This is a genomic window from Serratia sp. MMO-28, from assembly GCF_037199905.1.
Classification (GTDB): Bacteria; Pseudomonadota; Gammaproteobacteria; order Enterobacterales; family Enterobacteriaceae; genus Chania; species Chania oryzae.
In genome coordinates, this window is record NZ_JBBCVB010000009.1 from 1 (window position 1) to 115343 (window position 115343).

Genomic DNA, 115343 nt, shown 5'->3' on the forward strand with positions numbered 1-115343 from the left:
CCGCGTGCATCAGAAAGCTGTTAACGATATTAAACGCGATGCTGCGAGATAATAGGCAATGGGTGACAAATTAATCATCACCCATTGACTTTAAACACAGCTGCTCTCCCTTGGGGAGAGGGTTAGGGTGAGGGGAAACCCCATCATTGATTTTAAAAGGAAAAACCATGAAACCATTACTGCTTAAGCAAGCGTTACCAGAACTGCTGCAAATCGGCAGCGTCAGCAATCTGGGGGCAACGGTCGTTGCCGGTGAACCTAACGTTGGTGTGGCGATGATTTTCGGTGAACCGTCAGACAACCTGAACTGCGGTGTCTTTAGCTGCACCCGCGGCGCGTTCGTGATGGAGTATCCATTTAATGAACATGCCACCGTATGGGAAGGCAGCGCCACGCTGACCAACGAAAACACCGGTGAATCGGTGCATTATCAAGCCGGTGATTCCTGGTTTGTGGAAAAAGGCACCCCGGTACGCTGGGAAATTACCTCCGATCGCTTTGTTAAGCACTATCTGGCGATTGTCGAAGGCTAACGCTGTAAGAGGGCGATGCGATGACTGACATTACACTGTTGCCACAGGTGACGGCATTTCTGGGCCGCGATCATGGCCACTACATTAACGGCCGGTTACTGAGTGGAACAGGAACGGAACGTTTTGCGGTGGTTAACCCGGCCACCGGGCAGGCGATTGCTCAGGTTATGGAAGGTGGGCAGGAAGAGGTTGATGCCGCGATGCAGGCGGCGTTTGCTGCTTTCCACGGTGCTTGGGCGCAGGTTTCGCCAATGGAGCGTGGCAACTGCCTGACGCGCCTGGCCGACCTGTTACAGGCGCACCGTGAAGAGTTGGCGCAGTTAGAAAGCCTGTGCTCCGGCAAAACCATTCAACTGGCGCGGGGCCTGGAAATTGATATGGCCGCGCAGTTCCTGCGTTACTTTGCCGGTTGGTCGAGCAAAATCAGTGGGGAAACGCTTAACGTTTCATTACCTTCTTTCCGAGGTGAACAGTACACCGCTTTCACCCGGCGTGAACCTTTGGGCGTGGTGGTGGGGATTATTCCGTGGAATTTCTCCATCATGATCGCCATCTGGAAACTGGCCGCGGCGCTGACCTGCGGCTGTACGGTAGTATTAAAACCCAGTGAGTACACGCCGCTGACCATGTTGCGGGTGGCCGAACTGGCAAAAGAAGCGGGGATCCCGGATGGTGCGCTGAACGTGGTGAACGGTTCCGGTGCGCGCTTGGGTCCGGCGCTGATCGCTCATCCACATTGTGCCAAGGTGACTTTTACCGGTTCGGTGCCGACGGGCATTGCCGTAGGTAAAGCGGCCATGGAGCAGGGGATTGTGCGCACCACGCTGGAGTTGGGGGGCAAAAATGGCGCGGCGTTTCTGGCCGATGTTTCAGTCGATAAGATGGTCGACGGTATCATCGAAGCGGGTTATCTGAATCAGGGGCAGATCTGCGCCGCGGCCGAGCGTTTTTACCTGCCCGCCAGCCATATTGATGAAGTGCTGGAAAAGCTGGCGCAGCGTTTGGGGGCGATGAAGGTCGGTTCATCACTGGATGAAACCACCGAAGTGGGGCCGCTGGCCAACGAAGCGCATTATCGCAAGGTGTTGGGCCTGTTCGATCGGGCGCGTGCCGAAGGCAGCCAGATTGTCTGCGGTGGCCATGCGCTTGCGGGCCCCGGTTTCTTTGTGGCCCCGACGGCGATCCGCGCTACTGGCCCAAACGATCTGCTGATGCGGGAAGAAACCTTCGGCCCGGTGGGCACTTTCCTGGCCTATGACGACGAAGAGCAGATGATCGCCATGATGAACGACTCGCCTTACGGCCTGGCGGCCAGCCTGTGGACCAACGATCTCAGCAAGGCGATGCGCATGATCCCACGGATCGAAGCCGGTACGGTGTGGATCAACATGCACACCTTCCTCGATCCGGCATTGCCGTTCGGCGGGGTGAAATCGTCAGGGATCGGGCGCGAGTTTGGCAGCGCGTTTATCGAACATTACACCGAGCTGAAATCGGTGATGATGAGGTACTAAACATACCCGTCGTCTTGCAAGCCGCAGTGTTGTTGGCTGCGTGCGCGAACCCCAGGCACTTACCTAAGTAAGCTCCTGGGGATTAACACCCTTGCCGCCTAGCTGCAACTTGAAATCCATAGGGTATTCTGGGATGGGGGGAGGATTAATCCTCATCAAAGCCGGAATTAAACAGCTCAATCACCGCCGCCAGGGCCTGTTGTTCTTCCGGCCCGGTAGCTTCGATTTCGATCTGGCGGCCTTGGGCGGAATCCAGCATCAGCAGCGCTATGACGCTGCTGGCTTCCGCTTCGGTGCCGCTGTCATTACGCAGCAGCACTTCGGCGTCAAAACTCTGCACCAGTTCAAACAGCTTCATCGCTGGCCGGGCATGCATGCCCAGCCGGTTTTTGATTTCTACCGTTTGCTTGACCGTCATTGCTTGCGTTTTTCCAGGGTACGGTGGCGTGATTGCACGTTCTTGCCGCGTGAGCGGAAATAATCTGCCAACTGTTCGGCCACATACACCGAACGGTGTTTACCACCGGTACAGCCGATAGCCACGGTCAGATAGCTGCGGTTGTTGGTTTCCAGCATCGGCAGCCAAAGCTCCAGATAGCTGCGCGTCTGGTAGATAAAGTTATGCACTTCGGTATGGCGATCGAGGAACGAGGCGACCGGTCTATCCAGGCCGGTCATCGGGCGCAATTTCGGATCCCAGTGCGGGTTCGGCAGGAAGCGCACGTCAAACACATAGTCGGCATCAATAGGAATACCGTGTTTGAAGCCGAAGGACTCGAACACCATGGTCAATTCGCGTTCGCGTTTACCCAGCAGGCGGGTACGCAGCATTTCTGCCAGTTCGTGCACCGACATCTCTGATGTGTCGATGATCAGATCGGCGCGTGAACGCAAAGGTTCCAGCAAATCGCTTTCTTCATCAATCGCGCTTTCCAGCGACAGATTTTTGGCAGAAAGCGGGTGGAGGCGACGGGTGTCACTGTAGCGACGGATCAGGGTATTGCGATCGGCATCAAGGAACAGCAGTTGCGGTGAAAAACTCTCGGGCAACTGGGTCATGGCGTATTCGAATACTTCCGGTGATTCCGGCATGTTACGCACGTCGATGCTCACCGCCGCAGAGGTATTGCGTTCGGCCAGCGTCTGAGCAAGCTGCGGCAACAGGACCACCGGCAGGTTATCAACGCAGTAAAAACCCATATCTTCCAGCGCCCGTAGGGCGACAGACTTCCCTGAACCGGAACGGCCGCTGACAATCATCAGCACCATGTGGCAACTCCCCCTGGCATATCAATGGCGTTTATCGCCACCGTTAGGATCTTTATTATCCAGGCCGCAGCCTGGATGCATTATCAGTAAAACACTAGCTTTTTCATGGCTGAAAGTCACGCCAACTCGCGATTACTCGGTGATAATCTGGTAGAGCTCTTCATCGGTCTGTGCCGCGCGCAGGCGGCGGCAGACGGTTTTGTCTGCCAGCCGTTTGGCGACCAGCGACAGGGTATGCAAATGTGTTTTGCACTGATCGGCGGGTACCAGTAAGGCAAACAGCAGGTCGACCGGCTGGTTATCAATGGCGTCAAAGGCGATGGGTTGTTCCAGACGGATAAACACGCCAACGGCACGCAGGGTGTCCTCTTCCAGTTTGCCATGGGGGATCGCGATACCGTTGCCGATACCGGTGCTGCCCATGCGTTCACGGGTGAGAACGGCATCAAACACCACCTGCGACGGCAGGTTGAGCTGTTTAGCGGCCAATTCGCTGATAATTTCCAACGCCCGTTTCTTGCTGGTGCAGTGTACCGAGCTCTTGGTGCACTCGATGTTTAACACCGAGCTTAATTGCATTATTTCGTTGTTCATCTCATCTTCACTTAAAAAACTCTCATTAAGCGCTTTACCGGGCTTTTTGCCGCCAGCCAGTGAGGCGCTAAGTGGCTGGCAAACTGTCTGCTCCGATGACGCCTGATGAATCGCTTTTTTCGCCGGTTTAACCCTGATGGCGGGTCGGCGCGCCCCTTTCAGGGGGGACGCGCCGACGTTGCCTGGTAGCCAATGGACTACAATTTGAGCGGCGTTCGCTGAGGCGATCGCGGCCCGAATGTCAGTGCTGCTTTAGTTTGTCTTTATGTTTGTTCAATTGACGCGCCAGTTTATCGATCAGGCAGTCAATCGCGGCATACATATCCTCTTTTTCCGAGGTGGCGTGCAACTCGCCTCCATTCACGTGCACCGTTGCTTCTGCAATCTGCTGCACTTTTTCCACACTGAGAACGACATACACCTGATTAATGCGATCAAAATACTGTTCGAGTTTGGCGAACTTATTGTTCACGAACTCACGCATTGGTTCAGTGATTTCGATGTGGTGTCCGGTAATGTTGAGCTGCATAATGTCTTCCTTCTCTATAGAGGTCAAATCAACTGTTTGCGCTGATTTGACGGCGGGATGGACAAAGACTCTCGGTACTTGGCAACGGTGCGCCGTGCCACCATGATCCCCTGATCGGAAAGCATCGTGGCCAGCTTGCTGTCGCTAAGCGGCTTGGCGGGGTTTTCCGCCGTAATCAATTTCTTCACCAACGCCCGGATCGCCGTAGAGGAGGCTTCGCCACCGCTGTCGGTATTCACATGGCTGGAGAAGAAATACTTCAATTCGAAAATACCACGCGGGCTGTGCAGGAACTTCTGCGTCGTCACGCGCGAGATCGTCGATTCGTGCATCTCCACGGCCTGGGCGATATCGGCCAGCACCATGGGTTTCATAAACTCTTCCCCCTGTTCAAAGAAATCTTCCTGCTGCTCGACAATGCAGCGGGTAACTTTGAGCAGAGTATCATTACGGCTTTCCAGGCTTTTGATCAGCCACTTTGCTTCCTGCAGGTTGCTGCGAATAAACTGGCCGTCGGCATCGTTGCGCACGTTATTGCCGAGCGCGGCATACTGCTGGTTGATCTTCAGGCGCGGGATGCTGTCAGTATTGAGTTCAACCTGCCATTTACCTTGCACCTTACGCACCAGGACATCCGGGATCACATACTCGGATTCACCGGTATTGATCGACTGACCAGGGCGCGGATCGAGCGACTGGATCAGCAGCATCGCTTCTTTCAGTGTATCTTCTTTTGAGCGGGTTGTTCGCATCAGGCTGCGAAAGTCGTGATTGGCCAGCAAATCCAGGTGCTCACTGACGATCAGGTGCGCCTCCGCCAGATAAGGCGTGTCTTTGGCGTATTGGGAAAGCTGGATCAGCAGGCAATCACGCAGATCGCGCGCCGCCACGCCGATAGGATCGAAGCGCTGTACGCGTTTCAAGACTGCTTCGACTTCATCCATGGTGACATTGTCGTCACCGATGCTTTCCAGAATGTCTTCCAGCGGCACGGTGAGATAGCCGGTATCATCAACGGCATCGACGATCGAGGTGGCAATCGCTGCATCGGTATCGGAAAACGGCGTTAAATCCACTTGCCACATCAGATAGTCCTGCAGCGTCTGGGTGGTTTCTCCCTGGTAGACCGGCAATTCGTCATCGCTGTAATCGATGCTGCTGCCGGAGGGGGTACCTGCCGTGTAGATCTCATCCCAGGTGGCATCCAGAGGCAGCTCTTCGGGCATATCCTTCTGTTCCAGCGCCTCACGGGTGTCCAGCGCTTCGGTCTCCGGGCGTTCTTCGGTATCAATTTCTTCGTGCAGGTCGGTTTGTTCAAGCAGTGGGTTGCTTTCTAACGCCAGTTGGATTTCCTGCTGGAGCTCAAGCGTGGACAGCTGCAACAGGCGTATCGCCTGCTGTAGCTGGGGAGTCATCGCCAATTGTTGGCTGAGCCTGAGTTGCAAACCTTGCTTCATAATCTTCAGGTTACTTCCGTTAGCTAGAACCTAGAGGCGGAATTCTTCGCCCAGATAAACGCGTTTCACTTGCTCATCCGCCAGAATAGCATCTGGTGTGCCATGGGCAATCAATTTGCCTTGGCTGACGATGTAGGCGCGTTCACACACGTCCAGCGTTTCGCGCACGTTGTGGTCAGTGATTAATACCCCCAGACCGCTGTCACGCAGGTGCTCGATGATTTTCTTGATATCGATAACGGAAATCGGGTCAACCCCGGCAAAGGGTTCATCCAGCAGGATGAATTTCGGGTTGGCGGCCAGCGCACGGGCAATTTCCACGCGGCGGCGTTCACCACCGGACAGCGACTGGCCCATGTTGTTGCGCAGATGGGAAATATGGAATTCCTCCATCAGTTCGACGGCGCGATCGGCACGCTGCTCGCTGGTGAGATCGTCACGGATCTCCAGCACCGCCATCAGGTTGTCGTAAACGCTCAGGCGACGGAAGATCGAGGCTTCCTGCGGCAGATAGCCGATACCCCGGCGCGCACGGGCATGCAGCGGCAGAATACTGATGTCTTCTTCATCGATGGCGATACGCCCGGCATCGCGCTGAACGATACCCACCACCATATAGAACGTGGTGGTCTTACCGGCGCCGTTGGGGCCCAGCAGGCCGACGATTTCGCCAGATTTCACTTTCAGGCTGACGTCTTCGACGACTTTGCGGCCTTTATAGGCTTTCGCCAGATTTTCTGCGATGAGTGTTGCCATAAGGGATTAGTTACTCTTCTTTTGAGCGTTTTTGTCTTGCAACTGTGAGGGCACCAGGACCGTTGTCACACGGTTGCCTTTATCGCTGAACGCCTGCATCTGCTGCTGCTGCACCAGATAAGTGATGCGATCGCCCTGCACATTGCTGTCAAGCTGTTCCAGGTAAGCATTACCGGTGAGCGTGACCAATTGGGTTGCGACGTCATAGCGGACTTTCTGCGCATGGCCTTTCACCGGTTTGCCGTTGTCCTGCATCTGGTAGAACGTGACCGGATTACCAAAGGCTTCAATATAGGTCTTGTTCTGATCGCCATCGGGGCGTGTGACGACCACTTTATCGGCTTTGATCTCGATGGTGCCTTGTCTGATCACCACGTCGTCAGTAAAGGTGCTGACGTTGCTCTGCATGTCGAGCGACTGTTTCAGCGAATTGATATTCACTGGCTGATCGGCGTCGGATTTCAACGCCAGAACCGGAGTGCTGGCGGTCAAAACGAGGCTGGCGATCAATAGATTACGGAGTTGTTTTTTGGTTCTGAATTTCATAGTTGGTCTTGACCTTATCAATCAGCTCAGCGGTTTTGTCCCGCAGGTTCCCACGCATTTTCATGCCGTTAGAAGTAAAGTTCGTCCCGAACAGGGTCACTTCATCATCGGAGTAAACATCCTGCGTGACCAGATTAACCCGAGCGTTGTCCGTTTTGATTTTTTCTAGCTGCGAGGTGGTGGTCAGGCTGTTCACCTCAACGTGACCGTAGAGATACAGCATACGATCCTTGGTCAGCTTGGCGCGATCGGCGCGTACCGACCACGTGGCCACCGCATCATCATTAAACAGCGTCATTACCGGCCGGGTGAACCAGCTTAATTCATCGGCGGTGTAATATTTCACCTCTTCAGCCACCAGTTTATAGTTCAGTTTACCGGTTGGGCTGTACACCACCGTCACCGTATGCTGACTCTGATAGGTCGGATCTTGGTGATTGATCGGTGCCGAGCTGCTTTCATCGCTGAAATCAGCCATATTCCAGCCGATCAGCGCCAGTACGATCACCGCCAGTATCAGGGTGATCCAAAGTTTGGTTTTACTCATATCGACAGCCCTTTGGCCCCTTCCAGCTTGTTCTGAGCCAAAAGAATAATGTCACACAGTTCACGCACGGCACCACGTCCACCGGCAATGCGCGTAACGTAATGAGCCCGCGGCGTCAGCAGCGGGTGCGCATCCGCCACGGCGACCGCCAGACCCACTTCAGCCATCACCGGCCAGTCGATCAGATCGTCGCCGATATAGGCCACGTGATCGGGTGTTAACGACAGTTTATCTAACAGTTCACGGAAGGCCAAAAGCTTATCGGATTGCCCTTGATACAGATGGGTGATATCCAAGGTTTTTGCCCGATCTTCCAGCAGCTTGGCTGAACGGCCGGTGATGATGGCGACTTCGATGCCAGAGGTTTTCAGGCAGCGGATGCCGTAACCATCGCGCACATTGAAGGCTTTCAGCTCTTCACCCTGGTTGCCCATGTAGATCAGGCCATCTGACAGCACGCCGTCCACATCACAAATCAGCAGGCGGATCTTTCCTGCTCGTGCCATCACGTCTTCAGTTACCGGCCCGTAGCAGGTTTCAACCAGACTCATTCATTGGGTTCCTTTCATTAGACAACGCCGGCACGCAGCATGTCATGCATATGTACCACACCCAGCAACTGGTCGCCATCAGCAACCAGCACGACGGTGATATGGCGTTGCTGCATCAGATTGAGCGCATCGACCGCCAGCATGTTCGGACGCACGCGAATGCCTCCTGGCGTCATCACATCGGCGATTTTGGCGTTATTGAGATCGATACCCATGTCGAATACCCGGCGTAAGTCACCGTCGGTGAAGATCCCGGCGATTTTCATCAGATCGTTGCAGATCACGGTCATGCCGAGATTTTTGCGGGTGATCTCCAGCAGGGCATCGCGCAGAGAGGCGTCGGCGCTCACCTGCGGGATCTCATCGCCTCTGTGCATGATGTCGCTGACGCGCAGCAGCAGGCGGCGACCCAGCGCTCCGCCAGGGTGCGACAGGGCAAAATCTTCCGGTGTAAAACCGCGTGCTTTCAGCAGTGCCACCGCCAAAGCATCACCCATCACCAGCGTGGCGGTGGTGCTGGTGGTGGGAGCCAGACCAAGCGGGCAGGCTTCCTGCGGCACCTTGATGCACAGGTGCACTTCCGCCGCTTTGCCCATTGAGCTTTCCGGGTTGTTGGTCAGGCAAATCAGTGGGATCTGCTGGCGTTTCAGCACCGGGATCAGCGCCAGAATCTCATTGGATTCACCGGAGTTGGAGATGGCCAACACAATGTCCTGCGCTGACACCATGCCCAGATCGCCGTGGCTGGCCTCTGCCGGGTGTACGAAAAATGCCGGGGTGCCGGTGCTGGCCAGCGTGGCGGCAATCTTGCAGCCGATATGGCCGGATTTGCCGATGCCCATCACCACGACTTTGCCACAGCAGGCGGCGATCATTTCGCAGGCGCGGGTGAAGTCGGCGTTGATGTACTGATCTAGCTGGGCCAGGCCTGCACGCTCAATCTGGAGCACTTCCTTGCCTGCTTGCTGAAAATCAAAGCCCGGTTGCCACTGAATGTTCGACATACTCATTCCCATCACTTAGCCAAAAAACGTGCTGAAAGGGTTAAACAACAACACCGCAAGATACGCAATAAAGCCACATAATAACAGAGCACCCGCCAGATGGCCGATACGATGTTTACGCCTGAGGCACAAGGCGCTGAGCAGGATGCTGGCTGCCAGCATCACCCAGTAATCGCGCTGGAAGGCGGCAGGATCGATCCTGCCCGGCGATAGCAGCGCGGGGATACCCAGGACGATCACCAGGTTAAAAATGTTGGAGCCGATGATATTACCAATCGCCATATCATCTTCACCCTTTAGTGCTCCGGCAATGGTGGTGGCCAGTTCGGGCAGGCTGGTGCCGATGGCAATAATCGTCAGGCCGACCACCAGTTCACTCAGGGCGAAGTAATGGGCGATCACCGTGGCGTTGTCGATGATCATCTTCGAAGAGAGCGGCAGGATGATAAATGCCAGCACCAGCCACAGTATGGCCACGGTGTTGCTGCTGTCCTGTGGCAGTTCGGCGAGTTGCTCCATGGTCAGGCTGTCATTGCCTTCGCGCTGGGCCTGCCGGGCGATTTTCAGCATCAGCAGAATAAACCCGGTGGCGGCAGCCAGCAGCAGCACACCGTCCAGCCTGCTGAGGCTGTTGTCCATCAGCACAAAACCGCATATCAAGGTGACAGCCAACATCAGCGGCAGTTCGCGCCGCAGGATGTCAGAACGCGCTGCCAAAGGGTGGATCAGCGCAGCAACCCCCAGGATCAATAAAATATTGGCGATGTTGGAACCCAATACGTTGCCAACGGCCATATCGGTCTGGCCGTTCAGCGCCGCAGTGACCGAGACGATCAGCTCCGGCAGGGAAGTGCCAATACCGACAATGGTCATACCGATAATCAGCGGCGGTACGCCCAAAGAGCGGCTAATCACCGCCGCACCATAAACTAATCGATCCGCTCCATACACCAGTAAAAATAAACCAACGATTAACAATACTATCGCGAGAAACATGCAGGGTCCTTTATTAGGTATAATGCCCCTGGTTTTTCAGGTTGCAGTGTCGTGGGTTGTACACGTTCACCCCGCTGGTGGGGCACGGACTTACCGCCTGGCTACAACGTGAAATCCATTGGGTATTATCCCGGTTCGTTGGTAAAGCCGAAATTCGGCCATCTTGCTTGCCCATCGTTGTGCAAAGTTAAGCTGCAGCAACGGATTTTCCCGGTTAAAAGTTGAACAATTTCATTTTTTTGCGTTATTTCTTAATTTTGACTGCCTGAAGCTTAAAAGTAAAACCAATGGCATCATTGGTAGCAAAATGGCGGTGAGTTTTTGTAAAGATGAGACGCATTGCGTCTGTTGCTTTAACATCACGGATAGATTTAGAGCCTGCCCAATCACCCTCATTAAGGCTGGCCCTTAGCAAGAGCGACCGGTAAAGGATCAATAAACATGCACCAGAAGGCAGATAATCTGGTCGAAGTGCGCGGTATGAGCTTCTCTCGCGGCGATCGGCTGATATTTGAAGACATCAATCTGACGGTTCCCCGCGGCAAGGTGACGGCGATTATGGGGCCGTCGGGGATTGGGAAAACCACGCTATTACGCCTGATCGGTGGTCAGTTAGCGCCGGATCGCGGCGAGATTTGGTTTGATGGTGATAATATTCCCGCCTTATCGCGCCATCAGCTGTATGAATCGCGCAAGAAGATGAGCATGCTGTTCCAATCGGGAGCGCTGTTCACCGATCTGACGGTGTTTGAAAACGTGGCTTTTCCGCTGCGTGAACACAGCCGCCTGCCGGAGCCAATCCTGCGCAGCACGGTGCTGATGAAGCTTGAAGCCGTGGGGCTGCGCGGTGCCGCTGAGCTGATGCCAAACGAGCTTTCTGGCGGGATGGCACGGCGTGCCGCACTGGCGCGGGCGATTGCGCTGGATCCGGCGTTGATCATGTTCGACGAGCCCTTTGTCGGCCAGGATCCCATTACGATGGGCGTATTGGTGAAGCTGATTGATGAGCTGAATCATGCGCTGGGTATAACTTGCATCGTGGTTTCACATGATGTGCCAGAGGTATTGAGCATTGCTGATTACGCCTATATCGTGGCGGATCACCATGTGATTGCCGAGGGTACGGCAGCACAGTTGCAGAACAATCCTGATGCACGCGTGCGTCAGTTTCTGGATGGTATTGCCGACGGGCCGGTACCCTTCCGCTATCCGGCCAGTGATTATCAGACTGAGCTTCTAAGGAATGGGAGTAAATAATTTCATGTTTTTACAGGCGTTAGCGTCGTTAGGGCGCCGTGGCATCAACACCAGCGCCGCTTTTGGGCGCGCCGGGCTGATGCTGTTCCATGCGCTGATCGGGCGCCCGGAACCGCATAAGCAGTGGCCGCTGCTGATCAGGCAACTTTACAGCGTGGGTGTGCAGTCGCTATTGATCATCATGGTGTCCGGCGTGTTTATCGGCATGGTTCTGGGGCTGCAAGGGTACATTGTTCTGACCACCTACAGCGCAGAAGCCAGCCTTGGCATGATGGTGGCGCTGTCGCTGCTGCGTGAGCTGGGGCCGGTCGTGACCGCCCTGCTGTTTGCCGGCCGTGCCGGTTCTGCCTTGACCGCCGAGATCGGCTTGATGAAAGCCACAGAACAGCTCTCCAGCCTGGAAATGATGGCGGTCGATCCGCTGCGGCGCATCGTAGCTCCGCGTTTCTGGGCGGGGTTAATCAGTATGCCGCTGCTGACGATCATTTTTGTGGCTGTCGGGATCTGGGGGGGCTCGGTAGTAGGCGTGGACTGGAAAGGGATCGATAGCGGTTTCTTCTGGTCGGCGATGCAAGGGGCGGTTGAATGGCGCAAGGATTTGCTCAACTGCCTGATTAAGAGCGTGGTATTTGCCATTACCGTGACCTGGATTGCGATCTTCAACGGCTACGATGCGGTGCCGACTTCTGAAGGGATTAGCCGGGCAACGACAAGGACCGTGGTACATTCGTCACTGGCGGTGTTGGGATTGGATTTTGTGCTGACTGCACTGATGTTTGGGAATTGATTCGATGCAAACGAAGAAGAGTGAAATCTGGGTTGGGGCGTTCATGCTGATTGCACTTTGTGCCATCGTCTTCCTCTGCCTGCAGGTGGCAAATATTAAGTCGATCGGTAATGAGCCGACTTACCGTATCTATGCCACCTTCGATAATATCGGTGGCTTGAAAGCGCGTTCTCCGGTGAAGATCGGTGGGGTGGTGATTGGCCGGGTGGCAGAGATCTCGCTCGATCCAAAAACCTACACGCCGCGTGTGGCGCTGGATATTCAGAGTAAATATAACCAGATACCAGACACCAGTTCACTGGCGGTGCGTACCTCCGGCCTGCTGGGGGAACAATATCTGGCGTTGAACATCGGTTTTGAAGATCCTGATATGGGCACCACCATTCTGAAAGATGGCGGAACCCTTCAGGACACCAAGTCAGCCATGGTGCTGGAAGATTTGATCGGCCAGTTCCTGTACAAGAGTGGCAGCCAGGACAGTGCGGGCAAACCGGCGGCTGCGGCACCGGCAGCCGATGCTGCTCCACAACCTGCCCCAAGTCATTAATAGAGGAAGCCTGCATGTTTAAACGTTTACTGATGGTGGCTCTGCTGGTGGTTGCTCCGCTAGCGTCTGCGGTTGATCAGACCAATCCTTACAGCCTGATGCAGGATGCCGCGGATAAAACCTTCGCGCGTCTGAAAACCGAACAGCCGAAAATCAAACAGGATCCCAACTACCTGCGCACCATCGTGCATGAGGAATTGATGCCGTTTGTGCAAGTGAAATACGCCGGTGCGCTGGTATTGGGCCGTTACTACAAAGAGGCTACTCCGGCACAGCGTGAGGCTTATTTTGCCGCTTTCCAGGCTTATCTGGAGCAGGCGTACGGCCAAGCTCTGGCGATGTATCATGGCCAGACTTATCAGATTGAACCGGCGCAGCCCCTGGGAGATGCCGACATTATCGCCATTCGTGTGACTATCACCGATAACGCGGGCCGCCCACCGGTGCGCTTGGACTTCCAATGGCGTAAAAACAGCAAGACCGGCTATTGGCAGGCGTATGACATGATTGCCGAAGGCGTCAGCATGATCACCACCAAGCAGAATGAGTGGGCATCGACTCTGCGTACCAAAGGGGTTGATGGTCTGACTCAACAGTTGCTGGTTGCGGCGCAGCAACCAATCACCTTGGATCAGAAAAACTGATGGCCGAAGCATTAAGCTGGGAATCACAACCGCCAATCCTGATCTTGCGCGGCGAACTGACGCGCGAAACCCTGCTGCCACTGTGGCAACAGCGTGAGGCACTGGTGGCGGATAAAGCCATCGTGGACGTGGCTCAGTTGCAGCGCGTTGACTCCTCCGGCCTGGCATTGCTGCTGCATTTGCGCGAACAGCAGCGCCAGCGGGGAGTCGAGTTAAAAATTTCTGGCGTGACAGAGCGGTTGCAAACGCTGATTGCGCTTTACAATCTGCAAGCGATAATGCCTGCAGATACCGTCGCTTAGCCGTGCTTTAGGCTGGTTTTATGTTGAAAGCCCCTGTTGCCCAGGGGCTTTTTCTTTAGTTTAAGAAAGCGTCGGATTCCACTAAGATACTAGGTTGATAACGATCCTTTTGATACAGAACTGGATACTATGGAAAATAGCGAAATTAAAGACGTGCTGATGCGAGCATTGGTGCTGGATGAAGTCCATGTTACCGGTGATGGTAGCCACTTTCAGGTGATTGCGGTGGGGGAATTGTTCGCCACTCTGAGCCGTGTCAAAAAACAGCAGACTGTCTATGCGCCGCTGATGGAATACATCGCGGATAACCGCATTCATGCCCTGTCGATCAAAACATTCACGCCAGAAGAGTGGCTGCGGGATCGCAAGCTCAACGGATTTTAAGGCTGTTTGCCCTGTCAGGCAGGCAGCTCAGAACAAATAACAGAGAATATAGTCAAATGGATAAATTTCGTGTGCAGGGTCCGAGCCGCCTCAGCGGTGAAGTGACCATTTCCGGGGCGAAGAATGCTGCCCTGCCGATTCTGTTTGCCGCCTTGTTGGCGGAAGAGCCTGTCGAGTTGCAGAATGTCCCGAAGCTGAAGGACATTGACACTACCATCAAATTACTCAACCAGTTAGGCACCAAAATCGAGCGTAATGGCTCGGTGTTTGTTGATGCCAGCGAGGTCAACGAGTTCTGTGCGCCATACGAACTGGTGAAAACCATGCGTGCATCCATCTGGGCTCTGGGGCCATTGGTGGCGCGTTTTGGTCGTGGTCAGGTTTCGCTGCCCGGTGGTTGCGCCATCGGTGCGCGCCCGGTTGATTTGCACATTACCGGCCTGGAACAACTGGGCGCAGAAATCAAACTGGAAGAGGGCTACGTCAAGGCTTCCGTGGATGGGCGCTTAAAAGGCGCACACATCGTGATGGATAAGGTCAGCGTAGGTGCTACCGTGACGATCATGAGCGCGGCAACGCTGGCAACGGGCACCACGATCATTGAGAACGCCGCACGCGAGCCGGAAATTGTCGATACCGCCAATTTCCTCAACACGCTGGGTGCCAAAATCAGCGGTGCAGGCACCGACCGCATCACTATTGAAGGCGTCGAGCGCCTGGGTGGCGGCGTTTATCGCGTGCTGCCAGACCGTATCGAAACCGGTACTTTCCTGGTGGCAGCGGCAGTTTCCGGTGGCAAGGTTCTGTGCCGTAATACGCGCCCGGATACGTTGGATGCGGTGCTGGCCAAGCTACGTGAAGCTGGTGCTGATATTGAAGTGGGGGCCGACTGGATCAGCCTGGATATGCATGGCAAGCGCCCGAAAGCGGTGACCGTGCGTACTGCTCCACACCCAGGGTTCCCTACCGATATGCAGGCGCAGTTCAGCCTGTTGAACCTGGTGGCAGAAGGCACTGGCGTTATTACCGAAACCATCTTCGAAAACCGCTTTATGCACGTGCCTGAGCTGATTCGTATGGGCGCACATGCGGAGATCGAGAGCAACACCGTGATTTGCCACGGTGTCGAGCAGCTTTCTGGTGCACAAGTGATGGCTACGGATCTGCGTGCATCCGCTTGTCTGGTGCTGGCTGGCTGTATTGCCGAGGGCGTGACGATGGTGGATCGTATCTATCACATCGATCGTGGCTACGAAGGTATTGAAAACAAACTGCGTGCGCTGGGTGCCAATATCGAGCGGGTAAAAGACGCATAAGGCTGCGTTTGGCCTAGAAAATGAGAGCCCGGGAAACCGGGCTTTTAGCTATTATCTTCCGGGAACTCACCCACCGTCATTTTCAGCGTCAGGCGTTGACCTTCACGCAGTACCACAACCGGGATCTCAGTCCCTGGGCGAATTTCAGCCACCTGATCCATGGTTTCCAACACGGCCACGGCCGGTTTGTTATCAACGTTGATGATGATGTCGTTGATATGAAACCCTGCGTTGGCGGCTGGCCCATTGGGCGTGAGTTCGGTGACGATAATGCCTTGCAGACGATCGATGCCGCTATTAGAAGTGCGCACCGGAATAATCTCTTTCCCCTGAATACCAAAGTAACCGCGGATCACTCGGCCATCGCGGATCAGCTTATCCATGATCTTGGTTGCCAGCGCCGTTGGAATAGCGAAGCCTAACCCTTCCGGTGTTTCCCCATCGGTCACCTTGTCATAAGTCAGGGTATTGATGCCCATCAGTTCACCCAGTGAATTGACCAGCGCACCGCCGGAGTTGCCACGGTTGATCGAGGCATCGGTTTGCAGGAAGGTTTGCCGCCCGGTGGTGCTCAGGCTGATGCGGCCGGTGGCACTGATAATCCCCTGAGTTACGGTTTGCCCCAGGTTGTAAGGGTTGCCGATCGCCAGCACCACATCGCCGATATGCGCCGGGCGTTGGGTATTGATCGGGATCACCGGCAGGTTGCCGGGATCGATTTTCAGCACCGCCAAATCGGTCAGGCTATCGGAACCCACCAGCAGTGCCTCATAACGGCGGCCATCCTGCAGCACCACGGTAATCAGTTGGGAATCTTTGATCACATGGCGATTGGTAATGATGTAGCCGCGATCGTTCATGATCACACCGGAACCTAACGACAGCACGTTGGTGGTGCCACTCATGTTGCGGTTATAGATATTCACCACCGCAGGCGCTGCGCGGCGCACGCCGGTATTGTAGCTGGCAGGGGTTTCGTCGCTGGTGTTTCCAGGTTTGCTGGCGAAAATATTACTGGAAGAGCGCAGCACGGGCAGGGCAACCAACAACAGGCCGGCGACAATCAAACCAATAACAACTGAACGCAAAAGCTTAGCAAACATGGGGTTTTAATATGCGAAATGGATGGTAAATGGAGGATAGCATGAGTTAACCGGGGGCAGTATGTTACCGCACCCGGTTTTGAGACAAATTAACGCATTAACAGATAAATGTTTTCATTGCCGCGCATGATGCTCAATGCCGTAACGGCTGGCTTGGTGTCGAGCAGTTTGCGCAATGCCGCGATGTCCTCAATCCGCTCACGGTTGACACCGATGATCACATCCCCTTTCTGCAGGCCAATCTGCGCGGCCGGAGTGCCTTTCTCGACGTTCTCAATCTTCACGCCTTTCTCACCGCCTGGCAGAGCCCCGTTACTGAGAGATGCCCCTTGCAGCGCAGGAGAGAGCGTCTCGGCATTGGTAGAAGCGCTTTCGCTGTTTTCCAGGGTGACCGACACTTCCATCGGTTTACCCTCACGCAGCAGACCCACTTTAATGGTGGTACCTGGTGCAGTGGTGCCGACTTTGGCGCGTAGCTCAGCAAAACTGCTGATCGGCTTGCCTTCAATAGAAACCAGAATGTCACCGGCTTTGATACCCGCTTTGGCGGCGGCAGATTTTGGCAACACTTCGCTGACGAAGGCACCGCGTTGCACGTCGGTATTAAAGGCTTTCCCCATATCGGCGGTCATTTCACTGCCTTTGATGCCCAACAGGCCGCGTTTAACTTCACCAAACTCAATCAATTGCTTACTCAGGCTCTGTGCCATGTTGCTGGGGATCGCGAAACCGATACCGATATTGCCCCCGCCAGGAGCCAGAATTGCGGTGTTGATACCGATCAGTTCACCGTTGAGGTTAACCAGCGCACCGCCGGAATTACCACGGTTGATGGAGGCATCGGTCTGGATGAAGTTTTCCAGCCCTTCCAGGCTCAGGCCGCTGCGGCCTAAGGCAGAGATAATGCCGGAGGTTGCCGTTTGGCCGAGGCCGAAGGGGTTACCAACGGCGACGGCGAAGTCACCCACGCGCAGTTTGTCGGAATCTGCCACTTTTACCGCAGTCAGATTTTTTGCACCGCTGACCTGCAACAGGGCAATGTCGGATTGCTCATCACGGCCAAGCAGCTTGGCCTCATATTCACGGCCATCGTTAAGCTGGATGCTGATTTTGTCGGCGTTGCTGATGACGTGGTTGTTGGTCAGGATATAACCTTTTTCCGCATCAATAATCACACCGGAGCCCAAGCCTTCAAAAGGACGCGAGCTTTGCCGCTGTGATGGCATGTTGGGGCCAAAGAAGAATTTAAACTCTTCCGGCAATTGCTGCTGGCGTTGTACCTGGGTGCCTTCCACACGCACGCTTACCACGGCGGGCAGGACTTTTTCCAGCATCGGTGCCAGGCTTGGCAGCGGTTGCCCCTCAACGGCAACCGGCATGGCTGCGTTGGCTACGGGTGCAGAAGCCAGCGTTAGACTCATGCTCATTGCTAACGCGCTAAGAATTAATGATTTTTTCTTCATTGATAATAACTCTCTCAATACCTGCCGGTGAAATTCTCATGATAAAGCAATAGCGATACCCATGTAAGACTGTGAATTTGCGTGAAAAGTTCACTTAATCATCAGTAGAAAGAATAGCGCAGATGCAGGGGGGTAAGGCGTGGAGAAGATCAACAAACCCGTGGGGTGAACCACGGGTTTGCATTAGAGAAATTAATCGCGACGTGGCGTTGTGCCACGCAGCAGACCAGATGCCCCTTCAGAATAGTCACGCGGCATTTCTACCGGGGCCTGATCGTTATCGGCTTCCACTTCAGTCAGACGATAACGGAACGGATTGTCTTGGAGCGGCAGGTCCGGCAGCAGGTTGTTGGAACTTTTCGCCATATGCTGATAGAGCAGGCGATAGTCGCGCGCCATGTTATCCAACAGTTCGGCACTGCGGGCAAAGTGGCCAACCAGTTCCTGACGGTATTCCTCGAGCTCGGTTTTGCTTTTATCCAACTCGCTTTGCAGCTCTTGTTGTTGACGTAATTTACGGTTACCAAAACGCATCGCTACCGCACCAATCACGATACCGACAACCAAACCAATCAGCGCATACTCCCAGGTCATGATGACTCCTATTGTGACTTCGTTGTTCCGCAGGGATTTTTCACTTAATAATGTTCACTATAACCGTTAACCTTGTCTGAGTGGAATCCTGATAAACCGTTACCGAACGTTTGCCGGGTTTTTTCTCCGGCCACAGCGTGGGTAAATGTGGCGATCAGGGGGCGAAGCAGCCGCGAAACGCCGCGAAAATTTGCAAAATAAATTCTCAGAATTCTTAGGGATCTTCGAATAAATGCAGGCACAGTCACCGTTATCACGCTACCAGCAGGCGCTGGATGCGGGGGAATACCAGGCCGATGCGGTTCAGCGTCAGGCCGTTACGCAGTTGGATCAGATCTATCAGGCGTTGCTGCAGGTACCGGATCAAGGTGCAACGACGGGCGGTTTACGCGGCAAGCTCAGCCGACTGTGGGGCAAAAACAGCGCAACGCTGAACCCGCGCCCGGTGCAGGGATTGTATATGTGGGGCGGCGTTGGCCGTGGCAAAACCTGGCTGATGGATCTGTTTTTCCACAGTTTGCCGGGCGAGCGCAAGCTGCGGCTGCATTTCCACCGTTTTATGCTGCGGGTGCACGAAGAACTGACCGAATTGCAGGGCCATGAAAATCCGCTGGAGATCGTAGCCGATGGCTTCAAAGCACAGGCCGATGTGTTGTGCTTTGATGAATTTTTCGTTTCGGATATCACCGACGCGATGCTGTTGGCAACGCTGTTGCAGGCGCTGTTTGCGCGCGGGATCACGCTGGTGGCCACGTCCAATATCCTGCCGGACAACCTCTATCATAACGGTTTGCAGCGGGCGCGATTCCTGCCCGCCATCGCGTTGATCAAAGAATATTGTGACGTGATGAACGTTGATGCCGGTATTGATTATCGCTTGCGCACCTTGACACAGGCGCACCTGTATCTGACGCCACTCACCCCACAGACGCAAAGCGCGATGGACCAGATCTTTTTGAAGCTGGCCGGCAGAGCGGGTGAAGATGCGCCGGTGCTGCAGATCAACCATCGGCCATTAGCGACGATCCGCGCGGTAGAAGGGGTGTTGGCGGTGGATTTCCACACGCTGTGCGAGGATGCGCGCAGCCAGTTGGATTATATTGCGCTGTCGCGCCTGTATCACAGCGTAATGCTGTATAACGTGCGCATTATGGGGCCGCTGAAGGAGAATACCGCCCGCCGCTTTCTGGCACTGGTGGATGAATTCTATGAACGCCACGTCAAGCTGGTGATTACCGCCGAGGCATCGATGTTCGAGATTTATCAGGGTGAGCGGCTGAAGTTCGAATTCCAGCGCTGTTTGTCGCGTTTGCAGGAAATGCAGAGTGAAGAGTATCTGAAGCTGCCTCACTTGCCATAAATCGCGGTTTGCCTCAAAAACTGTTCGATCTTTGTGGGCGACTTCTCTATAATCCTGCGACCCCACGTTACAACAAAGTTTTTTTCCCAAAAACTTTATAGTGCCGGCAATGGCTATTCGAAGGGGTAGGTTTGCTGGACTTGATGGTCGTGTGAGCCTCAACTGTTTTCGAGCGTTTGGGTGTTCACCAACGTGTAACTAATTATTGGGTAAGCTTTTAATGAAAACTTTTACAGCTAAACCAGAAACCGTAAAACGCGACTGGTACGTTGTTGATGCAGACGGTAAAACTTTAGGCCGCCTTGCTACTGAACTGGCTCGTCGTCTGCGCGGCAAGCATAAAGCGGAATACACTCCGCACGTTGATACCGGTGATTACATCATCGTTCTGAACGCAGAAAAAGTTGCTGTAACCGGCAACAAGCGTAATGACAAGATGTACTACCACCACACCGGCCACATCGGTGGTATCAAAGAAGCGACCTTTGAAGAGATGATTGCCCGCCGTCCTGAGCGTGTGATTGAAATCGCGGTTAAAGGCATGCTGCCGAAGGGCCCGCTGGGTCGTGCAATGTTCCGTAAGCTGAAAGTTTACGCGGGCACTGAGCACAATCACGCGGCACAGCAACCGCAAGTTCTGGACATTTAATCGGGATTAATGGCAATGGCTGAAAATCAATACTACGGCACTGGTCGCCGCAAAAGCTCCGCCGCTCGCGTCTTCATCAAGCCGGGCAGTGGTAACATCGTTATTAACCAGCGTAGCCTGGAACAGTACTTCGGTCGCGAAACTGCCCGCATGGTAGTTCGTCAGCCGCTGGAACTGGTCGACATGGTAGGTAAATTTGACCTGTACATCACCGTTAAAGGTGGTGGTATCTCTGGTCAAGCTGGTGCTATCCGTCACGGTATTACCCGTGCACTGATGGAATATGATGAGACTCTGCGTGGCGAACTGCGTAAAGCAGGCTTCGTTACTCGTGATGCTCGTCAGGTTGAACGTAAGAAAGTCGGCCTGCGTAAAGCACGTCGTCGTCCGCAGTTCTCCAAGCGTTAATTCTTGCTGCTTCGGCAGTGCGTTTTACGCGAAAAACCCGGTGTCTCACCGGGTTTTTTTATGCCTGAAATTCCTTGAAACTTCATAGAAATCTGCGGCCTGGCTGACAATTCAACATGAAATCACCGCATGGTCCCCACAAGACAGTCAAAATCTGGTAAACTATCACCCACTTTTGCGCCTGTTCGCCGTGCAGTTGCTGTCAGTCTACCTCCGAGGCCCGTTTCTCGACCCAAGGTTTATCTGCGAACTGCAGGCTTGCGGTCAAGACTATTCAGAATAGCAGCCTGATGGGCCCAATAGATTTCAAGCCGCGGCAAGATGCCAACTTGAAAGACGAAGGGAAGTTGGCTATTCGCAGTATTTTCTAGATAACACTTGGAGGTTTTCATGGCTGTCGCTGCCAACAAACGTTCGGTAATGACGCTGTTTTCTGGCCCGACCGACATCTTTAGCCATCAAGTACGTATCGTACTGGCGGAGAAAGGTGTCAGCGTCGAGATCGAGCAGGTTGAACCGGATAACCTGCCGCAGGATCTGATTGACCTCAATCCTTACCAAACGGTACCTACGCTGGTCGATCGCGAACTGACGCTATACGAATCCCGCATCATCATGGAATACCTTGATGAGCGTTTCCCGCACCCACCGCTGATGCCGGTTTACCCGGTTGCGCGTGGCGAAAGCCGCCTGATGATGCTGCGTATCGAGAAAAACTGGTACTCGCTGATGTATAAAATCGAGCAGAGTAACGGTCAGGAAGCCGAGTCAGCACGCCGTCAGCTGCGCGAAGAGCTGCTGGCGATCGCGCCAATCTTCGGTCAGACGCCATATTTCATGAGCGAAGAGTTCAGCCTGGTGGATTGCTACCTGGCACCGTTGCTGTGGCGTTTGCCGCAACTGGGTATTGAGTTGAGCGGTGTGGGTTCTAAAGAGCTGAAAGGCTACATGACCCGTGTGTTCGAGCGTGATGCATTCCTGGCCTCCCTGACCGAAGCCGAGCGCGAAATGCGCCTGCAAACCCGGGGTTAAGCGTCATGGATATGTCTCAGATGACCCCGCGCCGCCCTTATCTGCTGCGGGCATTCTATGACTGGTTGCTGGATAACCAACTCACCCCGCATCTGGTGGTGGATGTTATGCGCCCTGATGTCCAGGTGCCAATGGAGTTTGCTCGTGATGGCCAGATAGTGCTGAACATCGCGCCGCGCGCCGTCGGTAACCTGCAGTTGGGCGATAATGACGTGAGTTTCAACGCCCGTTTTGGTGGGGTACCGCGTCAGGTGTTGGTGCCAATGGCCGCGGTGCTGGCGATCTATGCACGTGAAAACGGCGCAGGTACCATGTTCGAGCCTGAAGCTGCCTATGAAACGGAAGAGGCTTTCGAAGGCCTGGATAATCAAACCGGTTCTTCAGAAAATCTGATGTCAGTGGTTGACGGCGATCGTCAGGACCACCATGACGATCATGGCCCTGATGATGAACCGCCGCAGCCGCCACGCGGTGGCCGCCCGGCGTTGCGCGTCGTGAAGTAACTGCGGCAGCAGGATAAAAAGGTACAGCATGCTGTGCCTTTTTTGTTGCCCAGCGTTTGGACGTTTGCCAAAAAATAAAGGGCCAGCATGCTGGCCCCTTGAGGTTGATGACAAAGTAGCTTTTAAACCCGAGATACTCGGGCCTAGCGCACCGAGGGGCGCTCCGGCGGCTTACGCCGCTACGACCCCTTCGGCACGCTCTCCCTAATAACGGGCTTTGTCAGCAGTCTGAAGGGCCAGCATGCTGGCCCCTTGGAATCACACAGAGGAGTTACTTACACTTCCAAGTAACTCATAATGCCTTCTGCCGCTTTACGCCCTTCGGCAATCGCGGTTACTACCAGATCGGAACCGCGCACCGCATCGCCACCGGCGAAGATCTTCGGATTGCTGGTCTGGAAGGCGTTATCGATACTTTCTGGCGCCACAATCCGGCCCTGTTTGTCGAGCTGCACGTCGTGCGCCGCCAACCAGTCCATGTTGTGCGGGCGGAAACCAAACGCCATCACTACCGCATCGGCGTCAAGCACATGCTCGGAAGCTGCAACCTGTTCGGCTACCTGGCGCCCATTGGCATCCGGCGCACCCAACTGAGTGCGTACCATCTTCACGCCAGCCACGCGGCCTGCGCTGTTCAGTTCAATGCTCAGCGGTTGCAGGTTGAATTTGAATTCCACCCCTTCCTCACGGGCATTTTTCACTTCGCGCTTGGAGCCTGGCATGTTGGCCTCATCACGGCGATAGGCACAGGTTACCTGAGTGGCACCTTGGCGGATGGCACTGCGCACACAGTCCATCGCGGTATCACCACCACCCAGTACCACCACGCGTTTGCCTTGCATGCTGACATAAGGCTCGTGCTGCGTGGCTTCATAGCCCATCAGTTGCTTGGTATTGGCGATCAGGAATGGCAGCGCATCGTAGACGCCAGGCGCTTCTTCGTTCGCTAACCCGCCGCGCATCGATTGGTAAGTCCCCACGCCGAGGAACACCGCATCGTATTCGCTTAGCAGCGCATCCATGGTGATGTCTTTACCGACCTCGGTATTAAGCTGGAATTCGATGCCCATCTCGCTGAAGATTTCACGGCGCTTGATCATCACCTCTTTTTCCAGCTTGAAGGCCGGAATGCCGAAGGTCAGCAGGCCGCCGATCTCGGGGTGACGATCGTAAACCACTGCTTTTACTCCGTTACGGGTCAGCACGTCGGCACAGGCCAAGCCTGCCGGGCCAGCGCCGATCACCGCCACGCGCTTGCCGGTGGGCTGCACGTGAGACATATCCGGCTTCCAGCCCATTTCGATGGCTTTATCATTGATATAGCGCTCGATATTGCCGATGGTGACCGCTCCGAATTCATCGTTCAGGGTGCAGGAACCTTCACACAGGCGATCTTGCGGGCAAACGCGGCCACAGACTTCCGGCAGGCTGTTGGTCTGGTGCGCCAGATCGGCGGCTTCCATAATGCGGCCTTCGTTCGCCAGCTTCAGCCAGTTCGGAATGTAGTTATGCACCGGGCATTTCCATTCGCAATACGGGTTGCCGCACGACAGGCAGCGATCGGCCTGCGCTTTCGCCTGGGTTTCCGAAAACGGCTCGTAAATCTCGACAAACTCAATTTTACGGATCTTCAGCGGTTTCTTTGGCGGATCTACGCGCTGCAGGTCGATAAATTGATAAACATTCTGACTCATTTCATGACCTCTTACTGTGCCTGAACCCGCAGCTCGGCGGCGCTTCGACTACGGTGACCCAACAATGCTTTGACATCGCTGGACTTCGGCTTAACCAGAGCAAACTTCGGTGCCCATTGCGGCCAGTTGGCCAGGATCTCTTCGGCGCGTGATGAACCGGTGGCCTGCACATGCTCGGTAATCAAACCACGCAGGTGTTCCTCATGGATCGCCAGTTGATCGACGTCTAACACTTCCACCAGCTCTGGGTTGACGCGCTTACGGAATTCGCCGTCTTCATCCAGCACGTAGGCGAAACCACCGGTCATGCCTGCGCCAAAGTTGATGCCGGTTTTGCCCAGCACGCAGACGATACCGCCGGTCATATATTCACAACCGTTATCACCAATCCCTTCAACCACGGTGATGGCACCGGAGTTACGCACCGCGAAACGCTCGCCAGCGCGGCCAGCGGCGAACAGTTTGCCACCGGTTGCGCCATACAGGCAGGTGTTACCCACGATGCTGGCTTCATGGCTGCGGAAGGCGGAGCCCACCGGTGGGCGCACGGCAATGCGGCCACCGGCCATGCCTTTACCCACGTAGTCGTTGGCATCGCCGGTCAGGGTCAGCTCAACCCCGCCCGCATTCCAGACGCCGAAGCTCTGGCCTGCGGTACCGGAGAAGTGTGCCTTGATCGGATCGGCCGCCATGCCCTGATCGCCATGCAGCGTAGCGATTGCACCCGACAGGGTGGCACCTACGGAACGATCGGTGTTGCGGATATCAAAGTAGAAAGTCTTGCTTTGCTTCGCTTCAACATGCGGCAGCGCCTGCGCCAGCAGAGCCTTGTTCAGCAGGCCCTGATCGAACGGCGGGTTACTGCTTTCGGTGCAATGTAGGGCTTTGCCCGCGTGCGGCGTAGCGGTTTTCAGCAACGGCGACAGATCCAGCTTGTTCTGCTTGGCAGAGATCCCATCCAACTCGGTCAGGAACTCGGTACGGCCAATCAGATCGACCAGTTGGCTGACGCCCAGTTCCGCCATGATTTCACGGGTTTCCCGTGCGATAAAGTGGAAGTAGTTGACCACGCGCTCCGGCAGGCCCTGGTAGTGATCGCGGCGCAGTTTTTCATCCTGAGTTGCCACACCGGTGGCACAGTTGTTGAGATGGCAGATACGCAGGTATTTACAACCCAGCGCCACCATCGGGCCTGTACCGAAGCCGAAGCTTTCTGCACCGAGGATCGCCGCTTTAACAATGTCGACGCCGGTTTTCAGGCCACCATCCACCTGCAGGCGGATCTTATGGCGCAGACCGTTGGCCACCAGCGCCTGTTGGGTTTCCACCAGGCCCAGTTCCCACGGGCAACCGGCGTATTTCACCGAAGACAGTGGGCTGGCACCAGTGCCGCCATCGTAACCGGCAATGGTGATCAGATCGGCATAGGCTTTCGCCACGCCAGTGGCAATGGTGCCCACACCCGGTTCGGAAACCAGTTTCACCGAAATCATCGCCTTCGGGTTCACCTGCTTCAGGTCAAAGATTAGCTGTGCCAAGTCTTCGATCGAATAGATATCGTGGTGCGGCGGTGGGGAGATCAGGGTGACGCCCGGCACCGAATAACGCAGTTTGGCGATATACTGCGTGACTTTATCCCCTGGCAACTGGCCACCTTCACCTGGCTTGGCGCCCTGAGCGACCTTAATCTGGATCACGTCGGCGTTAACCAGATAGGCCGGGGTCACGCCGAAGCGGCCGGAAGCCACCTGCTTGATACGCGACACTTTGTTGGTGCCGTAACGTGCTGGATCTTCACCGCCTTCGCCGGAGTTGGAGAAGCCGCCGAGGCTGTTCATGGCGATCGCCAGCGATTCATGGGCTTCTGGGCTCAGCGCCCCGATGGACATGGCTGCGGTATCGAAACGGGTGAACAGCGATTCAGCCGGTTCAACCTGGTCGACCGGGATCGGCGTCCCCTGCGGTTTGATCGCCAGCAGATCGCGCAACGTGGCAACCGGGCGTTCGTTCACCAGCTTGGCATAAGCCTGATAGTCGCTGTATTCACCGCTGTGCACCGCTTTTTGCAGTGAGTTCACCACGTCCGGGTTGTAGGCGTGATATTCGCCACCGTGGACGAACTTCAGCAAGCCACCCTGTTCCAGCGGCTTGCGTTTCAGCCACGCACGTTTATTCAGGTTTTGCAGATCCTGTTGGAAATCGCTGAAGCTGGCACCACCAATGCGGCTGACCACGCCCTGGAAGCAGAGATCAGAGAGTTCACGATGCAGGCCGACGGCTTCAAACAATTTCGAACAACGGTAAGAGGCGATGGTCGAGATGCCCATTTTGGACATGATCTTGTACAGCCCTTTATTGATGCCGTTACGGTAGTTCAGCATCACTTCACGATATTTCTTGTCGATCGCCTGGCTGTCCACCAGCTTGGCCAGGGTTTCGTAGGCCAGATACGGATAGATGGCGGTAGCACCAAAGCCCAGCAACACGGCAAAGTGGTGCGGATCGCGCGCGCTGGCGGTTTCAACGATGATGTTGGCGTCGCAGCGCAGGTTTTTCTCCACCAGGCGGCTCTGAATCGCCCCCACGGCCATCGGGGCCGGAACCGGCAGGCGCTGGCTGCTGATGGCACGATCGGATAACACCAACAGCACCGCACCGTCACGGACTTTACGTTCCGCTTCGTCGCACAGGGCGCGAACCGTCTGTTCCAGATCCTGTTCGGCCGGATCGAAGGTCAGATCGAGCGTATCGGCACGATAATATTCCCCTTCCAGCGTGGTGAGCTGTTTGAAATCCGAATACAGCAGGATCGGTGATTTGAAGCTCAGGCGGTGTGCCTGGCCTTCGGCTTCGCAGAACACGTTCATTTCACGGCCAATGCTGGTAGCCAAAGACATCACGTGTGCTTCACGCAGCGGATCGATCGGTGGGTTGGTCACCTGCGCAAACTGCTGGCGGAAGTAGTCATAAATAATGCGCGGGCGGCTGGAAAGCACGGCAAATGGGGTGTCATCACCCATTGAGCCGGTCGCCTCCTGGCCAATTTCGCCTAGCACGCGGATCACCTGATCCAGTTCTTCGCTGCTGTAGCCAAACTGTTTCTGGTAGGTTTCGAGCGTAGCGTCGTCGAGTTCGCGTTTACCCACCTGATCGTCCGGCAGATCTTCAAACGGCACCAGGCGCTTAACGTTTTTCTCCATCCACTCTTTATACGGATGGCGGCTTTTCAGGTCGTTATCGGTTTCGGCAGAGTGCAGGATCCTGCCGCTGCGGGTATCGATCACCATCAGCTCACCCGGCCCGACGCGGCCTTTTTCGACCACTTCATCCGGCTGATAATCCCAGATACCGACTTCAGAAGCGCAGGTAATCAGCTTGTCTTTGGTGATCACATAGCGTGCCGGACGCAAGCCGTTACGATCAAGGTTACAGGCGGCATAGCGGCCATCGGACATCACGATGCCCGCCGGGCCATCCCACGGCTCCATGTGCATCGAGTTGAAGTCGAAGAAGGCACGCAGATCGGTGTCCATATCCGGGTTGTTCTGCCAGGCCGGTGGCACCAGCAGGCGCATGGCGCGGATCAGATCCATCCCGCCCGCCAGCAACAGTTCCAGCATGTTGTCAAGCGAGCTGGAGTCAGAGCCGGTTTCGTTAACGAAAGGTGCGGCGGTTTGCAGATCTGGGATCAACGGCGTCTGGAATTTGTAAGTACGGGCGCGCGCCCACTGGCGGTTACCGGTGATGGTGTTGATCTCACCGTTGTGCGCCAGATAGCGAAACGGTTGCGCCAATGGCCAGCGTGGCACGGTATTGGTGGAGAAGCGCTGGTGGAACAGGCAGATGGCGGATTCCAAACGCAGATCGGCCAGATCCAGATAGAAACGTGGCAGATCCGCAGGCATACACAGGCCTTTGTAGATCGTCACCAGGTTGGAGAAACTGCACACATAGAAGCTGCCGTCCTGGACGCGCTTCTCGATACGGCGACGCGCCACAAACAGACGGCGTTCCATATCACGCGGACGCCAGCCCGCAGGGGCGTTCACGAAAATCTGTTCAATACGCGGCAGGGAAGAGAGGGCGATCTCACCCAGTACGTCCGGGTTGGTGGGCACTTCACGCCAGCCGACAATCGACAGCGTTTCGTTCTGCAACTCTTCTTCCACAATGCGGCGGCTGGCGCGGGCTTCTTCTTCGTCGGTGCTGAGGAACATCATGCCAACCGCGTAGTTCTTGGCTAAACGCCAGCCGCGCTCTTCCGCCACCATGCGGAAAAAGCGATCGGGCTTTTGCAATAACAGGCCACAGCCGTCGCCAGTCTTGCCGTCGGCAAGGATAGCGCCACGGTGCTGCATGCGGGCCAGTGCGTGAATCGCCGTTCGCACTACCTTGTGGCTAGGTTCGCCTTCTATGTGGGCGATCAGGCCGAAACCACAGTTGTCCCTTTCTTGGGATTTGTCGTACAACATATCAGTGAACCTCCCCAGGCTCTGCGTGACTCTCACAACCACTCACGAGGGGGCTTTCTGGTTTCAGGCAGAAGTCCGAACGGCGAGGTTAATGGCGCCGAACTGCTTTTCCGCCCTCCATCAATGGCCTCTCGTGACGGTTTTCACAAGTGGTAAATGACTTGTTTTAAGAGGGAGTCTTAAATTACTGCATAAATATGACGAGACGTTTGCCCGTCCAGAAAGCTTCCAGCGGACTTCCAACTTATACGAGAAAGAATACGCAGGTCAAATATAGGCTTAAGAAGGTTTTTTGATGGCGCAATCAGGCTTATTATTTTGAAAAATAAGATTTTTAAGACATTTTGCTCGCCATGTGACGGTAAGGGGAAGCTCAGTGAAATGTGAGCTGTCTCACTATAGTGCATGGCCTGAATCTCTGCACCATGCTAGTGCGGGAGCTAATATCAGAATTTTATTCTGCCAAGTATTTATTTATTGTTGGTTATAACTATTTTTCATCACTTTGTCATAAAGACGTTAATCAGTGTGCGCTTATTAGAAAAATTCATCGTGATGGAAGTGATTTTATTTGCATTAATAATGAATAGTTATGTCTGTCTCGGCCTTTAGAGAAAAGCGTTGATCTCTGTCATCGCGGGAAAAGCCACCTTTGATTAGCATCACGGGCTTTGAACACAGAGAAACACCAAGATTATGCAGTTGCCGCAATTAGTCAATATGTTTGGCAGCGATCTCCAGCGCCGTTATGGCGAAAAAATCCACAAACTCACGCTGCATGGTGGGTTTAGCTGCCCAAATCGCGATGGCACGCTTGGCCGTGGCGGCTGCACTTTCTGCAACGTTGCCTCGTTTGCCGATGAACAGATGCAGCAGCAGAGTATCGCCGAACAGCTGGCGGTGCAGGCGCAAAAGGTCAATCGGGCCAAGCGCTACCTGGCTTACTTCCAGGCCTATACTAGTACTTATGCAGAAGTGGAACTGCTGGCCAACATGTATCGCCAGGCATTGTTACAAGCCGCAATGGTCGGCCTCTGCGTGGGCACCCGCCCAGACTGCGTACCCGATGCCGCGCTTGATTTACTGGCCGGTTATCGTGAACAAGGGTTTGAAGTGTGGTTGGAACTGGGGCTGCAAACAGCACACGATAAAACGCTAAAGCGCATCAACCGTGGCCATAATTTCTCCTGTTATCAACAGACCGCCCGGCACGCGCGTGAGCGTGGCCTGAAGGTCTGTACCCATCTGATTGTCGGCTTGCCGGGGGAAACCCAGGCCGAGCACCTAGCAACGCTTCAGGCGGTAGTTGAGAGCGGTGTGGACGGCATCAAGCTGCACCCGCTGCATATCGTCACCGGCAGCATTATGGCGCGAGCCTGGCAGGCTGGCCGTTTACCTGCGCTGGCGTTGGACGATTACGCCGCCAGCGCCGGTGAAATGATCCGCCATACGCCGAAAGAGATTGTCTATCACCGTATCTCCGCCAGCGCGCGCCGGCCAACGCTGCTGGCACCATTATGGTGCGAAAACCGCTGGAATGGCATGCAGGCGGTGGGTAGTTACCTGCAATGCCGTGGCGGGCAGGGCAGTGCTCTTGATAGCAGGCATCACTACTCTCTTTAAACACCCTCCAGTCAGTTTGGGTTTGTAATCATTCCCACACTTCCCATCAAGGTTTCTTATCTCATTGGTGTTTTACGGTATGATTTAAACGTTTATGTCTGATGGGAATGGCTCATGAAGCAAGTCCGGGTGTTGGCGCAGTACTACGTTGATTTAATGGTAAAGCTGGGGCTGGTGCGTTTTTCGCTGTTGCTGGCTTCGGCGCTGGTGCTGCTGGCGATGGTGGTGCAGATGGCGGTCACCATGCTGCTGCGTGGCCAAGTGGAAAGTATCGATGTGGTGCGCTCCATCTTCTTTGGCCTGCTGATCACCCCTTGGGCGGTCTATTTTCTTTCGGTGGTGGTCGAGCAACTGGAAGAGTCGCGCCAGCGCCTGGCTCGGTTGGTGGATAAGCTTGAAGAGATGCGTAATCGCGATCTCGCCCTGAACCAGCAGATGAAAGAGAACATCACCCAGCTTAACCAAGAAATTGCCGAACGCATCAAGGCGGAAGAAGGCCGCCAGCAGGTGATGGACAAGTTGACCGAAGAAATGGAACAGCGCGAGCAGGCGCAGATAGAACTCTGCCAGCAGTCGGTGCTGTTGCGTTCATTCCTCGATGCTTCACCGGATTTGGTGTATTACCGCAACGAAGATAAAGAGTTCTCCGGCTGTAACCGGGCGATGGAACTGTTGACCGGCAAGAGCGAAAAGCAGTTGATTGGCCTGACGCCGTTTGATGTTTACAGCCAGGATGTCGCAGAGAAAGTCATCGAAACCGATGAAAAAGTGTTCCGCCACAATGTTTCCCTCACCTACGAGCAGTGGTTGGTGTACCCAGACGGGCGCAAAGCCTGTTTCGAATTGCGCAAGGTGCCGTTTTACGATCGCGTGGGCAAGCGTCACGGGCTGATGGGCTTTGGGCGCGATATAACCGAACGTAAGCGCTACCAGGACGCGCTGGAGAATGCCAGCAGGGAGAAGACCACCTTTATCTCAACGATCAGCCACGAGCTGCGTACGCCGCTTAATGGCATTGTCGGCCTAAGCCGCATCCTGCTCGATACCGAGCTGAATGATGAACAACTGAACTACCTGAAAACCATCCACGTCAGCGCCATTACCCTGGGTAATATTTTCAACGATATTATCGAGATGGATAAACTCGAGCGGCGCAAAGTGCAGTTGGACAATCAGCCGGTGGATTTTACCGGTTTCCTGGCAGACCTGGAAAACCTCGCTGGCCTGCTGGCGCAGCCGAAAGGGCTGCAGTTTGTGATGGAACCGCAGCTCCCCTTGCCGCAGAAAATCATCACCGACGGCACGCGCCTGCGTCAGATCCTGTGGAATCTGATCGGCAATGCGGTGAAGTTCACTCCCCAGGGCCGTATTGTGGTGCGCGTGCGCTGTGAAGACCAGGAACGGATGATTTTCGAAGTGGAAGATTCCGGCATGGGCATTCCCCAGGATGAACAGGATAAGATCTTCGCCATGTATTACCAGGTGAAAGACCAGAACGGCGGGCGGCCTGCTACCGGAACCGGGATTGGCCTGGCGGTTTCCAAGCGGCTGGCGCAGAGCATGGGGGGGGATATTACCGTGCAAAGCGTACAGGGGCACGGTTCTTGCTTCACGTTGACCATCTCGGCCCCGGCGGTGCAAGAGCTGGTGAACGAGGCCGAGCAGGAAGAAGAGTTGCCGTTGCCGGCATTGCACATTTTGCTGGTGGAAGATATTGAGCTGAACGTGATTGTTGCCCGTTCGGTGTTGGAAAAACTGGGTAACAGCGTGGAGGTGGCGATGAATGGCCATGATGCGCTGGCGATGTTTGATCCAGACGAGTTCGATCTGGTGCTGCTGGATATCCAGTTGCCGGACATGACCGGGCTGGATATTGCCCGTGAATTACGCCGCCGTTACAGCGGCCAGGCGCTGCCGCCGTTGATTGCGTTGACGGCCAACGTACTGAAAGACAAAAAAGAATATCTTGATGCGGGTATGGACGATGTGTTGAGCAAACCCTTGTCGGTACCGGCCTTGACCCAGATGATCAAACATTACTGGGATCTACAACCCTCGCATACCACAAAAAAAATGGAGCAAAAGGCAATGCAGATTAACGAATCGTTACTGGATACCGTCATGCTGGAGCAGTACATGGACCTGGTGGGGCCGCAGTTGATTCACCAGAGCCTGGACATGTTTGAGCAGGTGATGCCGGGCTACCTGGCGCTGCTGGATTCCAATATGACCGCGCGGGACCAGAAAGGGATCACGGAAGAAGGCCACAAGATTAAGGGGGCTGCGGGCTCCGTGGGGCTTAAACATCTGCAACAACTGGCACAGCAGATTCAGACACCGACCTTACCGGCATGGTGGGACAACGTACAGGATTGGGTTGATGAGCTTAAGCAAGAGTGGCGTAACGACGTGGTCATGCTGCGGGCATGGGTAGAGAACGCTGAAAAAAAATGACCCCGACCTAGGCCGGGGTGCGCGAATATTGCGCCAACACCAGGGAAATTGTGAACCTGCGTATTGGTTTTCAATGTTCAGGTAGAGCAGGTTGCAGAAAAATCGTATACATCATACAGCGAACAACATAGCAAATGTAAGCGCTCTTGTTAGAAGATTCATTAAAATGTGTGATGTAGTTAGTGTTTGTTCGTTTTGGATGCTCATCCATTGGTCGTCCTGATTGGGAGAATATCGATGAAACAGGTCGGTGTGGTACTGAGTGGCTGTGGTGTTTATGACGGTGCGGAGATCCATGAAGCTGTCCTCACCTTGCTGGCATTGGATCGTGCCGGTGCCCGTGCGGTGTGCTTTGCGCCTGATGAAGACCAACTCCATGTTATTAATCACTTATCTGGTGATTTTTTGCCTGAAAAACGTAACGTTTTAGTGGAATCGGCACGCATTGCACGGGGGAAAATTCAGCCCCTTTCCCAGGCAGATGTCAGCCAGTTGGATGCCCTGATCGTACCCGGTGGATTTGGGGTAGCCAAGAATCTCAGCAGTTTTGCTGAGGAAGGCGTTGAATGTTCCGTTAATACAGATTTAGCTGAGATTACGCAAAAAATGCATAAGGCGCATAAACCAATTGGATTTATGTGTATTGCTCCGGCGCTGTTACCAAAGATATTCGGCCAGCAAATCCGGCTGACCATTGGTAACGATCCCGATCTCGCTGAGGTGATTGATGCCATGGGGGGAGAGCCAGTGACTTGCCCTGTGGATGATATTGTGGTCGATATTGAGAACAAAGTGGTGACGACGCCAGCCTACATGCTGGCTCAATCGATCGGTGAAGCGGCCCGCGGAATTGATAAGCTGGTTTCACGGGTTCTGGATCTCACCGCATGATCAGATGGGTGAGTCGGTCGCTGCTTTCCCGGCTGTGGTATTGGCTCAAACGCGCTTTGCTGGCGGTGCTGGGGGCGTGGCTGGCGGGGATTATCCTGTTTGCCTTTCTGCCAGTGCCCTTTTCTGCTGTGATGGTGGAACGGCAAATCAGCGCCTGGTTAAGCGGTGACTTCAGCTATGTGGCACATTCGGATTGGGTGTCGATGGATGACATTTCGCCGAATATGGTGCTGGCAGTGATGGCCGCAGAGGATCAGAAATTCCCCGACCATTGGGGTTTTGATATGGCGGCCATTGAGAAAGCGCTCAGCCATAATGAACGCCGTCCGACACGCATTCGCGGTGCTTCTACGCTGTCCCAGCAGATGGTGAAAAACCTGTTTTTATGGGACGGACGCAGTTGGGTGCGCAAAGGGCTCGAGGCTGGCCTGACGGCGGGTATTGAGCTGGTGTGGACCAAGCGGCGTATTTTGACGGTGTATCTGAATATTGTCGAATTCGGTGATGGCATTTTCGGCGTGGAAGCCGCGGCCCAGCGGTTTTTCAACAAACCGGCCAAACGGCTGACGGTATCAGAGGCAGCCTTGTTGGCGGCGGTTTTGCCAAATCCTCATCGGTTTAAGGTGAAAGCCCCATCAGGGTATGTGATTCAGCGCCAGCGATGGATTATGCGTCAGATGCGGCAGTTGGGTGGGGAAGGGTTTCTTAAAGAGAATGAGCTGGAGTGATTGGCGATGAGGCCTGAACGCATGCACCTCTTAACCCGTTGCTTATATCACTCAGCGCCATTCCAGAGATAACGCCCTCTCCCCGTGGGAGAGGGCGGGGTGAGCGCGCAGATACGCTGATCTTACCCCGGAGCGCGAGTTTATTTAACGTAAGTAAATGCCGTGGTGACGTGCCTTACACCGCTGATCTGGCTGGCGATCTGTGCTGCTGACTGCCCTTCTTTTTGCGTTACCAAACCCAGTAAGAACACTTCACCATTCTCGGTTGTTACCTTCACGTTCGAGGATTTGACCGTGTCGCTGGTCAGAAGCTGCGAACGGACTTTGGTGGTGATCCAGGTGTCTGAAGACGCGGTTCCCAGGCTGATCGGCGTGCCCTGGCGGATTTCGTTATACACTTCTGCTGCACCCTCTACGCCGAGTGCGATTTGCTTGGCTCGGCTGGCAAGCTCGGTACTGGGTGCTTGGCCGGTCAACAGCACCTTGCCCTGATAAGCGGTGGCAACAACCCGGGCTTCTTTTTTCAGTTGCTGATCCTTGCTCAGGGCACTTTCAACTCGGGCTTCCAAGGTCCCGTCATCGACCTGCGTTCCTACGGAACGCGGGTCTGTGGCGGTCTTTGTGGCAACGGCAGCACTGCCGACCACGACAGCGCCGACACAGCCTTGTAACAGCAGGGCGCTGAACAGCACTGCCAATGTTGTTTTCAGCTTCATCTTGGTTCCTTTAATCGTCCTGGTGGGGGAACAACGTATTATCAATCAGGTCGCATAGGCAATTTATGGTAAACATATGCATTTCCTGAATGCGCGCACTGCGGTGGGAAGGGATACGGATCTCAACGTCCTGTTGGCCAAGTAAGCCCGCCAATTCCCCCCCATCGTAACCCGTGAGGGCGACAATGGTCATATCTCGCGTTACCGCAGCTTCAACCGCTTTCACAATATCACGGCTATTACCGCGGGTGGAAATTGCCAGCAAGACATCTCCGGCATGGCCTAATGCCCGCACCTGTTTGGCATACACTTCGTCATGCAGACGATCGTTACCGATCGCGGTTAATACCACGTTATCGGCATTCAGCGCGATAGCGGGCAGGCTGGGGCGCTCGGTTTCAAAACGGTTGATCATACTGGCGGCAAAATGCTGCGCATTGGCGGCGGAAGTTCCATTGCCGCAGCACAGGATCTTGTTGCCGTTCAATAATGATTGGACCAGGGTCATCGCGGCACAGGAGATAGCGTCCGGCAGGGCTTCCGCCGCCGCAATCTGGGTTTGGATGCTTTCGGTAAAACAGACTTTGATTCTATCCAGCACGTTGTTTTTAATCCACTCAGTCAAAGGCCGGTTTACACCGGTATACCCGTCAAACTTCAAGCTACAGGGCAAAAACGCATTGCGTTTTTGTCCGTGACTCGAATTATTTAGGGTATAAACCCTAGTTAATCCGCATTGAAGGCATTCGGTATCCATTCTAACTGGCTACCGGTGATCGCAAAAACATCAAAACGGCAAGATGATGTGTCAAAACTGGCTCCGCGCCCTGCCAACCAGACCGCGGCGGCATGCAGCAAGCGCTGTTGCTTGCGGTAAGTGACGCTGGCGGCGGCGTCACCAAAGGCAGCGCTGCGCCGATAGCGCACTTCGACGAATACCCAGGTTTGACCATCGCGCATGATAAGGTCAAGCTCACCACCGCGCACCGTCACATTGGCGGCGGTAAAGGTCAGTCCTGCGCGCTCCAGATAGCGGCGGGCCTGTATTTCGTAGCCCGCCCCTTTGGCGCGTCGACTCAGGAGACCGGAACGACCGAGCCCTGGCGGTATTGCAACCAAGTCAGCGTCCTGGAGATCACACAGTGGGGTGAGGCACTCAGCACACCGCTGGCACCAGAAACCTGGAACCCTGGCAGCTGACGCATTTCAGCAAAGTGGTTGGCCAATGTCCAGGCATCCATCCCCATGGCGTAAAGGCGTACCAGAGAATAGTCGTTGCCGAACTTGGCACTGGCCTGCTGCTGCAGCGCTGGGTTAACCCCCGCCAACAGCGGGATATCACTGAACTGCAAACCTTCCATTTCCAGACGGAAATCCGGGCCGGCACCGGCCTGATAGCCGCGTGAGCTGGCGAACATGGCGGGTTTGCTGCGCGAATTGGTGGTCATGTCGATCATCGGCTTGATCAGCATCAGTTGATCCTGCGTGGCCACGATATACACCGCATCAACGCCACCGCCGGTGGACGCCGGTATATCGCTTGGTGGGGCCGGAATGGTCAGGCCGGCGATAGTCACCGACTGTGGCGCTGGCGCGGCGACCGAGACCGGCGTGCCGCTCATGCGGATACCGCCGCTGTTAACCATCTGACGCAGTTCTGTGGTAGAGCCGATGCTCTGTTGTAATACGGTTTGCCCTCCCTGCTTCTGCCACTCTTCGGCAAAGGCTTTGGCAATACGATCGCCGAACGCGCCGCGCGGGATCAACAACAACGGCAGGCGTTTCTGCTGTGCCCAGATATGGCGTGCCGCATCGCGGGCTTCGTCTTCTGGGGAAAGCGCGAAGTAGCAGATGTTCGGGCTATCCTGCGGTTGTTCCGGCTGATTGAGGGCCAGCACGTTCAGCGTGGTGGGTGTGCTGGCAAGCTGATCAACATCGGTTTTCAGTAACGGGCCGACCACCAGAGTTGCCCCTTCCTGCTGAGCCTGAGCCAGCAAGGCGGACAGCGGCTGACCGGACGTATCATAGACCTTCACCTGAGCATTGGCGGGCTGCGCAGGCATCGCTGGCGCGGCGGATGGGGCTGCCGGTTGGGCCGGAGTAATATCCGCAGGCGGTGCGGAAGGGCTCACCGCGCCGTTGGCATTTGGTGCCGCGGCAGCACTCTGATCCGGGTTATTGGTTGGCGGCGTTGGCTGAACCGGTGCGGTGAGCGTAATGCCGCTTTGGGCGGTGGCAAAACCTTGCTGGATAGCATCAGCAAACACCTTAGCTTGGCCGTTCAGCGGCAACAGCAACGCGATGTGCGAGGTGGAGGCCTGGCTGAAACTCAGCACCTGGTTCAATTGGTTTGGCAGATTTTTGGCCGCTGGGTTTTGTGGGTAGCGGTTCTGCCAGTCTTTGATACCGGCTTTCAGCAGTTCGGGATCCTGTTTGTTTTCCTGGTAAACCCGCAACAGATCCAGCCAGCCCTGCAGTACGTTTTCGTCGGCGTTAATCACCAGGCTGTTCATATCAGCGGGCTTGAGGCCGAGCAGGGCCTTCCAGGTCTGATCCAGGTTATCCTGCCGTGCATTGACGGGCAGCAGCGGTTCCTGAGCAATATAGGCACGGATCAACGGCAGCGACGCCTGGCCCTGATTGGCCGCAATCTGAGCCTGATACAGGCGCACTAACTGATTAGATGAAAGCGCGTTGCTGTCGATGCTGCTCAGTGAATTGCGTGCGGCATCGTAACTTTTGTTGCCCACCTGCAGTTCTGCAAGCAGCAACTGGCGTTCTACCAATTGCGAGTTGTTCATGTCTTGTGGCAGGGCGTTCAGTTGCGCAGCGGCCTGCGGCAATTGGCCCTCACGGATTAATGCGCGAATAGCAAGTAATTGCCAGTCAGCCTTGTTATCATCGCTGCTTTGCTGCAGTTGTTGCAGATAGTAATCAGAGTTGGCGCTCGCTTCATCTTGTATATTTATCGGCGGAGTTTGTGGCGCCTGACTCGGGCAACCGGCTAACAGCATGGCTGCCAGTACAACAGGGAGTAAACGCCCTGCTTTGGTACGAATGAATGTTGAGGAAAGCATACTGTATCCAGTGATGTTTTTTTCAAGATGCTCAATATTAAATCGGCAATCCGGATGAAACAATGAATCAACAGCAACAATCAGTCATTTCTGCCTCAACGCTGTACGTGGTGCCTACTCCCATCGGTAACCTAGGGGATATCACTTATCGGGCACTCGAAGTACTGAAAAGCGTCGATCTGATTGCGGCGGAAGATACGCGTCATACCGGGTTGCTGTTGCAACACTTTGCCATTAGCGCGCGGTTGTTTGCGCTGCACGACCATAACGAACAGCAGAAGGCGGACCAATTGCTGGCGAAACTGCAGGAAGGCCAGAGCATAGCACTGGTTTCCGACGCTGGCACGCCATTGATCAACGACCCCGGTTATCACCTGGTGCGCCGCTGCCGTGAAGCGGGGATCCGCGTCGTGCCGCTGCCGGGGGCCTGTGCTGCCACCACGGCGCTGTGCGCCGCAGGGCTGGCGTCCGATCGCTTCTGCTACGAAGGGTTCCTGCCGGCGAAAACCAAAGGCCGTAAGGATACTCTGCTGGCGTTGGCAGAGGAACCGCGCACGCTGATTTTCTATGAATCAACCCACCGCTTACTGGACAGCCTGCAGGACATGGTCACCGTATGGGGGCCGCAACGCTATGTGGTGCTGGCTCGTGAGTTGACCAAAACCTGGGAGTCGATCCACGGTGCGCCGGTAGGGGAACTGCTGGCCTGGGTGCAGGAAGATGAAGTTCGCCGCCGCGGGGAGATGGTGCTGATTGTTGAAGGCTACCAGGTGCAGGAGGACGATCTCCCGCTGGAGGCGCTACGCACGCTGGCGCTGCTGCAAAAAGAGCTGCCGTTGAAAAAGGCGGCGGCTTTGGCGGCAGAAATCCACGGCGTGAAGAAAAATGCGTTGTATAAACATGCGCTAGAGCATCAGGAGCAGTAAAGCTGTTGACCTGCCGGGGGCACGACGCTACTATCCGCGCCGGAGTTGACCAGACAGTCGCCGCTTCATTGCCGTCCTCTTCGGGGGAGACAGATGGAGGGGAGGAAAGTCCGGGCTCCATAGGGCAGGGTGCCAGGTAACGCCTGGGAGGCGCAAGCCTACGACTAGTGCAACAGAGAGCAAACCGCCGATGGCCCGTGCAAGCGGGATCAGGTAAGGGTGAAAGGGTGCGGTAAGAGCGCACCGCGCGGCTGGCAACAGTCCGTGGCACGGTAAACTCCACCCGGAGCAAGGCCAAATAGGGGTTCGCATGGTACGGCCCGTACTGAACCCGGGTAGGCTGCTTGAGCCAGTGAGCGATTGCTGGCCTAGAGGAATGACTGTCCACGACAGAACCCGGCTTACCGGTCAACTCCACTCCTCTTTAAAAACAATAGGTTGGTGTGTCCCTACTGCGTTTCACGTCATAGTGAGATACAAGATGGGATACACCAACACTTGTGCCATTCCAAATGTCATTCGACGTGGCAAGAATTACTACCTTCACTTCAGGCTATCCAGAAACAAATTCTTCCGTACTTCTTTGAGTTGTGATTCAGCGACAAGAGCCCGTTACATTACAGTTCGCCTTGGGTTATTCATATCTTTAGTGAAATCCGCTAGGATGGGTGCAGGTCAACTTTCAGACATTATCAAAAAAATGAAAAAGTTAGAGCAGAAAGATATTGATAATTACTTGCTAGAAACCCAAGCAGTGTTTTACGAAGCAGCGAAAAATATTCCGGCAGAAGTCAGAGCAAGTCTTAGAGGAGGGATGTCGTTGTCAGCAGAAAAATCCAAAGCAATCGACATGAGTAAAATGCTGGGAACAACGTATCTCAATGATGCTCCTGCGATTTTAGAAGATTCAGTAGTTGATCAATTGAGCAGCAAGTACGACATATCCGGGAGAGAAATTGAGATCGACAGCATAGCCGCCGAGTGTGATCTGTTGTGGAAACAAGTATGTGATGCAAAGACGGCGTTCCTACAAAATAACCACCCAGAGTACCGACAGATACTTGCATCGTTAAAGCCAGAAACCCCGCCAGTCCAGCATGAAGATATGCCTTCACAATTGTTCAAAATTCCAACTTTAACTGAGGCGTGGGGTGATTTCGTCAAGTATAAATCGAGCTGGAACGATAAAATAAGACAGACCAACGAAAAGTACTTTGAAGTAATAGCAATAGTTCTGGGTAAGGATACTCCTGTTGTTGAGATTACGCGCCGTGATATTAAGAACTTACTCGAAGTTGTGGAAAGACTTCCCCGTCAAAATATGAAACCGTATAACAGAATGACAGTCCAACAATGCTTAGATTTGGATGAGGTCGAAGAAGAAGACTTGGTGTCATCGAAGACAGTCAGAGACTATCTGAAACTGTGTCAAGGGTTATTCTCCACATATCTGACTGGTGAGGTAGATGTACTTGAATCATCGCCGACTAACAAAATTAAATATGAGGCAAAAAGTCGTAGTTATGGTTATTACAGCCACACTGAAATGCGCAAGCTGGTAGAACATTTTTTAACATTGGATGGTTGGAAAAAATGGGTATTTCTTTTGCTGTCGTACACTGGTGCACGCCGTTCTGAAATCGCTAAGCTGAAAGTGTCAGATGTTCGCTTAGATGATGATAGCCAAAGGTATTATATTATGATTGAGGACAGTAAAACTGAAGCTGGGATTCGACAAGTTCCTATTGCTCTTCGTTTGATTGATATGGGTTTTTTGGATTATAAAAAAGGAAAGAACCCCAATGATAAATTGTTCCCTGAGATCACTTATAGCAATAAGGTAACGCGAGTTTTTCATGAGATACGTGAGATGCTGGGTATTGATTACCTTGATGATTATAAGCATAGACGTATTGTGCATAGTTTACGCCATACCTTTGTAACGGAAGCACAGACGAAACATAGACTCACACTTATCCAACAGACGATAGGCCATGAGCATTCTGACCAAGGGGAAACGCAGACCTATACAGGAAAAATGAGAGTTTCTGCTTTGCTTCCGGTGGTTGATAGTATTGACTGGCTTAAGTGATAATAGGAAGTTATAAAATATTTTACATGTTTTTTGGGGCAACTCTATGCCCCTTCTCTCCTCACTACTTTCTCAGTCGTATTATTATCACTGTACCCCATCCTCTTTTCTTTGAATATGAATCAATTAACGTGAGAACATTAATTTAGGCAGTGTGAACTCTTCTTTTTTACTACCTCCACTAGCGTATTCCTCTTCGATAATTAGTATTGGTTGTGCTTTTTCTTTATTTCCAGTATTGACAAATGTTTTAGATGCTATGGAGAATGTTAGCAGTGAATCAACCTCACCCTCCCCATTCCAACGGTCTGACACGTAATCTGTTTCAGACCAAATAATATTATTCTTAGAAATTTTGCAGTTATTAGAGAAAAACTTTCCATCACTTGGTCTTTTATAGGAAAGTAAAATAGCCTTTTCGACAGGAGATGCAGTTGCCTTAATTATCTTTACATCCAATCCTAAAAATACTGCCATACCTGCACGACAAACCTGAGATAGAGTGAAAGGTTTCATTTCATTTGCAGGAGCATCAACTTTGGGAGCAAGAAAAGTATAACCATTAGCGACCCTCCAACTTTGTGAAGAAATATTTTCATTGGAAATAGCTGCGTCACTATTATCACTGGACCTGGAGATATATGCTATTACCGCAACTATAACCAAGGTTATTATGGGGGCAATTTTGGATTGATATGGCTTTTTGATGCCACAACTTGGGCAAACTTTTGCTTGAGATGATACTTGTGCATTGCATTCACGGCAGTTTTTAAGAGCCACACTAAGATCTCCATGTGTTATCGGCAATGAGGGCGGATGAAATCCAAAGATTCATTCCTACCCTGTATAACCCCCTATTAATCATCAATCTCTACAATATATCGACCTCCTTTGTCTCTTATTATGTATGTATATACATCATCACAAAACACTTTGACTGACATGCTGAAATGGGCTGGATACGCACCATTTACTGTATCACACTTGTAACCCGCTGACCGTATCACCGCTTGAGCCTCTTCTTTAAGCTCTTGAGAAGCTTCTTCCGCATGCACGCTTACACTCATCACCCCCAACAACAACCCCAAGGCAATAATCTTTTTCATATCGATATTCTCCATTTTTACATGTAGTTAGCACATTTTCATCAGTTACAATACAGTTTAATTGATCTGCAAAATCTATCAAGTATTAAATATTGATCGTTTTTAACGATCGATTGGGCGAGACTTGAAGTTGTCCTTCGAGGTATCTGGTCTCTAGATAGCCCATGATAATGAAGTGGATATTAAATAGTCCTATGTGGCTTGCTAAACATGCACTAGACGGGTAAAATGAAGAGGTAGGGTGTGTAACATTTACGGATTTATGCTCCCTGTCTTATAGAATCCCCAGTTGGTTTGCGAGCCTTGACCTGCTTGAATGATCTATATCTGGATCTATCTCCAACAAGCACTATTGCTTACGGGATATAAAATAATATCTATCTGTATCTGTCTAAATCTAATTAAAGTCTACTGGTCTTCAATCTGTATCTATCCAGTCTAAATCATCTTTGTCTAATCTAAGACTATATGGCAACTTGTCTCTCTGGCTGAAGTTTGGCTTGGGTTTTATTTTATTGCAAGGAGAAGTAAATGACTACATCATCATTAATTAACAAGAAGAAAGGCCGTTTTGTTTTGATTGAGAACGCCACTTTTACTCATAATGGAATTAGCTATCGAGTTAATTATAAAGAGAGTAAGAGGTACTCTCCTTTAAGCTCTGAGATACTTGTAAAGTTTATAGATGAAATATGTGCCATGAGAGAATATTATAGCCGCGTCTTCGCTTTTAGGTTTGATCTGCATGTTCCACAAGGAATGCCTATAGAACAATCTAATGTATTAATAAGTCAGCTTTTCTCTAAAATTAGGGATAAGTTCAGGGCTAAGAATTGGGATGGTCAGCCCATCAAGAAATTTGCATATGGTTGGGTCTGGGAAATTGAGAAAGCCAAGCAAGCCCATTATCATGCTTGGATTGCTGTGCCTGGGAATCAGGTATGGAAAACTGGTCACAGAAATACTGGAATGTTTAGAGTGATAAGTGAACTATGGTCAGAATTAACAGAAGGGAAAGGCTTATCACACTTACCTAGTGAGTCTGGTCATATGATCAGTCGCGCTGATAATGATAAGGAATTACGTGATTTCGTCTACAGAGTTTCGTATCTTGCTAAGGACAGGGGTAAGTATTCTCTAGGCGATAATACTAAACGTTATGACGGTTCAAGGCTTCATGGAAAGATGAAAAGGAAATCAGCTATACTTCTGGCTGCTTAGATGGTTTAATTGTTTAACAATCGTCACTCTCCTCTCTATACTACAGAATTTAAATGTTAAGGCACAGCTTGAGTTTTAAAAGCCTCATATAACCCCCTGTGACGGGCTGTACGGCATTTAATTGCATGCACCAATACATACCCACAGGGTTGAATTAAATGCTCTCAAAATGGCTTGTATTGCGATTTAAACACTATTGTGAAAAACACCTCTACTCTAATGGTCAGTGAATTACTAATATGGTGTTTAACTTACTCTCATTTCTTTCTTGATGCGAAATACGGTAGCACGTCCACAGCCACAGAGTTTCGCTATTTCATCAGCAGATAAGTTACTACTGGCAAGATAGCCTTTTAATTTGGTCCGTAGAGCTTCATCTTTCACTCTACCTTTAAACACATCACCTTTTGCTTTAGCTATTGCAATCCCCTCTTGTTGGCGCTGACGGATGAAATTACGCTCCAAGTCGCCAACAGCCCCAAGCATGGTAATCATAAACGTGCTGGTGGGGGTGTTATCAAACGACATTGAGTTATCAATGAACTTTACCGTAACTCCACTGGTGGTCATTTCTTCTAGCAATGCCAATAAATCTTTCGTGTTACGCGCTAAGCGGTCTACTGACTTAACAACAACCTCATCACCTGAGCGAACCTTGCTCAGTAGTTTTTGAAGTTCTGGACGCTCTGTGTTCTTACCGCTGAGTTTATCTATAAATAGGTTTGGTTCTGAGATGCCAACATTAGCCAGTGCTTCAACTTGACGCTGAGTGTTTTGATCTTTGCTACTAACACGTATGTATCCAAAAGAAGCCATAACCACCTCAAGTATCGTTAAAGTGACATCAAAGATACAGTGTCATTTGAGTTATAACAAGATGGTAATTGATACTGAATTGAATGGTTATGGCACGTATCAATTGTGTCTACTCTATCGAGATGATACCGCTACGTGCCTAACCTGATATTTGATGCAAATTACTTGCTTTCAAAGGGAGGGAGGGAGCTTTGCTTAGCAACGCTATCGAGTTGATACTTCTATATACTTGTTTTAACATCATCTAAAATTATTAGCTAAAGCTTATAGCGCTTCGGTTGTGGGTACATTGCTTTAGCTTTCAGCGTCTTAATTTCCTGCTGCTCGTCATGATATCGGATATCTATGGCATTTTCGACAGACTCATAAGAGCCTAGCCAATGCCCTGTCACAACGCCGCCACGCTCTACAATCTCACGCAATAGACCGCTCCCTGCAACATCGTCCAAGGGGCCGTATTCGCGAGTGGTACATTTATCCCCCAAATACACATACTCAACATAGTGATAAGTCATCTTAAACCTCGAATAATACAAATCTTTACAAAGTTGTTTCGCATGTGGGAACAGGGCTATTCCCGCTACTAAAAGAATAAGCAATTCCATGATCTGACCAACCGTCAAGCATGAGATTCAAAGATTGTGAACACTTCCACATCGAGATATCAAGCGAATTCTGCCGAAAATTTGCGCTAGTTGTTCCATTTTGCGCTATTACTACGATGGTTTTCTATGGGGTAGATCACGGTATTGATAAACCCATTGGAATCAGTATCATGGGATACAAACTGAGATACACATGAACCATTAACCACATGTGAATGCAGCGGGAATCAGCCTTTGGATTTGGCTAGTTGCCTTACCGGTCAACTCCCTCTATCACATAGAAAACCCTGCATAGCCTGAGCTGCGCGGGGTTTTTCTTTTAAACAGGCAAATCAATCAGCAGTGCGCGCAGCGGTGTCTCAGCCCGGAGGGTAAGGCGATTTTCCTCGCGGATAAACGCGCCGTCTCCGCAGGTCAGCTTTTGGCCGTCGTGGTGTTCGCCGTTGGCTGAAAGCGTACCGTGGATCGATTGCAGATAAGCTCGTGGCCCGTTCAGTGCCAGCGTCAGCTGTTCGCCAGCGGGTAAATTCAGGTGATGGATCCACACCTGTTGCCGCAGTTGCAGGCTGCCTTGTGCGCCATCAGGCGATGCCAGTAGCTGATGTGGCTGTGCAGACAGGCTCAGGTGCTGCACCCGATCGTTACTGCGCTCCGGGCAGGCATCCAGCCACAGTTGCATGCGGGTGAGCGCTGTGCTGCTGCTGATGTTCTGCTCGCTGTAGCTGAGCCCGGCTTGCGTGGCCAGCAGCAGCGCTTCCCCCGTTCCCACTCGCACGGTATTACCGTCGCTGTCGCGGTATTCGGCTTCCCCTTGCAGGATCAGATTCAGAATATCGACGTTAGGGTAGGTGCGTGGTTGGAATGACGCACCCGGTGCCAGCACTTCCTGATTCAGCACCCGTAACGAGGCGTAGCCCATCAGTTTTGGATCAAAGTAATGCCCAAAGGAAAAGGTATAACGAGCCTGTAGCCAACCAAAGTCAGCTTGCCCGCATTGTTGTGCTGTTCTGCATGTAATCATGGCAATCGGCTCTTTAAATATTCATAACTCGAATGGTAAGCATCTGGACGCAGGATTGTTAGCCAGTTAATCTGGTCAGTATATTCAAATTTCCTGAAAGAGAGACTCGATGGCCAGAGATCGTGCATTAACGCTGGAAGCGCTGAGGGTAATGGATGCGATTGACCGCCGTGGCAGCTTCGCCGCCGCTGCTGATGAACTGGGGCGTGTGCCTTCGGCGCTCAGCTATACCATGCAAAAGTTGGAAGAAGAGCTGGACGTGGTGCTGTTCGATCGTTCAGGGCATCGCACCAAGTTTACCAACGTCGGGCGGATGCTGCTGGAGCGCGGGCGCGTGTTGCTTGAGGCCGCTGATAAGCTGACCACCGATGCAGAGGCACTGGCGCGCGGCTGGGAAACTCATCTGACCATCGTGAGCGAGGCCCTGTCACCGGCGGCTAAACTGTTCCCGCTGATCGATAAACTGGCGCTGAAGGCGAACACCCAGGTTTCGATCTTTACCGAAGTGCTGGCCGGTGCCTGGGAGCGTTTGGAGCAGGGGCGTGCCGATATCGTGATCGCGCCGGATATGCACTTTCGTGCCTCATCGGAAATCAATACCCGTAAGCTTTACAAAGTGATGAGCGTCTATGTGGCGGCACCGGATCATCCGATCCACCTGGAGCCGGAGCCGTTGTCAGAAACCACGCGGGTGAAGTATCGCGGCATTGCGGTGGCTGATACCGCGCGTGAGCGACCGGTGCTGACCGTGCAACTGCTGGATAAGCAGCAGCGCCTGACGGTCAGCACCATTGAAGATAAACGCCGTGCTCTGCTGGCCGGGCTGGGGGTGGCTACCCTGCCGTACAGCATGGTGGAAAAAGACATCGAAGCGGGGCGCTTGCGCGTGGTAGGGCCGGAGTATAGCCGGGAAGTCGATATTATCATGGCCTGGCGGCGTGACAGCATGGGGGAGGCCAAATCCTGGTTCCTGCGTGAGATCCCACGCCTGTTTGCCCGGCAGGAAAATCAGTAACCCCGTCTGGTGGACGGGGTAAAACGTTAACCAAAGTGCCGATCGCGCCCGTGTGGCGCATTAAGGTCCTGCGTCGGCCCAAGAGAAATAATGCCATGCGGGTTGATGGTGGCATGGCTGCGGTAATAGTGATGGCGGATATGCGCCATATTGACCGTCTCCGCCATGCCCGGCATCTGATAGATATCGCGCAGGAAACCATACAGATTAGGGTAATCGCTGATGCGGCGTTGATCGCATTTGAAATGGGTGACATACACCGGATCAAAGCGAACCAGCGTGGTCCACAGGCGCAAATCGGCTTCGGTCAGGCGATCGCCTGTCAGATAGCGGTGTTGATCCAGAATCTGCTCCAGCCGTTCCAATGTGGCAAACACCCCCTGTACGGCTTCGTCATACGCTTCCTGGCGGGTGGCAAAACCGGCTCGATACACTCCGTTATTCACACCGTCATAAATCCAGCCGTTCAGTTCGTCGATGTTGGCGCGTAGCTCAGCAGGATAATAGTCACCTGCACGCGCACCAATGGCATCAAACGCGCTGTTGAACATGCGCATGATGTCGGCCGACTCGTTGCTGACGATGGTGTTCTGCTGTTTGTCCCACAGCACCGGGACGGTCACGCGCCCGCTGTAGTGCGGGTCGGCACGCAGGTAGAGCTGGTAGAGAAAATCGGCGTGATGCAGTGCGTCGCCGGTGGCTGCAGGGAAATCTTCGCCAAAGGTCCAACCGTTTTCCAGCATCAGCGGGTGGACAACGGAAAGCGGAACGATCTGCTCCAGCCCTTTCAGCTTACGCATCAGCAGGGTGCGGTGTGCCCAGGGGCAGGCGAGGGAAACATAAAGGTGGTAACGATCGGTTTCTGCCTTGAACCCGCCGTTGCCACCAACGCCGGGCTGGCCGTCTATCGTAACCCAGTTGCGGAACTGAGCGGCTGAACGCTTGAAACGGCCCCCGGTAGAGGCGGTGTCATACCAGGTGTCTTGCCAAACGCCATCAACGAGTTGCCCCATGATGATCTCCTTCATCGCGCAGTGAGAAAAGCCCAAAGGCCCGGAACTCCAGGCCTTTGGCTGAGATGGTCAACTTACCATTTTTTGTTCAGAAGGCGGTCGATGCTGAAACCACCAGGGCCTGCAATCGCCAGAACGATGTAACCACCGGCAATGCTCAGGTTTTTCATAAACATCAGTTGGTTTACACCTTCGGCAAAGTTAGTGTGGAACAACAGTGCGGTCAGAATGGTGAAACCGGCAGTGAACAGTGCCACGGTGCGGGTCAGGAAACCGAACAGAATCGCCAGACCGCCGCCCAGTTCCAGCAGAATAGTCAATGGCAGTAGAAAACCAGGTACACCCATTGCCTGCATGTATTGTTGAGTGCCCGCATAGGCATCACCCATTTTGCCGTAACCTGCCACGATAAACAGGATTGGCATCAGAATACGCGCTACCAGCAAACCTGTATCTTCTAATTTTTTCATCATTAACTCCGAAAGTGATTTTGTTTGCCAATCTTGGCATCTGTGCGGCCAGAGGCTTGATGTGCTCGTGACCCGTTGATGAAATAAATGGTAGACGAGAATGGTTACGGTTGTTAGCAAGTAAATCTGTTTTATTTTTTCAAAAAAACTGAATGCTTAGTCTGCTAATAACGCCCAGATAATCAGAATGTTGTCACACCGTTGGCGATAAAAACGGAAAGATGGTGCAGACAGTATGGTTTTACCACGGGATTATTGAACGAGCGTTGAAGGAGTTACTTTGCAGGAAATGTTTTGCGGATCAAACGAATAGTGCTCCAAACACCAAAGGCACGGCGCGACCAGCGAATCAATTTGCCGGGGTGACGGATGCCGTACAAGGCAACAACGCTGGAACCGATCGCCACGTATTTGCGCAGGCTAAATAGCGTCTGCCAACCTTGGTCGAGGCATTCGGTCTTTGCCAGCCACAGCGTTTTATTTTCGACCAGATCCAGGCGTTGCTGCTGGATTTGCCGAATTAACTGCTCTTTCTTCCACTCACGGTACTGGCGGTGATTCATCGTTTCCCTCCAGTGTGGTGCGATCGAGCTCCAGTTGCCTGCGTGTGGCGCTCAGCAACGTCGAACGGCGTGCCTTGGCCAGAGTCCAGACGGCTCCCACAATAGCCAGCAACAGTAATACGGCGGTAGTGGTGCCTAGTGCGAACAGCCGATTGGCAGGCTCGATCGCCCAGAAAATCAGCAGCAGCAGGCTCATCAGGCCGAAAGCGGTGAACAGCAGAGTGATTCCAGCCATTAACAGCAGTTGGACGAGGTTGGCTTTCTCCTCTTCCAGCTCGATAACGGCCAATCGCACCCGTGTTTCCACCATATTGACCAAAATGGTGAGGATGCGTTGACCAATATCCAGGACCCCTTTAGCGGGGCCCTGAGCGCGAGTTTGCGGTTTGTCGCTCATCATCAGCGGCGCGCAAGCAGAACGCCTAACACGATGCCGACCGCAGCGCCAATGCCGATACCGGTCCACGGGTTTTCACGCACATAATCGTCCGCCTGGCAGGCTATCTGCTTGGTTTGATGGGCCAGCTTATCGCCTGCATCGCTCAGGCGTGCCCGGGTATCTTTCAACCGGTCTTCTGCTTTGGCGCGTAGTTTTTCCAGTTCAGCCTTAGATTTATCGGTGGAAGAGTTCAGCACTTCTTCCAACGTATCGGCCAGAGACTTCAGTTCAGCGCGTAAGTTTTCTGCATTTGAATCTTGTGCCATTTCGATAACTCCTTAACGTCGATAGACTTTCACCATAGCGGATTTATTCGGCGGAGCAAAGGGCTTATGTTTGGTTGATCTCACTGAGCAACTACGCAATCGGCTACTAAAATCCCGCCTGGCGTGGCTCTCATCGATAAATCCGCTAGTATAAAAAATTACTTCGCCTGAGCTGCTTTCAGCTCTGCCTGTGCTTCGGCAAGCTTGCGCTGTTTAGCGGCAACTTTGTCCGCTTTACCTGCTTGCCGCGCCTCCTGCAGTTCCTGTTCGCGTTCGGCAACTTTGTTTTGCTTCTCCGCGATTTTCTGTTGGCGCTCGGCTTCTAACCCTGCTTCGGTACAGTGATTTTGCACCTCGCCCAGCGCCTTTTCCAGGCCTTCCACACGTTGGCGGTTGCCATACTGCTTGGCTTTATCGATTTGTGTTTGAATCGCCTGTGCTTTTTGAGCACAACCGCTCGCGCTGGTGGCTGAAGAGAAGACAGAATAGGCCAGCAGTGGAACGGCCAGTAAAAGCGTGTGGCGTAATTTCATGATATTCACTTCCTTATTGATTGTCGTGCGGTCTGGCTGACATTCAGCTTATATCCAAAATAATTCGAGTTGCTTGTAGGCGGCAACATAAAGAATCCCCAGGAGCTTACTCAGGTAAGTGACTGGGGTGAGTGAGGGCAGCCAACACCCAAGCAACTTGAAGTATGCGGGGTATAGTCATCAATAACCGATAACTCTGACGAATGATTGAGAGCCAGCCCGATAAAAATGCGGGTGAGCAAAAGAAATTATCCCAGATTGAATGGGGCGCGGGCAAACTCGCGAACCCACTGGCTCGGTGCCTGGGATTCGCTCAGGGCGATGGTATAGCCTGGGGGCAGAAGGGGCTGCAAGGCTTCACGTGCCAAGAGTTGCTGCTCGGGGGAGTCCAGGCGAATCACCAGGCCATCGCCTTCAGGGGTAATGCTTTTGATGCGAATGCCACACTCATCCAGACGCTGGTAGACATAAAAACCATCTGGCAGCGACAGACCCTGACGTGGGGCATGAATACGCAGTTCACTTTCGGTACGTACCATATGAGGCACGAGCACTGCAGCCAAGGCCAGCAGTGCCAGTGTGATAACCAGTGCGTATTGCCAGCGTGGGCGTTGGGTGATCACACACCTTTCCCCTGATCGTGATTGCCTGAGCGTTTCTTCCGCCACAGCACGACCAGCGAGCCAACCAAGCCGATGACCAGCAATACCAGCGGCAGCATCATCAGGCCGAACATCAACTGATCTTCATACTTGCGGAACATCGGGGTTTTGCCCAAGGCGAAGCCGACGGAGACCAGGATCAAAACCCACAGCAGGCCGCTGATCCAGTTGAAAAACTGGAAGCGTGCATTGCTCAGGCCAGACAGGCCTGCGATGGTTGGCAGCAGGGTACGCACGAAAGCCAGGAAACGCCCAACCAGCAGGGCCGACAGCCCGTGGCGGTGGAACAACTGGTGCGCTCGCTGATGATAGTGAGCAGGCAGGTGTGAAAGCCAACTCTGCACCGTTCGCGTATTCCCCAACCATCGGCCCTGAATATAACTGAGCCAGCAACCCAGGCTGGCGGCGGTGGTCAGGATCAGAATGGTCACCGGGAAGCTCATGGCGTCTTTGGCGACCAGTACGCCAACCAGGATCAGCAGGCTGTCACCTGGCAGAAATGCGGCGGGCAGCAGGCCGTTCTCCAGAAATAAAATCATAAACAACAGGATATAGAGCGTCCAGATCAGCGAAGGGTTCGCCAGTGTTTCGAAGTCTTGCTGCCATAAGGCATCTAACAATTGCTTAATGATATCCATCCGGTGTTCCTAAAACGTCATTGTTTGCTTTATTCAGCGCTGGGCGTGGTGAGCGAAAAACTCGCCTAAGGCCCAAACTGCTGATAGTGATGAAACGGTGTTGCTTTATTCGTAGTTCTAATGGGTGCGACACCGGGTCATGAGTGATAAGTCAATGAACCACGGTAAAGAATATTGCTGTCTTTCCAGCCACCGATCCTGCTTTGTTGCTGGGAGGAGTGCAGGGCCCAGTTGATTTGCGCAAGCCGGTTGGGGGCCGGGGAATCTGCCTGCCGCTGAGGCTTGGTACTGCTGCCCGGGTCTGTCGCTAAAGTATAGGCCGGAACCTGTTGTGCGGGAGAAAGTAACGAGCTGGGAAAGGGCTGTAACCGCGGCAGTAACAACAGCAATTTGCCGGGGGCTTTACGACGAAGCTCCGCAAATGGGCGGTAAGCCTGATCGTCAGGCAAGAGCATCGGCAGATCAGGCGATGCCAGAGAGTTTAATACCGTGGCTGTAGTTTGGGTTGCACATAGCTTTTGGCCGGAGACCGAACTGGCCCAGCAAAAAAGAACAATAAGCATGGCAAACAACCAGCGCATGTATTCGCGTTCCGCCCCCAAGCCAGTAGGTAAAAAAGTGCTCTAACTTTACCAAAATAGCATGGTTGGCAACAGGGAAATCTGCACTGACCCGGGCGAAACATTCTCAGATGGGCGCCCTCGCTGGCATCGATTCAGCCGTTTTTACATTACCTGACACAAGCCGACCTTTTTGGCGGCAAAACGCTATTTATTACCCATGGCGACGCTTTCCAGATGCACCACTGGGTTTTCGGCAAACAGATAACGGTCAGCGTTGTATTCGAAATCGTCGGTGGTGGCATTGAACAGCATTTGCTTGGTGTTTTCCAGATGCTGCCACATCGCCAGTTTGGCGGCATGAGGATCTTTGCGGATCAATGCCTTGAGGATCTCATCGTGATCGTCACACCAACTGGCGATCGAACGATCGTCAATGTGTTCGTGCAGTTTGATCCAATATGGGTTGTTCACTCTCTGCGCCCACATTTTCTCGACAATCGTAGCCAAAGCGGTGTTTTGGGTCGCCAGTGCCACCTGAACGTGGAATTTGAGATCCCATTCGGAGTCACGGAAACGATCTTCCTTGCGCGCCTGTTCCTGGATCTCCATCAGGTTAACGATATCCTGTTTGGTCACCTGGGTAGCGGCGAATTCGGCGATGTTGCTTTCGATTAACTGGCGTGCCTGCAGCAGCTCAAAAGGCCCGGCGGTGGCAAATTCAAGGCTATCTCCTGGTATCACCAGGTTTTTCTGCTGGTTGGAGATCACGTGGATCCCTGAGCCTTTGCGCACTTCAACATAGCCTTCAACTTCCAGCATGATGATCGCTTCGCGTACTACGGTGCGGCTCACGTTCATTTCTTCAGCGATATAGCGCTCAGCCGGCAGCTTATCACCCACCGGATAGACGCCGCTCTCAATGCGATGTTTGAGTTTGGCGGCCAACTGCTGATAAAGGCGTCTGGTTTCAGTGAATTCCATAGTGAATACTCTGTGGTAGGAAGGCTTGATGCCATGGCAGTTGTTATACCACTTATCCGCTACGGCTGCCAGTAGCGCAAAGGTGGAAAGCCCGGCACAGGGGCCGGGCGGCATAGGGTTAACTACTGGTGTTTGCCGTTTGCAGAGGTTCTGATGGGGGTTCTGCCGCCGGGCGATTTTGCAGCACGGTCCAGATCACAATCGCCCCCAGAATGTCGAATACCGACAGAGCTGCGAACAGCGGGCTGAAACCCAGCGTATCAGCCAGTGCACCCACCACCAGGGCAAACAGGGTGCTGGCTGTCCAGGCGGCCATACCGGTCAGGCCGTTGGCCGTGGCGACTTCGTTGCGGCCAAACACGTCGGAGGACAGGGTAATCAGTGCGCCAGACAGGGACTGGTGGGCAAAACCACCGACGCACAGTAAGGCAATGGCGGCATAAGGGCTGGTGAATAAGCCGATCATCCCTGGGCCAATCATCAGCAGTGCCCCCATGGTGACAACCAGTTTACGCGACACGATCAGGTTCACTTTAAAATGTTTCTGGAAGAATGGCGGCAGATAGCCCCCCACGATGCAGCCGAGATCGGCAAACAGCATCGGCATCCAGGCAAACATAGCGATTTCTTTCAGGTTAAAGCCATAAGCTTTAAACATGAACAATGGGATCCAGGCGTTGAATGTCCCCCAAGCCGGTTCAGCCAGAAAACGTGGCAGTGCGATGCCCCAGAACTGCCGGTTACGCACGATCTGCCAGGCAGACATCTTTTTGGCATTACTGGTCTGGTGCTGTGCCTCTTGCCCTTCGAGGATGTAGGTACGTTCTTCACTGCTGAGTTTTTTCTGGTCTTTCGGGTGTTTATAGAAAATCAGCCAGCAGATGGCCCAGATCAGGCTCAGTATCCCGACGATGATAAACGCCAGTTCCCAACTGTGGGCCACGATGGCCCACACCACCAAAGGCGGGGCCAACATGCCGCCGATAGAGGAACCCACGTTGAAATACCCCACGGCGATCGAACGCTCTTTGGCAGGAAACCACTCACTGGTGGCCTTCAGCCCGGCGGGGATCATGGCGGCTTCGGCCATCCCGACCGCCCCGCGGGCCATGGCCAGGCCGCCCCAGCTATTGGCCAGCGCGGTGCCCATACAAAACAGGGCCCACAGAATGGCAAACATGGCATAACCGATCTTGGTACCCAGCACGTCCAGTATGTAGCCTGCAACGGGTTGCATGACGGTATAACAGGCGGAATAGGCAGCAACAATATAGGAATATTGCTGCGTGGTGATATGCAACGTGCCTTCCAGGGTTGGAGCCGCGACAGCCATTGCGTTGCGGGTCAGATAACCGAGCACGGTACCAATGGTGACCAAACCGATCATATACCAGCGTAACCCTTTGATTTTACGCATCCAAAACTTCTCCCAATCTTGAAATTTCTGCCACCGACAAACCCGTGGCGCTTCATGTCGTGATTCCCTTTCTTTTATATTTGCCAGTATTCCTCTTACCGGCCTCCCCCTTGCACATTGCCATAGTGAGTTGTCGAAAAAGGGTGCAAGGTGGCGAGACGATAACTTGTCATACAGATTTAAAAGTTGAGTGACATCACAAAAGCTGTGCATCAATTAGGCAATAATAAGTTGCAAATTGTTACGTCCTTTTGCTGTGGTTTTACCCTTAAAATAGTTTTTCAGCCGCTTTAAACCGCGTATTGACTGAGAACTGGGTGAAATAGTGCTGGACGTTGAATTAAATTGGTGTGATAACTTCCCAAAATTAACTGCAAGGCTAGCCAGGACACAAGGTGAGGAACCCGATATGGCCACGTTTTTGAGCGATGATTTTTTGTTGGACAGTGAATTTGCCCGCCGCCTTTATCATGATTACGCCGCGGATCAGCCAATTTTCGACTATCACTGCCATCTGCCGCCGCAGCAGATTGCCGAAAACACCCGTTTCCAAAACATGTATGACATTTGGCTGAAGTGCGATCACTACAAATGGCGGGCGATGCGCACCAATGGCGTCGCCGAACGTCTGTGTACCGGCGATGCCTCCGATCGTGAAAAGTTTGATGCTTGGGCCGCGACGGTGCCGCATACCATTGGTAACCCACTGTATCACTGGACGCACCTTGAACTGCGCCGTCCGTTTGGTATCACCGGTAAACTGCTGTCACCGACGACGGCAGATGAAATCTGGCAGCGCGGTAACCAACTGCTGGCGCAAGACTCGTTCAGCGCGCGCGGCATCATGAAGCAGATGAAAGTGAAGATGGTCGGGACGACCGACGATCCGATCGACGATCTGCGCCATCATAAGGCGATTGCTGCCGACGGCAGTTTCGACATCAAGGTATTGCCAAGCTGGCGGCCGGATAAAGCCTTCAACATTGAAGCACCAGGATTCAACGACTACCTGCAACAGCTGGAAGCCGCGGCGGATACGGCGATCGCGCGTTTCAGCGATCTGCGGGACGCGCTGAAAAAGCGCATGGATCACTTTGCGGCGCACGGCTGCAAGGTGTCCGATCACGCGTTGGATGAGGTGGTTTACGGTGAAGCCGATGAAGCCACGCTGGACACCATTCTGGCACAGCGGCTGAGCGGCAAGATGCCAACTCCGCAGCAGAGCGCGCAGTTCAAGACCGCCGTGCTGCTGTTCCTGGCTAGCGAATACCAGCGCCGCGAATGGGTGCAGCAATATCACATCGGTGCGCTGCGTAATAACAACAGCCGGATGTTTGAAACCATTGGCCCAGATATCGGCTTTGACTCGATTAACGATCAGCCTTTGGCCGAGCCTTTGTCACGTTTGCTGGATGCGCAGGCGAAGCAAGGCAGCCTGCCAAAAACCATCCTTTACTGCCTCAATCCACGTGATAACGAAGTGCTGGGCACCATGGTCGGTAACTTCCAAGGGGAAGGTACGCCGGGCAAGATGCAGTTCGGTTCTGGCTGGTGGTTCAACGATCAGAAAGACGGCATGCAGCGCCAGATGACGCAGTTGGCCCAGCTTGGGCTGCTCAGCCGCTTTGTCGGCATGCTGACCGACAGCCGCAGCTTCCTGTCTTACACGCGCCATGAATACTTCCGCCGCATCCTGTGCCAGATGATTGGCCGTTGGGTGGAAGACGGCGAAGCTCCGGCGGATATCGTATTGCTCGGCGAAATGGTGAAAAACATCTGTTTCGACAATGCTAAACAGTATTTCGCTATCGAATTGGCGTAGGTAGGTTTATGCAAAGCATCATAAAAATTCACTCGAAAGACAATGTGGCGGTAGCACTGCGTGATTTGGCCGCCGGAGAGACGCAAGCGCTAGGCGAACAGACGATTACGCTGGCGCAAGACGTGGCGCGTGGGCACAAATTTGCGCTTGAGCCGATTGCCGTTGGGGAGATGATCGTCAAATACGGCTTGCCTATTGGCCATGCGTTAGTGGTGATTGCGCCAGGCGAACACATTCATTCGCAAAATGCCAAAACCAACCTGAGCGATCTCGACAGTTACCAATATCAACCGGAATTTCAGGCCTTACCGGCGCAGGCGGCGGATCGTGAAGTGCAGATCTACCGGCGCAACCGGGGTGAAGTGGGGATCCGTAATGAGTTGTGGATCATCCCCACCGTGGGCTGTGTTAACGGCATTGCGCGCCAGATCCAGCAGCGTTTTCTGAAAGAAACTAATGAGGCGCAAGGGATCGACGGCGTTCATCTGTTCAGCCACCCGTTCGGCTGTTCGCAGCTTGGTCAGGATCATGAAAACACCCGCACCATGCTGCAAAATATGGTGCGTCACCCTAACGCGGGTGCGGTGCTGGTGATCGGGTTAGGATGTGAGAACAACCAGGTTGACGCATTCCGCACCACGCTCGGTGAGTTTGACGAGCAGCGCGTGCATTTTATGGTTTGTCAGCAGCAGGATGATGAAGTCGAGGCCGGGCTGGAGCATTTGCATCAGCTATACCAGGCTATGCGCGACGATCGTCGTCAGCCGGGTAAGCTCAGCGAACTGAAGTTTGGCCTGGAATGCGGCGGCTCGGATGGCCTGTCCGGCATCACCGCTAACCCGTTGCTGGGGCGCTTCTCGGATTATGTGATCGCCAATGGCGGTACGACGGTACTGACGGAGGTGCCGGAAATGTTTGGCGCCGAACGTATTCTGATGAGCCGCTGCCGTGATGAAAGCACGTTCGAAAAAACCGTCAGCATGGTTAACGACTTCAAGCAGTATTTTATCGCCCACGATCGGCCGATCTACGAGAATCCGTCGCCGGGTAACAAAGCGGGTGGCATCACCACTCTGGAAGAAAAATCCCTCGGCTGTACGCAAAAAGCCGGGCAGAGCCAGGTGGTGGACGTGCTCAAATACGGCGAGCGCCTGCGTCGGCCAGGGTTGAACCTGCTGAGTGCGCCGGGTAACGACGCCGTGGCTACCAGCGCGTTGGCCGGTGCCGGTTGTCATATGGTGCTGTTCAGCACCGGGCGAGGCACGCCGTACGGTGGGTTTGTGCCAACGGTTAAATTGGCGACCAACTCGGAGCTGGCGGCGAAAAAACCGCACTGGATCGATTTCGATGCCGGGCAACTGATCCACGGTGTGCCAATGGATGAAATGCTGGAGCAGTTTATTGAGCTGATTGTCGATATTGCCAATGGCAAACCGGCACGTAACGAAGCCAATGACTTCCGCGAACTGGCAATCTTTAAAAGCGGGGTAACGTTGTAAAGCCTGGCGGGCGGGAGTAGCATAAAACGGTGTTTCAATTCCAGCGTTTGTTATTTCCGCCCCAGGATCCCCTAATGACGTTTTATTGGTTTGCTCAGGCCGTTGGCGTGTTGGCCTTTTTGGTGGGTATCACCAGCTTCTTTAATCGCAACGATCAGCGCTTCAAATTACAGTTATCAGTTTACAGCCTGATTATCGGCATTCATTTCTTCCTGATGGGAGCCAGTGCTGCTGGCAGCAGTGCGCTGTTAGGTGCCTGCCGCAACCTGATCTCTATGCGCACCCGCAGCCTCTGGATGATGTGGTTCTTCATCATCCTGACGCCGATCGTCGGCTTATCTCACTTCAAACACTGGGTGGAGCTGCTGCCTATTTTGGGCACTACGGCGAGCACCTGGGCACTGTTTCGCACCCGTGGCCTGACAACGCGTTGCGTGATGTGGTGCTCAACCGCCTGTTGGGTGACGCATAATATCTGGTTGGGTTCGATCGGCGGTTCGCTGATTGAGGGCAGTTTCCTGCTGATGAACGGTTTCAATATCATCCGTTTCCGCCGTTTGCAGTTACGGGGTATCGACCCTTTTGCGGTAGAAAAAAAGGCGCCCGTTGGGTAATGCTGATCAGTTAAGCGCAAAGCGACATAATTATGCATCATTTGCTAAAGGTGTCGCCCCCTCTCCCTGTGGGAGAGGGCCGGGGTGAGGGCAAGTCGTGCGGTGCTCGTCCTCTCACCCTAACCCTCTCCCCAAGGGAGAGGGAACTGGTAGCATTAGCGCCCTGGCTGACAATCGTAAATACTTAACGCATTTTCAGCGGATCTTTATCTGCCAGCCGCTGATCTTCTGCCTGACAGACGGCGGCGGTAAACAGTACGTCGGTGGAGGAGTTCAGCGCGGTTTCCGCCGAGTCCTGCAATACACCAATGATAAAGCCTACGGCCACCACTTGCATTGCGACGTCGTTCGGAATGCCGAACATGTTACACGCCAGCGGAATCAGCAGCAGTGACCCCCCGGCTACGCCGGAAGCACCACAGGCACAGATGGCTGCCACCACGCTCAGCAGCAGCGCGGTTGGCACATCCACCGGGACACCCAACGTATGCACCGCTGCCAGCGTCAGCACGGTGATAGTGATTGCTGCACCGGCCATGTTGATGGTGGCACCCAGCGGGATAGAAACCGAGTAGGTATCTTCGTTCAGGTTCAGCTTCTTGCTGAGCTCCATGTTTACCGGGATATTGGCGGCGGAACTGCGGGTAAAGAAGGCAGTGACGCCACTTTCGCGCAGGCAGGTGAATACCAGTGGATACGGGTTACGGCGGATTTTCCAGTAGACGATCAGCGGGTTAAGCACCAGTGCCACCAGCAGCATACAGCCGATCAACACCACCAGCAGTTGAGCGTAGCCCCATAGCGCACTAAAGCCGGTTTCGGCCAGCGTGGAGGCCACCAGGCCAAAGATCCCCAGCGGTGCACAGCGGATCACCGCACGTACGACCAGGGTGATGGCATGTGACATGTCGTTGATTAGGGATTTGGTCGTCTCAGAAGCATGGCGTAATGCCAACCCCAGACCGACCGCCCAGGCCAGAATGCCAATGTAGTTGGCGTTGATCAGGGCGTTGAACGGGTTGGCGACTACGCTCATCAGCAGGTTTTTCAGCACTTCAACGATGCCGCCTGGCGGATTGATATCGGTATTGCCCACGGCCAGAGCCAGCGTTGAAGGGAAGATAAAGCTGATGATAACGGCGGTCAGCGCTGCCGCAAAGGTGCCCAGCAGATAGAGAAACAGAATCGGGCGGATATTGGTTTTCTGCCCCTGTTTGTGGTTGGCGATGGAAGCCATCACCAGCACCAGTACTAATACTGGCGCAACGGCCTTCAGCGCGCCGACGAACAACGCCCCGAGCAGGCCAACGGCGCTGGCAGCGGCTGGAGAAACCAGCGCTACTACGATCCCGGCCGCGAGGCCGATCATGATTTGTTTAACCAGGCTGCCCTGAGTGATGCGTACTAATAGTTTATTCATGATACTGTTGCGTTTCCGCTCCCCTGAAAAGTGGCGTACAGATGATTGCGCCTCGGCAGGAACGCTGCCGGGCAAATGTTATTTGTATCTGTAACTAAGTGTGTTTGCTTGACCAGTATTCAGTAAATGCGGGTGGTTGAAAAGAGGCGAAGCTGAAATTACGTGCGCGGAGTAATTGTTTATAACATTCTATTTACATTTGTGTGATCGCAATAACATTTGGTATTTAAGGATTATTGCCAAACAATCACGGGGCGGCTAGCGCCCCGGAGAACAGATTATGGTGTGTTTCTGGATTTCACATCATTACGGTGATTAACCCAGGCGTTGATCAGCAGCGTCAGCAGCAGAATACCGGCAACCACGCCCAAAGAAATAGCGATCGGGATATGGTAGAAATCGACGATCAGCATTTTGATACCGATAAATACCAGGATCACCGAGAGGCCATATTTCAGCATCGAGAAACGCTCTGCTACGTTTGCCAACAGGAAATACATGGCACGTAGCCCCATGATGGCGAACAGGTTAGAGGTCAGCACGATAAAGGGATCGGTGGTGACGGCGAAGATCGCGGGAATACTGTCGACGGCGAAAATCACGTCGCTCAGTTCCACTAGGATCAGTACCAACAACAGCGGGGTGGCAAACAGCAGGCCATTGCGGCGCACAAAGAAACGCTCGCCCTCCAAGTTATCGGTCATGCGCAGGTGGCTCCGCAGCCACTTCACCAGCGGTTTGTCGCCGATAGCAGCCCCATCTTCCTTCGCCAGCGCCATCTTGATACCGGTAAAAAGCAGGAAAGCGCCAAAAAGATACAGCAACCAGGAAAATTGCGAGATCAGCCAACTGCCAGCAAAGATCATGATTGTGCGCAGCACGATCGCGCCAAGAACGCCCAATATCAGTACGCGGCGCTGCAAGTGGGCGGGAATGGCAAAATAGCTGAACAGCATCAGCCAGACGAACACGTTATCAACCGCCAGCGCTTTCTCTATCAGATAACCGGTCAGGAAGGCCAGAGCCTGTGTATCTGCTACGGCGCGCCCGGCAGTGGCATTCAGGTAATACCAAAAACCGGCGTTAAACAGCAGCGCCAAACTCACCCACACCAGGGACCAGCAGGCCGCCTGCTTCAGGGTCATGGTTTGTGTGCCCTTGCGGCCTTGCAGTAATAAGTCGACGGCCAGCATCACGACGATGATGGCGGAGAAACTGGCCCATAGCCAGGGAGTGCCAACGGTATTCAACATCAGAGGTATCCTTCAAAAACAAAAACGGCCAACGTCGGAAGACGCTAGCCGCTCTGTGAGCGCTGCAAGCAAACCTCGCCTTCCGGCAAGGTCTCACTTACAACGCTGATAAAGGTAATGACACCTTTAGACACCAGGTTGCCCGGTAACCGGATGCTTGCGCATCGTAATGACGATTGACCGACAATGAAGTTACTCCCCTTTGCCCGAGAAAAAATAGTGTAAAATATGCGTTTGGTCAATGTTTAAAATAATTACCCGGCGTTTGAGCGCTGTGCTCCGAGGCTGACGACAAAACCTTGCAATAGCATCTGGCTGAACGGGGTATTGCTGACCTGTTGTTGTTTTACCTGGTAGGCCTGCTGATTTTCTGGCTCCCGCTCGCTGAGCCAACTTAGATAGCGCTGCATGGCTGCCCCATCAAATTCCGGGTGGAATTGGGTGGTTAATGCGTTGTCCCCGTAACGCAGGATCTGGCACGCATCCTGCCGCGAGCGCGCCAGCACTTCGGCAGCGGGCGGCGGCGTCAGCACTGATTGTGAGTGAATCAGATTGGCTTTGAAACGCGGCGGCAGCGCCATCAGGCGCTTGTCATGGCTGGCTGTGGGGAGTAATTCGATCTCCAAGGTGCCCACTTCCATCCCTTGCGGGTGATAACCCACTTCTCCTCCCAGCGCATAGGCCAGAAGCTGATGGCCGTAGCACACGCCAAAAATTGGCAGCCTGATCTGCATCGCCTGGCGCAGCCACGCGGCGGCCTGTTCGCTCCATGGCAGTTGTTCTGTCACCATCGCCGGTGAACCGGTGATCACCACGCCGCAGTAATTTTCTGGTGGCAACAAGGGGTCACCGGCAGGAAGATGCACAATCTGCACGCGATCGGCGGCGATATTCCCCTGTTGCAAGAACATCTGGTCAAAGTTGGCCAATTCACGGCGAATGGCTTGCGGTGCGTCGCCAGTTTGCATTAACAGCAGCGGCTTCATCTTATTCTCCGTCTGCCGGGAATATCACACCGGTCTGACGACGGATTTCGGTCAGCAGGCGGGCGACGGCCAATGAGCGTTCCAAACCAGGGTGCTCGATCTGCCGCTGTTCCACCAACTCGGCAAAGGCTTCCGCCTCGTACAGCATGGTATTGATGTGCTGCGGTTGGGTCAGATCCTGCTGGCTGGCTCCGCGCGGCGTCAGCACCACTTTTTGATATTCAGAGATTTTCTCGATCACCAGCGTGCCGTCTTCCCCCTGGATCTCGCTGGGGATATCCGAGTTGCTGACTTTGGAATGGGTGATAGTCACGCCGAAGTCACCGTAGTTCAGGCAGACGGTGCCGTGCGCATCCACCCCGGTATCCAACAGTGACGCGCAGGCGAGCACCGATTGCGGCGCGCCGAACAGGGCCACCGCGTTGGCAACGCAGTAGTAGCCAATATCCATGATCGAACCGTTGGAGAACTGTGGATTAAAGGTATTGGGATTTTCACCGGCCAGATAGCGCGGATAGCGGGAGGAGTATTGGCAAAAGTTGAGCAGCGCTTTACGCAGCCGGCCGATTTTCGGCAAGGCCTGTTGCAGCAACAGAAAGTTCGGTAAATAGGCGCTTTTGAACGCTTCAAACAGCACCACCTGGTTTTGGCGCGCGCAGGCGATCAGCTTTTCCACTTGTTGTAGGTTGGAAGCGAGTGGTTTTTCGCAGATCACATGCTTTCTATGGCTGAGAAACAGCAGCGCCTGTGGGTAATGCAGGGAGTTGGGGCTGGCGATATATACGGCGTCGATCGCATCGGACTGGGCCAGCGCCTCAAGAGAATCGAAAAAATGTTCGATCGGATAACTGGCGCCAAATGCCCGCGCCTGTTCAAGGTTACGCGAGTAAATAGCGGTGAGCTTCATTTTGCCGCTCTCATGAGCCGCATCAATAAAGCGTTCCGTAATCCAGTTGGTGCCAATGACAGCAAAACGAATCATAGATAACTCCGGTTCCTGCAAACAAGTGGCTTAGTAAAGCAGATTATGACGCTGGCGAATGTGCTTAAAATCCCTATTTATTCATACAGTTCACCGAAAATTGACAGATGCGTCAGATACAGCCGGGTGTCAAACTCCAACTGGTGATAGCGGGGTTCCATATGGCAGCACAGGCTGTAGAAGGCTTTGTTATGATCTTTCTCTTTCAGGTGCGCCAGCTCATGCACCACGATCATGCGCAGAAAAGGTTCCGGGGCGTTTTTGAACACCGTCGCCACCCGGATCTCCGCTTTGGCCTTCAGTTTACCGCCCTGCACGCGAGAAATAGCGGTATGCATACCCAGCGCATGTTTCATCACCTGGATTTTGCTGTCGTAAGCCACCTTGCTCAGCGGTTGTGCATTGCGCAGATACTGGTTTTTCAGATCGAGTGTGAATTGATACAGCGATTTATCGGTGGTGCAGTCGTGCACCTGTGGGTAGCGCTCTAATAACGCCTTGCCCAGCCGCTGCTGCTGGATAAGCTGCTGCACCTGCGTTTGCAGATGTTCGGGGTAGCCTTGCAGGTAGGTCAACTCAGGCATGCTGTTCAGGATTCAATGGCCAAACGGGGCGGTTATTGTATGACGTTTTTTCGCGCAAATCCCGCAAACGGCAATTAATCCCAAAAAACATTTTACTGATGCGCATTTTTAAGGGATAAACAGCTCAATTTTTATCAGTCAGGAGGGGCAATGAGCCAACTCGATCTGGGAACACAGCAACTTGAGCTGGAGCGTTATCCCCAACAAGAAGAATCCACCCAACTGCAGGCGTGGGAAGCGGCGGATGAATATCTGCTGCAACAGCTTGAAAATATTGCCGTGGGCGAACGCCCGGTGCTGATTTTCAACGATCATTTCGGCACGCTGGCCTGCGCCTTGCACGCCCATAAGCCTTACAGCATCAGTGATTCCTACATGAATCAACTGGCGACACGCCATAATCTGGGGCTGAATGAACTGGATGTTGAACAGGTGACGCTGCTGGACAGCCTGGCAGATCTGCCTGCCAACCCGGCGGTGGTGCTGATGCGGGTGCCGAAAGCGTTGGCCTTGCTGGAGCAGCAACTGCGCGCGCTGCGCAAAGTGGTATCTGCCGATACGCTGATTATCGCCGGTGCCAAAGCGCGCGACGTGCATACCTCGACCATGCAGGTGTTCGAACGCATACTCGGCCCGACCCGCACCAGCCTGGCCTGGAAAAAGGCGCGCCTGATCTATTGCCAGGTGACCGACATCGTGCCACCACCCGCTCCGGAAACCACCAACTGGCTGCTCGACGGCACGGATTGGCTGATCCACAACCATGCCAACGTGTTTTCACGCGGCAGCCTGGATATCGGCGCGCGCCTGTTCCTGGAGCATTTACCGCAGGATCTGAGCGGCCATATCGTCGATCTTGGCTGTGGCAACGGCATTATTGGCATGAAAGCGCTGGTACAGAATCCAGACGCGCAGATGACCTTTATCGATGAGTCTTATATGGCGGTGGCGTCCAGCGAGCTGAATGTGGCGCATAACCTGCCGCAGGAGATGGATCGCTGTCAGTTTGAAGTGAACAACTCGCTGGCGGGCATTGAGCGTGAAAGTTTGCGGGCGGTGTTGTGCAACCCACCGTTCCACCAGCAGCATGCAATTACCGATCACACCGCCTGGCAGATGTTCTGCGACGCCAAGCGCTGCCTGCAAGTAGGGGGAGAGTTGCGCATCGTCGGCAACCGTCATCTGGATTATTACCAGAAGCTGAAACGCCTGTTTGGCAACTGTACCACCTTGGCGTCGAACCAGAAGTTTGTGATCCTCAAAGCGGTCAAGTCTGGCGCACGGCGTTAAGCCGCAGGGGCGCAGCTTTTTACTGCGCCCACTCTTTTACAGCGCCATCGCCAAGCGGGTTCCCTGATCGATAGCGCGGCGCGCATCCAACTCAGCGGCCACGTCGGCACCACCAATCAGATGCACGGTTTTCCCCATCGCCAACAGCGGCTGCTGTAATTCACGACGCGGTTCCTGCCCGGCGCAGATCACAATGGTATCTACCGCCAGGCAACTTTTCTGCTCGGCCCGCACGATGTGCAACCCCTGTTCATCAATGCGCTGATAGTTGACGCCGTTCAGCATCTTCACACCGCGCAGCAACAGGCTGGTGCGATGGATCCAACCGGTAGTTTTACCCAGGCCTTCACCCACTTTGCTGCTTTTACGCTGTAGCAGGAAGATCTGGCGTGGGGTGGCGGGCACCTGCGGCCCTTGGGCACTTAACCCTCCGCGCTGGCTGAGCTGCGAATCAATCCCCCACTCGCGGTTAAATGCCTGCTGATCCAGGCTGCTGGAGAGATCGTGCTGGCTGAGGTATTCGGCGGTATCGAAGCCGATCCCACCGGCACCAATGATCGCCACCCGCTGGCCGACCGGTTTTTTGTCACGTAGTACCTCGAGATAACTCAGCACGTTAGCCCGTTCAATACCGGGAATCTCCGGCATGCGCGGCACAATGCCGCAGGCGAGGATCACCTCGTCAAACTCGGCCAAATCCTGCGCTTGCACTTTTTGCCCCAGTTTCAGCGTCACCTCCAGCAGTGCTAACTGACGGCGGAAATAGCGCAGGGTTTCGTGGAACTCTTCTTTACCGGGGATCTGCTTGGCAATATTGAACTGCCCGCCGATCTCATCGGCAGCGTCAAACAGCGTGACCTGATGCCCACGGCTGGCGGCGGTCGTGGCGAACGCCAGCCCGGCGGGGCCTGCGCCGATCACGGCCAGCCGTTTGGCTTGCTCCGCCGCAATCAGCGGCATTTCGGTTTCGCGGCAGGCGCGCGGGTTCACCAGGCAAGAGGTGAGTTTGCCTTCGAAAATCTGGTCCAGACAGGCCTGATTGCAGCCGATACAGGTATTGATCTCGTCGGCACGGCCTTCGGCGGCTTTTTGCACAAAAGCCGCATCGGCCAGGAATGGGCGCGCCATGGAAACCATATCGGCACAGCCTTCCGCCAACACCTGTTCGGCCACCGCCGGGTCGTTGATGCGGTTAGTGGTGATCAGCGGAATGCCCACTTTGCCCATCAGCTTGCGCGTCACCCAACTAAACCCGGCGCGTGGCACCATAGTGGCAATGGTCGGGATACGGGCTTCATGCCAGCCGATGCCGGTATTGATCAGCGTGGCACCGGCCTGTTCGATCGCCACTGCGAGCTGTTCGATCTCCTGCCAGCTTGAGCCATCTTCCACCAGATCGAGCATGGAAAGGCGGTAGATCAGGATAAATTCTGGCCCCACCGCCTGGCGCACGGCGCGAACAATCTCTACCGCGAAACGCATGCGGTTACTGAAGCTGCCGCCCCATTGATCGCTACGCTGGTTGGTGCGCGCCACCAGAAATTGATTAATCAGGTAGCCTTCGGAACCCATCACCTCAACGCCGTCATAACCCGCCTGCTGCGCCAGTGCGGCACAGTGGGCGAAATCGGCAATGGTCTGTTCAACCTCTTCAACAGTCAGCGCCGTCGGGCTGAATGGGCTAATCGGAGCCTGCAGTGCGGAAGGGGCCACCGGCTGCGGCTGATAGCTGTAACGCCCGGCGTGCAGAATTTGCAGCGCGATTTTGCCGCCCGCTTGATGGACCGCCTCTGTAATGGTCCGGTGATGCGCGACCTGTTGCGGTTGATTCAACATTGCCGCTCCGCGTTGCACCACCCCTTTTTCATTGGGGGCGATGCCGCCGGTGACAATCAGGGCGACACCCGCGGCGGCACGTTCGGCATAGAATGCCGCCAGACGCTCCGGGCCATTGGGGAGTTCTTCCAGGCCTGTGTGCATTGATCCCATCAGCACCCGGTTTTTCAGGGTGGTGAAGCCGAGATCCAGCGGCGCCAGCAGGTGGGGGTATGCGCTCATTGCAGTCTCCAATGTCGTTATAGTTATAGGGGTTATCGAGTGGTCGGATGAGATAAATCTAGCCGTTGTCGGCAGCGTTGGGAACTAACGATGCGTTGAATGTGATAGATATCATGAATCTTTGCCGTTATTTGCGAATTGTACGTCACGCGGCTATCGTGCCAAGGATTTCAGTTTTCACCTGACTCAGATCTATACTTAGGATCGTTTTGTGTGATTTTGAGACTTTTGATATGACACCAGTGGTTAACGCTGCCGAGGTAATTTATTACAACGGCACTATCTTTACGGCGGATGCGGCAAACCGGGTTTGCAGTGCGTTGGCGATCGGGCAGGGATTCGTGCTAGCCGTCGGGGATGATGAGCAAGTGCTGGCGCTTGCGTCACCGGCGACCGAACGTATCGATCTGCAGGGTAAAATGATGATGCCGGGCCTGATCGACAGCCATATGCATCCGTTCTGGGGCGGCAAACAGCTTAAGGGCTGCAGCCTGCATTATGCGGCGCTGACGGTGGAGCAGACGTTGCAGCACATTCAGGCACACCTGGACAAATACCCGGCTCATGATGATAACGAATGGCTGACGGTGCGTGCCTGGCAGCGTCAGGCGATGATCCCGGTTGGGGCGGACATGAGCCGCGCCGTGTTGGATACCCTGAACACCCGCCGCCCGGTGGCGCTGTTCTCCAACGACTGCCACACCCTGGCGGCCAACAGCCGTGCGCTGCAAATGCTGGGGATCGATGAAAATACCCCAGTGCCGCCAGATGGCAAGATTGCCCGCGACGCCAACGGCCGACTGACGGGGATCCTGGAAGATGCGCCCGCAATGCGCGCCTTTGACAGCATTCCTTCCGGCACCGCGGAGCAGAACGTACAGATCGCGGCCCATGTGCAGCAGGTGTTGCATTTCCAAGGTGTTACCACCGTGATGGATACCCGCGTATTCGCCGAACAGCTGGCGGCCTTTGCCGCACTGCGCGATCGTGGCGAACTGACGCTACGGGTCCTCGGTGCCAAAGAAGTCACGCCAGACAGCGTGCAAGGGCCGGAAGACGCCGCCCGTGCGGTGCAAGACGTGGTCGCCTTCGCCAGGCAGTGGGGGGATAAAGAGTGGACGCCGCAAGCGGGTATTGCGGTTGACCATCTGAAACTGTTTGTGGATGGCGTGCTGCAGCCGCCGACCATGACTGCTGCGCTGCTGCAGCCGTATCGTGAGCATCAGGGGGAGGCGCAAAGTGAACGTTATGGCGATCTCTACTTCACCACGCCGGTGTTGAACGCGCTGGTAGTGGAATGTGGCCGCGCTGGCCTGCATCCGCACACCCATACGGTGGGCGATGGGGCGATCGAGCAGGTGCTGGACGCGGTAGAACTGATGCGTGCCGCTTGCCCTGGCAAGGATATCCGCCCCGGGCTGGCGCACAATGAACTGGTGGCTGCGCATCAGTACGCGCGTTTTGCCGAACTGGGTGCCACTGCGGTGCTGTCATTCCAGTGGGCCGGTTTGCCGGGCGTGCTGATTGACGAAGAGCGCGAAATGCTGGGTGAAGAGCGCTTCCCGCACTTGGAACCGGCGGCACGTTTTCTGGATGCCGGTGCGCGCGTGGCGTACGGCAGCGACTGGCCGATCGATCGGTTGGACGAATGGTACAACCTGCAGGTGGGGATGACGCGCCGCGCCTGGGACAGTGAAGGCCAACCTGCCGGGCCGCGTTTGGACAACGATCGTAACCTGACGCTGATCGAAACGCTGCGCGCCGCGACCATTGATGCAGCCTATATGATTGCCAAAGAGCAATACATCGGTTCGCTGGAAGTGGGCAAGTTTGCCGATGCGATCGTGCTGCAGCAAAACCTGTTCGAGCAGCCGGCCGAGGCGATTTACCAAACCCGCATTGAACGCACCCTTGTGGGGGGGCAGGTCGTTTACCAGGCATAACAGCCAGACGTGTCGCGGGCGGGAACGGTAACTCCAGCCATTCCCGCCCGATTAAAAAATAGAAAGCTGATTGTTAACTTCCCCGGCGCCTTGTCTTGTGCCAGTATTCGTTTCCTTAATTTTTACACAGCCAAAAAACGCTGATTAACGATGCAGTTTTGTGTCAGGAGATGATACGGTAATGCCGCAAAATATTCGGTTGCAACGAGTTCTTAAAACCCCTGCCTTGGTTGCGTTTGGCCTCGCCTATATGGTGCCGCTGGGCGTATTCACCACCTATGGTCAGGTTACCGTTTTGAGTCAGGGCCATTTGCCCGTCGCTTATCTGGTGACCATCGTCACCATTCTGTTTACCGCTTTGAGCTATTGCCGGATGACCAACGCCATGCCGTTGGCCGGATCGGCCTACTCTTATGTCCAACGCAGCTTTGGTGGTAAAACCGGTTTCTTGGTCGGCTGGGCGCAGATCCTCGATTATCTGTTCCTGCCTATGCTTAACTATTTGGTTTTAGGGATTTTCTTGCACGAGGCATTTCCGTCGATCCCTGCTTACGTGTTTATTCTGGCCTCCATCGGCAGCGTCAGCCTGTTGAATATTCTTGGGGTGCGCTTGCTGAGCTCCGTCAATTTCACGCTGATCGCCCTGCAGATGGTGTTTATCGTGCTGTTTATTGCGCTGGCATTCAGCGGAGCCGATCTCAGCCCAGAGGCGCTGATGAAGCCGCTGTTGGTGGATGCCGGTAATTTTTCTGGCCTGATCGCCGGTGCGGCAGTGCTGTGCCTGGCGTTTCTGGGCTTTGATGCCATTGCCACCATGGCCGAGGAAGCTGACGATGCCAAACGCACACTGCCGCGTGCCATATTGATCACCGTGATCAGCGCTGGAGCGATTTTTGTCGCTGTCTCTTACGCCGCCCATCTGGCGTATCCCGATTGGCAGGCGCTGATCCCTTATCAGGATACATCCAGCCTGATTATCTCCGAGCACGTGGGGGGGAAGTGGATGTATAACTTCTTTATGGCCACCTATCTCACCGGGGTTTACGCTTCGTCAATGACGGCGCAAACCGGCGTATCGCGTATCTTTTACGCCATGGGGCGTGAAGGGGTGCTGCCGCGCAGAGTGTTCTTCCATCTCCATGCCCGTTTCCACACGCCGTGGCGCGCGATTGTGTTCGTGGCCATCATCTCCCTGCTGGCGCTGTGGATGGATCTCAGCATGGTGGTGTCGATGATCAGCTTTGGCGCTTTGGGGGCATTCACCTTCGTGAACCTCAGCGTAATCAAACACTTTTTGGTGAATGAAAAACGCCGTGGGCTGAGGGCGATGTTCAAATACGGCCTGCTGCCGCTGATCGGTTTTGCCATGTGCATCTGGCTGTGGTTCAACTTGGATCCGGAAGCGCTGAAGGTCGGCTTTATCTGGCTGTTTGCCGGTTTTCTTTATCTGATGTGGCTGACCAAAGGGATGCGCCAGGATCCGCCAGCGGTTGCCCATGATGATATTTCTCATCTGATGGATTAATCAGCCCATGTTCTTGAAAGGCGATCCAATAGGGTCGCCTTTGCCTTGTTAACTTTCCTGAGAATGAATACATTCCAGCAGCACGCTGAAGGCCGCTGCCATCTGCTCTTCCGGAACACAGGCAAACCCCATCAGCAGGCCGCGCCGGGCGCTAGGTTGCATGTAATAGCGTGACAGCGCGCGCACCAGTACCCCACGTGCGCTGGCGGCGCTGGCAATGGCAACGTCGTCGGCATCGTTCGGCAGGTTGAGGATCAGGTGCAGCCCGGCATTGCTGTTGAACTCACTCAAGGCCTGTTTACCCAAGTGTTGCTCAATCAGCGCGGTAAGAAACGCGCGGCGTTTGGCATACAGCAAACGCATGCGGCGGATATGGGCCGTGTAGTGGCCTTCCTGAATAAACTGCGCCAGCGCCGCCTGGATCAACAAGTGCCCGCCGCGATACAGCTCGGCGTGGGCAATCTTGAATTCATTCATCAGCGGTTTCGGTAACACCATATAGCCCAGACGCAGCGCGGGATACAGCGTCTTGCTGAAGGTGCCGATATAAATGACCGGCGCATCGGCTTCTAACCCTTGCAGCGCCGGGATCGGCTGGCCTGAGAAGCGAAACTCGCTGTCATAATCATCTTCCACAATCCAGCTACCGGCATGGCGCGCCAGTGCCAGTAGCCGCTGGCGCCGTGCCAAACTCATTACTGAACCCAGCGGGTACTGATGCGAAGGGGTGACGAAAATCACCCGTGGCGCCCCCGTGTTTTGTTCCGCTGGCACCATACCCGCCTCATCCACTTCGCACGGGCAAATATTGACATCGTTGATGCGCAGAATATTGCGTATCCCCCAATAGCCCGGTTCCTCGATCCAGGCATCATCGCCTGGATTGCACAGCATCCGCGTCACCAGATCGATCGCCTGATGAATACCTTCGGTAATCAGGATCTGTTCCGGCGAGCAGCGCACCGAGCGGGCTACGCGCAGATAGTCCACCAGCGCATGTTGCAGTTCCGGGCTGCCACCCTGATTACTGTAGGTCAAACGCTGCGGCGTGGGGCGGCGGCTGATGCGCGCCTGGATCTTGCTGAAGATCTGGTGTGGGAAGGCATTAACGTCGGGCACGCCGGGAATAAAGGCGCCCCATTGCTTTGGGCTGGCGCTGGCGTGGTGCAGCAACGTGGCCCCGCGTTTTGACAGCTCAACGCGCCGTTGCTCACCACGCTCGCTCATCGGCTGGCTGGTGGTGGATAAATAACTGTCGGGCACCGTTTCTGCGACGAAGGTTCCACTTCCTTGGCGTGAAAGCACATATCCTTCGGCCAGAAGTTGTTCGTAAACGGTTAATACCGTGTTGCGTGACACACTGAGTTCCTGAGCCAGATCGCGCGACGCCGGTAAGCGGCTGGAAGGCGGTAGACTGCCGTCCAGAATACTGGTGCGGATCGCGTTATACAGCCGCTTATGTAGCTTATCAGCGGGCTGATCGCCGAGGCGCTGCAGCAACAGGTCACCACTCAATGAGCACAATTGGATCCCTCAATTAAACGTAACTGGCACTAGATTATAGGGCCACATCCTGTGTAAATAAACATCATTGTTTCACACTTGTGAACAAAGTTGATAACAGGCATAGCCCGGAGAGAACAAGATGAAAAACGCAGAACTGAATCAACGCCGCTTGGCGGCTACCCCGCGTGGCATCGGCGTGATGTGTGGTTATTACGCAGAGCGTGCTGAGAATGCCACGCTGTGGGACGTGGAAGGTAATGAGGTTATCGATTTCGCTTCAGGCATTGCTGTGCTCAATACCGGCCACCGCCACCCGAAAGTGGTTGCCGCCATTGAAAAACAGCTCAAGGCCTTCACTCATACCGCTTACCAGATCGTCCCCTATGAAAGCTATATCGCGTTGGCGGAGCGTATCAACCAGCGTGCGCCGATCGACGGGGCCTGTAAAACCGCCTTCTTCACCACCGGGGCGGAAGCGGTGGAAAACGCGGTGAAAATTGCCCGCGCCTATACCGGCCGCCCGGGGCTGATCACCTTCGGCGGCGGCTTCCATGGCCGTACTTATATGACTATGGCGCTGACCGGCAAAGTGGCTCCTTACAAACTGGGTTTTGGCCCATTCCCTGGCTCGGTGTTCCACGGCCAGTATCCGAATGCGTTACACGGCGTCAGCACCGAAGACGCGATGAACAGCCTGGAGCGCATTTTTAAAGCCGACATCGATCCTAAACAGGTGGCAGCGATTGTGCTGGAGCCGGTGCAGGGCGAGGGCGGTTTCAATATCGCACCGCCGGAATTTATGCAGGCGTTGCGCACGCTGTGCGATCAGCACGGCATTCTGCTGATTGCCGATGAAGTGCAGAGCGGTTTTGCCCGCACCGGCAAGCTGTTCGCGATGGAGCACTACGCGGTGAAACCCGATCTGATCACCATGGCAAAAAGCCTGGCGGGGGGGATGCCGCTGTCGGCGGTGGCGGGCCGCGCCGAGGTGATGGACGCTCCGGCTCCAGGTGGGCTGGGCGGCACCTATGCCGGTAACCCGCTGGCGGTGGCTGCGGCGTTGGCGGTTTTGGAAGTGATCGAAGAAGAACAGCTGTGCCAGCGCTCGCAGCGCTTGGGTCAACATTTGGTGGAAGTGCTGCAGCAGGCGCGTAAACAGTGCCCGGCAATTGCCGATATCCGTGCCAAGGGCTCAATGGTGGCGGTGGAGTTCAACGATCCGGCCACGGGCAAACCATCGCCGGAATTTACCCGTGAAGTGCAGCAAAAGGCCCAGGAAGCAGGGCTGCTGCTGCTCAGCTGTGGTGTGTATGGCAACGTGATCCGTTTCCTGTATCCACTGACCATTCCTGATGCCCAGTTTAACCAGGCGCTGGCGATCCTTTCCCGCGCATTGGTCCAATAAGGAGCAAGAACGATGAAACTACACAACCCCGAGCTGCTGCGCAGTCAGTGCCTGATTAACGGTGAATGGTGCGATGCGCGCAGCGGCAAGCGTGAAGCGGTGATCAACCCGGCCACCGGTGCAGAACTGACCACTGTTCCGCTGGTGAGCGCGGAAGAAACCCAGCAGGCGATTGCCGCCGCGCAGCAGGCACAAATCGGCTGGAAGCAACTGACGGCCAAACAGCGTTCAGCGTTGCTGCTGGCCTGGGCCGATAAAGTGATGGCGGCGCAGGAAGATCTGGCGCAGCTGATGACCGCCGAGCAGGGTAAATCGTTGGCCGAAGCGCGCGGTGAGGTGGCTTATGCCGCCTCGTTTATCACCTGGTTTGCCGAAGAGGCCAAGCGCGTCGACGGCGCAGTATTACAGGCGCCGCTGGCGTCACAGCGGCTGGTGGTGGTGAAGCAGCCGATCGGCGTCTGCGCGGCGATTACCCCGTGGAACTTCCCGGCGGCGATGATTACCCGCAAGGCCGCCCCGGCGTTGGCGGCGGGTTGCACCATGATCGTCAAACCGGCTGAACAGACGCCGCTGACCGCCTTGGCGTTGGCCAAGCTGGCCCAGGATGCCGGTATTCCGGCGGGCGTGTTGCAGGTAGTGACCGGCGAGCCGGCTCAGGTTGGCAAAGTGCTGTGCGACAGCCCGGTGGTACGCAAGCTGAGCTTTACCGGTTCGACCGAAGTGGGGCGCATTCTGATGGCGCAGTGCGCGCCGACGATTAAAAAGCTTTCACTTGAACTGGGTGGTAACGCGCCGGTGATTGTCTTTGATGATGCCAATCTGGATGCCGCGGTGGCGGGCATTATGGCGTCAAAATTCCGCAACAGCGGCCAGACCTGCGTATGCGCCAACCGGATCTACGTACAGGACGGCATTTACGATCGCCTGGTGGATAAGCTGGTGGCCGCCGTCGAGCAACTGAAAGTGGGCGACGGCGCGCAGGAAGGCACCACTCAGGGGCCGCTGATCGACCAAGGTGCCGTGGAAAAAGTGCAGAGCCACATTGATGATGCGCTGATCAAAGGGGCACAGATTGCTACCGGCGGGCAGCCGCATGCGCTAGGCCGTACCTTCTTCCAGCCGACGGTGGTGACCGGTGTGACGCAGCAAATGCGCTTTGCCAAAGAAGAGACCTTCGGCCCTGTTGCGCCACTGTTCCGTTTTCATGACGAAGCAGAAGCCATCGCGATGGCTAACGATACCGAATTCGGCCTGGCAGCCTATCTGTTCACCCAGAATGCGGCACGCCAGTGGCGGGTGCCGGAAGCCTTGGAATACGGCATGGTCGGCATTAACACAGGGCTGATTTCCAACGAAGTCGGGCCGTTTGGCGGCATCAAACAGTCAGGGCTCGGGCGTGAAGGATCGCGTTACGGCATTGAAGAATATCTGGAGCTGAAATACCTGTGTATCGATGTGAGCTGTTAACCCCCTGGACTTCAACACTTCCCGGTGGCCAGCGCCACCGGGATACAAAGGATAAACCATGTCTTCCGAAAACATCTCTATTTCTCCGGCGATTGCCGCCGGGGAGCGGGCATCTGCACCCGCCAAATCATTGAGTTTCCTCGAAGGTGTGGCGATGATCGTTGGCACCAACATCGGCGCTGGCGTTCTCTCCATCGCCTACGCCTCCAGCAAGGCGGGCTATTTACCCCTGTTGTTCTGGCTGGTGCTGGTCGGTTGCCTGACCACCATTACCATGCTTTACGTGGCTGAATCGACTCTGCGCACCCGAGCGCACCTGCAACTGAGCGGGCTGGCCCGGCGCTATGTCGGCGGCTTTGGCTCCTGGCTGATGTTCGCTTCCGTCTGTGTCAACAGCGTAGGCGCACTCACCGCCTATATGACCGGCAGCGGCAAACTGCTGCAATCCCTGCTCGGTATTTCCCCCGCCCTCGGTAGCCTGTTGTTCTTTATCCCGGCAGCACTGGTGCTGTATCTCGGCCTGAAAGCCATTGGCCGCGGTGAGAAATTTATCAGCATCGGCATGGTGGTGATGATTGCCACCCTGGTGGCCGCGACGCTGCTGAAAGAAACCACTCAGATGCGTAATCTGCTGGACGGCGACTGGCGCTTTATGGTGCCGGTGTTCAGCGTGGTGGTGTTCTGTTTTTCCGCGCAGTACATAGTGCCTGAAATGGCGCGTGGCTTTGCGGACAAGCCAGCGCAACTGCCAAAAGCGATTATCGTCGGTATGGCAATCACTTTCGTGTTGCTGGCGGCGGTGCCGTTGTCGGTGATAGCCCTTAGCGGGTTGGATAATATTTCCGACGTTGCCACCATTTCCTGGGGCCAGGCGCTCGGGCAATGGGCCTTCTTTTCGGCCAACATCTTTGCGCTGTGCGCAATGTTGACCTCCTATTGGGGATTGGGCGGCAGTTTCCTGACCAATATTTTCGATAAGTTCCGCCTGGGGGATGATGAGCAGCCTTTCCGCCGTTTCAGCGTGCTGTTGCTGGTGGTGGTACCGCCGTTTGCTCTGGCCTACAGCGGCCTGGTTTCCTTCGTTAATGCGCTGTATTTCGCTGGAGTTTTCAGCGGCGTGATCCTGTCGATTATGCCGATGCTGATCCTGCGTGGAGCGCGTGCATCTGGCGATCAACAGCCGCTCTGGCAGTGTAGCTGGATCACCCATCCCATTCTGCAAGTGAGCATCGTTCTGCTGTATATGGGCGGTGCGGTGTACGCCATTGCCTCGTTATTGGGTTACCTGCCTGCCGGGTGGTGATGTTTTCCCAATAGCGATGCTGTGTCTCTCTGCGTTGAGAAAGGCGGTGCTGTGGCCGTAATGTCAGTCAGTTGAGCGAAAGCTTTACTAGCATACGGCCAATAGTGCTCAAGGTTGTGATTATCTCTGATTTATGTTTTAAGGGCGGAATCACTGCTGAGTGCTGAACAGGTGGTTTAAAATAGATACGAATCGTTCGATTTGACAATGATGAGTTATCGAGCCATTTTCAATGTATATGATTGTCGCTTTTTAAGTGCGCCATTGGTTTTTAATTATGAAAGACTCAAGTGTTAAATTAATTATTATAAATTTAACACTAACAGGGAGTTAAAAGATGAGTAATCCATACAAAGAATGTCCAACGTATGAAACATCAAATTTTATAATACGTCTTATCTCAGAGAATGATGCGGAAGGTTTGTTGAAATGTTATTCGGATGTGAATTCCAGATCATTGTTTAATTCAGATAGGTGCATGGGCGGTTTCAATTTTAATACGATAGAGGAAATGAAAGATGCAATCATAGGCTGGTTGGATTGCTATGAGCGTGAGGAGTTCATAAGGTATTCAATTGTGAATAGAGATACCGGTCTTGCAGTTGGTACAATAGAAATGTTTGCAACGGTTAATGATTATAAAGTTAGCTCAGGTATTTTGAGGTTAGATATATCATCAGAATATGAGACGGAAATGTATTTAACAGAAGTTTTTGCTGTGTGTTCTAAGCATTTTTTTGATACGTTCAGTGTTGAAGAAATAGTTACCAAAGCTATTCCAGTAGCTGAAGTAAGGATAAACTCTCTGTTAGAACTTGGGTTTACAAAGTATGAGTCTCCAGATAGAGAGCATTATTATGTATTGTCTAAATAGCTCCCCCTTTTAAACGGGGAGTATTCTCATCTGACCCAGAAAGCAGCAAATACTCTGGGCCAGTGCAGATACCTTCATCAAAGGGGAATTTGTCAGCTAGCCAAGCATGGGGCGCTAGCTCCGCATTTTTTCCGGCAGCGCCAGCCAGGCCTGCACCGAAGGGCGTTGCCACTGCTGTTGTGCATAACGACGCAGATTTTCCGGCACTTCGTCACCATGTATCACCAACCGGTTGAGCATCAAGGCCAGATCGGTATCCGCGATGCACCACTCGCCAAACAGATGATCCTGACCGTGGCTCAGCAGCTTTTCCGCTGCGGCGATCAGCTTCTGCGCTGCCTGCTGGGCCGCCGCACTCAGCGGGGCAAATTTACCCTGGCTGAAAATCACCTCTGTCGGGCGTTCTGCGCGCAGCGGCAGCAGATCGCTACGCAGCCAGGCCTGTATCTCGCGTGCTTTGGCGCGCTGTTTGACATCACGCGGATAGACCGGATGGGCAGGGTGTGTCTCTTCCAGATATTCATCAATGGCGGAAGATTCGGAAAGGTGAAAACGACCTATCACCAGCGTGGGCACGCGCTGGGTCAGAGACAGCGCGCCGTAGGCTCGGCTCTGGTTTTCTCCCTGCGATAAGTCCACCGGCTTAAGCGTAAAGGGGATTCCCTTCTCGGTCAGGGTGACAAAGGCCGACATAGCGTAAGGGCTGAAAAAGTGTGCGTCTGTATAAAGTACCGCGGCCGATGGATTCATGGCTGCTCCTGGTGATTGACGAGGAACTCAATCATTGGTGAAAAATAAACCCAAATCAAGGCACTGCGCTGATGATAAAAAGTAATACGGCATTAGGCCGATTAATGGAATAACTACGCATCACTGACTAACACAATGCCTAGCCGATCGATCAAACCGACGATCTGTTGGCTATCCAGTTGCACGCCTTCCAGGTCAACCTGGCGGATATCTAAATCACCCAGCTCTGAACCGGTAAGATCGCAGTGATTGAACGTGGCGGCCCGCCAGTCGAAATGGTTGAATTCACCGCCGGAAAGATCGGAGCCGATAAAGCTGGCGCCGAGCACGTTGGCACCGTTCCAGCGGTTTTCCCACAGCTCACATTTTTCCAGCACCACCTTGGCGAAATTGGCATAGCTCAGGTTGCTTTTGGTGATAAAGGCGCTGCAAAAGTAGCTGCGCTGAGAAATCATGTTCATAAAGTTGGCACCGCGGAAATCGGCCCCTTGCACCTTACATTCACGGATCTCCAAACCTAATGCGCTGGTATTCCTGAAATCCGCCAGAGAAAGATCGCAGCTTTTGAAGCTGGCATCTTTCAGCACTGCACGATTGAAGGAACAGCCGATCTGCGTGGCGTCATCATAGAACAGGCAGCCGATAAACTGGCTATCGGTCAGATCGGCCCCCGAAAAATCACAGTTAAGGAACTTGCCGTTAGTGATGGTTTCACCACGAAAGCGATCGCGCTCGATCCGCGTGGATTGCAAGACTATGGGTTGCATCTGATTACCTGTTTTTTTATACAGCTTTTAGGATAATACCTGAGATAACAGGTAATGGAAATCCCTATCAGACGGTTAAAAACGGGCGGTTTTTATATTCAATAAGAATATCGTGTGGAATGGTATTATTTGGATTAGTGAGATTGCTTTATTATTACAAACTAAACTATAAATTTTTTACTCATGCTATGTGTATTTTTATAGTATTCTCTTTCTATATTCTTGCTTGGGTTATTTAATCGTTATTTTCAGTGGTAAAATTAAGTGATCGCGATCTTATTCTGGTAAAAAAAAGAGCAAGGTAAGTGTTTTTTATATAAATTGGTTAAGTGGAAAACTCTAACCGTTTGACGTGGAGGCACTTTATGGCGCTTTTAGATGAGTTGTATAGTCTTTCAGCCAAGATCAAACAGCAGGCTGCAGTTATTCAGACAGAAGAAGCGACAAAAAGTGCTTTTGTTATGCCTTTCATCAATAGGGTACTGGGCTATGATGTGTTTGACCCCACGGAGGTGACACCTGAATTTATTTGTGATGTCGGAACCAAGAAAGGCGAGAAAATAGATTACGCCATTTTAAAAAATGGTGAGATACAAATCCTGGTTGAATGTAAAAAAATCGGTGAACCGCTGAATGTCAATCATGCGTCACAGTTATTTAGATACTTCCATGTCACCAACGCAAGAATATCTATTTTAACCAATGGGCAGATCTATAAGTTTTTCACCGATCTTGATGCGCCAAACAAGATGGATGAAAAGCCGTTCTTGGAGTTAGACCTGTTGGACATCGATGAAAACGTGGTTCCTGAGATCGTGAAGCTTACGAAGTCAGCATTTGATGTAGAATCAATAGTTAACGCCGCTGGAGAATTAAAATACGTCAGCCAGATCAAGAAAATATTCTCCACGCAGTTTACGAATCCAGAAGAGGACTTCGTAAAGTTTTTTGCCTCCAGGGTTTATGATGGCATGCTGACACTGAAGGTGCGTGAGTTATTTGCCACCTTAACGAAGAAAGCGGCCAGTCAATGGCTGAATGACCAAGTCAACGAACGCCTGAAGTCGGCGATCAGCGGTGGCTCTCATCCGCAATCCATCTTGAATAATGAGCCGAAGGAAGAGAGCGCTGAGCCGGTAGCCGTGCCGCTCCCAGAGCCTGACAGCATTGTCACGACTGAAGATGAGATTGAAGGGTTTCATATCGTGAAATCTATCATTCGCACCGTCGTTGAGCCTTGCAGAATTTCTCATCGAGATACCAAGAGCTATTTTGGCATATTGCTTGATGATAATAATAGAAAGCCGATTTGCCGATTACATTTCAATCGCAACCAAATGTATCTTGGCCTGTTTGATGCCGACAAGAAAGAAACCCGGCATCCGATAGATACAGTAGATGATATTTACTCGCATGCTGAGCATATTATATCTACTGCTGAAAGCTACCATTAATCGAGGTTTGGCCAGGTTTCTCTGGCCAACTCATTAGCAAAAATAATATTTCACACCGTTTATTGACTTTCCGGGAGCGTTATATTCACAGAATAGGGCAGAAGAGAGTTCTCCTCCCAGCAATAAGCTGAAAAAGGCCTTGCAGAATAAGCGCCTATAAATCATTATTGAAACGTTGTTTCACTTCCAATCTTCAGGCTAATTTTGAACTTACCTGCGGCACTGCGCCAGAGCGTGACCAAAACGCATTGGTATGCCAAACGAAAAAGCTATCGGGTGCTCTTCTGGCGCGAGATTACCCCGTTGGCGCTGCCAATCTTTCTAGAAAATACCTGCGTATTGCTGATGGGGGTGCTGAGCACGTTCCTGGTGAGCTGGCTCGGTAAAGAGGCGATGGCGGGGGTTGGCCTGGCAGACAGCTTCAACATGGTGGTTATGGCCTTTTTCGCCGCGGTCGATCTGGGGACTACGGTGGTAGTGGCCTTTAGCCTCGGCACGCGGGATCGCAAGCGGGCAAGGGCGGCGGCGCGACAGTCGCTGGTGCTGATGACCGCGTTGGCGTTATTGCTGGCGGTGGCGATCCACCTGGCTGGTGAAGCGATTATCAACGTGATTGCCGGTGAGGCTACGCCCGAGGTGAAGGCGCTGGCGCTGTCTTATCTGCAAACCACGGTGTGGAGTTACCCGGCGGCGGCGATTGCGCTGATTGGCAGCGGGGCACTGCGTGGCGCGGGGAATACCAAGATCCCGCTGCTGCTCAATGTCGGCATGAATATCCTCAATATTCTGATCAGCAGCACGCTGATCTATGGTCTGTTTAGCTGGGATGGGCTGGGCTTTGTTGGCGCTGGCCTGGGATTAACCATTTCCCGCTATATTGGCGCTGTTGGCATTATTTATGTGCTGATGATCGGCCTGAATCCGGCGCTGCGTATCACGTTGAAGAGCTATTTCACCCCGCTCGACAGCAATATTCTGCGTGACGTGCTGGGGATTGGCATTCCTGCCAGTATTGAGTCGGTGCTGTTCAACTGCGGAAAATTACTGACGCAGATGTTTGTTGCCGGTATGGGCACCAACGTGATCGCCGGTAACTTTATTGCCTTTTCCATTGCTGGGCTGATTAACCTGCCTGGCAGTGCCTTGGGTTCGGCGTCGACCATTATTGTCGGCAAGCGTTTGGGCAAAGGGCAGATCGCCCAGGCCGAGCAGCAATTGCGTTACATCTTCTGGTTGGCAACCATTGGCTTGACGGTGTTGGCTTGGGGCACCGCCCCCTTTGCCGGGCTGTTTGCCTCTTTCTATACCCAAGAAGAAGACGTGAAAGAGGTGGTGAAAATTTTGATCTGGCTGAACGCGGCGTTTATGCCGATCTGGGCGGCCTCCTGGGTATTACCCGCCGGGCTGAAAGGTGCGCGCGACGCTCGCTTCACCATGTGGGTTGCCATGTTGGGCATGTGGGGCTGCCGTGTGGTGGCCGGTTATACCTTGGGCGTGTTGCTCGGTATGGGCGTGGTCGGGGTCTGGCTGGGGATGTTCAGTGATTGGGCGGTGCGCGGGGCATTCTTCTATTGGCGTATGGCCAGCGGGCGCTGGCTGTGGAAGTACCCGCGCGCCAAGAGAAACCTGCCCGCGGGGATCGAGCAGGCTGAATAAGCAATGCAGGTGAACTGCGCCTGCATTGAACCCATTTACGCCACCTCGGGGATTTCTTCGTCGATGCTGACAAACAGGCGCGCATAAGCAGTTTCACCGAGCACCTGAAAAACGTGGAACTTTTGCTCCAACAGTAGAATGCCAAACACCTGCAAATCGCCCAACACTCTGATCTCTACCGGGGCCAACTGTGAACCCTGTTTGCCAAAGACGCTATTAAGGTGGTTCATCTCAACCATCAGCACATTGATGCCGTGTACGCGGGCAGGGACCTTTCCCGTGTTCCATTCTTCTGGCGTCAGGACGTAATAGCGCCAGCCTGCGTTTTTCAATGCTTCGATAATATAGGTCAGCCGATGCAAATCTGGCTGCTGCTCAATGGGGTCTACCCAGGAAAAATAGAGATATTGCACCCGCTCATACAACCTGCTTTGCATACCTAATTGGCGCCCGCGTGCGATCAGCCAGGCGATTTCTGGCGCGACTTGCTTGGTAAAGCGTTTCTGCTTTTGTGCCGTCACCAGCCAACGCAGCAGAAACACATGGCCGTCTAAGAAAGATGTCACCTTCCCATCCTGTTCGGCCAGCTTCATGGCGACCTGGGCACAAAAGGCGAAGTGGGCTAATTCCCTGTTTTTATTATCGATATCAGTCATGGCAAATACCGTAAAAGAAGAACCATCATGGTTGAAAATAGACTTTAGGGCGGATCCCCAGCCTCTTGACCGGGCTTCAATCGGGGGAAAAGGCTTTCGGGAAGTAACCTATTGCTTCCCGAAAATGTGATTACTCCTGTGGCGCTAACTTGGTCAGCTTATCCTGCGGTGCTTTTTGCCCTAACGGGTTGTTGCCCCAGCATTGCTCGTATTTCCAACCTGTCAGCTCTTCGATAATGGCGCGGTGAGCCGGGGAGATATCCGCCATGGCTCCGCCTGCTTTGATCCGCGCAATCTCTTCTAACAGGATCATATGGCTCTTTCTATCCAGCTTCATTTGCGTGGTGTAGAAAATAGCCACCAGTGCCAGCGCTATGACACCAATCGCGAAGACGCCGACAATCGCCTGTACTGCCATTTCCGGTTGCGCTGCCTGCCCAGAGACAAAGCCGAATTTACTGAGCGTCCAGCCCATGGCGAAGACAATGATGGAACGCACCATTTTCCCGGCGAAGGTCATGGCACCGGCATACAACCCTTCACGCCGCCGCCCGGTCAGCACCTCATCCACATCAGCCAGGAAGGTATACACGGTCCAGGGAATGTAATAGATCCCCCCGGTGCTGAGGCCAAAAACGGCGGTAATGGCAAACAAGACGATCACGGTGGCGGTATCAGACCACCCGGTGAAGTAAAGGGCGGCGTAGGCAATCACGCTGACAATCACCACCTGCAAGGCAATGCGGAACGGCCGGGCAAAGCCCATTTTCACGCAGATACCAATGAAGAATGCGGTTGAGATAAGCTGCATCACCGAGCTGAAGCTGTTGAGTTGTGAAACCAGCACCGCGCTTTGGTGTAAGCCGAAGATGATGAAATAGGTGAACGACGAAGCGAACAGCCATTCCGCACCGAAGCCAAACAGATACATGCCCAAATGCTTGCGGAAAATACGTAAGCGGAAGGTTGAGATCATATCGATACAGAGCTTCTTCAGCGCCTGCCCCAGGCTGGTGGTGGTTTCCTTCACCACTTCGCTGGCCGGGCGTTCCCATGAGGAGACGTACAGGGAAATCATGGCGAGACACATGATGGCACCGTAGGCGATCCCGGTATAAAGAAACGGGGTAGGGGAATCTTTGCCATAGATGGCGATAAACTGGCCGGGAATAAAAGCGGCCATAAAGTTCGCAATTTTACCAAAGATCGCTTTCGAGCCGGTGAGCTTGGAGCGTTTGGCAAAATCGGTGGTCATTTCTGTCGCTAAGGTTTCGTACGGCACCATGATTGAGGTGTAAATCAGTTCAAACAGGGCGTAGGTGAGTAGGTAATACCAAAATCCAAAACCGCTCATCCACAGCAGCGGATAGAACAGTACCAGGGGGATCCCGATCAGGATAAAGAAGCGACGGCGGCCAAATAGCCGGCCAAGGCGCGTATTGTAAAAGTTATCCGTGATGTAACCCATGATTGGGTTGCTGATGGCATCAAGAATGCTGGCGAGTGAGAAGATCGCTGCGGCTTCTACGACAGAAAGGCCACAAAAGGTCGTATAGAAGTACATCAACCAGGCGCCGCTGATCGCGAGCGCACCACTACCCAGTAAGTTCGCACTCCCGTATGCGATCGTATGCCTGACTGTTATCTGCTTTTCCATGTATCCGCCATATATAAAACATCGTTTCAATTTATTTGACACGACGTTCTTTATATTACTGTTGTAGGGCGGGAAACGAGACGGAGATCACACAACCATGTTTTGCACAGAAAAGGCTCAGTGCGATATTTTCGGGGGATTTCATGGTGGTTTTAAACAAAAAAACAATTATAAATCAAGTTATTAAATATTTGTTTCGCTGTTGAAACGGCAGTGTAGTCAGTTAGCTGAATCAGCAAAATCGTGTTTTTTGTGATTTGAATCACAAAAATATTGAAATGCTGTTTTGAAAAGGGTAGATTGTTTTATGTGACATGGGTCACATAAAAGACAACCAATCCCCTTGAGGAAACGATCATGAAAATCATACTGACCATCTCTAAATTTTTTGACAAACTGGACGCGGCTTACTCTGACTTATGCAAGCGGATTGGCGCAATTGTCTCTCCTTTCTGATCTCAGCCACCCTGGGCCTTCATCAGCTAATAACGTAGGCGCTGACTCTTATCCTCGCCATAAGTAGGATTCGATCACGGCAATCTGACGTTACACGTTAAGTGATAAGCGGTAACTTAAACGTCGTTTGTCGTAGCGCCTACCCCGTTCCCTTCTACATCCTCCTTGATATCAATTCCCCGCAGACCGACAAGATAGACACTTCTCAAAGATGGAAACTGTGTCGACCCCGCCTGCTGAATTCTGCTTGATTTGCTCATCTGAGCGGCACTTGACGCAAGTGACGAACGTTGTGGGTCATATTATGGGTTTATAAATTATGCCTGAGCAGAGGGCTATTGTTCAGGCTGATATGATAGGCGCTCGTTCCATAAGCCAAGGTGGTTTGGCCTTAATTTGTTGGTGAATATTGGTTTTGACAATTTTTACCACTTAGAAAACAATCGCCTTGAATCTGGCCGCATTGCGGGCCGTATAAAGCACGGTATGGCGAATCTTTTTATGTCCCAGGTAGTCTTGAATTAAACGCGCATCCATACCTTGCTCCGCTAATGCATAGCCACAAGAGTGGATCAACATATGTGGCGTGACGGCTACGCTGATCCCTGCCGCTTCTCCATAACTTTAACGGCTTTATAGAACCGCTGACGCGAAATTCTTGTGCCATGACGTGAGAGGAAAAGCCATTCACTGTCGGCATTCAAATAGGTAGAACGCTGCCCAAACCAGGCATTGAGCAAGGGGATTTCAGCATCGTGCAACGGGTGCTGAACTGAAAAGCCATTTTTTAATCGGCTGACGTGCACTTTTTTGTCGACCACTGCAAATTATATTTTTGACGATTTACCCATCAGGTGATTAGGATGCCGATATGGGGGGGACGAAGTCATTCGCTAAGAATGGCCTCGTCTGCGCTTTATATTCAACCGTAGAAAATTATGCCCAACGTTTGATCACAAGTGAGGTATTGATACCACCGAAAGCAAAATTGTTGCTTTGCAGGAATTCACAATCGATGTGGCGGGCTTCACCCATAATGTAATCCAGCGCTCCGCACTGTTCGTCCGGAGCATGCAGGTTGAGCGTTGGTGCGAACCAGCCCTCGCGCATCATTTGCAGGCTCATCCAGGCTTCCAGTGCACCACAGGCCCCCAGCGTATGGCCAAAGTAGCTCTTTAGTGACGAGATTGGCACGCTATCGCCGTAGATCGCCGCCGTGGCCTGACTTTCAGCGATATCGCCTCTGTCGGTGGCAGTACCATGGGCAGAGATATAGCCGATATCGCGCGGGCTTAAACCTGCCATCTGCAGCGACTGCTCCATGCAAATCTGCATGGTTTCGCGCTGTGGTTGCGTGATATGTGCCGCATCGCAGTTGGTCGCAAAACCGATCACCTCACCATAGATTGTCGCCCCTCGCGCTTTGGCGTGCTCCAACTCTTCGAGGATCAGCGTACCCGCGCCTTCGCCAATCACCAGGCCATCACGCTGCTGGTCAAACGGCGAGGGCGTGGAGTGTGGTTCGTCATTACGCTGGCTGGTGGCAAACAGCGTGTCGAATACCGCCGCTTCGGAAGGGCATAATTCCTCTGCTCCCCCGGCAACCATTACCGTTTGGTAACCATGACGAATGGCCTCCCAGGCGTAACCAATGGCCTGACTGCCCGAGGTACAGGCGCTGGACGTGGGGATAACCCGGCCGCGTAAGCCAAAGAACAAACCGGTATTGACCGCTGTGGTGTGCGGCATCATCTGCACGTAGGTAGTGCCGGTAATATTGTTGGTGTGTTTCTCGGTCAGCATGGTGGCGAATTCACTTACCGGGCCGGTACTGCCGGTTGATGAGCCATAAGCAATCCCGGTTTGGCCGTTGGTCAGCACCGGATCGTCAATCAGCCCGGCCTGCTCCAGCGCCAGCTCCGTCGCGCGGGTCGACATCAGTGACACCCGGCCCATGGAGCGGATCCGCTTACGGGTGTAGTGATCTGGGAGCACAAAATCATCGATGGGCGCACCCAGCAACGTGTGCAGGCCTGCATAGATTTGCCATTCTGGCATTTTGCGCACGGCGTTTTTATAGGCCAGTAGCCTGCTGGACACCGCCTGCCAGTTTTCACCGAAGGCGGTGACACCGCCCATACCTGTAATGACGACACGGCGTGTCATAGCATCCCTCCGTTGATGGAGATCACCTGACGAGTCACGTAACCTGCAATGTCTGACATCAAATAGCTCGCGAGCCCGGCGACCTCTTCCGCCTGGCCCATGCGCTTCATGGGGATCATGGCCATCGCCTCTTGACGTGCGGCATCTTCCATTTCGAGCATAGCGGTATCAATTAACCCTGGCGCAATGCAGTTAACGGTAATCTTGCGCTTAGCCAGCTCGATCGCCAGCGCTTTGGTCGCGCCAATAATACCCGCTTTGGCGGCGCTGTAGTTGACCTGCCCGCGGTTGCCCATCAGGCCGGAAACGGAAGAGAGCGTAATAATGCGGCCGCCTTTGCGCGTGGCAATCATTGGCATCACGCAGGGCTGAATCACGTTATAGAAGCTGTCGAGATTGGTGTGGATGACCGCATCCCAGTCATCATCAGTCAATGCCGGAAAAGCGGCATCACGGGCGATCCCGGCGTTGCTGATCACGCCGTACCACGCCCCGTGTTCCGCCATATCCTGCTCGAGGACTTCTCGGCACTGCTGGCGGTTAGCCACGTCAAAACACAACAGGCGGCCTTGCCCCCCGGCGGCGACAATGGCATCCCGTGTTGCTTTGGCACCGGATTCATCCCGATGGTAATGCACCCCCACGACAAATCCATCAGCCGCTAATTGGCAGGCAATGGCGCGCCCGATACCTTTACTGGCGCCAGTGATCAGAACTGAACGACTCATGCTGTAGGTCCCTGATTAAAAAGTATTGTTAACTCTTCCGGCGCGGGCTGAAAGGTGTTGACGCGGCCGGTGGCCAGCGTGTTCTCTCCCACGCGGATAGCGCAGTCAAAGCTACCGAAACGTTGATCCTGCATCAGTAGTTTGACCTGAATATCAAGCGTTGCGCCTGCGGGTAGGCTGCCCGTTGCGCACACGAGCTCTCTGGCACCGAGCACCATGCCAAGCGCAATACTGGGTTGGCCTTGCTGTTGGCGATGCCAACCTGACCAGACGCCGATGGTTTGCGCCATGAGTTCCAGCGCATACCAACCCGGCAGATCGCCCTGTGCGTCAAGAAAGGGGGCCAGTACGCCATGCGGCGTGACCGCAACGCGGCAATGTGCTTCTTCGTCGGCAACGCTCACCACCTCGGCCAGCAGCAGCATCGGGGCGTCGTGCGGCAGATAGTTTACCGGGGGTAAATAGTGACTCATATCATTCTCCCCAACAGGATGCTGGCGTTATTACCGCCAAAGGCGAAAGAGTTCGACAAAATTACCGGGCGCGTCAGCGGCGCTGCGGCATGCAGCACGCCACAGGCGGGTAATGCAGGATCCCGCGGTGAGTGGCTGAAATCCTGCGGTGGCAATGGCAGATTCTGTTGCAGGATCAGCATGCTGAGCGCAGCCTCGGTGATCCCGGCGGCACCTAACGTGTGCCCGGTTAAATGTTTGGTGGAGCTGCAAGGAACGCGCTCGCCGAACAGATCCTGTACCACCTTGGCTTCAATCTGATCGTTGAGTAACGTGGCAGTGCCGTGCAGGTTAATGTAACCCACCTCTTCGGGGTTGAGCCCGGCTTCCCCTAGCGCCTGCTGAATGGCGCGGATCGCTCCTGCGCCCTGCGGGTGCGGGGCTGAAATATGATAGGCATCGCTAGACTCCCCCACGCCCAGCAGTGCGATAGGCTGTGGTTCACGGGTCAGCACCATCAGTGCTGCGCCTTCGCCAATGGTAATGCCGCAGCGATCGCGGCTAAACGGTTGGCAAAGCGCGGTGGAAAGGGATTCCAGGCTATGAAAACCGTTGATCGGCATGCGGCTTAACGTGTCTGCACCGCCGACGATGGCGATATCTGCCAGGCCCGCCTCAATCAGGCGGCGCCCGCTGATCATCGCCCGCGCGCTGGAGGAACAGGCGGTGGAAAGGGTAAATGCGGGGCCGTTCAGCCCCAGCCAGCGGCTGAGAAAGCGTGACGGATCGCCTAACTCCTGTTGGGCATATTGCCAGTTTGGGCTTGGTTCGCCACTGAGCTGAAGATCAACGTGGCGATCGCCTTCATCCAACCCGGAAGTGCTGGTGCCCAGCACCACGGCGATGCGTTCGCGGCCAACGCGCAGTATGGCTTCGTCAATCACCGGTTGAATTTGCGCCAGGGCGGCCAATAGCAGTTGGTTATTGCGGCTACGGTGGGCAGCAAAGCTGTCGGGAATCGTGGGTAATTCGCCGTCTACCCCGCCTAGCACCGCCTGCGGCGAATTCTGCAACCAGCCTGCACGGCTGCGCATACCGGGCGCCACGCCGCGCGTCAGGTTGGCGGCAATCTCCGCCGTTGACTGGCCCAGCGCGTTAATCATGCCGACAGCAGCAATGTAGATCATATCAGTCGTCCAGATATTGAATGGTGATGTGGTATTTAAATACGTGTTGCTTGATGCTGATCGGTTCACGCTTGCCTTTGCGTTGCAGATAAACGATCTCGGTAATCAGCTTGCCGCTGGCATTGCGCAACTCACGCTTATCGCCTTGGTCGATCAGTGTCCAGCCCTTTGGCAACTGGCTCTGCCAGGCGCTGATTGGCCAATGGCTGAGCATCACGTCGGCCAACACCTGGCTGGCGGGCGGGAGTTGTGGCACCACGATCGACTGTTCGGTATGGATGCCTTGCGGGTCATAGGTAACCAGAAACAGACGGATACCGACGGAAGAGAGCCCGGCCAGGGTGATTTTGTTGGCATCGGCGTTCAACATCACCAACAAAGATTGTGTTTGCCCATTGAAGCTGCCGGTCAGCAACTGCTGGGAGTTCACCTCCGGGGTGATGCCCGGTGCCGGCAGCGTGATGCGTACGCCAGGCTCAAGCCAGGCCTGTGGGGCGCTTGCCTGCTCAGGACGCGGCGAGTGGCTACAGGCAGTCATCAACAGCACTCCAAACAGGGTAGCGATGCGCCAAAGGTTGTGTTTTATCATCTCTTTCTCTCTTTACGACCAGGCATAGCCATCGGGGAGAGCAGGAAAGCGGTAAAGATCCCGCTGACCAGCACAATGCCGAAACTGCTGATCGCCTGCGTGGCGCTAAACACCAGCATGCCCAGCGTGAGTAATGTGGTCATCATCGCCAGCGTAATCGCCAACAGCGAGGTTAACGGCGTACCGCGCGGGTTACTGAAAAACAGCGTGTAGTTGATACCGATGCCCAGCACGAGAACCAGCGCCAGTAACGAAAACAGGTTAACCGCATGACCGCTGAAGGACAGCGCGGCCAGCCCACAGCCGAGCGACAGTAACGATGGCACCAGGCTGATTAACCCTTTGCGCCAGCCAAGGCGCAGCACCGCGCCACAGGCAATCACCGCCAATGCCACGCACAGCAGGCCGGTGAGTACCGCACGATAAAGGGCGAATAGCGCGTTGAAGGTGCTTTTGCGATCGACCCACGCTACGCCCGGCTGTGTGGCCGCCAGCGCGTTGAGCGCGGCGCTGTCTGCCACGCCTTCCACCGGCACCAGCACGCCGCTTTCACCGCTGGGCAGGGTTAGCCACATTAAACGCCAGCCTTCGCTGGCCGAGCTGGCGAGCCAATCATCTACGCTAACCGGCATGGCTTGCAGATCCGGTGTCACTGCGGTCAGCCCTGCGCTTTGCAACACGCGGATCGTGGCGGGAGCGGCGTGGTGCAACAGACTGAGGTCTTGTTGCTGGCGTGCCAGCGAATTCAACGGGATCAGCCGAAAACCGCCAAGGGTTCCTGCCTGGCGTGCTTGTTCCAGCAGCGGTGCAAAGGCTTCGAGGCGCTCCAGCGTCTGCTGCGGCGTGCTGCCATAGACCACAAACCACTTCTGATCGACGCTTTGGCCGGTCAACTGGGTAATGGTTTTCTCCTGTGCCAGAATGCCCTGCGGCAGCGCCTGCAGTTGGGCAATGTCATCATCGACGTGCAGCGTCGCGATCCCTGCCAGCGAGAGGACGACTAACGCGCTGGGGAGCCCCAGCGACAGCCGTTTGTCCCGCCGCCAGGCCGCCAGCCAGCGCAGCAGTAATACCATGGCCGGAATTGGCCGCACCGGTAACTTGCTGCATAGCCAAGGGTGCCAGAAGATCACCGTCAGGCAGGAGGCGCTCAACCCCACGGCGGCAAAGACCGCCATCTGCCGGATCCCCGGAAACGGCGCGAGCATCATAATCAGATAGGCGGCAACGGTAGTCAGCAGCGCCAGCAATAGTGCCTGGCGTACTTTATGCAGGCTTTGCCACGGCGACACTTCCCCGCCATGCACCATACGTTCGGTGAGATAGTAGAGCGTGTAGTCGGCAGAAATTCCGATGATGCTCATGCTCATGACCAGCGTCATCAGGTGCAATTCACCGAACAACAGCAAGGTGGCTACCGTTCCGGCCAGTGCACCGATGCCGATGGAAAGCAGGCACAGCAGTAGTGGGCGCAGTGAGCGGAACACGGCCACAATCAGCAGTATGACGCCAAGGATGGTGGCAACGCCGAGCGTAGAGATATCCTGTTTTGCCTGTTGGCTGGCATGATCGCTGTAAAAGACGGTGCCGCGCGCGAGCAACTGCGCCTGCGGATAATGCGTTTTTAGCTGTTTCTCCAGCGCGCTCAACGTGGTGACTACCCGGTGCGTTTGCTGCATATCAAACGACGATCCTGCCAGTTCGCCATGCAGTAAATACCAGTAGTTACCCTGCTCATCCTGCGTGACCAGCCAACCGTCCATCAGCCGCAGGCGCTGGCCGTTTTGCGCCAGTGCCAACTGCGAACCACGCATCAGCATCAGCGGATCGTTCTGTAGCTCCTTGCCGTTCACACCGGAGAATGCTGAATAGAGCTGTGAGAGGATCCACTGCGCCTGGGCTTCGCCGCCGTTTTGCAGGCGTTCCCGCGTGGCACGATCGATCAGGCCATTGCGATGCTGCCAGAAAAAGGCTCCCCAAGCCTGCTGGCTGGTGGCATCCATCGGGCCTTTGACTTCGCTCAGGGCATGAGACTGCTGCAGGAGGCTGAGCCAGTATTGCGCAGCCGCGGGGTCGGCCTGCGTGCCGGGGCTGACCAGCCACACCAGTTGTTTGTCCAGGCGTTGCATAAAGCCGTCATTCAGCGCGGGAGGTATGTTGCCCAGTGCCTGTTTGGGCAACATGGCCAGCACACTGCTGTTGATTCGCGCCTGCGGCAACAGGCTGAGCAGCACGCCCAGTAATACCAGGCATACTGCCCCCCATAACAGCGCGGAGCGCTTGGCGTCAGTGCGCGGCAAAGCGTTGGCGTTCATCAGCGGTCAGGGTAGCGGGCGTGAGGCGGTGTTGGGAAAAGACGATGGTGGTGCGATCGCCTTGCTTATCGTTCAGTTGGATGGTTTCCAGGTAACGTTACCCGGCCAACTCCAGGCCTGCAAAGATTTTATCCAGCGGGGTGGTGGTGGGCGTCAGATTCAGTAGCCAGCGGTCTTCACCTTTATCCTGGAAATCTATACGGAAGTTTTGTTCCAACACTTTACGATCGGCCTGGAACAGCGCGCGCAGCAGGTGATTGAACTGGAACATCTGCGGATTGTTTTGCGCGGTAATCACCTGCGGAGCCTGGCCGTTAATGATTTGCACCATGCGTGAGTCATCGAGCATCAGCGTCATGGTAAAGGGGGTTTTCTGATCCCACAGCAGCCCTTGCTCACGAGCGATCAGCATTTCCCCCTGCGAACGCAGTGGCTGCGGCAGATCTTTAATGCTGCGTGTCTGATCAAAGTGGGCGCGCACTAGCGGTTGTTCAGTAAAACGTTGCTGTAATTCATCCAAGGTGATGGCATTGGCAAAAGGGCTGAGCAGCAGGATCAGCAGAGGCATCAATCTCATGGCGTAACTCCCATGCGTTCAAACAGAATGTCAGGGCAGACGAAGCACATCTCACCGCTCTTTTCTTCCACCGCCACCTGGATGGTGTAGCCGGTAGTGGTGCGTTTACCGCTGGCGACATCAAAAATCTGATAGGCAATGCGCAGGCGGTTTTCATACTCTTCCAGCGTGGCGCGGACACGAATGCGTTGCTCGAAAGTCAGCACATTGCGGTACTTCACCCGAGTGTCCACCACGGGCCAGACATAGCCTGAGGCCTTCATCTGCCGATAGCCATAGTCAAACTGGTTCAGCAGCGCTTCACGGGCAATTTCAAAGTAACGGAAGTAGTTGCCGTGCCACACCACCGCCATCATGTCGACATCGTGGAAAGGAACCGTGAGTTCTACTTCGGCGGTAAAGCGGGTATCGTTCAGCATCTTTACTCCTTATCTGAATGTGGATCGGGCAGTTGCCAAAAATCGAAAAAGTTAAACCAGTCGAGCGGCGATTCAAGCGCGTGATGCTCAAGGCGTTCGGCGTAACGATCGACCGCCTGTTGCAGCGCGGCCTGGCGCTCGGCGCGTGGTAACAGCAGCGGGTTGGCGAACGGCTCGCAGTACAAATGCAGTTGCCCCTGCTGGCGTAGAGCGAAAATCAGTGACACCGGGCAGCGTAATAACGATGCCAGAATAAACGGCCCCTGGGGGAAGGGGGCCGGTTGCCCCATAAAGCGGCTCCAGGTGACTCGCCAGTTACCGCCGCGTTGCCGGTTGACTGCAACGCGATCGCCGACGATAGCCACCCATTCGCCGCGATCCAGCTTTTCTTTAAGCAACATGGCGGTATCCGGGCCGATGTTGCTCACCGGGATCAGGTTCAAACCGGCCTGAGGGGCCATCTCGGCCATGATCTGTTTGAAACGTTGGGCATTGTCGCTGAACACCAGTGCATTGATGGTCTTGCTGCCCTGCAGCTGCGCCAAGGCACGGCAGGCTTCGACATCGCCTAAATGCGAAGCCAGCAGCAGCTTGCCGGTTGGAGAGGCAATATCCAGTGCAGCTTCGGCACCGGGAGCAAATACCACGTCACGCCCCAGTTGCAGTTCACCGCGCCAGCTGGCGATTTTATCCAGCATGGCATGGCCAAAACGCAGAAAATGCTGATAGCTGGTAAGATTGGTAGGAATGGGGCGTGAACGTGCGGCTAATTCGCCGCGTACACGCTCGATCCAGTCTTGCGATGCCCGGCGTGCCTCATGAGCGGTGAGCCAGTATGCCGCCACCACCGGATAGAGCAGCAGCGCAAAGGCTTTGCGGCCCAGCAGGCGCCAAACGGCCAGCATGATGCGCATCCCCCACAACCCCTTGACCTCTTTTTGCTTTGCCCAGTGTGCACCGGAACGGCGAAACAGCAGGTAAGGGATGCGTGGCAGCATGCCGAAGAAGAGGCGGGTGTGCATCAGCGAGATGCGGCAGTTATCTTTCAGTGCGTCAAAGTGCGACAGGCCATCCTGGGGATAGGTGACGCGGGTAGGGACAAAGTAGCTGTGATTACCCTGCCAGTAGAGACGCACCATGACTTCGGTGTCGAAGTCCATGCGTTTGCCAAGCGTGGCCTTCTGCGCCAGCCGCAGGGTAGGGGCGATCGGGTAAACACGAAAGCCGCACATGCTGTCTTTTAACTGGAAAGAGAGTGTCTCGATCCACACCCAAACGTGGGTTATCCAGCGGCCATAGCGGCGTGCGCTGGGGATAGAGTCGTCATAAACAGGTTGCCCGGAGATCAACGCATCAGGGTGCCGTTGCGCCAGCTCAATCAGCTTGGGGATGTCTTCAATCGCGTGCTGGCCATCGGCATCAACCTGTACCGCGTGCGTAAAGCCCAGGTGCGCAGCCTCTTGCAGCCCACGGATCACCGCCGCACCTTTGCCCGCGTTGTGCGCCAGGCGTACCAGCGTGACATCGGCGTGGCTGGTGGCCAGGCGTGCAAGCTCCTGGCGTGTGGTTTCGTCACTGCCATCGTCCACGATCAGGCAGACCAAGCCAAAGGGCTGCAAGCGTGCGAGCACGCGCGCCATCATAGCGCCGTGGTTGTAGCAGGGGATGACCACACAAGGGGTGAAGGGGGCGGCTGTTAACGACATAGCCGGATCTTCCCGCTGCTGGCGGTATGACGGCTTTCACCGTCATGGCGCTGGTAGCTGAAGGTTAATATCTGCCGCTCTTCCTGCCAATTCAGCGTCAGCGTGACGACGTTTTCTGGCAATAAGGGAGCCTGAAATTTGACGTTCGGTATGCTGTGAAAACGAAAGCCCGGCGCCAGCAGTTGGCTGGCGTAAGACATCACCCATTCCAACTGCGCTACGCCCGGCAACAGTGGCTGTGTGGCAAAGTGGCCGTTAAACCAGAATAGGTTTGGATCGAGCCGCAGTACGATTTCGGCCTGCTGTGGCTGCGCCTGACGGCGTTCAATTTCATGGGGTTTCATGAAATAACTCCTGTAATTGCGCATAGACACGCTTATTCATACTGTTAACGGGGATCTCATCAACAACGCGCCAGTAGCGCGGCACGGTGACCGGCTCCATGCGGGGCAGCAGTGCGCGCCGCCACGCCAGTTCCTGCGCTGCGTTGCCGCTTTGCTGCCATTGTTGCCGTGCGCGCTCGTCAAGCACCAGTAATGCGCCAATGCCCTGGCGGCCACCCTGTGTGATCGGCAGTGCTGCGGCTTCGCATACGCCTTCCAGCTCCAGCAGGCGCTGTTCGATTTCGCCTAGCGAAACGCGTTTTTCTTCAATCTTGACCACGCGATCGCGGCGGCCTTGCAGACGAAAGCGCCCGCTATCGTCAAATTGCAAAATATCATCGAGCAACAGGCCATTCGCGTGGTGAATTAGCGGTGAAATCGCGCGGAATGCATCACCTTCGGCGGCGATCCGTACGCCAGGAAAGGGCTGCCAGCTAATGTCTTGCCGTTGGCGGTGGCACCAGGCCAAAATCCCGGTTTCTGTACTGCCGTAGATTTCGTCAGGCCAGACGCCTAACCAATTGGCAGTTTGCACCACCTGTTCCCAGGGTAGGACGCCTCCTGCGGAGAGAATCAGGCCCACCGGCGGCGGCGTGAGCTGACGATCCAAGCGCTTCAGAAAGGCTGGGCTGCTGATAAAGGCGTAATGATGCTCATGGCTCAACGCGGCCAGTTGCTCGGTGTAATAGAGCATTGCGGCGTGCAGCGGTAGCCCTAATGCCATCGGCAAGAAGATGCGGAAGGTGAGCCCGTATAGATGCTGTGGGACAACGGAGGCCACCACACGGCAGCCCGCCAGCCGTGCAGCAAAGCGCCCGGCTAATAAGGTCGCTTCCTGATCGAGGCAGGCGATCGGCTTCACCACGCGGCGCGGTTGCCCGGTGGAGCCTGAGGTAAACAGCTCGACATAGCGGGTTTCAGCAATGGCAGGCAGCGGCTCGTGGTGCTCAGCGCTTTGATAGGCGGACTGGATCTTGAGGGTGACACCGCTCCAGGCTAGCGTGCGGTCTGACAAGACGCCGTTGAACAACCCCCGCTGCTCTTCCAGCAGCGAGACTCGGCTATGCCCTGGGATCACCGGTGTTTTGCCCGCATGCAGCGTGGCCAGCAGCGCGACGATAAACAGATAGCTGTTCTCAAAGCACAGCGCCCAGCGCTCGCCGTCACGCTGTTGCAGCGTTGTTACCAGCGTTGCCACGTCATAGCGTAGTTGCCCCAGCGTCCAGGTATGTTCGCCAAGCCAGGCGATCGGCGTATCGTTCGAGCGAGGAGCGCTTAACCACTGCGCCAGCGGGAGCGGTTGATTCATGGTGCTGCCCGTTTCATCACTCGGCGACGTACCAACCATTCGCCCGCCATCAATATACCCATCAGCAGATAGGCCAGCACGCCGTTCCAGGCCGTCCATAACCACATATCACCATATAAAGCGGTAAACAGTGCAATTGCACCGTTCAGAATGAAAAACACGCACCAGACTTGTGTCACCTTGCGGGTATAACGCACGCCAGCCGGTGGCAGATCCGGTTCACGCAGCCGAGCCAGGCGCTCAACCAGTGGCATCGTGCTCCACAGTGAACTGCCGAATACCGCGAGCATAACCAGGTTGACCATCACCGGATAAAACAGCAATAGCTGGTGTGCCTTCAACAGGTAACTTGCTACGCAGAGTGCGATCCCCGCCAGTGCGACGCCTTGTACCAGCAGGCGCATCGGGCCGGCAGCCTGCTGGGCTTGACGCAGGCGCAAGACCAGCAAAAGTGCCATCAGAGGCAGCAGCCAGTGCAGGCCGTTGTGCACCAGGCCAAACCAGATAAGAAATGGCCATGCCAGCATCATCAGTGCTGTGATCAATTGCACACCCAACTGCGAGCGGGAACCACGCATCGAGGCTTACTCTTCTCGCAGCAGGTTTTCTACGGCATCGACTACATCCTGCACGGTGCGCACGGATTTAAAGGTTTCCGGTTTGATTTTCTTACCGGTTTTCTTTTGCAGATGCACGATCACATCGACAGCATCAATGCTGTCCAGCTCCAGATCTTCATACAGGCGCGCCTCTGGCTTGATGTCCTCAGGGTCGATTTCAAACAGCTTGCTCAGAATCGTGGACACTTCCTGATAAATAGCATGTTGTTCAGTCATGGCGGGTATCTCAGGCACGTTGAGCGTGGATAAAAGCGGCCAGCGTTGCCACTGAGTAGAAATGCTGACGCATCTCATCACTCTCGGCGGAAAGCACGACGCCATATTGGTTTTTCACCATCAGCCCCAACTCGAGAGCGTCGATGGAGTCCAGCCCTAGGCCTTCACCAAACAGGGCCGCATTGGTATCAATATCGTCAGCGGACAGTTCATCCAGATTCAGCGTATTGATGATGAGATTTTTAATTTCCAGATAAAGCGCTTGCATTATTTATTCCTGACAAAGGGGGGAAACCTGGTGATAACAGATGCAAAAGATGCCGGTTGAGCTGCCTTGCGGCCAGAGCCGGTTCTTGCGATTTCGCATCGAAAAATTGTTTTATCTGCACCCGCTCGCGAACCACCACCTGAAACAGGGGCTTGTTGGGCGGAATGTCATACCATCTGCTCTGTTTATCCAGCAGATGCTCGCTGCAGTGGATCTGCACCACGCGTAAATCACTGCCACAACGCACGGCAATATTGGCGGCACCCCGTTGCAGCACCATCTTTTCACCCTGACGTGTGCGCGTGCCCTCGGGGAAAATCAGGATGGTATCACCCTGTGCCAAGCGCTGTTGGCTGGCGGGCAATAATTCATCGGCCTGGCTATTGATCAGATAACCGGCCGCGCGGATCACTCCGCTGATAAAGGGATTACGCAATAGTGCGCTTTTCACCAGGCAGTCCGTTTCGGGCATCACCGACGCCAGCAGCACGTAATCAATCAGGGTCGGATGGTTGGCCACTACCAGACAACCCCGCTCCTGGCGCAGGAGTTCCAGCCCCTCAATGCGGTAGTCGAGCACCCCCAGCGTTTTCGCTGCCGAGAGAAAAAAGCGAAAGCTGGCGGCAATGCTGCGCCGTGCCAGGCTGCGGCGCTTGGCATCGTTGCGGTACAGCACCAGCAGCAGGTTAAACCACACCAGCGACAACAGCAGGCCACCAATGCCAAACAGGGCAAAACACAAGCCGGTCATTACCAGGCGCCAAGCCCAGTTTAGGCGTGCATATAGGCGGCTCATGCTCGGCTCCAGAGCCATATTAATCTCTCGCCGGGGATCGCAAACGTTGGTTTAGCGCTTAAATAATGCTGCAAGAATTGCAGGCTTTGCGGTAGTTCGGGTTCTTCGCCAGCGCTGCCGGTTTGGCTCGCGCACTGCAAGGATGCACCCGCTTCAAACACGAGCGCCACCGCATAGGCCCAGGTAGGCATTTTCTCTGGCAAGTGAGGGTGGTAAAACTCGGGCAGCATACCGTCAAAATCCACCATCAATACCCGCTGATAACCGGCCTGTAATAGGCCAATCACTTCGCACAATCCTTGCTGGAAGGTATCAATGCCAGCAGAAAGTGAGGAGGAGACCAGCGGTTTTTGCGCCGCGATGGTCAAATGACCCACCGCAGAGTTGTGCACGGACATGGTAAAATCGGTAGGCGAAACAGGTTGCTGAGTCGCCATCGCCTCCAGAATACGATAATTGCGCTCAAGCTCACCGTGGCGGCTGGTGTACAACACCGCATCGATCTGATGGCGGCGTAGCATCGCCAGCCCACACTCCACCGCCAACCTGCTGCCGGAAGCCAGGCGGCGCGCTGTCATCATCGAAAGCTCGGTCAGCTTGGCCTGAGATGCCGCGGGATCAATAGCATGGGGCTGGTTTGCCCATTGGCACCACTGCGAGGCGTCGCCTAAGCCTGGTGCTCTGGCCTGCCAGTCGATAAGGTTTAAGGTCAGGTTCATCGGTGCACATCCGCAGCAAGTGGGTGACTCTGCCGAGGTTGCAGGATGTCAACGCAGCGCAGGCTTAAGGTTTCTGACATATCAGTAAGGTATGCCCCACCCCAAGGTTGTCAACGCGTTGCTCTACCTGGAAACCGGCCATTTCAAGGTAACGATAAAACTTCTCAACGCTATAAAAACGGCTGTTGCCGTTAGCCATGCAGGTAAAATAGAGCGATGAAGCATTCAGGCTGAACGAGGCGGCTTCAAATTTTTGTGCATCCCAGAACAGCTCCATGATGCATAGCCGAGCACCTGGCTTCATTACGTGCCAGACCTTTTTCAACATGGTAACGATTTGCTCCGGTGAGAAGCAGTCAAGAAACTGGCTCATCCACCAGATATCCGCTTCGCCGGGCAATGGGGCGTCGCTGAGCATATCGACCGCATGGAAACCGATGCGGTGTGTTAATCCTGCGTTTTCAACATTCTCGCGTGCTAGCGCGATTTGTTGCGGCAGATCTAACAGGGTAATGCTGACGTCATCATCAAACTGGCAGCAACGTAACGCCCATTTTCCGGTATTACCACCCACGTCGTATAAGGTGGCCGGTTTGTGGGCGAAAACATACGGCAATGCGGCATTAAAAGCACCGTCCGAATAGTAATGATCAAAGGCGAACCAGCTTTCGCGTGCCGCCTGGGGTAATTGTGATAACGCCGGATAAATGGTTGGCCACTCGCCAAACACTTTTAACCCCGTTGGCTTCCCTTCTTTAAGCGCATTCTCTAAAGAGAACAGCCCTTGGTAACAGACATCCTGAGTGAAATCCATATTCACCCGAGTCATGGTATCGTGGAGCAGAAAATGCCCCACTTTGGCGATGAAGTAATGCCCATTTTTATGGGTAACGATACGCCCGCTTAACCCCATATCCAGCAACACGCTGATGGCGTATTCATTCACGCTGCTGTTAGCGGTGATATCCTCAAGCGGAGCGCCACACTTTCCTTGTTTATCCAGATAAGCCAGTACGCCAGTGTTGCGCAGGCAAAGCGCGGTTTGAAACAGCATCGGTGCAAAGGCAATACGCTGCGCTTCAGTAATGGCATCAAGTGCACTGAGCGAGTCCTGTTCGTACATTTGTTGAGCAACCTCTTAACCGGGTACAAAAGGGTGTTATTGGGCCGTTGCTGGCCCAATTTAAATCAGCGTTAAAGGTTACAGTGCGGCACCTGCAGACAGGTTTAACTGAATATCTTTATCGAGATTAAGTACCCAACGGTTGTAGCTCTTATGAATCTTGCCACCTGAGGATTGCAGATTGAGGCTGTTGGCATAGTTGATGGAATAGCTGGTGGCGGAATAATTGATACGGATTTCGGCAACGTGATCGCGAGCTTGCAGGCGGCCATTAATCACGCCAGGGCCAGCTTCTGTCATGATCCATTGCCGTTGAATGCCCGCTTTGAGAATGGCGGTTCTTACCTGTGCTTCTGTATGGCCAGCGGTGACGGTGGTATGGATTTGAGCAACTGGCGCAGTACGCGAACAGCCAGCCAAAGAACCCATTATTGCAAGAGCGACAAACCATTTAGCGGTTTTTTTCATAATACAATCTCCGTTTGTTCAAGGTGTAGAATCCAATTAAAATAACCAATAAAATCAACGGTTTTTTATTTTTTGTAATTGCCGTCTATTAGGTTTTATCATTTTAAAAGAAGTGATTAATATTCATGCTCATAGCGACAGGTTTCACAGCAGTTGGTCTGGTTTTATGCACGTTATGGATTTTTAGCCAGACAGAAAGAGGCGCAGCGTTTTAAGCAACAGTCTCAATTCCCTAACTTCTGATCCCGATTCGGATTTGAATTCGATAAACGCGTGCGATCTGTCAGATATCAGCAATAGAACGAGCTATATATCATAAATGATGATCTAAACGAAAATATGGTTACACGCTTCCCCCTATCCCGTCAACAGAGGCCACTATAAACTGTTTGATTTTTATCCAGCCTATCCCAATGCCTAAATTGTTAATAGGTTGATAAGGGGGTCAAAATTTATCTGGGAGCAAAGTTGAAAAAAATTAATGTGAATTTTTTTTGCAAGAAAGTTCCTGGGATATACCTGTTGATTTAAGGTATATCTGATATTTCTTGAGGGCGAGGCAAAATGATAGCATTAAATGGAAACGAGGGAAGCGGGGGAAACATGAGTAACCTGCCTCTTTCCGCTTGAAAAATCATCGATGAAAGATAGCTATGTCCGGTACTGCTAGACAGATCGCAAACCTTGAAAAATAAGATTATTTGTTGTTCGACTCGCGCTATGCGGGTGGGTATACTGCCACAATAATCAGGGCTTGCAGACTTAAGGTTATTTCATATTTACAGTCATAATAATATGGTTTGCAAAGTATTATTAAAGCAATGATTTCTGGTTTTTTGTTGAGCTCATCTCTTGGCGCATGGTCATTCAAGCGTCGCGTTATATCTCATGCCTGGTGTGGAACGGCCATAATGACTGTTGATAACAAGAATGTTACATCTGTGGCAAAACAAAGCCGCAGTAAATATGGATTTTGGGCAGTAGGTATTATTTTAGTGATTTCTGCCGCTACGTGGGGTATTCAGCGTTTTTTAATGTTGCCTCACCAAATTTCACCTCCCAAAGAATTGGTCTGGCACAATGATCTGCAGATAGATCTCCATCACCCCGATGTGTTGATCGAAAGCGAATCCCTGAGCCGGCTGCCTAAAGATCTGCTGGCGATCCCATTTCTACGCGATACCCTGACGGAAGATCTGGTTTTCTATTACCAGAACAATGCCGATCGTCTGGGCATTGCCGGTAGCCTGCGGCGTATTATCTTTGAGCATGAGTTAACGTTGCGCGATAACCTGCTGGAGACGCTCCTCGACCAACCGGCGAATATTGCGCTCTGGCATGACGAGCGCGGCAGGCTCGATCACTTTATGGCGGTGATCAAACTCGGTGGTTTGGCGCGCCTGCTGGAGCCGTTAGCCAAGGTGGCGGCGGATGATACTCAACTGGAACGGATGGATTTCGCCCCTTTCAAGATCGGCAATGAAACGGTTTCGGTGTATCAATTGCGCTACAGCGCTAATAAATCACTGCTGTTTGCCAGCCACGGCGACAATCTGCTGCTGTTTTCCGATATCGCTATGTTGTATGACCAGCAGGCACCCTCGCAAGATTCCTCGCAGGTTGCCAGCGCTTTGTTGAGCGGCGGCACCCCTTGGCCAGAAAGTTTTGGCCTGAAGGCGCGCAATGCCGCCAGCGATAGCGCCTCCGCCGCCGATAAAATGGCTCACCGCATTTCAGTCAGCGCCAACTATCTTGGGTTTGGCTATCAGCGCTTTGTCCCGGCGTTTGCCGGTGTCCGGTTTGAGATGCAAGCGCAAGGGTGGGCGAGCTATCTGGCGCTGAACGATCCATCAACGGCGGGCGATGCCGCTTTTGATTTCAGCCCGGTCTGGAAAACCATGCCGATGGGGGCCAGTTTCTGCCTGGCGTTGCCGGTGTCGCAGAGCGTGCCGGAATACCTGTTGCAACGGGTGGATGCCATCAGTGATAACGCCGATTCTACTGAACATGCCGATGCCTCATCGTTGGCGATGAACGGGATCAGCGGTTTGTGCTGGTACCCTGACTCACATCTTTATACACCGCTGTTTGTCGGCCGTTTGGAAAACACAGCAGATGCGCAGGTTGACAGCAAACTGGCGGCGTTGTTTGACACGGCGATCGGTGCCAGAGAGAAACAGCCGGTGCCGGTGGTAACAAGTAACAAAAACCAGGCTCATCTGTGGCAGCGTGAAGTCAGCTCCCGTTACGGCCAGTATCCGCTCAGCGAGTCCAGGGTGCAGGAAAGTCTGGCGGGCAGTCAGTTCTTCCGCGTCAGCCTGGCGCGCCATCAGCAGACCCTGCTGTTTTCACTGGATGACAAACTGGTGAACAAAGCTTTACAGACGCTGGATAAAAACTTCCCGCCGATCGCCGATGTGTTACCACCGCAGGCGGTGGTGCCGGTTTATATGGCCCCGGAGGCTTTGTCGGGGCTGTTTAAACAGGAAGTGTTCGCCAGCCTGCCGAAGAACCTGGAACCCATCTTCCATAACGCGGCGCAGACGCTGTTGCTACCCAAGCTGACCGCCTTGGCCGGGCAGCAGAGTTATGCCCTGGTCCTGCCGGCCAATACTGAGGTGAAAGAACCTTGGCAGTGGATACCGCTGAAATGGCAGGGGCTATGAGGTCAATAGCGCTATGCCTGCTCAGTGCGGTGCTGTTTTTTACCTGGCAAGCTCAGGCTGAAACCCCGGTGGCACCGCTCGACCCTGAACAATCAACCCGTTTTCGTGCCTGGTTTGTGCGCATTGCTGAAGAGCAACTGAATCAGGGGCCGAGTGCGCGCTGGTATCAACAGGATTGTGCCGGGCTGGTGCGGTTTGCCGCCAATGAGTCGCTGAAGGTTCATGACAGCAAATGGCTGCGGGCGAACGGTTTATCCAATCGTTACCTGCCGCCAGAGCTGGTCATCAGCCCACAGCAGCGGCAGTTTGCCCAGCGCTGGCAGCAAGGCGGTGGCCAGCAGGGCCCCTATGTGGATGCCATCAAGCTGATTCAATTCAATAGCCAACTGCTGGGCCGCAACCTGAATCAGGCACAGCCCGGCGATCTGCTGTTTTTTGATCAGGGCGATGAACAGCACCTGATGATCTGGATGGGCCGCTATATCGCCTATCACACTGGAACAACCACCCCGACGGATAACGGAATGCGTGCGGTGAGCATGCAACAATTGATGAAATGGAAGGATACCCGATGGATACCCGACGAATCGAACCCCAACTTCATTGGCATTTATCGCTTGGGCTTCCTGTCACGATGAATAGATTGCTACGCCAGTGCCGCAAACTGCTGATCGGGGTCGCGCTGTTACTGCCGATGGCCCAGGTGCAGGCCGAAGGCAGCCTGCCAGCGAGTGATTATTCGATCCCCAAACAATCCTTTTTCCTGCTTTCTGACAGCAGCTTTGCCAGTGATGAAGTGGCCAAAGTGCGCCTGGAGGCGCCAGGGCGTGACTATCGTCGCTTTGAGGTCGAGCAGTACGGCGGGGTGGATATCCGGTTGTATCGGATCGATCGGCCGATGGAATTCCTGAAAAAACAGAAAAACCTGCATCGCATCATGCTGGAAGGGCAATATCAGGGGGAAGGTTTATCCAACACCCTGTCGTACCTGTGGGATAACTGGTACGGCAAATCGCGCCGCGTAATGCAACGGACCTTTTCCTTTGATGCTCGGCAGGAAGTGACCAACGCATTGCCGGAGTTGAAAATCGGTGAGGCCCTGGCGGCACCGAGCAAGTTTGTGGTCCAGCCTCAGTTTGCGCCGCTGAAAAACCTGCCGCTGATTAGCCAGTTCCGCTACCCGCTGTGGGACGCCCAGCCGATCCAGCCGCCGGAACAGGTAAAAATGGAAGGGTCATCCAGCCGGTTTATTGAGCCGTTGCCGGGGAATGTCTACATTCCGCTGGGCAAGTTGAAGCCGGGTTTGTATCTGGTGGAAGCTCTGATTGGCAACCACCGCGCTACCACGGTGGTGTTTGTGGCCAATACCGTTGCGTTGAGCAAGATTTCCGGCAACGAACTGCTGGTGTGGACGGCTAACCGCCATGACGGCCAGGCGGTGGGTGGCAGCCAGATCCTGTGGAGCGACGGGCTGGGCATCCTGAGCAGTGGTCAGACGGACAGCAACGGCCTGCTGAATCTGCGCCATATTGCGCCAGAACGCTCCTATCTGCTGGGCGAAGATCGCGAAGGTGGGGTGTTCGTTTCAGAGAACTTTTATTACGACAGCGAGATTTACGATACCAAGCTGTATGCCTTTACCGATCGCCCGCTGTATCGTCCTGGTGATTGGGTCGAGATCAAACTGCTGGGGCGTGAATTCAAGAATGCGCTGGATTCTGTGGCGATCAAACCTGCGGCCGTGGCCTTAACCGTGTTGGATGCCAACGGCGCGGAATTGCAGACCCTAAACCTGCAGATCGATGGCAAGTCGGGGGCTCAGGGCCGTTTCCAACTGCCAGAAAACGCTGTGGCGGGGGGATATGAACTCCGTACTACCTACAATAATCAGGTCTATAGCAGCTCATTCCGCGTGGCCAGCTACCTTAAACCGCACTTCGAAATCTCACTGGCGATGGCGAAAACCGATTTTCGCACCAATGAGCCGGTGACCGGTGACATCGTGCTGCTCTACCCCGACGGCAAGCCGGTGGCTAATGCGCGCCTGGATCTTAGCCTTTACAGCCAGCAGCTTTCGATGGTCAGCAACGATCTGCAGTACCAGGGCAAATTCCCAGTTGCCCTGAAAACGGCACAGTTGGCTACCGATGACAAAGGCCATGCCAAGCTGGATCTGCCCGCGGTGGATAAACCGAGCCGCTATCTGTTAACTATCTTTGCCAGCGATGGGGCGGCCTACCGGGTCAAAACCACCCGCGAGATCCTGATTGAGCGCGGCGCATCGCGTTATGAGATCGCTGCGCCAAAGCGTTTTAGCCAGGCTGGCGAAGCGGTGGCATTCAGCTTCCGTAATGTGCAGGGCAGCGGTGCGACGCCAACCACTTATGAGTGGTTGCGGCTGGAAGATCGTCAACTTACCACGGCGCCGTTACCGGCGGCGGAGCAAGCCTTTACCATTGCCTTCGAGAAACCCGGTACTTACACGGTGACCCTGAGAAGCGAGCAGGGCATGATCCTGGGGGCTACCAGCCATACGGTCAGCGGCCCAGGAGAGAAATCCGTGCCGGGCAGCGTTGAGATCGTGATGGATAAAGGGCAATACCAGGTGGGTGAAATTGCCCAGGCGTTGATCACTTTCCCGGAGCCGGTTGATCACGCATTGCTGACGCTGGAGCGCGACAAGGTAGAGAAGATCGCGTTACTGGCCAGCGGGGCCGAGTGGATCAAAATGCAGCGCCTGAGCGATACGCAGTATCTTGCTCACATCGCCGTGCAGGAGAATTTTGCGCCCAACCTCACTTTTTCGGTGTTGTATAGCAAAGGCGGGCAGTACAGCTTCCAGAATGCCGGGATCAAAGTCTCGATGCCGAGCATTGATATTGCTATCAAAACCGATAAAGCCGTTTACCAACCGGGTGAAACGGTGAAGGTGGCGTTGGATACCCAGTTTGCCGGTAAACCCGTCGCCGCTCATCTGACCGTGAGCGTGGTGGATGAGATGATCTATGCCCTGCAGCCGGAGATCGCCCCGGCTATCGAGCAGTTCTTCTATCATCCGCGCCGCAACAATGTACGTACCAGCGCCAGCCTGTCGTTTATTGCCTACGATCTGGCACTACCGGGCTCGCTCACCGCGCCAGGGCGCACCAACCGCAGCGATCGCAGCGTCAAGGTGCTGGAGCGCCCGCGCCGTGAGGATGTGGATACGGCGGCCTGGCAGCCGGATTTGGTTACTGACGCCAACGGCAAGGCCACCTTCAGCTTCCGGATGCCGGATTCATTGACCCGCTGGCGGATCACGGTACGCGCACAGAATCCGCAGGGGCAGGTGGGGCAGAAACAGGGCTTTACCCGTTCAGAGAAGCCGCTCTACCTGAAATGGAGCGGGGCAACGCAGTTCCGCCAGGGCGATCGCCCGCAGCCTGGGCTGTTTATCTTCAGTCAGGACAAGCAACCAGCAGCGGTAGAGCTGCGCACGCGCTATGGCGATCAGACTCTGACTCAGCCGCTCACCCTGCATGAAGGGGTGAACTATGTCAGCCAGCCGGTGGAAGCGATGCATTCCGGGCGCTGGATCTCCGAGGTGGTGAGAAACGGCCAGGTGCTGGATACCCTGAGCGTTGACCTGAAAGTGCTCGAAGATAACTGGTCGGTGCCGCAACAGCGGGATATCCGCCTGCATGGCGGCAGCAATAATCTGAACTTGCCGACCGGGGCTGATGACGTTCGGCTGCGCATCAATGGTGATGCGCAATCGCTGTTCCGCAGCAGTTTGGATGACTTGCTGAATGAGCCTTTCGGCGGCGTGATTAACACTGCCAGCCGCCTGTTGCCTTTGAGCCTGGCCTATAACATGTTGGCGAAAGAAGACACGCAGCGGGGGGATGCCCTGCGGCAGATTATGCAGAATAACCGTCAGCGCCTGATGCAGATGGCCGGGCCTGGGGCCAAGTTCACCTGGTGGGGTGAGGAGGGGGATCCTGATGCCTTCCTGACCGCCTACGCCTATTACGCGGATTGGTACGCCAGCCAGGCGTTAGGTGTGGCGATCCCGGCAGAACACTGGCAGCGCTTGCTGGATGTGTATGCACAGCAGGCGGACGAAATGCCAATGCTGCACCGTGCGCTGCTGCTGTCCTTTGCGCAGGAGATGCATTTACCGGTGACCAGCATGTTGCAAGGGTTGGCGGAGTCATTGCCAAATGCCACTGCGGTGGAAGGCAATGCGCTGGCAGAAACCGACAGCCTGGTGATGGCGGCCCCCAATTCTAAGCTGGGGCTGGCCGTGGCACGGGTGCTGACCTATTCGCTGTTACAGCAAACGCCAGGTTACCGGCTGCAGGAGCAGGAATTGCAGGCGTTAAAACAAAGCCAGCAGTTTATTGCCTATAGCCAGCATCCGTTTGCCTATCCGGCTATCTGGCGCACCAGCGGGGCAGATGCCGAGCAGGTCGCCTGGCTGTTGCCGCAACTGCTACCGTCACAGCCGGGCCCGGAGCGCGCGTTGGCTTTGGCTTGGCTGTACAATTCGCTAGGCACCGCCACATCGCAGGTGGAATTTAACCCGGGAGCGGGCTGGGCGGCGTTACAGGGAACCCTGGGGGAACGTTACTGGCAGTGGACAGGTAAGGAGCCGGTCCCGCCGCTTGAACTGCCAGCTGATTTAGCACAATCCATGGATGTTTCAGTTAACTTTAGCCTGCCGCTGGCCGCCGCGGGCGTTGATCGGGCAAAACAACCGCTACCGGTGGATATCAGCCATCGCTTACTGAAGCTGGTTCCCGGGGATAAAGCCTTTGAGTTTTCGGTACTTCCTGTCGGGCCAAATGAAGCGCTTGCCAGCGATGCGCTCTATCTGGATGAAGTGACGTTAACCAACAAAAGCGATGTGCCGCAGCGCTATATGCTGCTCGAGGTGCCATTGCCGCCGGGGGCGGACGTTGAGCGCACGACCTGGGGCATTACGGTGTCGGGGCTGAGTGGCAAGGGTGGGATACCGCTGGAGAAAGCCCGCAATGAGATGGGCCAGCTCTCCTATGTGGTGCCGGTGGATGAACTGGTGGAAAGCAAGGTCTACCGTCATCTGATCCGCTTCTCACAGAAAGGGGAGTTCCTGCTGCCGCCGATCCGTTATTCGCGCATGTATGCGCCGCAGGAAGCGGCAACGGAAAACAGCCGCGGCCTGAAAGCCGTGACGGTGAAATAATCGATGTGGCGTTGGTTGTGGTGGCTGCTGATGTTGCCTGCGGTTGCGCTGAGTGCGGAACCGCGGCTGCAGCTGGCGTTGCAGCAGGGCCAGGAAAACCAACTGCTCATTCTGAGCCAGAACCAGCAGCTTGCCCAGCAACCGCTGCCAGCCACGCTCACCACGCCGCTGGGCAGTATCTGGAAGCTGCTGGTGTATGCCTACCTGGTAGACACGCAACAGCATGAGCCAGAGTACACCTGCAACGGCAGTCAGCCGCAGGAAGAGGTTTATTGCTGCGAGCCGGGGCAAAAGATTGGGCGCGATCGGGCCTTGGTGCAATCGTGCGGCCTCTACTTCAGCCCTCAGCGTCTGCAGCTGGATCCGCAACAGTGGGCCAGCTATTGGCAACGCCAGCAGAGCCCGGCCTGGTTGCAGGATCTGGCCCAGTTGCAGCCCGCAAAGCGGGTGTCGGTTGCCGAACTGTTGGCGGTTTTGGCTACGCTGCCGGGCCAGCAACAGGCGCGTAACCTGTTGCTGGAGGTGCTATTACCCGCTGAGGGTAAGTTGGCGGGGGCATTAGGCAGCCGGTTACGGATAAAAACCTGGAGCTGGCACGACGAGCAGGATCCTGAGCAGCGCCAAGGTGGCTTTGCGGGATGGCTGATGGACGGCACGCCGCTGTGGGGGGAAGCCCCAGGGACCAGTAAAACGGTCCTGCAAAACTATGCCAGCGTGCTGAACAACGTGTTACCGCAGGCGCAACCGGTGGATCCTCTGGGTTGCGTGGTGGTGAACATGTTTGATCGTTACCCGATCGTTGCCGTACGCCGCAGCGGTGAGCCAACACCGGTCGAACCGGGGGCATTACGCGGGCGCTATCAGGTTGAGTTCAGCAATGGCAACTTTCAGGCGATCGAGAGCCTGGGTGAGCTTTTCCTGCGTATGGATTCGGGGCGATTGACCCTGACGGCCCGTCTTGATCGAGAAGAGTACGTGGCTCGGGTACTACAGCGTGAAGCCGCAGCCCAACCTGCTGAAGCGGCGAAGGCGTTGGCGGTGGCGATCCGCACTTACCTGCTGCAGAACGCCGCGCGCGCCGGGGAGTGCTTACTGATCGCCGACAGCAGCGCCAGCCAGCGTGTCGCTCCCGAGCCTGCAACGGCGGCGGCGCGTGCGATTGCTGCCTGGAGTGCCGATCTGGTACTGGCCGGTGCGCCAGTGACTTACCATCTCGATCAGGCTGGCAGTAACCGTTTGTCCTGGCAGCAGGCGGTGTCTCAAGCCCAACAGGGAATGCGCTATGACGCGATTTTAGCTCATGCCTACCCACGGGCTAACCTGGGGCGCTGGGATCGGCCAGAAGCGTTGTGCCAGGCGATACCGGAAGCCGAAGCCTGGTTAGTCACTCAACAGAAACGCTGGCGTGAAGCCTTGGACATTCAGCCGGGTTACACACCTGTGGGGCAGTTCACCGTATGCCGCTTACTCTCCGGCAAGCCCCATGTTGATCGCATGTACAGCCGTATCTACGTTCGGGATCTCTACTCCTTGCAGGACCGGCTGGATTTGGCCCATGAATATTTACATTTGGCCTTTGCGGCCCACCCTAGTGGTCAGGATGAAGAGTTTGTCGAGCAGCTTGCCCGCCATCTCTTGCTGGAATAGGGCATCACTAAAGGATTTAGGATAACACTATGATTATTCGTCGGTTGTGTGGCATAGGTCCGTTACTGTTAATGGTAGTGGCCACCTCGGCATTGGCCGAACAGCGCGTTGATATCGATACCCCGCTTGCCGGGTGGCATGACACTTCGGGTGAAGGGGCCGATTTCTCCCAACAGGTAAATTATCCGGCATCATCGGTGAATTCACCGGCGAGCCAGTCAGCACAGGCGCTGATCAAGGGGAAGATTAAAGACTTCCCCAAGCCAGACAGCAAGGCTAAACAGGAGCCGGGGCGCTTGATCGTGAACGGCGTCAGTATGCCGCTGAAAATTCAGGAGGATGGCAGTTTTAACCGCCCTTATATCTTTCCGCAAGGCAGCAACGGCGTTGAAGTCCGTAGCCCCGATCGTGTTGCGAAACACCGTACCCAGTTTTATGCGCAAAGAGGCAACGGGGCGATCCCGGCGCGTTTACGCTTGGTGCTCTCATGGGATACGGATAATACCGATCTCGATCTGCATGTGGTGACTCCTGACGGTGGGCATGCCTGGTATGGTGGCCGGCAGTTAGCGAATGGCGGGGCACTGGATGTGGATGTGACCACCGGTTACGGCCCTGAGATCTTCTCTTCACCAGCACCTGAAAGCGGCCAGTATCTGGTGTATGTCAACTATTATGGCGGCAGAGGGGAAGAGATCCTGACGACGGCGCAGCTCACTATTGTGACCGAGGAAGGTACCCCGAATGAGAAGCAGGAAACCGTGATTGTGCCAATGCGTAATCCTGGTGAACTGACGTTGGTAAAAAAATTCAGCTATTCGAGCCGGGGATAGGTAGGGGAGGGAAGGCGCACAGCGACCACCTGATATGGCAAGGGCCGGGGTGCAGGGGGCTGGCCTCTTGAACCCCCTGCTCGGGCGCGTTCACTACATTGCCAAGTGAACACAACATGCTTAGCGACCGAAATAAATACTCGTCCAACATATGCATAAGGAATAGCCCACGAGGATACCCCCACAAATACGCTTAACGCTGCCCGGCATCGCGATATTGCCAATAGCTGCGTTGCGTAGCGATATGGTCGGCAATGTACTTAGCGTCATGCCAGACGCCCCAAATAAAGGTTGAGCCGCGCCGCGACAGCCAAGGCAGGCCTAAGAAATAGACGCCGGGCTCGCTGGAAACTCCGCGCTGGTGCTGGGGTTTGCCCCGATCATCAAAGGCGTCTACCTTGAGCCAGCCATAGTCAACCGTGTATCCCGTGGCCCAGATAATCGAGGTGATGCCCGCCGCGGATAAATTAAGCTGCAGAATCGGGTCAGTGATGCATTCCGGGTCGGGTAAAATGTGGCGGGCCGTCGGCTCTTCGGGCAGATCCAACCCATTGCGGGCGATGTAAGCATCTGCGGCATCCAAGAGTTCCAGGTAATTTTCATCGCCACGGGCAATATTTTCTTTCAGATCGCCAGCGAAAGTGACGCTGCCATCCTGGAAAGAGCGAGTCAGGCCAACCAGCGTCACCCCTTCATGCGCCAGTTCGCGGAAATCTACCGTATAGCCGCCGTGAGCCCCCGTGACGGCAATCGTCACATGCTCTTTACCCGGTTGGCTCACTGCCGCATCCCACAACCCCAGCACGCCTAACCACCAGCAGAAGTCGCGGTTGCGATAAGAACGGGGCGGGCGATCGTGTGCGCCAACGGAGAGGTAGACCTGCTTTCCGGCCCGCCTCAGTTCGTCGGCAATCTGTACCCCGGATGAGCCGGCGCCGACAACCAGCACCGCTCCTGTGGGCAACTGTTGCGGGTTACGGTAATGCGCCGAGTGAAGCTGAGTGATCCTCGGATCCTGGGGGGCGATAGCCGGGATCGCCGGGCGCTGAAACGGGCCGGTGGCGGCCACCACATGGTTTGCCTCGATGATGCCCTCGCTGGTTTCAATGCTAAAACCGGGGCGGCCAAGGTTGCGCTGTACCCGTTTCACCTCTACGCCAGTGCGAATCGGGGCGTTGAATTTATCCGCATAGGCAGCAAAATAATCGGCAATCTGCTCTTTCGGCACGAAGCCATCGGGATCGACACCGGTAAATGCCATCCCTGGGAAGCGATCGTGCCAGGCTGGGCCGTTCGCCACCAGAGAGTCCCAGCGCCCGGTACGCCAGGCTTCGGCTATCCGATTCTTTTCCAGCACTAAATGTGGAATACCCAGTTTGGTCAGGTGTTCGCTCATCGCTACCCCAGCCTGACCGGCCCCTACCACTAGCGTATCAATGTTGATGTTGTCTGATGTCATATCTGCATCCTTAGCCTGGTTATTCGGTTATGAGAAATATCCCCGTCGCCCTTCAAGATGCAGGGGTGTTGGCTGCTCTCACTCACCCGAATCACTTACTAATGTAAGCTCATCGGGATTTCGTTCGATTGCCGCCTACCTGTATCTTGAAGTAACTTGGGGATAGCTTGGGCATAGATGGGCAAGACTATGGAATGGAGATGAATGGGTAAAATATTATTAAACTAAGGGTTGAATATAAATTAATGATGCAAGCGGGAACCTGATAAGGCAGCTTTTTTATTCTCTCAGATAACAAAATTAATATTTTATCTATCACTCCATCAATGTCCATTATCACTCCAATAAGAAAATGCGGCCGATAATAACGGCTACCGTCCTATCACAATAATAATTTTCTTAACCTGGAGTTCACCATGTCCATCGCTGAGTCATCGCCACCGCTGATTGAAAAACACACGATAGGTTATATTCCCACGGAAGAGCGCCATGGGAAAGTGCGGGATTTATTCACGCTTTGGTTCGGCGGCAATATTGCCCCTTTACCTATTGTGACTGGTGCACTGGGCATACAGTTATTTCATTTGAATCTGCTGTGGGGAGCGATCGCCATTCTGGTAGGGCACTTTATCGGCGGGATCTTTATGGCCCTGCACTCGGCCCAAGGGCCACAAATGGGCATTCCCCAGATGATCCAGAGCCGTGCTCAATTCGGTTCGTTAGGCTCTTTGCTGGTGGTGGCGATCGCCGGGGTGATGTATGTCGGTTTCTTTACCTCCAATATTGTCCTGGCGGGCAAGTCCCTGCATGGCGTGGTGAACAGCATATCGGTGCCGGTAGGGATTATCGTGGGTGCGGCAGGTTCCTGCGTGATTGGCATTATCGGTTATCGCTTTATTCATGTGCTTAACCGGATTGGAACCTGGGTACTGGGGATCGGCATTGTGCTGGGGTTTGGCTATATCTTTACCCATATACATACCACCGATTTTCTGACGCGCGGCGGCTTTACTATTTCCGGCTGGCTGGCCACGGTGTCGCTGGCGGCGCTGTGGCAAATTGCTTTTGCGCCTTACGTTTCTGATTATTCACGTTATCTACCGGCAGAGGTTTCCGTGTCGGCCACCTTCTGGGCCACCTATCTCGGTTCGGTATTGGGTTCGAGCCTGTCGTTTATCTTTGGGGCGGTCGCGGTACTGGCTACGCCTATCGGTATGGACACCATGGATGCGGTGAAGCTGGCGACCGGTGCGCTTGGCTCTTTAATGTTGGTGTTATTCCTGCTGAGCGTGATTAGCCACAATGCACTGAACCTGTATGGCGCGGTGATATCGTTGATTACCTTAGTTCAGACCTTTTCCTGGCGTTGGATCCCTACCGCTAACAGCCGCGCGGTGTTATCCATTATGGTTTTGGTGTGCTGCTGCGTTGCCGCCATTTACTCATCGGCAGATTTTATCGGCCATTTTGTGGATTTGGTGTTGGCGCTATTGGTGGTATTGGTCCCCTGGACCGCCATCAATTTAATCGATTTTTATGCCATTCATAAAGGTCAATACGATATTAGCTCGATCTTCCAGGCGAATGGCGGCATCTACGGTTATTTCAATCCACAGGCATTATGGGCTTATGCCATTGGTATTCTGGTACAGATCCCGTTTATGAATACGCCATTATACGTAGGGCCTATTTCAGCTCATATTAACGGTGCCGATCTTTCCTGGCTGGTGGGGTTAGTAGTGACCTCACCGCTGTATTACTGGCTGGCAAAGCGTGATAACGCCCAGCCCCCTCTGTCAGCCACGCGAATTATTTAGGATATATTTTTGGTTAATAGGAGCTAGACATGAGTCATATCACCCATACACGCATTCGCATGTTTAATACGAAAGAAACCTATCCGAATCAATCCTTGGATAACGATCTCTGCCAGGCGGTGCGGGCGGGAAATACCGTTTATGTTCGTGGCCAGGTGGGAACTGATTTTGCCGGTAATCTGGTGGGATTAGGCGATCCACGCGCCCAAGCCGAGCAGGCGATGAAAAACGTGAAACAACTGCTGGCGGAAGCGGGCAGCGATCTGTCACATATTGTCAAAACCACCACCTATATTATTGACCCTAGGTATCGTGAGCCTGTCTATCAGGAAGTGGGTAAATGGCTGAAAGGCGTATTTCCGATCTCGACCGGGATTGTGGTGGCGGCATTGGCCCAGCCGCAGTGGTTGATGGAAATCGATATTATCGCCGTGATCCCCGAAGGTTGGGTCGCGGAGGAGGCGTTATGACCTTTTCTATTGCTGCACGTTGTGCCGAGACCGGGCAGCTTGGTATTGCGCTGAGCTCTTCCAGTATTGCGGTTGGGGCACGCTGCCCTTGGCTGCTGGCGGGGGTTGGCGCGGTTTCCAGCCAGAACATTACGCTGCCGATGCTCGGCCAGCAGGTGCTGGAACAGTTGGCCCAGGGGGCAAAACCCGAACATGCGTTACAAGGCGTGCTGGCCGATCACGCGTTTAGCGAATATCGCCAGGTCATCGCGATTGACGGCTCTGGGGCAACGGCGGTGTTCAGTGGAGCAAAGTCGCTAGGCCTCTACCATACGGCGCAGGGCGCAGACTGCGTTGCCGCGGGCAATATGCTGGCAGATATTGAGGTGATTAATGCCATGGTGCACGCATTTGAGTACGCTGCGGGGCAACTGAGCGATCGCCTGATGGCGGCGCTGCAGGCGGCAATAGAAGGGGGCGGCGAGGCCGGGCCGGTGCATTCTGCTGCGCTTAAGGTGGTGGGGAACTACTCCTGGCCAATCGTTGATCTGCGGGTCGATTGGGCAGAGAACGACCCGATTGGCGAACTGGAGACGCTGTGGCAGGCGTATAAACCACAGATGCAAGCCTATCTCACGCGGGCGATAGATC

General features: G+C 54.3%; 107 protein-coding genes, 1 other RNA gene and 2 pseudogenes (1 of these 110 running past the window's edge). 43 read left to right on the forward strand and 67 right to left on the reverse strand.

Annotation, left to right across the window (positions count from 1 at the left end; all coding sequences use genetic code 11):
- Positions 1-167 precede the first annotated feature (167 nt).
- Together WG891_RS09660 and WG891_RS09665 are read left to right on the forward strand one after the other, a co-directional pair.
- Complete coding sequence (locus tag WG891_RS09660; protein ID WP_337262721.1) at positions 168-533, forward strand: cupin domain-containing protein; 366 nt, start codon at positions 168-170, stop codon at positions 531-533.
- A 20-nt stretch (positions 534-553) separates the two neighbouring features.
- Complete coding sequence (locus WG891_RS09665) at positions 554-2047, forward strand: aldehyde dehydrogenase family protein (protein WP_337262720.1); 1494 nt, start codon at positions 554-556, stop codon at positions 2045-2047.
- 145 nt (positions 2048-2192) lie between these two features.
- Here WG891_RS09665 and npr read toward each other — a convergent pair whose 3' ends face one another.
- From npr to WG891_RS09720, 11 genes are all read right to left on the reverse strand, one after another.
- Positions 2193-2465, reverse strand: a complete 273-nt coding sequence (npr, locus tag WG891_RS09670; RefSeq protein WP_037397501.1) for a PTS phosphocarrier protein NPr — start codon at positions 2463-2465, stop codon at positions 2193-2195.
- On the reverse strand, positions 2462-3316 hold the full coding sequence (gene rapZ / locus WG891_RS09675; RefSeq protein ID WP_076941805.1) for an RNase adapter RapZ: 855 nt from the start codon (positions 3314-3316) through the stop codon (positions 2462-2464). The genes npr and rapZ overlap by 4 nt, the downstream gene beginning before the upstream one ends.
- Before the next feature lie 132 nt (positions 3317-3448).
- Positions 3449-3910 carry a PTS IIA-like nitrogen regulatory protein PtsN gene (gene ptsN, locus WG891_RS09680; RefSeq protein ID WP_337262719.1) on the reverse strand — a complete coding sequence of 154 codons (462 nt, stop codon included), beginning with the start codon at positions 3908-3910 and terminating at the stop codon, positions 3449-3451.
- 241 nt (positions 3911-4151) lie between these two features.
- Positions 4152-4439, reverse strand: coding sequence for a ribosome hibernation promoting factor (gene hpf / locus WG891_RS09685; RefSeq protein ID WP_337262718.1), 288 nt, complete (start codon positions 4437-4439; stop codon positions 4152-4154).
- A 23-nt stretch (positions 4440-4462) separates the two neighbouring features.
- A complete protein-coding gene (gene rpoN / locus WG891_RS09690; protein ID WP_337262717.1) occupies positions 4463-5896 on the reverse strand; it encodes an RNA polymerase factor sigma-54 in 1434 nt (477 codons plus the stop codon).
- 30 nt (positions 5897-5926) lie between these two features.
- Positions 5927-6652 (reverse strand): LPS export ABC transporter ATP-binding protein, encoded by a 726-nt coding sequence (gene lptB, locus WG891_RS09695; RefSeq protein WP_337262716.1) that lies wholly within the window; start codon positions 6650-6652, stop codon positions 5927-5929.
- A 6-nt stretch (positions 6653-6658) separates the two neighbouring features.
- Positions 6659-7198, reverse strand: coding sequence for a lipopolysaccharide ABC transporter substrate-binding protein LptA (gene lptA, locus WG891_RS09700; protein ID WP_337262715.1), 540 nt, complete (start codon positions 7196-7198; stop codon positions 6659-6661).
- On the reverse strand, positions 7167-7745 hold the full coding sequence (lptC, locus tag WG891_RS09705) for an LPS export ABC transporter periplasmic protein LptC (protein ID WP_337262714.1): 579 nt from the start codon (positions 7743-7745) through the stop codon (positions 7167-7169). Before lptC ends, lptA begins: the two co-directional genes overlap by 32 nt.
- Entirely contained in the window at positions 7742-8296 is a 555-nt protein-coding gene (kdsC, locus tag WG891_RS09710; protein WP_337262713.1) for a 3-deoxy-manno-octulosonate-8-phosphatase KdsC, read from the reverse strand. Before kdsC ends, lptC begins: the two co-directional genes overlap by 4 nt.
- A gap of 17 nt (positions 8297-8313) precedes the next feature.
- Positions 8314-9300 carry an arabinose-5-phosphate isomerase KdsD gene (gene kdsD / locus WG891_RS09715; RefSeq protein WP_337262712.1) on the reverse strand — a complete coding sequence of 329 codons (987 nt, stop codon included), beginning with the start codon at positions 9298-9300 and terminating at the stop codon, positions 8314-8316.
- A 15-nt stretch (positions 9301-9315) separates the two neighbouring features.
- A complete protein-coding gene (locus WG891_RS09720) occupies positions 9316-10296 on the reverse strand; it encodes a calcium/sodium antiporter (protein ID WP_337262711.1) in 981 nt (326 codons plus the stop codon).
- A 441-nt stretch (positions 10297-10737) separates the two neighbouring features.
- On the opposite strand from WG891_RS09720, the gene mlaF reads away from it, so the two are divergent.
- The 7 genes from mlaF to murA all read left to right on the forward strand — a co-directional run bounded on the left by mlaF (position 10738) and on the right by murA (position 15533).
- A complete protein-coding gene (gene mlaF / locus WG891_RS09725; RefSeq protein WP_337262710.1) occupies positions 10738-11553 on the forward strand; it encodes a phospholipid ABC transporter ATP-binding protein MlaF in 816 nt (271 codons plus the stop codon).
- Positions 11554-11557: 4 nt separating this feature from the next.
- Positions 11558-12340 (forward strand): lipid asymmetry maintenance ABC transporter permease subunit MlaE, encoded by a 783-nt coding sequence (gene mlaE, locus WG891_RS09730; RefSeq protein WP_076941814.1) that lies wholly within the window; start codon positions 11558-11560, stop codon positions 12338-12340.
- A gap of 4 nt (positions 12341-12344) precedes the next feature.
- Entirely contained in the window at positions 12345-12887 is a 543-nt protein-coding gene (mlaD, locus tag WG891_RS09735; RefSeq protein WP_076941815.1) for an outer membrane lipid asymmetry maintenance protein MlaD, read from the forward strand.
- Between the two features lie 14 nt (positions 12888-12901).
- Positions 12902-13531, forward strand: a complete 630-nt coding sequence (gene mlaC, locus WG891_RS09740) for a phospholipid-binding protein MlaC (RefSeq protein ID WP_337262709.1) — start codon at positions 12902-12904, stop codon at positions 13529-13531.
- Entirely contained in the window at positions 13531-13833 is a 303-nt protein-coding gene (mlaB, locus tag WG891_RS09745; protein WP_076941817.1) for a lipid asymmetry maintenance protein MlaB, read from the forward strand. The genes mlaC and mlaB overlap by 1 nt, the downstream gene beginning before the upstream one ends.
- A gap of 129 nt (positions 13834-13962) precedes the next feature.
- Entirely contained in the window at positions 13963-14217 is a 255-nt protein-coding gene (gene ibaG, locus WG891_RS09750) for a BolA family iron metabolism protein IbaG (RefSeq protein WP_337262708.1), read from the forward strand.
- A 56-nt stretch (positions 14218-14273) separates the two neighbouring features.
- Positions 14274-15533 carry a UDP-N-acetylglucosamine 1-carboxyvinyltransferase gene (gene murA, locus WG891_RS09755; protein ID WP_337262707.1) on the forward strand — a complete coding sequence of 420 codons (1260 nt, stop codon included), beginning with the start codon at positions 14274-14276 and terminating at the stop codon, positions 15531-15533.
- Positions 15534-15577: 44 nt separating this feature from the next.
- Here the strand turns inward: murA and degS are convergent, their stop codons facing one another.
- From degS to zapG, 3 genes are all read right to left on the reverse strand, one after another.
- Positions 15578-16636 carry an outer membrane-stress sensor serine endopeptidase DegS gene (degS, locus tag WG891_RS09760; protein ID WP_337262706.1) on the reverse strand — a complete coding sequence of 353 codons (1059 nt, stop codon included), beginning with the start codon at positions 16634-16636 and terminating at the stop codon, positions 15578-15580.
- 89 nt (positions 16637-16725) lie between these two features.
- A complete protein-coding gene (gene degQ, locus WG891_RS09765) occupies positions 16726-18099 on the reverse strand; it encodes a serine endoprotease DegQ (protein ID WP_076941821.1) in 1374 nt (457 codons plus the stop codon).
- A 192-nt stretch (positions 18100-18291) separates the two neighbouring features.
- On the reverse strand, positions 18292-18693 hold the full coding sequence (gene zapG, locus WG891_RS09770) for a Z-ring associated protein ZapG (RefSeq protein ID WP_076941822.1): 402 nt from the start codon (positions 18691-18693) through the stop codon (positions 18292-18294).
- 232 nt (positions 18694-18925) lie between these two features.
- Between zapG and zapE the strand changes: the two genes are divergently transcribed.
- The 5 genes from zapE to sspB all read left to right on the forward strand — a co-directional run bounded on the left by zapE (position 18926) and on the right by sspB (position 22645).
- Positions 18926-20053 (forward strand): cell division protein ZapE, encoded by a 1128-nt coding sequence (zapE, locus tag WG891_RS09775; RefSeq protein WP_337262705.1) that lies wholly within the window; start codon positions 18926-18928, stop codon positions 20051-20053.
- A gap of 220 nt (positions 20054-20273) precedes the next feature.
- The gene (rplM, locus tag WG891_RS09780; RefSeq protein ID WP_004958166.1) at positions 20274-20702 is read left to right on the forward strand and encodes a 50S ribosomal protein L13; all 429 of its coding nucleotides are present in this window, start codon (positions 20274-20276) and stop codon (positions 20700-20702) included.
- A 15-nt stretch (positions 20703-20717) separates the two neighbouring features.
- A complete protein-coding gene (gene rpsI, locus WG891_RS09785; protein WP_076942061.1) occupies positions 20718-21110 on the forward strand; it encodes a 30S ribosomal protein S9 in 393 nt (130 codons plus the stop codon).
- Between the two features lie 390 nt (positions 21111-21500).
- Positions 21501-22142: a stringent starvation protein SspA gene (gene sspA, locus WG891_RS09790; RefSeq protein WP_076941825.1), complete on the forward strand. Its 642-nt coding sequence runs from the start codon at positions 21501-21503 to the stop codon at positions 22140-22142.
- Between the two features lie 5 nt (positions 22143-22147).
- Positions 22148-22645 carry a ClpXP protease specificity-enhancing factor gene (sspB, locus tag WG891_RS09795; protein WP_337262704.1) on the forward strand — a complete coding sequence of 166 codons (498 nt, stop codon included), beginning with the start codon at positions 22148-22150 and terminating at the stop codon, positions 22643-22645.
- Between the two features lie 275 nt (positions 22646-22920).
- Here the strand turns inward: sspB and WG891_RS09800 are convergent, their stop codons facing one another.
- A complete protein-coding gene (locus tag WG891_RS09800) occupies positions 22921-24339 on the reverse strand; it encodes a glutamate synthase small subunit (RefSeq protein ID WP_337262703.1) in 1419 nt (472 codons plus the stop codon).
- Between the two features lie 11 nt (positions 24340-24350).
- A complete protein-coding gene (gene gltB / locus WG891_RS09805; RefSeq protein WP_337262702.1) occupies positions 24351-28811 on the reverse strand; it encodes a glutamate synthase large subunit in 4461 nt (1486 codons plus the stop codon).
- A gap of 696 nt (positions 28812-29507) precedes the next feature.
- Here gltB and WG891_RS09810 point away from each other — a divergent pair.
- The 4 genes from WG891_RS09810 to mtgA all read left to right on the forward strand — a co-directional run bounded on the left by WG891_RS09810 (position 29508) and on the right by mtgA (position 34507).
- Positions 29508-30434 carry a TIGR01212 family radical SAM protein gene (locus tag WG891_RS09810; RefSeq protein WP_337262701.1) on the forward strand — a complete coding sequence of 309 codons (927 nt, stop codon included), beginning with the start codon at positions 29508-29510 and terminating at the stop codon, positions 30432-30434.
- Between the two features lie 114 nt (positions 30435-30548).
- A complete protein-coding gene (gene arcB / locus WG891_RS09815; RefSeq protein WP_337262700.1) occupies positions 30549-32888 on the forward strand; it encodes an aerobic respiration two-component sensor histidine kinase ArcB in 2340 nt (779 codons plus the stop codon).
- A gap of 237 nt (positions 32889-33125) precedes the next feature.
- Positions 33126-33779: an isoprenoid biosynthesis glyoxalase ElbB gene (gene elbB, locus WG891_RS09820; protein WP_337262731.1), complete on the forward strand. Its 654-nt coding sequence runs from the start codon at positions 33126-33128 to the stop codon at positions 33777-33779.
- On the forward strand, positions 33776-34507 hold the full coding sequence (mtgA, locus tag WG891_RS09825) for a monofunctional biosynthetic peptidoglycan transglycosylase (protein WP_337262699.1): 732 nt from the start codon (positions 33776-33778) through the stop codon (positions 34505-34507). Before elbB ends, mtgA begins: the two co-directional genes overlap by 4 nt.
- A 140-nt stretch (positions 34508-34647) precedes the next feature.
- Here mtgA and dolP read toward each other — a convergent pair whose 3' ends face one another.
- The 4 genes from dolP to WG891_RS09845 all read right to left on the reverse strand — a co-directional run bounded on the left by dolP (position 34648) and on the right by WG891_RS09845 (position 38300).
- Entirely contained in the window at positions 34648-35223 is a 576-nt protein-coding gene (gene dolP / locus WG891_RS09830) for a division/outer membrane stress-associated lipid-binding lipoprotein (RefSeq protein WP_337262698.1), read from the reverse strand.
- A gap of 10 nt (positions 35224-35233) precedes the next feature.
- Positions 35234-35824, reverse strand: a complete 591-nt coding sequence (gene diaA / locus WG891_RS09835) for a DnaA initiator-associating protein DiaA (protein WP_337262730.1) — start codon at positions 35822-35824, stop codon at positions 35234-35236.
- A 125-nt stretch (positions 35825-35949) separates the two neighbouring features.
- On the reverse strand, positions 35950-36303 hold the full coding sequence (locus tag WG891_RS09840; RefSeq protein ID WP_208611198.1) for a YraN family protein: 354 nt from the start codon (positions 36301-36303) through the stop codon (positions 35950-35952).
- A complete protein-coding gene (locus WG891_RS09845) occupies positions 36300-38300 on the reverse strand; it encodes a penicillin-binding protein activator (protein WP_337262697.1) in 2001 nt (666 codons plus the stop codon). The genes WG891_RS09840 and WG891_RS09845 overlap by 4 nt, the downstream gene beginning before the upstream one ends.
- A 62-nt stretch (positions 38301-38362) precedes the next feature.
- On the opposite strand from WG891_RS09845, the gene rsmI reads away from it, so the two are divergent.
- The 3 genes from rsmI (at position 38363) to WG891_RS09860 (ending at position 41318) form a co-directional block, all read left to right on the forward strand.
- Positions 38363-39226 carry a 16S rRNA (cytidine(1402)-2'-O)-methyltransferase gene (rsmI, locus tag WG891_RS09850; protein WP_337262696.1) on the forward strand — a complete coding sequence of 288 codons (864 nt, stop codon included), beginning with the start codon at positions 38363-38365 and terminating at the stop codon, positions 39224-39226.
- Between the two features lie 41 nt (positions 39227-39267).
- Positions 39268-39646, forward strand: an RNA gene (gene rnpB, locus WG891_RS09855) — RNase P RNA component class A.
- Positions 39647-39707: 61 nt separating this feature from the next.
- Positions 39708-41318, forward strand: coding sequence for a tyrosine-type recombinase/integrase (locus WG891_RS09860; RefSeq protein WP_337262695.1), 1611 nt, complete (start codon positions 39708-39710; stop codon positions 41316-41318).
- A 126-nt stretch (positions 41319-41444) separates the two neighbouring features.
- Here WG891_RS09860 and WG891_RS09865 read toward each other — a convergent pair whose 3' ends face one another.
- Together WG891_RS09865 and WG891_RS09870 are read right to left on the reverse strand one after the other, a co-directional pair.
- Entirely contained in the window at positions 41445-42098 is a 654-nt protein-coding gene (locus WG891_RS09865) for a hypothetical protein (RefSeq protein WP_337262694.1), read from the reverse strand.
- A 77-nt stretch (positions 42099-42175) separates the two neighbouring features.
- A complete protein-coding gene (locus tag WG891_RS09870; protein WP_337262693.1) occupies positions 42176-42424 on the reverse strand; it encodes a hypothetical protein in 249 nt (82 codons plus the stop codon).
- A gap of 531 nt (positions 42425-42955) precedes the next feature.
- Between WG891_RS09870 and WG891_RS09875 the strand changes: the two genes are divergently transcribed.
- On the forward strand, positions 42956-43645 hold the full coding sequence (locus WG891_RS09875; protein WP_337262692.1) for a YagK/YfjJ domain-containing protein: 690 nt from the start codon (positions 42956-42958) through the stop codon (positions 43643-43645).
- 246 nt (positions 43646-43891) lie between these two features.
- Here the strand turns inward: WG891_RS09875 and WG891_RS09880 are convergent, their stop codons facing one another.
- The 3 genes from WG891_RS09880 to WG891_RS09890 form a co-directional block, all read right to left on the reverse strand.
- Positions 43892-44461 carry a recombinase family protein gene (locus WG891_RS09880; RefSeq protein WP_337262691.1) on the reverse strand — a complete coding sequence of 190 codons (570 nt, stop codon included), beginning with the start codon at positions 44459-44461 and terminating at the stop codon, positions 43892-43894.
- A 257-nt stretch (positions 44462-44718) separates the two neighbouring features.
- Positions 44719-45066 (reverse strand): hypothetical protein, encoded by a 348-nt coding sequence (locus tag WG891_RS09885; RefSeq protein WP_337262690.1) that lies wholly within the window; start codon positions 45064-45066, stop codon positions 44719-44721.
- Between the two features lie 319 nt (positions 45067-45385).
- Complete coding sequence (locus WG891_RS09890; protein ID WP_337262689.1) at positions 45386-46087, reverse strand: pirin family protein; 702 nt, start codon at positions 46085-46087, stop codon at positions 45386-45388.
- A gap of 109 nt (positions 46088-46196) precedes the next feature.
- Between WG891_RS09890 and WG891_RS09895 the strand changes: the two genes are divergently transcribed.
- Positions 46197-47102: a LysR family transcriptional regulator gene (locus tag WG891_RS09895; protein ID WP_337262688.1), complete on the forward strand. Its 906-nt coding sequence runs from the start codon at positions 46197-46199 to the stop codon at positions 47100-47102.
- Between the two features lie 26 nt (positions 47103-47128).
- Here WG891_RS09895 and WG891_RS09900 read toward each other — a convergent pair whose 3' ends face one another.
- From WG891_RS09900 to WG891_RS09950, 11 genes are all read right to left on the reverse strand, one after another.
- Positions 47129-48115 (reverse strand): glutathione S-transferase family protein, encoded by a 987-nt coding sequence (locus WG891_RS09900; RefSeq protein ID WP_337262687.1) that lies wholly within the window; start codon positions 48113-48115, stop codon positions 47129-47131.
- A 74-nt stretch (positions 48116-48189) separates the two neighbouring features.
- Positions 48190-48585 carry a DoxX family protein gene (locus WG891_RS09905; RefSeq protein WP_337262686.1) on the reverse strand — a complete coding sequence of 132 codons (396 nt, stop codon included), beginning with the start codon at positions 48583-48585 and terminating at the stop codon, positions 48190-48192.
- 275 nt (positions 48586-48860) lie between these two features.
- Positions 48861-49148 carry a YqjK-like family protein gene (locus WG891_RS09910; protein WP_337262685.1) on the reverse strand — a complete coding sequence of 96 codons (288 nt, stop codon included), beginning with the start codon at positions 49146-49148 and terminating at the stop codon, positions 48861-48863.
- Positions 49126-49545, reverse strand: coding sequence for a phage holin family protein (locus tag WG891_RS09915; protein ID WP_337262729.1), 420 nt, complete (start codon positions 49543-49545; stop codon positions 49126-49128). Before WG891_RS09915 ends, WG891_RS09910 begins: the two co-directional genes overlap by 23 nt.
- Positions 49546-49547: 2 nt before the next feature.
- Entirely contained in the window at positions 49548-49853 is a 306-nt protein-coding gene (locus WG891_RS09920; RefSeq protein WP_337262684.1) for a DUF883 family protein, read from the reverse strand.
- A 158-nt stretch (positions 49854-50011) separates the two neighbouring features.
- Complete coding sequence (locus tag WG891_RS09925; RefSeq protein ID WP_337262683.1) at positions 50012-50386, reverse strand: DUF1090 domain-containing protein; 375 nt, start codon at positions 50384-50386, stop codon at positions 50012-50014.
- A gap of 248 nt (positions 50387-50634) precedes the next feature.
- A complete protein-coding gene (mzrA, locus tag WG891_RS09930; protein ID WP_337262728.1) occupies positions 50635-51006 on the reverse strand; it encodes an EnvZ/OmpR regulon moderator MzrA in 372 nt (123 codons plus the stop codon).
- A complete protein-coding gene (locus WG891_RS09935; RefSeq protein WP_337262682.1) occupies positions 51006-51686 on the reverse strand; it encodes a DedA family protein in 681 nt (226 codons plus the stop codon). The genes mzrA and WG891_RS09935 overlap by 1 nt, the downstream gene beginning before the upstream one ends.
- Positions 51687-51823: 137 nt before the next feature.
- On the reverse strand, positions 51824-52249 hold the full coding sequence (locus WG891_RS09940) for a hypothetical protein (RefSeq protein WP_337262681.1): 426 nt from the start codon (positions 52247-52249) through the stop codon (positions 51824-51826).
- Between the two features lie 204 nt (positions 52250-52453).
- A complete protein-coding gene (exuR, locus tag WG891_RS09945) occupies positions 52454-53230 on the reverse strand; it encodes a transcriptional regulator ExuR (protein WP_337262727.1) in 777 nt (258 codons plus the stop codon).
- Between the two features lie 118 nt (positions 53231-53348).
- Positions 53349-54647 carry an MFS transporter gene (locus WG891_RS09950; protein WP_337262680.1) on the reverse strand — a complete coding sequence of 433 codons (1299 nt, stop codon included), beginning with the start codon at positions 54645-54647 and terminating at the stop codon, positions 53349-53351.
- 409 nt (positions 54648-55056) lie between these two features.
- Between WG891_RS09950 and uxaC the strand changes: the two genes are divergently transcribed.
- The 3 genes from uxaC (at position 55057) to WG891_RS09965 (ending at position 58582) form a co-directional block, all read left to right on the forward strand.
- A complete protein-coding gene (gene uxaC / locus WG891_RS09955) occupies positions 55057-56469 on the forward strand; it encodes a glucuronate isomerase (protein ID WP_337262679.1) in 1413 nt (470 codons plus the stop codon).
- An 8-nt stretch (positions 56470-56477) separates the two neighbouring features.
- Entirely contained in the window at positions 56478-57968 is a 1491-nt protein-coding gene (locus WG891_RS09960) for a UxaA family hydrolase (RefSeq protein WP_337262678.1), read from the forward strand.
- 74 nt (positions 57969-58042) lie between these two features.
- Positions 58043-58582: a YgjV family protein gene (locus WG891_RS09965; protein WP_337262677.1), complete on the forward strand. Its 540-nt coding sequence runs from the start codon at positions 58043-58045 to the stop codon at positions 58580-58582.
- Between the two features lie 184 nt (positions 58583-58766).
- Here the strand turns inward: WG891_RS09965 and sstT are convergent, their stop codons facing one another.
- The 5 genes from sstT to WG891_RS09990 form a co-directional block, all read right to left on the reverse strand.
- Positions 58767-60002 (reverse strand): serine/threonine transporter SstT, encoded by a 1236-nt coding sequence (gene sstT, locus WG891_RS09970; RefSeq protein ID WP_337262676.1) that lies wholly within the window; start codon positions 60000-60002, stop codon positions 58767-58769.
- A 278-nt stretch (positions 60003-60280) separates the two neighbouring features.
- Complete coding sequence (locus WG891_RS09975) at positions 60281-61255, reverse strand: TerC family protein (protein ID WP_337262675.1); 975 nt, start codon at positions 61253-61255, stop codon at positions 60281-60283.
- Positions 61256-61509: 254 nt separating this feature from the next.
- Entirely contained in the window at positions 61510-62241 is a 732-nt protein-coding gene (locus WG891_RS09980; protein ID WP_337262674.1) for a glutamine amidotransferase, read from the reverse strand.
- A gap of 1 nt (position 62242) precedes the next feature.
- Complete coding sequence (locus WG891_RS09985) at positions 62243-63223, reverse strand: Gfo/Idh/MocA family protein (protein WP_337262673.1); 981 nt, start codon at positions 63221-63223, stop codon at positions 62243-62245.
- A 77-nt stretch (positions 63224-63300) separates the two neighbouring features.
- On the reverse strand, positions 63301-63807 hold the full coding sequence (locus tag WG891_RS09990) for a M48 metallopeptidase family protein (protein ID WP_337262672.1): 507 nt from the start codon (positions 63805-63807) through the stop codon (positions 63301-63303).
- 150 nt (positions 63808-63957) lie between these two features.
- On the opposite strand from WG891_RS09990, the gene rlmG reads away from it, so the two are divergent.
- Positions 63958-65097 (forward strand): 23S rRNA (guanine(1835)-N(2))-methyltransferase RlmG, encoded by a 1140-nt coding sequence (rlmG, locus tag WG891_RS09995; RefSeq protein ID WP_337262671.1) that lies wholly within the window; start codon positions 63958-63960, stop codon positions 65095-65097.
- Between the two features lie 36 nt (positions 65098-65133).
- Here rlmG and WG891_RS10000 read toward each other — a convergent pair whose 3' ends face one another.
- A complete protein-coding gene (locus tag WG891_RS10000; RefSeq protein ID WP_337262670.1) occupies positions 65134-67155 on the reverse strand; it encodes an NADPH-dependent 2,4-dienoyl-CoA reductase in 2022 nt (673 codons plus the stop codon).
- 233 nt (positions 67156-67388) lie between these two features.
- Between WG891_RS10000 and WG891_RS10005 the strand changes: the two genes are divergently transcribed.
- Both WG891_RS10005 and WG891_RS10010 read left to right on the forward strand, forming a co-directional pair.
- The gene (locus WG891_RS10005; protein WP_337262669.1) at positions 67389-69098 is read left to right on the forward strand and encodes an amidohydrolase; all 1710 of its coding nucleotides are present in this window, start codon (positions 67389-67391) and stop codon (positions 69096-69098) included.
- A 181-nt stretch (positions 69099-69279) separates the two neighbouring features.
- Complete coding sequence (locus WG891_RS10010; RefSeq protein WP_337262668.1) at positions 69280-70623, forward strand: APC family permease; 1344 nt, start codon at positions 69280-69282, stop codon at positions 70621-70623.
- A 48-nt stretch (positions 70624-70671) separates the two neighbouring features.
- Here WG891_RS10010 and pdxR read toward each other — a convergent pair whose 3' ends face one another.
- On the reverse strand, positions 70672-72147 hold the full coding sequence (pdxR, locus tag WG891_RS10015; RefSeq protein WP_337262667.1) for a MocR-like pyridoxine biosynthesis transcription factor PdxR: 1476 nt from the start codon (positions 72145-72147) through the stop codon (positions 70672-70674).
- Between the two features lie 121 nt (positions 72148-72268).
- Here pdxR and WG891_RS10020 point away from each other — a divergent pair, with 121 nt between their 5' ends.
- From WG891_RS10020 to WG891_RS10035, 4 genes are all read left to right on the forward strand, one after another.
- Entirely contained in the window at positions 72269-73534 is a 1266-nt protein-coding gene (locus tag WG891_RS10020; RefSeq protein WP_076941862.1) for a 4-aminobutyrate--2-oxoglutarate transaminase, read from the forward strand.
- A gap of 12 nt (positions 73535-73546) precedes the next feature.
- Entirely contained in the window at positions 73547-75001 is a 1455-nt protein-coding gene (locus WG891_RS10025) for an NAD-dependent succinate-semialdehyde dehydrogenase (RefSeq protein WP_076941863.1), read from the forward strand.
- 58 nt (positions 75002-75059) lie between these two features.
- On the forward strand, positions 75060-76304 hold the full coding sequence (locus WG891_RS10030) for an aromatic amino acid transport family protein (RefSeq protein ID WP_076941864.1): 1245 nt from the start codon (positions 75060-75062) through the stop codon (positions 76302-76304).
- Positions 76305-76641: 337 nt separating this feature from the next.
- Positions 76642-77178: a GNAT family N-acetyltransferase gene (locus tag WG891_RS10035; protein WP_337262666.1), complete on the forward strand. Its 537-nt coding sequence runs from the start codon at positions 76642-76644 to the stop codon at positions 77176-77178.
- Between the two features lie 114 nt (positions 77179-77292).
- On the opposite strand, the gene yfcF is transcribed toward WG891_RS10035, so the two are convergent.
- Positions 77293-77928, reverse strand: a complete 636-nt coding sequence (gene yfcF / locus WG891_RS10040; RefSeq protein WP_337262665.1) for a glutathione transferase — start codon at positions 77926-77928, stop codon at positions 77293-77295.
- Positions 77929-78041: 113 nt separating this feature from the next.
- On the reverse strand, positions 78042-78695 hold the full coding sequence (locus tag WG891_RS10045) for a Qnr family pentapeptide repeat protein (RefSeq protein ID WP_337262664.1): 654 nt from the start codon (positions 78693-78695) through the stop codon (positions 78042-78044).
- A 365-nt stretch (positions 78696-79060) separates the two neighbouring features.
- Between WG891_RS10045 and WG891_RS10050 the strand changes: the two genes are divergently transcribed.
- Entirely contained in the window at positions 79061-80149 is a 1089-nt protein-coding gene (locus tag WG891_RS10050) for a type I restriction endonuclease (protein WP_337262663.1), read from the forward strand.
- 204 nt (positions 80150-80353) lie between these two features.
- Positions 80354-81805: an EmmdR/YeeO family multidrug/toxin efflux MATE transporter gene (locus WG891_RS10055; RefSeq protein ID WP_443006132.1), complete on the forward strand. Its 1452-nt coding sequence runs from the start codon at positions 80354-80356 to the stop codon at positions 81803-81805.
- 35 nt (positions 81806-81840) lie between these two features.
- On the opposite strand, the gene WG891_RS10060 is transcribed toward WG891_RS10055, so the two are convergent.
- The 21 genes and pseudogenes from WG891_RS10060 to WG891_RS10165 form a co-directional block, all read right to left on the reverse strand.
- Complete coding sequence (locus tag WG891_RS10060; RefSeq protein WP_337262662.1) at positions 81841-82461, reverse strand: DUF2913 family protein; 621 nt, start codon at positions 82459-82461, stop codon at positions 81841-81843.
- Positions 82462-82591: 130 nt separating this feature from the next.
- The gene (locus tag WG891_RS10065; protein WP_337262661.1) at positions 82592-84118 is read right to left on the reverse strand and encodes an MFS transporter; all 1527 of its coding nucleotides are present in this window, start codon (positions 84116-84118) and stop codon (positions 82592-82594) included.
- An 888-nt stretch (positions 84119-85006) separates the two neighbouring features.
- Positions 85007-85395 (reverse strand): annotated as a pseudogene (locus tag WG891_RS27030) (tyrosine-type recombinase/integrase).
- A gap of 115 nt (positions 85396-85510) precedes the next feature.
- Positions 85511-86740 carry a beta-ketoacyl-ACP synthase gene (locus WG891_RS10080; RefSeq protein WP_337262660.1) on the reverse strand — a complete coding sequence of 410 codons (1230 nt, stop codon included), beginning with the start codon at positions 86738-86740 and terminating at the stop codon, positions 85511-85513.
- The gene (locus tag WG891_RS10085) at positions 86737-87468 is read right to left on the reverse strand and encodes a 3-ketoacyl-ACP reductase FabG2 (RefSeq protein ID WP_337262659.1); all 732 of its coding nucleotides are present in this window, start codon (positions 87466-87468) and stop codon (positions 86737-86739) included. The genes WG891_RS10080 and WG891_RS10085 overlap by 4 nt, the downstream gene beginning before the upstream one ends.
- Positions 87465-87941 (reverse strand): ApeP family dehydratase, encoded by a 477-nt coding sequence (locus tag WG891_RS10090; protein ID WP_337262658.1) that lies wholly within the window; start codon positions 87939-87941, stop codon positions 87465-87467. The genes WG891_RS10085 and WG891_RS10090 overlap by 4 nt, the downstream gene beginning before the upstream one ends.
- On the reverse strand, positions 87938-89107 hold the full coding sequence (locus WG891_RS10095; RefSeq protein WP_156294532.1) for a beta-ketoacyl-[acyl-carrier-protein] synthase family protein: 1170 nt from the start codon (positions 89105-89107) through the stop codon (positions 87938-87940). The genes WG891_RS10090 and WG891_RS10095 overlap by 4 nt, the downstream gene beginning before the upstream one ends.
- Before the next feature lies 1 nt (position 89108).
- Positions 89109-89696: a DUF3261 domain-containing protein gene (locus WG891_RS10100; RefSeq protein ID WP_337262657.1), complete on the reverse strand. Its 588-nt coding sequence runs from the start codon at positions 89694-89696 to the stop codon at positions 89109-89111.
- Positions 89693-92014, reverse strand: a complete 2322-nt coding sequence (locus tag WG891_RS10105) for an MMPL family transporter (protein WP_337262725.1) — start codon at positions 92012-92014, stop codon at positions 89693-89695. The genes WG891_RS10100 and WG891_RS10105 overlap by 4 nt, the downstream gene beginning before the upstream one ends.
- Positions 91983-92588 (reverse strand): annotated as a pseudogene (locus WG891_RS10110) (outer membrane lipoprotein carrier protein LolA). The gene WG891_RS10105 and the pseudogene WG891_RS10110 overlap by 32 nt, the downstream one beginning before the upstream one ends.
- Positions 92585-93007: an acyl-CoA thioesterase gene (locus WG891_RS10115; protein ID WP_337262656.1), complete on the reverse strand. Its 423-nt coding sequence runs from the start codon at positions 93005-93007 to the stop codon at positions 92585-92587. The pseudogene WG891_RS10110 and the gene WG891_RS10115 overlap by 4 nt, the downstream one beginning before the upstream one ends.
- A gap of 2 nt (positions 93008-93009) precedes the next feature.
- Positions 93010-94713, reverse strand: coding sequence for a glycosyltransferase family 2 protein (locus WG891_RS10120; RefSeq protein WP_337262655.1), 1704 nt, complete (start codon positions 94711-94713; stop codon positions 93010-93012).
- Entirely contained in the window at positions 94704-95057 is a 354-nt protein-coding gene (locus tag WG891_RS10125; protein ID WP_337262654.1) for a 3-hydroxyacyl-ACP dehydratase FabZ family protein, read from the reverse strand. The genes WG891_RS10120 and WG891_RS10125 overlap by 10 nt, the downstream gene beginning before the upstream one ends.
- The gene (locus tag WG891_RS10130; protein ID WP_337262653.1) at positions 95044-96405 is read right to left on the reverse strand and encodes an AMP-binding protein; all 1362 of its coding nucleotides are present in this window, start codon (positions 96403-96405) and stop codon (positions 95044-95046) included. The genes WG891_RS10125 and WG891_RS10130 overlap by 14 nt, the downstream gene beginning before the upstream one ends.
- Complete coding sequence (locus WG891_RS10135) at positions 96402-96983, reverse strand: hypothetical protein (RefSeq protein ID WP_156294524.1); 582 nt, start codon at positions 96981-96983, stop codon at positions 96402-96404. The genes WG891_RS10130 and WG891_RS10135 overlap by 4 nt, the downstream gene beginning before the upstream one ends.
- A 6-nt stretch (positions 96984-96989) precedes the next feature.
- Positions 96990-97241, reverse strand: coding sequence for an acyl carrier protein (locus WG891_RS10140; protein ID WP_156294523.1), 252 nt, complete (start codon positions 97239-97241; stop codon positions 96990-96992).
- A gap of 10 nt (positions 97242-97251) precedes the next feature.
- The gene (locus tag WG891_RS10145; protein WP_156294522.1) at positions 97252-97509 is read right to left on the reverse strand and encodes a phosphopantetheine-binding protein; all 258 of its coding nucleotides are present in this window, start codon (positions 97507-97509) and stop codon (positions 97252-97254) included.
- Entirely contained in the window at positions 97484-98305 is an 822-nt protein-coding gene (locus WG891_RS10150) for a lysophospholipid acyltransferase family protein (RefSeq protein ID WP_337262652.1), read from the reverse strand. The genes WG891_RS10145 and WG891_RS10150 overlap by 26 nt, the downstream gene beginning before the upstream one ends.
- Positions 98302-99024 carry a beta-ketoacyl synthase chain length factor gene (locus WG891_RS10155; RefSeq protein WP_337262651.1) on the reverse strand — a complete coding sequence of 241 codons (723 nt, stop codon included), beginning with the start codon at positions 99022-99024 and terminating at the stop codon, positions 98302-98304. Before WG891_RS10155 ends, WG891_RS10150 begins: the two co-directional genes overlap by 4 nt.
- A gap of 64 nt (positions 99025-99088) precedes the next feature.
- Positions 99089-100147 carry a methyltransferase gene (locus WG891_RS10160; RefSeq protein ID WP_337262650.1) on the reverse strand — a complete coding sequence of 353 codons (1059 nt, stop codon included), beginning with the start codon at positions 100145-100147 and terminating at the stop codon, positions 99089-99091.
- A 78-nt stretch (positions 100148-100225) separates the two neighbouring features.
- On the reverse strand, positions 100226-100615 hold the full coding sequence (locus WG891_RS10165; protein WP_337262649.1) for a hypothetical protein: 390 nt from the start codon (positions 100613-100615) through the stop codon (positions 100226-100228).
- 911 nt (positions 100616-101526) lie between these two features.
- Between WG891_RS10165 and WG891_RS10170 the strand changes: the two genes are divergently transcribed.
- The 5 genes from WG891_RS10170 to WG891_RS10190 are packed head-to-tail and all read left to right on the forward strand — an operon-like array spanning position 101527 to position 110967.
- Positions 101527-103281, forward strand: a complete 1755-nt coding sequence (locus WG891_RS10170; protein ID WP_337262648.1) for a DUF2138 domain-containing protein — start codon at positions 101527-101529, stop codon at positions 103279-103281.
- Entirely contained in the window at positions 103278-103919 is a 642-nt protein-coding gene (locus WG891_RS10175) for a DUF1175 domain-containing protein (RefSeq protein WP_337262647.1), read from the forward strand. The genes WG891_RS10170 and WG891_RS10175 overlap by 4 nt, the downstream gene beginning before the upstream one ends.
- Entirely contained in the window at positions 103853-108487 is a 4635-nt protein-coding gene (locus WG891_RS10180; protein ID WP_337262646.1) for an alpha-2-macroglobulin family protein, read from the forward strand. The genes WG891_RS10175 and WG891_RS10180 overlap by 67 nt, the downstream gene beginning before the upstream one ends.
- Positions 108488-108490: 3 nt before the next feature.
- Positions 108491-110134 (forward strand): DUF2300 domain-containing protein, encoded by a 1644-nt coding sequence (locus WG891_RS10185; protein ID WP_337262645.1) that lies wholly within the window; start codon positions 108491-108493, stop codon positions 110132-110134.
- A 29-nt stretch (positions 110135-110163) separates the two neighbouring features.
- The gene (locus WG891_RS10190) at positions 110164-110967 is read left to right on the forward strand and encodes a YfaP family protein (protein ID WP_443006139.1); all 804 of its coding nucleotides are present in this window, start codon (positions 110164-110166) and stop codon (positions 110965-110967) included.
- Between the two features lie 193 nt (positions 110968-111160).
- On the opposite strand, the gene WG891_RS10195 is transcribed toward WG891_RS10190, so the two are convergent.
- On the reverse strand, positions 111161-112426 hold the full coding sequence (locus tag WG891_RS10195; protein ID WP_337262644.1) for a flavin-containing monooxygenase: 1266 nt from the start codon (positions 112424-112426) through the stop codon (positions 111161-111163).
- 416 nt (positions 112427-112842) lie between these two features.
- Here WG891_RS10195 and WG891_RS10200 point away from each other — a divergent pair, with 416 nt between their 5' ends.
- The 3 genes in view from WG891_RS10200 to WG891_RS10210 are tightly spaced (at most 29 nt apart) and all read left to right on the forward strand, a layout consistent with a single transcriptional unit that may run on beyond the window.
- On the forward strand, positions 112843-114243 hold the full coding sequence (locus WG891_RS10200) for a purine-cytosine permease family protein (protein WP_337262643.1): 1401 nt from the start codon (positions 112843-112845) through the stop codon (positions 114241-114243).
- Positions 114244-114272: 29 nt separating this feature from the next.
- Entirely contained in the window at positions 114273-114713 is a 441-nt protein-coding gene (locus WG891_RS10205; protein ID WP_076941877.1) for a RidA family protein, read from the forward strand.
- Positions 114710-115343, forward strand: partial view of a DUF1028 domain-containing protein gene (locus tag WG891_RS10210; protein ID WP_337262642.1) — the 5' portion only. 41 nt of this gene lie beyond the right edge of the window; the window shows 634 of its 675 coding nt (coding positions 1-634); it begins with the start codon at positions 114710-114712; its stop codon lies off the right edge, out of view. The genes WG891_RS10205 and WG891_RS10210 overlap by 4 nt, the downstream gene beginning before the upstream one ends.

Bases quoted from the DNA above. Each gene is read 5' to 3' on its own strand.
- WG891_RS09660 (WP_337262721.1), top strand. From the start codon at position 168: ATGAAACCATTACTGCTTAAGCAAGCGTTACCAGAACTGCTGCAAATC.
- WG891_RS09665 (WP_337262720.1), top strand. From the start codon at position 554: ATGACTGACATTACACTGTTGCCACAGGTGACGGCATTTCTGGGCCGC.
- npr (WP_037397501.1), bottom strand. From the start codon at position 2,465: ATGACGGTCAAGCAAACGGTAGAAATCAAAAACCGGCTGGGCATGCAT.
- rapZ (WP_076941805.1), bottom strand. From the start codon at position 3,316: ATGGTGCTGATGATTGTCAGCGGCCGTTCCGGTTCAGGGAAGTCTGTC.
- ptsN (WP_337262719.1), bottom strand. From the start codon at position 3,910: ATGAACAACGAAATAATGCAATTAAGCTCGGTGTTAAACATCGAGTGC.
- hpf (WP_337262718.1), bottom strand. From the start codon at position 4,439: ATGCAGCTCAACATTACCGGACACCACATCGAAATCACTGAACCAATG.
- rpoN (WP_337262717.1), bottom strand. From the start codon at position 5,896: ATGAAGCAAGGTTTGCAACTCAGGCTCAGCCAACAATTGGCGATGACT.
- lptB (WP_337262716.1), bottom strand. From the start codon at position 6,652: ATGGCAACACTCATCGCAGAAAATCTGGCGAAAGCCTATAAAGGCCGC.
- lptA (WP_337262715.1), bottom strand. From the start codon at position 7,198: ATGAAATTCAGAACCAAAAAACAACTCCGTAATCTATTGATCGCCAGC.
- lptC (WP_337262714.1), bottom strand. From the start codon at position 7,745: ATGAGTAAAACCAAACTTTGGATCACCCTGATACTGGCGGTGATCGTA.
- kdsC (WP_337262713.1), bottom strand. From the start codon at position 8,296: ATGAGTCTGGTTGAAACCTGCTACGGGCCGGTAACTGAAGACGTGATG.
- kdsD (WP_337262712.1), bottom strand. From the start codon at position 9,300: ATGTCGAACATTCAGTGGCAACCGGGCTTTGATTTTCAGCAAGCAGGC.
- WG891_RS09720 (WP_337262711.1), bottom strand. From the start codon at position 10,296: ATGTTTCTCGCGATAGTATTGTTAATCGTTGGTTTATTTTTACTGGTG.
- mlaF (WP_337262710.1), top strand. From the start codon at position 10,738: ATGCACCAGAAGGCAGATAATCTGGTCGAAGTGCGCGGTATGAGCTTC.
- mlaE (WP_076941814.1), top strand. From the start codon at position 11,558: ATGTTTTTACAGGCGTTAGCGTCGTTAGGGCGCCGTGGCATCAACACC.
- mlaD (WP_076941815.1), top strand. From the start codon at position 12,345: ATGCAAACGAAGAAGAGTGAAATCTGGGTTGGGGCGTTCATGCTGATT.
- mlaC (WP_337262709.1), top strand. From the start codon at position 12,902: ATGTTTAAACGTTTACTGATGGTGGCTCTGCTGGTGGTTGCTCCGCTA.
- mlaB (WP_076941817.1), top strand. From the start codon at position 13,531: ATGGCCGAAGCATTAAGCTGGGAATCACAACCGCCAATCCTGATCTTG.
- ibaG (WP_337262708.1), top strand. From the start codon at position 13,963: ATGGAAAATAGCGAAATTAAAGACGTGCTGATGCGAGCATTGGTGCTG.
- murA (WP_337262707.1), top strand. From the start codon at position 14,274: ATGGATAAATTTCGTGTGCAGGGTCCGAGCCGCCTCAGCGGTGAAGTG.
- degS (WP_337262706.1), bottom strand. From the start codon at position 16,636: ATGTTTGCTAAGCTTTTGCGTTCAGTTGTTATTGGTTTGATTGTCGCC.
- degQ (WP_076941821.1), bottom strand. From the start codon at position 18,099: ATGAAGAAAAAATCATTAATTCTTAGCGCGTTAGCAATGAGCATGAGT.
- zapG (WP_076941822.1), bottom strand. From the start codon at position 18,693: ATGACCTGGGAGTATGCGCTGATTGGTTTGGTTGTCGGTATCGTGATT.
- zapE (WP_337262705.1), top strand. From the start codon at position 18,926: ATGCAGGCACAGTCACCGTTATCACGCTACCAGCAGGCGCTGGATGCG.
- rplM (WP_004958166.1), top strand. From the start codon at position 20,274: ATGAAAACTTTTACAGCTAAACCAGAAACCGTAAAACGCGACTGGTAC.
- rpsI (WP_076942061.1), top strand. From the start codon at position 20,718: ATGGCTGAAAATCAATACTACGGCACTGGTCGCCGCAAAAGCTCCGCC.
- sspA (WP_076941825.1), top strand. From the start codon at position 21,501: ATGGCTGTCGCTGCCAACAAACGTTCGGTAATGACGCTGTTTTCTGGC.
- sspB (WP_337262704.1), top strand. From the start codon at position 22,148: ATGGATATGTCTCAGATGACCCCGCGCCGCCCTTATCTGCTGCGGGCA.
- WG891_RS09800 (WP_337262703.1), bottom strand. From the start codon at position 24,339: ATGAGTCAGAATGTTTATCAATTTATCGACCTGCAGCGCGTAGATCCG.
- gltB (WP_337262702.1), bottom strand. From the start codon at position 28,811: ATGTTGTACGACAAATCCCAAGAAAGGGACAACTGTGGTTTCGGCCTG.
- WG891_RS09810 (WP_337262701.1), top strand. From the start codon at position 29,508: ATGCAGTTGCCGCAATTAGTCAATATGTTTGGCAGCGATCTCCAGCGC.
- arcB (WP_337262700.1), top strand. From the start codon at position 30,549: ATGAAGCAAGTCCGGGTGTTGGCGCAGTACTACGTTGATTTAATGGTA.
- elbB (WP_337262731.1), top strand. From the start codon at position 33,126: ATGAAACAGGTCGGTGTGGTACTGAGTGGCTGTGGTGTTTATGACGGT.
- mtgA (WP_337262699.1), top strand. From the start codon at position 33,776: ATGATCAGATGGGTGAGTCGGTCGCTGCTTTCCCGGCTGTGGTATTGG.
- dolP (WP_337262698.1), bottom strand. From the start codon at position 35,223: ATGAAGCTGAAAACAACATTGGCAGTGCTGTTCAGCGCCCTGCTGTTA.
- WG891_RS09845 (WP_337262697.1), bottom strand. From the start codon at position 38,300: ATGCTTTCCTCAACATTCATTCGTACCAAAGCAGGGCGTTTACTCCCT.
- rsmI (WP_337262696.1), top strand. From the start codon at position 38,363: ATGAATCAACAGCAACAATCAGTCATTTCTGCCTCAACGCTGTACGTG.
- WG891_RS09860 (WP_337262695.1), top strand. From the start codon at position 39,708: ATGGGATACACCAACACTTGTGCCATTCCAAATGTCATTCGACGTGGC.
- WG891_RS09870 (WP_337262693.1), bottom strand. From the start codon at position 42,424: ATGAAAAAGATTATTGCCTTGGGGTTGTTGTTGGGGGTGATGAGTGTA.
- WG891_RS09875 (WP_337262692.1), top strand. From the start codon at position 42,956: ATGACTACATCATCATTAATTAACAAGAAGAAAGGCCGTTTTGTTTTG.
- WG891_RS09880 (WP_337262691.1), bottom strand. From the start codon at position 44,461: ATGGCTTCTTTTGGATACATACGTGTTAGTAGCAAAGATCAAAACACT.
- WG891_RS09885 (WP_337262690.1), bottom strand. From the start codon at position 45,066: ATGGAATTGCTTATTCTTTTAGTAGCGGGAATAGCCCTGTTCCCACAT.
- WG891_RS09890 (WP_337262689.1), bottom strand. From the start codon at position 46,087: ATGATTACATGCAGAACAGCACAACAATGCGGGCAAGCTGACTTTGGT.
- WG891_RS09895 (WP_337262688.1), top strand. From the start codon at position 46,197: ATGGCCAGAGATCGTGCATTAACGCTGGAAGCGCTGAGGGTAATGGAT.
- WG891_RS09900 (WP_337262687.1), bottom strand. From the start codon at position 48,115: ATGGGGCAACTCGTTGATGGCGTTTGGCAAGACACCTGGTATGACACC.
- WG891_RS09905 (WP_337262686.1), bottom strand. From the start codon at position 48,585: ATGAAAAAATTAGAAGATACAGGTTTGCTGGTAGCGCGTATTCTGATG.
- WG891_RS09910 (WP_337262685.1), bottom strand. From the start codon at position 49,148: ATGAATCACCGCCAGTACCGTGAGTGGAAGAAAGAGCAGTTAATTCGG.
- WG891_RS09915 (WP_337262729.1), bottom strand. From the start codon at position 49,545: ATGAGCGACAAACCGCAAACTCGCGCTCAGGGCCCCGCTAAAGGGGTC.
- WG891_RS09920 (WP_337262684.1), bottom strand. From the start codon at position 49,853: ATGGCACAAGATTCAAATGCAGAAAACTTACGCGCTGAACTGAAGTCT.
- WG891_RS09925 (WP_337262683.1), bottom strand. From the start codon at position 50,386: ATGAAATTACGCCACACGCTTTTACTGGCCGTTCCACTGCTGGCCTAT.
- WG891_RS09935 (WP_337262682.1), bottom strand. From the start codon at position 51,686: ATGGATATCATTAAGCAATTGTTAGATGCCTTATGGCAGCAAGACTTC.
- WG891_RS09940 (WP_337262681.1), bottom strand. From the start codon at position 52,249: ATGCTTATTGTTCTTTTTTGCTGGGCCAGTTCGGTCTCCGGCCAAAAG.
- exuR (WP_337262727.1), bottom strand. From the start codon at position 53,230: ATGGAATTCACTGAAACCAGACGCCTTTATCAGCAGTTGGCCGCCAAA.
- WG891_RS09950 (WP_337262680.1), bottom strand. From the start codon at position 54,647: ATGCGTAAAATCAAAGGGTTACGCTGGTATATGATCGGTTTGGTCACC.
- uxaC (WP_337262679.1), top strand. From the start codon at position 55,057: ATGGCCACGTTTTTGAGCGATGATTTTTTGTTGGACAGTGAATTTGCC.
- WG891_RS09960 (WP_337262678.1), top strand. From the start codon at position 56,478: ATGCAAAGCATCATAAAAATTCACTCGAAAGACAATGTGGCGGTAGCA.
- WG891_RS09965 (WP_337262677.1), top strand. From the start codon at position 58,043: ATGACGTTTTATTGGTTTGCTCAGGCCGTTGGCGTGTTGGCCTTTTTG.
- sstT (WP_337262676.1), bottom strand. From the start codon at position 60,002: ATGAATAAACTATTAGTACGCATCACTCAGGGCAGCCTGGTTAAACAA.
- WG891_RS09975 (WP_337262675.1), bottom strand. From the start codon at position 61,255: ATGTTGAATACCGTTGGCACTCCCTGGCTATGGGCCAGTTTCTCCGCC.
- WG891_RS09980 (WP_337262674.1), bottom strand. From the start codon at position 62,241: ATGAAGCCGCTGCTGTTAATGCAAACTGGCGACGCACCGCAAGCCATT.
- WG891_RS09985 (WP_337262673.1), bottom strand. From the start codon at position 63,223: ATGATTCGTTTTGCTGTCATTGGCACCAACTGGATTACGGAACGCTTT.
- WG891_RS09990 (WP_337262672.1), bottom strand. From the start codon at position 63,807: ATGCCTGAGTTGACCTACCTGCAAGGCTACCCCGAACATCTGCAAACG.
- rlmG (WP_337262671.1), top strand. From the start codon at position 63,958: ATGAGCCAACTCGATCTGGGAACACAGCAACTTGAGCTGGAGCGTTAT.
- WG891_RS10000 (WP_337262670.1), bottom strand. From the start codon at position 67,155: ATGAGCGCATACCCCCACCTGCTGGCGCCGCTGGATCTCGGCTTCACC.
- WG891_RS10005 (WP_337262669.1), top strand. From the start codon at position 67,389: ATGACACCAGTGGTTAACGCTGCCGAGGTAATTTATTACAACGGCACT.
- WG891_RS10010 (WP_337262668.1), top strand. From the start codon at position 69,280: ATGCCGCAAAATATTCGGTTGCAACGAGTTCTTAAAACCCCTGCCTTG.
- WG891_RS10020 (WP_076941862.1), top strand. From the start codon at position 72,269: ATGAAAAACGCAGAACTGAATCAACGCCGCTTGGCGGCTACCCCGCGT.
- WG891_RS10025 (WP_076941863.1), top strand. From the start codon at position 73,547: ATGAAACTACACAACCCCGAGCTGCTGCGCAGTCAGTGCCTGATTAAC.
- WG891_RS10030 (WP_076941864.1), top strand. From the start codon at position 75,060: ATGTCTTCCGAAAACATCTCTATTTCTCCGGCGATTGCCGCCGGGGAG.
- WG891_RS10035 (WP_337262666.1), top strand. From the start codon at position 76,642: ATGAGTAATCCATACAAAGAATGTCCAACGTATGAAACATCAAATTTT.
- yfcF (WP_337262665.1), bottom strand. From the start codon at position 77,928: ATGAATCCATCGGCCGCGGTACTTTATACAGACGCACACTTTTTCAGC.
- WG891_RS10045 (WP_337262664.1), bottom strand. From the start codon at position 78,695: ATGCAACCCATAGTCTTGCAATCCACGCGGATCGAGCGCGATCGCTTT.
- WG891_RS10050 (WP_337262663.1), top strand. From the start codon at position 79,061: ATGGCGCTTTTAGATGAGTTGTATAGTCTTTCAGCCAAGATCAAACAG.
- WG891_RS10060 (WP_337262662.1), bottom strand. From the start codon at position 82,461: ATGACTGATATCGATAATAAAAACAGGGAATTAGCCCACTTCGCCTTT.
- WG891_RS10065 (WP_337262661.1), bottom strand. From the start codon at position 84,118: ATGGAAAAGCAGATAACAGTCAGGCATACGATCGCATACGGGAGTGCG.
- WG891_RS10080 (WP_337262660.1), bottom strand. From the start codon at position 86,740: ATGACACGCCGTGTCGTCATTACAGGTATGGGCGGTGTCACCGCCTTC.
- WG891_RS10085 (WP_337262659.1), bottom strand. From the start codon at position 87,468: ATGAGTCGTTCAGTTCTGATCACTGGCGCCAGTAAAGGTATCGGGCGC.
- WG891_RS10090 (WP_337262658.1), bottom strand. From the start codon at position 87,941: ATGAGTCACTATTTACCCCCGGTAAACTATCTGCCGCACGACGCCCCG.
- WG891_RS10095 (WP_156294532.1), bottom strand. From the start codon at position 89,107: ATGATCTACATTGCTGCTGTCGGCATGATTAACGCGCTGGGCCAGTCA.
- WG891_RS10100 (WP_337262657.1), bottom strand. From the start codon at position 89,696: ATGATAAAACACAACCTTTGGCGCATCGCTACCCTGTTTGGAGTGCTG.
- WG891_RS10115 (WP_337262656.1), bottom strand. From the start codon at position 93,007: ATGCTGAACGATACCCGCTTTACCGCCGAAGTAGAACTCACGGTTCCT.
- WG891_RS10120 (WP_337262655.1), bottom strand. From the start codon at position 94,713: ATGTCGTTAACAGCCGCCCCCTTCACCCCTTGTGTGGTCATCCCCTGC.
- WG891_RS10125 (WP_337262654.1), bottom strand. From the start codon at position 95,057: ATGAAACCCCATGAAATTGAACGCCGTCAGGCGCAGCCACAGCAGGCC.
- WG891_RS10130 (WP_337262653.1), bottom strand. From the start codon at position 96,405: ATGAATCAACCGCTCCCGCTGGCGCAGTGGTTAAGCGCTCCTCGCTCG.
- WG891_RS10135 (WP_156294524.1), bottom strand. From the start codon at position 96,983: ATGCGTGGTTCCCGCTCGCAGTTGGGTGTGCAATTGATCACAGCACTG.
- WG891_RS10140 (WP_156294523.1), bottom strand. From the start codon at position 97,241: ATGACTGAACAACATGCTATTTATCAGGAAGTGTCCACGATTCTGAGC.
- WG891_RS10145 (WP_156294522.1), bottom strand. From the start codon at position 97,509: ATGCAAGCGCTTTATCTGGAAATTAAAAATCTCATCATCAATACGCTG.
- WG891_RS10150 (WP_337262652.1), bottom strand. From the start codon at position 98,305: ATGAGCCGCCTATATGCACGCCTAAACTGGGCTTGGCGCCTGGTAATG.
- WG891_RS10155 (WP_337262651.1), bottom strand. From the start codon at position 99,024: ATGAACCTGACCTTAAACCTTATCGACTGGCAGGCCAGAGCACCAGGC.
- WG891_RS10160 (WP_337262650.1), bottom strand. From the start codon at position 100,147: ATGTACGAACAGGACTCGCTCAGTGCACTTGATGCCATTACTGAAGCG.
- WG891_RS10165 (WP_337262649.1), bottom strand. From the start codon at position 100,615: ATGAAAAAAACCGCTAAATGGTTTGTCGCTCTTGCAATAATGGGTTCT.
- WG891_RS10170 (WP_337262648.1), top strand. From the start codon at position 101,527: ATGACTGTTGATAACAAGAATGTTACATCTGTGGCAAAACAAAGCCGC.
- WG891_RS10175 (WP_337262647.1), top strand. From the start codon at position 103,278: ATGAGGTCAATAGCGCTATGCCTGCTCAGTGCGGTGCTGTTTTTTACC.
- WG891_RS10180 (WP_337262646.1), top strand. From the start codon at position 103,853: ATGGATACCCGACGAATCGAACCCCAACTTCATTGGCATTTATCGCTT.
- WG891_RS10185 (WP_337262645.1), top strand. From the start codon at position 108,491: ATGTGGCGTTGGTTGTGGTGGCTGCTGATGTTGCCTGCGGTTGCGCTG.
- WG891_RS10190 (WP_443006139.1), top strand. From the start codon at position 110,164: ATGATTATTCGTCGGTTGTGTGGCATAGGTCCGTTACTGTTAATGGTA.
- WG891_RS10195 (WP_337262644.1), bottom strand. From the start codon at position 112,426: ATGACATCAGACAACATCAACATTGATACGCTAGTGGTAGGGGCCGGT.
- WG891_RS10200 (WP_337262643.1), top strand. From the start codon at position 112,843: ATGTCCATCGCTGAGTCATCGCCACCGCTGATTGAAAAACACACGATA.
- WG891_RS10205 (WP_076941877.1), top strand. From the start codon at position 114,273: ATGAGTCATATCACCCATACACGCATTCGCATGTTTAATACGAAAGAA.